A 115343-nucleotide genomic window follows, 5' to 3' on the forward strand; every position below is an offset into this window, starting at 1 on the left:
GGGCAGGGGCAGACGGCCATCCGGAGGCGCCCGATCGGCGGCCCCTCGGGGCTTGCCCGTATCGTAGGCAATGCGCCGAATGCTCGCCATCGAAATTTATCGGTGGCCCACTTCAGACTGTAATGGGGCGACCTCTAGAGATGAATGCTCGGTGCAAAAACAAGCGCCCCAAAGAATGATTTCTCCAATTCATATGTATCCCTCGGCTAACTTAGGGCATAATGCAAAAAGTGCGACATGGCTAACTTACGGAGGCGCACCAATGGTGCACAGTCGGCCAGTCGCTTGCATCAACCGTTTCCAAGTGAGAGGGAGACAACATGAGTGACATTTTGGATGTCTACGGTCGCGAGGTGCTCGACAGCCGCGGCAACCCCACCGTAGAGGTCGAGGTCGTGCTCGAGGACGGCAGCTTCGGTCGCGCGATGGTGCCTTCGGGCGCTTCGACCGGCGCCTTTGAGGCATGCGAGTTGCGCGACGGCGACAAGGGTCGCTACCTGGGCAAGGGCGTCTCGCAGGCCGTCGAGCACGTCAACAACGAGTGCGCCGATGCCGTCGTGGGCCTCGATGCCTTCGACCAGCGCGCCGTCGATGCCGCACTGATTGCCGCCGACGGTACGCCCAACAAAACCAAGCTCGGCGCCAACGCCATCCTGGGCGTGTCGCTGGCCGTTGCCCGCGCCGCTGCCGAGTCGGCGGGCCTGTCGCTGTACCAGTACCTGGGCGGCGTCAACGCCCACCTGCTGCCCACGCCCATGATGAACATCCTCAACGGCGGCGTGCATGCCGACAACAACGTTGACTTCCAGGAGTTCATGATCATGCCCGTGGGTGCTCCGAGCTTTGCCGAGGGCCTGCGCTGGTGCGCCGAGGTCTACCACACCCTCAAGGGCGTGTTGCACGAGGCCGGCCTGGGCGGCGGCGTGGGCGACGAGGGCGGCTTCGCGCCCAATCTCAAGACCAACGCCGAGCCGTTCGAGTACATTACCAAGGCCGTGGAGAAGGCTGGCTTTAAGCCCGGCGTCGACTTCATGTACGCCATGGATCCGGCATCGACCGAGTTCTACAACGCCGAGACCGGCATGTACGAGCTCAAGGGCGAGGGCGTTGAGTACACGAGCGCCCAGATGGTCGATTACTGGGAGAAGCTTGTCGACACCTATCCCATCATCTCCATCGAGGATGGTATGGCAGAGGAGGACTGGGACGGCTGGGTCGAGCTCACCCGCCGCATTGGCAACAAGGTGCAGCTCGTAGGCGACGACCTGTTCGTCACCAACACCGAGCGCCTTAAGAAGGGTATCGAGCTGGGCGCCGCCAACGCGATTCTGGTCAAGGTCAACCAGATCGGCACGCTCACCGAGTCGCTCGAGGCTATCGAGACCGCCAAGGAGGCCGGCTACGCTTGCATCGTGAGCCACCGTTCCGGCGAGACCGAGGACTCCACGATCGCCGACCTGGTCGTGGGTGTTAACGCCGGCCAGATCAAGTCGGGCGCCCCGTGCCGCAGCGACCGTATTGCCAAGTACAACCAGCTCATCCGCATCGAGGACGAGCTCGAGGGCAGCGCGCGCTACGCCGGTAAGGCCGCGTTCTACAACATTCGCTAAACGGGCGAATTTGGCGAGGGGGAGGCTGACTCGGTTCCTCCCCGTCTTGGCTGGATGCCGCAAAGAACTATGGGCGCTGGGCCATACGGCTCAGCGCCTTTTTTATGTCGAGCAAAGGCTGGCGAAGGCGGTGCGGGCGCTCGTGCTATAACTAAAGGACTTAGCGCAAACAAACCTCAACCGCACAAGGCGCACATGGATCAGATTTACGACAACAGGTATTATTCCGCCGGTTCGCGCGAGCCGTCGCCTCGTCGTGCGCGTACCGCACAGCTTGGCGGGTCTGGTTATGCTGGTGCTGATCGCTCCAGGTATAGCTCGCCGGCGACTTCGCATCCCAATGCTCAGCCAAATAGTTCCTCGGATAGTCCGGTGCGCCCATCGCGTTCCAAGCATGCGTCGCGCCCTTCGACCCAGGCGTCCGACAAGCCGCGCCGTCCCTCAAGCCGTCTTTCCGGCTCGGACTTCATGCACTACGCCAACGACAATGCGGTGGTCAAGGCGATCTACGACTTTACCCACGGTCCTCAGCGAGGGCTGTTTATTGGCATTGTCGTCGTCCTGGTGCTCGTGAGCCTGTACTTTCCCGTGCGCGACCTCTACGTTGCCAAACGCTCGAACGATATCTTGGCCAAGCAGGTCGAGATTCGCCAGCAGTACAACGACGAGCTGCAGAAAAGCGTCGACAAGCTGCTCTCGGAGGAGGGTATCAAGGACGCGGCATCCGAGGACTTGGGCCTGGTGATGCCCGGCGAGAAGAGAATTGAAGTGCAGGGCCTGGACGACGATTCGGATTCGTCTTCGAGCAAGAAGTCGTCGAACGCCAAGAAGGCCAGCGAAGTTGCCAAGGAAATCGAAGACGTCGGTAAGGACGCGCCGTGGTACATCCAGGCGCTCGACATGCTGTTTGGGTTTAACGGTGTCGAGGGCCAGACGGTCGTGTCCAACGGCAAATAGCGCCCGGAGGGGAGCCTGCAATGGCAGATTGCAAACGCTATAAGGTAGCCGCGATCGACCTGGGAACAGTGTCGTCGCGACTGGTGTTAGCGCAGGTCGAGGCCGGGGCGATCGTGGAATCGTCCAAGCATACCGAGATCACCGACTTGGGCGAGGGCGTGGACGCGACGGGCCGCTTTTGCGAGGCGGCCGTCGAGCGTGTGCTCGCCGCGTGTCGCATGTTTGTGGACGAGGCGCATGCCTTTGGGGCCGTGTGCATCTGCACCACGTGCACGAGTGCCGCGCGCGATGCGTCCAATGCCGCCCTGCTGCTGGACGGCCTGCGCGAGCTGGGGCTCGAACCGCAGGTGATTCCGGGCGAGGTCGAGGCACGCCTGACGTTTTTTGGCGTGGCGCACGACTTTGCCGGCGAGCGCATTATTGTTGCCGATTCGGGTGGCGGATCCACGGAGCTCGCGACGGGCGTCTATGCGCCGGAGCGTGGCGTCTTTGCGCTAGAAGGGACGCGCTCGCTGGACATTGGCTGCCGCCGTGTGACGGAGCGGTTTTTCTCGGCGCTGCCGCCTGCGGACGGCGAGCTTGCTGCCGCTGCCGCATGGGCAAACGAGCAGTTTGCGGGCTACTTTGAGAGTCTGCCTGTCGACTTTGAGCGCGCCGAACGCTTGGTCGCAGTGGGCGGCACGGTGACTACGCTGGTGGCTCTGGTCCACGAGCTGGAGCCGTATGATTCGAGCTTCGTGCACCTGCGCGAGCTTTCGCTGGAGCAGGTCTCGGCCGCTATCGAGCGCATGTCCACGCTGGACGCGGACAGCATCGCCGCGCTACCGGGTGTGCAGCCCAAACGCGCGGGCGTGATCTTGGCTGGCGCCGTGGTAATCCGCGAGCTCATGCGAGCCGGCGGCTACGACACGCTCACCGTAAGCGAGAACAGCCTGCTTGCCGGCATGGCCGCCACCATCAACGAGGTTCTCGACGGCGCGACCCCCACCATCGCCTGGGTCCCCAGCCTGAGCGCTCTTTAACCGTCTTCCTCTGAGTTGCGGTGAAATAGTTCCTAAATAAGCTGATAAACGGTATAAACAGGATCTATTCCACCGCAGCTTAGAGTCCCACCGGCATCTAAAAGAAACAAGCCCGCATCCCTTGGGGACACGGGCTCGAAAGCTCCATATGGTAGGGGCGGTGGGACGTCCGCGTATTTGCTGCGCAAATCCGCACCGGCTTCGGCCGCCTGCCGGCACCCTCGTCGGCTCGCTGCGGACGCTGCGCGTCCGCCTGGTGCTCGCCCCCTCGCGGGTTCGAGTCCCGCCGGCGTCCAAAAGAAACGAGCCCGCATCCCAACGGGACACGGGCTCGTAAGCAATCACATGGTAGGGGCGGTGGGACTCGAACCCACAATCCTTGCGGCGAGAGATTTTAAGTCTCCTGCGTATGCCAATTCCGCCACGCCCCCGTGAGACTAGAAGTCTAGCACAAGCCGTCCGTTACGCGTTGACGGCCATTGAGTGCCGGCCTGACTTTTCCAAGTACTCGGCAAACTTGGCTTCGTCGCCCTTGTTCTTGTACTGCAGGGCCAGCAGGTATTCCAGGCGGCAGCTCTTGACCTTGTCGTCACCGGCCTCCTTGAGCATGCGCTCCAGCTCGGGAATGTCGTTGTGGCGCTTGAGGATCATCGTGTCGTACATCAGTTGGCATTCGTGTGCGACTGCCTCGGCCTGGCCGCCCTCAAAGCCTTTGATCTCGTGCAGCAGCTCCTTGGACTTTTTGCGGTCCTCCTGGCCAACGTAGTAGTTAAAGGCCTTAATCACCAGGTCGACGCGCTGCATTTTGGGCAGGTTGAGCCCCAGCAGCAAATCGAACATCTCGTCGGCACGCTTGTGGTCCTCGCGCAGCAGATAGGAGTTCAGGCGCAGGTAGTCGCGGTTATAGCGCGGGTACAGCATGCTGGTGAGTTTGCCATCGAGCAAACGATCGAACTCGTCCCACTGCTTCGTAGCCATAAGCTGCTGCAGGCGCTTAAACGTGGTGCGTTTTTTGACGCTAAAGAATACCGACACGGCGATGCAAATAATGACGACGGCGGTCCAGAGGGTGCGGGAATCGGGCATATTGGGGTCCTTAGTCGCTCATAAAGCGAGCGGTATGACAACACGTACTAGATGTATTATACGCAGCGCGCAAGCAAACTGGCATAAAAGCTCATCGAGGCCGAGTGCCATCGCTCGCTGCGGTACACTTACCTAAAGTAAACCATGAAGGGAGACATTACCTATGAAGAAGATTGTTTTGGCTTGCGGTGCTGGCGCTGCTACTTCCACGCTCGTTGCCCAGAAGGTCGCCACCATGCTCGACGCCAACGGTTACGCCGACAAGTACGAGATCGTGCAGTGCGCCATCTCCGAGGCCAAGGACGTTTGCGACGAGGGCGCCGACCTGCTGATCGCCACCACCGTTGCCCCCGAGGGCCTCACCTGCCCGTACGTGAGCGGCGTGCCCTTCATGACCGGCATGAACCGCGTCGCTGCCGAGAAGGCCGTCCTCGACGTTATGGCTCAGTAGGCGCTGACTGTATGAGTGAGCAGAACGCCAACCCGGTCGAGCTCTTTGGCATGCGCGTCGCTCACGTGGGCATCAACGCCACCGACCCGGTCGATGCCCTGGAGATCGCGGAGCTGTTCTCGACGACGATGGGTCTGCCCGTTATCGAGACCCCGGTTTCGTACTTTAACGATTCGCTGGTCGAGGTCATGAAGCAGAATGGTCGTGGCACCAAGGGCCACATCGGCTTTGCCGTCAACGACATTGATACGGCCGAGAAGTGGTTTGCCGAGCGCGGGCTCGAGGTCAACGAGGAGTCGCGCGCGCTGCTGCCCGACGGTAGCACCAAGCTCGTGTACTTTAAGCGCGAGTTCGCCGGCTTTGCCGTGCACCTGTGCCGCGAGTAGCGTACAAGCTGCTATAGCTAGCAAAAAGGGATAGGGCCGCATGGCCTTATCCCTTTATTTATGCCGAGGGGTTGACTTTTGCAACGGTCAAAAAACCGAAGTCTAATACTTTTCCGAGAAGTGAACGAGACAAATCGGATCCCCGAAGCATTGACACTTTAAGGGCGTCGTTTCCTGCGGTTTCGATACTAGAATCCTGCGATTTTGCCGACGAAAAATGTGGATGCTTCAGGGGTCCAAAAACAGACGTTCACTTCGCGGAAAAGTATTAGACCTCGATTCACGAGGGGGCTTCCTACTGCGGCAGGCGAATCGTAAAGCGGCTGCCGGCCCCTTCGACCGAGGTCACACCGATGACGCCGCCGTGGCTGTCGACGATCCACTTGGCGATAGCGAGCCCCAGGCCCGAACCCTGTGCGCCGGCATCGCGCGCGTTGTCGGCGCGGTAGAACCGCTCGAACGCGTGAGCTGCGGATTCCTGGTTCATGCCGATGCCCTCGTCTTCAACGGCTATGTCGACCGCGCCCGTGCCCGCTTCGGGTGTTATGCCAAATGTGACGGTCGTTCCCGCGTCCGAATACTTAGCGGCGTTTTGCACGATCACGCGCAGAGCCTGCTTCACGAGCGCGACATCGACGGACGCGTCGCAGCGCGGGTCGCTGGCAAACGCAGCGTCAAAAGCCAGCCGATATGTGTGCCCGGCATCAATCATCTGCGATTCCTCGCACACCTCGCCGACCAGTGCAGCCAGGTTGGTATTCACGCGCCGCAGCACGGTGCGGCCGGCATCTCCGCGTGCCAAAAACAGCAGTTGTTCCACGAGCTCCTGCATGTGCTCGCTTTCGGCCTTGAGCGAGGCGATGGACTCTGCCAGCACGGCCGGGTCGTCTTTGCCCCAGCGGTCGAGCATGTTTACGTAGCCCTGAATTACCGCGATGGGCGTGCGCAGCTCGTGACTCGCATCGTTGACAAAGCGCATCTGCTGCAGCTTGGCCTCTTGCATCTGGCGCAGCAGGCGGTTGAGCGCGACCTCGATGCTCGCCAGGTCGGCGTCGCCAGTGGTGACGCTCGGCGAATCGACGCTTGCTCGCTCGATGGCCTGCTCCAGCGTTTCCATCTTGCCGCCGGAGAGCTGCATGCGGCCGAGCTCGTCCACGCGCAAAGCCAGGTCGTTGAGCGGCGCCATGGTGCGGCGCACGCGCCTCGCGCCGCCGAGCATGTTGAGCACGCTGATGACCTGCCAACCCACAACGACAAGGTAGAGAGGCCATAGCGTGACGAGGTCCTGCGCGAGGGGGAAGGTCTTGCTGGTGCGCGCAAGCTCGACGGTGTAGGTGAGCGTTGTCAGGTCCCAGCCGCGCGCGGGCGTCAGCGACATGCCGTGAACGGTGGCGCCGGGAATCCAGCCTGCGGTAAACGCGCTGTCGGGCAGCGTCTGGTTGTATCCATAGACGAGGATCGCCGCCGCAATCACCACCAGCAACAGATCGAGCCAGACGTAGCTCACCAAGCGGCGCCACATGTAGCTCCAGTTGATGGCGCGGGCGATGGAGGTGACGCGCTTGGTCTCGGCGTTACGCGCGACAGACATAGCCCACCCCGCGCACAGTTTGGATGATGCGGGCACCGCCGGCGTCTTCGATCTTGGCGCGCAGGTGCGCGATGTGTACGTCGACGTTGTTGGTGTCTCCTACGTATTCGTAGCCCAGTGCCTCGTGCGCGATGCGCTCGCGCGTGAGCACGGTGCCGGCATGTGCCATAAGCAGGGCGAGGACGTCGAACTCGCGGGCCGTGAGCGCGATGGGCGAGCCGCCGACCGTGACTTCGCGGCGGTCGGGGTCGAGCGCAACCGAGCCCACGGTGAGCGTGGCAGGGGAGGGTGAAGCGGAGGCCTGGGTCGAGTTGCTGGCCGGGGGAATCGCAACGGCGCTCTCGCCCGCGCCGCCCGCCATACCCGCCCTGACGCCGGCGCCGCCAACGCCCGAAGCCGTCCGCACGGCCTCCGAGCGCTTCAGCGCCACACGGATCCGTGCGAACAACTCCTCAATCGCAAACGGCTTGGTCAGGTAATCGTCAGCGCCGGCATCGAGCCCGGCCACCTTGTCCATCACAGCATCGCGCGCGGTGACCATGATCACCGGCACGTCCTTGTGCTTGCGGACACGCCGCAGGACCTCCATGCCGTTGAGCTGCGGCAACAGCACATCGAGCAGAATCAGATCGTAGTCGCGCTCCAGCGCCAGGTCAACGGCGGTGCGGCCATCGGCGGCGTGCTCCACCTGGTAGCCCTCGTGCTCCAGTTCGAGCGTCACAAAGCGGGCGATTTTCTCCTCGTCCTCTACGATAAGGATCCGTGCCATGCGTGCCCCCGTCTGCGATTACTTGTCGTCGTTCAGATTTTGCTTGATGCCGTCCGCGGCATCGGCGGCGTGATCCATCAGGTTGTTGATGCTGCCGGGCACGTCGCCGTCGCTGTCGATACGGTAGCGCATGCCAAAGAACAGACCAATCAGCATCAGCCATATCGTGGCGCCCCAGGCAAACAGGGCGACGATGGGAATCAGGATGGGGATGTTGAGGATGATCGCATCGCGGCGCGTGGCGATAAACTTGGTGTCCAGGCTCAGGCGGAAGAGCTTTTTGAGGTACTCCCACACGCTGTCCATCTTCTTGGAGAAGTCGGTCTTTTCGCTCGACTTTTCGTAGGCGGCCTGTGCGGCGACCATCTCGGCCGAGGGCTCATCGGCCGGCGCGGACTCGGTGGCGGCGTGCGCCGACGTGGTCTGGGTCTTGCCCTGCGACTCGAGCCAAATGATGGCGTCCAGAACGTTGCCGTCGGCGGCGTCGAGCGCGGCCTTGGCATCGGTATAGCTCACGTTGCACTTGGTGCGGATGGTTTCAACTTTTTCGAGGTCGTCCATGACCTGTCCTTTCGTTCGATGGGCGCGACGCCGGGCTATCTGCCCGGGCGCGAGCGTTGCGTTCGGCGGCCTGCGTTGCGCGGTGCCGCCCCGCCCTTGGTCGAACTCTATAGTGCAGGTTATAGATTAAGCGATTCTTGAGCCAAGATTAATAGTGGATGAGTTTTTGGGTGGCGCGGAGGCGGGCGGGGGCAGAAAAGGCAGGTTTTGCGTGGCGTGAAGGAGGTGCAGTCTGATCTTTGGGACGGCTGACAGCGAGGTCTAATACTTTTCCGAGAAGTGAATGAGTGAAAACGGACCCCCGAAGCATCGACACTTTTCGGGTGCCGTTTCCTGCGGCTTTGATGCCAGAATCCTGCGTTTATGCCGTTGAAAAATGCGGATGCTCCAGGGGTCCAAAAACAGACGTTCACTTCGCGGAAAAGTATTAGACCTCGATAGCAGGGGATGGTGGGCCGATGACAAAGTGGTGGCAGAAAAGGGGTACGCAAAGCACGCCGGTCATAGGGAATCAAAATCACGTTGCAAAAGCATGAGAATATCCTACAATTGCAACATGAAGTACTTTAGCAACATAACGGCGATAAGCGAGCTTTCCGAGAGTGAGGGCGTGTTCACCACAGCCCAGGCGGCTCGTATGGACATCTCTCGAGATGCGCTGGCACACTCATGCCGCGTGGGGCGTCTTGAACGGATATGCCACGGCGCCTACCGGATGTCGGGCACGCAGCGCCGAGACACTGACGAGCTCAACGCTTTTTGGAAACTCACCAATCCCTCCCTTTGCGCGTGGGAGAGAAAACGCCAGTGGGATGGCATCGCCGTGAGCGGTACGACAGCGGCGAACCTACAGCAAATGGGCGATTTCTATCTGTCCCCCTACAGGATGACCGCGCCCATGCGCATCAATACGAGAAACGAATCCCTTTCTTTTGCAAAGCGCGAGATCGCTGAGCAGGACATCGTCTGGCTCGACGGCCTGCCGGTAACTAAACCCGAGCGCACGCTTGTTGATCTTTGCCTCGATTGCGAGGACCCCTCATTAATTATCGATGCCTATAACGACGCGCTTGGGCGAGGGCTCGAGATACAGCGGCTGAAAGATCTTGTAGAGGAGAACTCTAAAACCGCCAAACGACGCGAGTTGATGATGCCCTTGTTGACGGCGCTGAACGAGTAATGAAAAACGGAGGACATGGTGAAGTACAAAACACCTGCCGCACTGGAGATGGCTGTTAGGGATGCCGCAAGAGAATCGCCGATGGATACTAATCGGGCGATCGTCGGTTTCTACTTTCATCGCTTCCTATGTCGCGTTTTTTCAGAAGATGACGGCCGCTTTGTACTCAAGGGTGGCCAAAGCGTCCTGGCGCGAACACTCGATGCGCGTGTCACAAGAGATATTGACTTGGTTGCTCAAGAGGAGAGCCTCGAAGAGGCTGTTGCCGATCTGGCGCGGGCGGCTTCGATTGATCTGGAGGATTTCGTTTCGTTTGTCTTTGATCGTGCAGAGCAGATCAAAAAAGAAGATGAGTATCGGTGTGGTGCGAAGGTGTGGTTCACCCCCTTTATGGGAACCAAGAAGCTGCAGCCAATTTCAATTGACTTGGTAATTGATGAAGTGCGGGGACTTGAGCCTGAGGTTCTTGCGCCGATCGATCGTTTGAATATTGAGGGGCTCCCAGTCTGCGACTATCGAGTATGCCGAGTGGAGAGTGCCCTTGCAGATAAATTGCTCGCAATGGTAGAGATGCATGAGGGCCGTGCCTCTTCGCGAATCAAGGATATAGTCGACATCTTGGTGTACGCGAAAACTTGCTTCGTCGATGGGACTACGCTTGTCGAGAGGGTCGAGAAAGAAGCATCTGCCCGCAAGGTGGCAATGCCGGAAGAGTTCGTGGCGCCTCTCTGGTGGAAACAAAATGGTTCTGCGCAGTACATAAAGATGGCGAGGCAGGCGGGGGTACTTGATCTCGCGGGGAACATTGCTGGGGCAGAAGGGGTCGTCAATCGGTTGTATACACCGTGCTTTAATCATTCGGCGAATGTGCGCAAATGGAATCCTCAGACCACGGGATGGGAATAGGCTAGATAGTTAAGCCGGCGGCAGGATTAGTTCCTGCCGCCGGCTTAAGACGTTTCTACTGCCTATGTATGCGCTACTCACAGGCCTGGTCGACCACCTGAGTAACGGCCTTCTTTGCGGCTTCGAGGTTGCGCTGGGCTTGGGCGACAGCGGCCTCGGCTTGTTTCTTGGCCCTTACGACCTCGGCAAAGCGATTGATGGATTCGCTATACTCGCGCGTACGCGGGTCGAGTGCTGGTGGGACTTCGATCTCGAACAGATCGGTAGGGCGGATGGCGTGGCTGTACTGATTGTCGGACAATACCTGCAAAACTATGGACCCATGGCCGTCGGTGAGGTACGCCGCGACCATCTCTGCATACACCATGCGCTCCTCGTCGGTCATCGTTGGAATCGCCGGGCGAATGGCGGTGGTGTTGTGCGAGGCAACTAGATGCTGCTTTGCATCATCGATGCCGACCACAAGTAGGTTCGACGCGCCGTAACGACCGAGTATGCGCGGCATGACGATATCGCCGCAACGAAGCTCGTAACGAGCCAACACGTCTGGACTTACCTTTACAGGTTCGGAATCCAGCTCCGACGCGCCTTCCGCAACATCCTTGGGCAGCAAATAGCCGTTGCGGAAATCCTGAGATGAAATGCGGCGCACCTCGACAGCGTCGATGTCATCCGAGGTGGTGCTGTCTCGGGGCATAAACGGCACCACGCGCATAAAGCTGTCGCCGAGCGTTGCGCTGTAGTTTTGAGCTACGGAGATCAGGCCAACCCTGCCTTTGGAGAGCGCGGCGTGGTGTTGGAGTAGCTTGCGCGTTTCGAGCTCGACGGTTTCAATGGAAACCGTTTTGCGTGAGTCGCACTCGATGCCGCTCCAGTCAGGGGAGAAAGCCAAGGGAAGATTGGGGTAGCGAGCCCCGTCGGCAAACCGAAGGCGTGGCATGGGCGTGGCGGCATTGCGGAATGAAACGCTGCGATTTCCCGTCGACAATACAATAAGTGCGTACATGCCGTGCATCGGAGATTCGGCGAGCGGGTGATATAGGACGCTTTCGACGAGCCCCTCGCGCAACAGAATCGCGCGTGCCTGCTCGGCGTTGTCCAAAGACTCGAACGGCAGCAGTACGGCGGCTCGAGTACGACCGGAGAGGGCTAGTGCATACAGGCACCAGAGATAGGCCTCCCAATCGCAGAAGCCCAGGTAGCCAGGCTCCAGATCATTAATGAGCGCCTCACATGCGCTGTTGATTTCGCGAAAACGTTTGCGAACGCAAGCTGTGGCATCGATAAACACCGGCGCCGCGTTGTCATTGCCCGTGTTCTGCTTGCCGGGCTCAAGTTCGCAAATATTAGGTACGCCGTTGCCGTTCAGCCTGAAGCATTCACGAAGCGCCTCGCAGCCGATGGCGCCAGGTAGGCGAACGGTGAGTAGGCGGCTGCCTTGTTCTAGGTTAAGCGCGCGCGAGAGGGCGGCGGCGGTGAGACGTGGCAATGATGTTGTTTCACGCATGTATAGAGCCCTTTCTTCTTGGTGGGCTATATAATAGCAGAAAAATTTAAAAATTTCTAATGACGAGAACAGCCTACTGTGCTATCCTCGAAGCAATCCAAAACCAACTCAATACCAACTGCTTGATGCAATCGCTACACAGCCTTTAGGCAAACCGCGCTATCAAGCAGGGTGATTTCACTAACGAAGCTGCAGGTTAGGTCGATTGTCATCATCCATACCTCAGAGCATTCTAAAACTTAGAACAGACTTACACCAAACACCCGAAACCGGATAGAAAGAAACATTCATGAAGAAACGGGACAACATCTACGAGGCATTCCTCAGTGCGATCGACGAGGATCTCCGCGACATGTGCGAAATGAACGGAAAGGTAGAACGGTCTCTTCCGTGTCCGTACTGCGGCGAGAAGAACGTCGAGCGCCTGGCCAAATCGCTCGTTGGCGTGCTGGAAGAGCGCTCGCCCGATATTCCCGGGCTGGTGCCCGAGCAGTATCGAGCCGATGTACACGAGGCCCGCGAACTTTTGACTGCCGCGACACTCGCTTTGCTGCCACTGTATTTTCCCCCGCGCGATAGCCGCATAGGCAGTGTAGCGACTGTGGTGAGTATGTTTAGGCACGGGCGTACTGCGGGCTTTAAATCGGCTGGTGTTCTCTTGTTCGAGGAAGTTGCGACAGGGATGAAGTACAGCACCAAGCAGGGTGCCTATATCCCGTCCTCCTTCGTGCGCCATACCGATGGCAGAAAGCCATGCGACCGGCTGCACCGCGATGGATCGCGTGGCTTTACGGCGGATGAAGATGATGCCGTCATGTTTTATAAGCGCTACCTCAAGGTGCAGCGACGCGTGTTCGATACGAGTCCGCGTTTCAACTTTGAGTTATGCGTCAAACGCCCGTTTGAGGCACTTTTGGACGAACGACACACTTTTTATTACATGGAGGAAAAGATGGAAATCGATTTGACCAACAAAGTACACGGACTCGAAAATCGCTATCTCCTCAATATCAAGCATCATAAAGATTACGACCTGCTTGACAAGCTGATGATCCATGCACTGCTTGCGTACCTGGGCGACACAACGGTCTCAACTGCTGCTCGCGAGAGTTATCTGGCGCAGGCCGAGCGCCTGATCGGTCACGCGACCAAGTCGCCGCACTCGGCACAGCTCAATGAGGACGACGGCGACGATCGCATTGCTTAACAACCACTAACGCCACGGACAAGAAAGGGGTCACGCCATGCCAGTCATCAAGATGTACGGCTACGAGGCCGCGCAGCAAACGGAGTATCAGACCAAGAAGTGGGCGACTAAGGAGGAGATGCGGGCGCTGTCGTCCGGCGATGAGCAGCGCGACGTGATCCTGGCGCAGGGTGCCACGGTGGCGTTCTACGAGGACGACAAGCATTGGGAGACGAGTGTGTCCAACAATGTTTTTGCCTTTGGAGGTACCGGCAGCGGCAAAACGGCGAGTTTCATTTTGCCCAACCTGCTCAATCACCACGAATGCTGTTATGTGGTCACAGACACCAAGGGTGAGCTGCTGCGCCGTACGGGGAAAGGCTTTGAAGAGGACGGCTACGAGGTAACGGTTCTCGATACTGTTAATCCCGAGCAGTCGGCCGGATACGACCCTCTGCGTTACGTGATGGATGTCGAGGATATCCCCACCACAGTGGCGGCAATCATGGAGGGGGTCGATCCTGACGGCCGTAGCCTTAGGTATGATCCGTTCTGGAATAACGCGAGCGACCTGCTGCTTCGAGCGATTGTTGGAATCCTGTTCCTCCTGGAGACCCTTGCCGGCACCCTTACGCCGGGTGAGGACCCCAATGCCCCGCGCCGCTACCTTAAGATGAACAACGTCTTTAAACTGGCTGCGCTCATCAAGGTTACGGGAGATGGTGAGGGGCGATTCCCGTTGGACTACCTTGTAGAAGAGGTGGAGTCCAGGGAGTTTCTCGATAAGTTTGGTGCGGAGAACGCTGATCTGTATGGCGTTGAGCAGTATCGCGATTTTCGAGGTGCGGCAGATAGGACGCTTAAGAGTATTCTGATCACGCTCAATGCAACTATCTCGCGGCTTAAGACGCCTCAGCTCATGCGCGTTTTTGAGAATGACGAGATGCGTCTTGATCGTATTGACGAGGGCAAGCGCATGATCGATCTTAAGGTGAGCGACAACGATTCGGCTAATGCATGGCTTGCGAACGTTGCCCTTAAGCAGCTGTTTAACCTTGCCCAGCGCCGTGCCGATGCCAGCCCCAGCGGCCATTTGCAGCGTCGCGTGCAGTTTGTGCTCGATGAGTTTCCCAATGTGGGCCGCATCCCCGATTTTGAGCGCAGCATTGCGACTGTGCGCAGTCGCGGCATTAGCTTTTTGATGTGTGCGCAATCGCTGAGCCAGCTCGATGTCGTGTACGGCAAATCCACGGCGCTTACCATCCTCGATAACTGCGATAGTTTGGTCTATATGGGCGGCGGCAGCAACATCGCGACGCAGAACTACATAAGCGAACTGTGTGGCGAGTCGGTTTTGGGCACCAAGTACGTGGGCGCCGAGCGCACTGCCGTAGATGTGCGCGGTTGCGTGATGACCCCAGGCGAGGTTGGGCTTATGCCCCGCACCGATTGCCTGGTCAAGGTGACCGGCATGCGTCCCTTCCGCGCCAAGAAGTACTTTTGCGCCGATCATCCCAATGCTGCCAAGTGGCTGAGGGATTAGCCCTTGCAGCTTTGTGTACCCCATCTTGCATGTTTTGTCGCACGGCTTCCGTTAGTCGTAAGCCGTGCGGTCCAGTTTTTGCCTCCTTACCGATTCCGTTTAGAAGGGAATTGCCATGCCCGTTATGTATCGTGAGCCCAGCATCATAAAGAAGTCCAAGGACGGCCGTGTTGCCGCTGTCGATATGGCAAGCGAACTGCTCAACAGCCGTGTGCTGCTGCTGGAGGGCGAGGTCAACGATGCGACCTGCAACGGCCTTATTAAGTCCATGCTGGTGCTGGAGCATCAAAGTGCGACCGAGCCCATCACCCTCATCATCAACAGCCCGGGCGGCAGCGTCACGGCGGGGCTGGCGCTCATCGACACCATGCAGTCGCTCGATTGCCCCGTGATCACGGTGGGCGAGGGCGTCGTGGCCTCGATGGCCGCGGTGATCTTGGCCTGCGGCGACCACCGTCAGGTGTACCGCCACACGCAGGTGCTCATCCACCAACTGATGGGCGGCATGGGCATGGCGCAGCAGACCGATATCGAGATCGTGGCCCAGCATACAGCGGCCATGCGCGCCGAGCTGGACGAGCTGCTGGCCGAGCATGGCAACCTGAGCGCCCAGGAGTTCCACGAGCTCACCGAGCGCGACTGCTGGTGCAACGCCAGGCGCGCTCTGGAGCTGGGCCTGGTGGACGAGGTGATTGCGCCCAGCAAGAAGGCGCTCTAGCGGGGCGCATGCCTTACAAGTACGTTGTGCAGGGCGAACAAGTGCGTAAATTCACAGCCAGAAAGAGGTTGAACATGAACAGGATTTGGGACGTCGATGGCATTGAGTGGGAAGACCTGCCCACCGTGAGCGACCTGCTGTGCGCTGCGGACACAAAGATCCTGGCGCGTGAGGTTGCCCTTCGATACGGCGGCAAGCCGGACGGCCGCGGCCGTGGCGATAGCGAACGCAGCCTAAAGCGCGCCCGCCGCAAGGTCAAAAAGCTGCGGAAGATAGATCCCGAGCCCAGCGACAAGATCATCCTGTTGCCCAAGCATGTCATCAATCGTCGCGATGCGGGCCACGGTTTTGGCTATTACGACGTGGAGCCGTGCATCTTTATGCGCGACGGCGTGCAAAGGCTGGGGGAGGACGCACTCGCCAATGTGCTTCCGTGGGAATTGATCCTGATGGATGATGAGTCCGCGAGCGAAATGCTGGGCTTTCGCGTATGGCTCGAAGGCGAGTGGGATCTATGCGAACGTTATCGCTTTTTGGCCGTGGGGTGTGTTCGCATGCTGAACAACATCCGGGCGCAAAAGGAGCTGCGCAAGTTCCTCGAGCAGGGCGATGCGGCCTGCGATATGGACGAGGACGATGTAGTTGAGGACATTCGCCGCGACGTGCTGTATCCCGAGGAAGTAATTAACGCCAAACTCGGCGGCTATTGGGACGCGAGTTTGGGACTCAACCTGCCCTGGAAGGACGAGCATCGGCAGACTTGCACGCGGATTGACAGGGCTATCGATGACCTGTTTGCCGAGGAAACGAAGCGCTGCGCTGCGGAGCTTGGGAAGAAGCTCGAGCGCGGGTATGAGGAGCGCGGGGAGTTACTGAACGGGATGTCCTTGTGAACGGTTGCCGACGGTCCGATAAAAATCTGTCCGGACGAAATGATAGAACGATAGCGTAAATAGCATCTGCACTTTAAGGAGTTAACAATGGGAATCGCCTATAAGGAACTGTTTCGTGTAAACCGTCCTATCTGTGGGCCTGGACCAGGAGGTTTCTTCATTAAAAGATTCAAGGAAGGCGGCTACAGTGAGGCTGAATTGCTCGATTTAATTTCGGGAGTGGACTTTTCTCTTGGTGAAGTGGATGAGGACATTAGCCTGAAAAAGAAATGCGAAATAGTCGAACAGGCGGTGAGTGGGGTGCATTATACGAGTTGGGCCCCCAGCGTGATCAGCATGATCATCTCACTTACGGTCGGAGGGTGTCTGTCTGCATGGGCGGGCAACAATTCAATCGCTGCCGGGGTTTTCGTGACGCCATGCCTGATTGCCTTGGGAATATATGCATGGTTTCGTTTATGCTTTGAGCGAAATCAAACGGTACTGTTGGGTGCGCTGAACCACATAAAGACACTTCAGCCGTAGTTGCATGAAATCGCCGATCGCCTGCCGTGGGCCCTCGGGACCGCCCTCGCGGCGCCCTTCCCGCTCTTTCCGGACATGGCGTCCTCCGATCTCCCGGGGCCGGCCGACCCGGCCCTCAGGGTATCGGATTCCCAAATTCATCCGTACATGTACGGATGAATTTGGGAGGTGTTCGGATGAAGTTGATATTCAAGGGGTGCGGCAGTTGGCAGGAATCTCAAGCGCCCAACCGCCAATCTCCACATTTCTTTGCTAAACTAGCTTTGCGCGGGAAACCGTGCATAGTTCGGGAGCATGTCCCCCAACTGGATCTAGGTTCGGATGCCGTTGCCCGGACTATTGGTGAAGGTTGGGGGACTTCCTACTTTCCATAGCGCAAGAAGTCGTAGATGCGGACGCACTTCCGATAATGCGAATCTTTCAACAGAGCCCTCTTCTTGGCAGGGTCGTTTCCCACGTCAGCCAGTGCCCGCTTCAGCAACGCTTCCAAGTCGTCGACGTCCATCTCTTCCTCTGAAAGGCACGGGATGAACGCGAACGGGCTCTTTGGCGCGCATGCATTCGCAAGGCCCTTTATGCTCAGCGACCCTTCGAATCTGCGACGAGTCGCAGGCATCGATTTGCGGAACGTTTCGCTTCGATAGCTATCAATCGAGGTGAGCGTTGGGAGATAAGTCGCTATGTCCTTACCGACCTCTCCACCGAGTCCGCGCGTGTACTTGAAGACAGGCATGTTGTTGGGCCGTTGGCGCACGTACATGTTGAGGTAGTTCTCGACGATGAACTTTGGGTCATAGCGAAGGTTATCGAGCACGATGTCCTCGAAGATATCTTCAGGTGAAATCGGCTTTCCGATGCTACTTGGTGACACCGACAGGCCGATGACGATCTTCTGGTCCGGGTCAAGGTCGTTGAGGACATTGTCTATCCCTGAGACGATGATGTCGGAACTCGGGTCGATATGCTCCGCAAGCCTGAACACGCTGCCCCTCAACTCGCGGATAAATCGCGTGCTATACATTTTCCGGAAGCTGCGCATCGCATCGTAGATCGACTCGAAGTCATCCGTGGTGATCTTCGTCATCGAAAGCGTACGGCCACCGAAACTCATAGCAATCTCGCCAACAGAGGTGTCGGTTGCGTGCTGAACGAAGATGAGCCGCTTGCCCAGCCGTTTGAGCTTGTCATCTGGTAGGCATTCGCAGATGTCACCCAGTATCGACCTGATGTTCTCGTCTTGAATCGAATAACCGAGGAAGATGACGGGATACTCGACGAAGAGGGTGAGCAGCTTCGCCGAGAGATACTTCCTCTTCTGCGCGAACTCCGCATAGTCAGCGCTGGTCAGGACGATGCTTCCCGCCCTCGAGACTGAGCCATGGATCTTGTATATCTCCTGAGAGAAAGCCTGGTCAGAGAACAGGAGGTCGCTTTCTCCGACGTAGGTCGTGAAACCAGGGAATAGGGTCTCACACATACAGTCATAATTCGTGGTGATGATGCCGGCAACTTTTTCCCTGCCCGCCTTCGCCAGCTTCTCAGTTTCGGCGCTCTCGACGAGACGAGCTCTCGCGATCTTATCTGCGACGTAGATCTTCATGGGCGAAGCGTCCCCGGTAAGCTCGTCACTGTGATCTTCGCGGAAGGCAGCGAATTCATCCGATGCAAAGAGCTCGTGGTTTACTTCGCTTTCCATGAGCGTGGCAACGTACGGCAGTTCGGACTCGACCTCGCCGTTCTGGACAGCAATCTTCGCCTGGCTCTTGAAGCGCGCGAAGGCATATGGGTCGTCAAGCACCTCGGCGCAGATATCCGAAAGCAGCCCCTCCCATCCCGGCGTGCCGCAGTAACGACGGGAGAGGCCAGAGCCGATGAAGAGAAACGGATAACGCCCGGCATCATCAACAGCTTTGTGGATTATCGATTTGATTCTCTCGTCCATAATCTTTCCTCCTGTACCAATCGACATGCTCGTGAAATGTTATCCCACCAACTTCGGCGAGTGCGGGCTGAAAGCATCGTTGCCGTTCTGCCCGTCGACCAATCCGCACGCGAGACTCAGCGGCACAACTGCAGCGTTCTCGACCTCCACGCTAAGCACGTAGTGGAAGTCCGCCCCCTGGCTCCCACGATTCCGCTCGTAACCAATGGCGGCCAGCCGGTCGGCTAGTTCGTCTCTCGAAACCAGCTCGTTAGCCTTCACCTTGCAAAGCATGGGTTCAAGTTCGTAAGTGTTTGTCTCGCTGATTGCGTTCCTGTAGAAGCGGAAATGGGTCGTACGAAAGAGATCTTTATGATGGGAGTACACGTGCCCGTCCTTAATGGCGTAGAAGTAGAAAAGGAACTCACCGCCCTCGTTTAGCCTGCCGCTACTTTCAAGGAAGCGGTAAATTTGTGGCGCTACAACGGAGAGCCGATTACGCTTCCGAAGCGATTTGCCCCACGAGCTGAGTTTATTGAATACCACAACGATATGATATTTAAAGGGTAATTGGACTATCTCCCGACCAAACGAGGATTCGGATTGGCTTGCTGAAATGTGGCAGTGCCCTGTTCTAAGCAACGTATTTGCGATAGAGTCGCGCGGGAACGGTGCTCGGGGCCGTTGCACCAGTAGCAAATTACTTATATCGAGCGATGTGATGCTGCGATTTCGGAAATGCTTGCCTGGTTGTGGCGCCGACTTCGAAAAGCTGGTTTTTATTTCCATTACAGCTGAAACAGGCCGTCAAAATTCATGGAAGATCTTTTCGATAGTAATGGATGAACTGAGGAGGTTTGTCTGGAGGGTGGATCGAGGTTCAAGATTGTTGCGCTCTGAAACGTTTCAGCTGAGGTCGGAGAGCGATCGCATGAGTCGATTTATATTTCGGCAGCGTTGCATCCATAGAAGAGAGAGGGATGCGTATTCGTTTGGCAGCGAGGGCGTGAGTGGGCGGGAACTTCGTGGCGTACAGCAATAAGGCTATACCTAAAAGCCTTTGTGTTGAACGGGTTTTCGCGGGAGCGGAGGGTGCGTGCCGCGAGGGACGGTCCGCGGCACGACCGACCCGGCGCGGCATCCGGAGCGGACGCGGATGCGGCGCGGACGGCCTCTGACGGGCGAGCATGCGACAGTGGTTGCCCTGCTGGGCGGCAATAAGCTCGAATCGAGCACGAGCGATTCTTGTCCGGGCGAAGCGTTACAACTGGATTTGTTCTGTTGCCGACTGATCTTGAAGCATGTTGGAAGAAACGAAATTATAATTATTTATTTGTCTGTATCTATCGAAATGGAGACCGAGCGCGTGGAAAACGAGAGGAACATAACGGCAGTTGACCTTTTCGCCGGCTGCGGCGGAATGTCCCTCGGCTTCGAAAAGGCTGGCGTCAATGTTGTGGCTGCCTACGACAATTGGGACGCTGCCATTGATGTCTATCGCGCTAACTTCCAGCATCCTGTTTTCAAAAGGGATCTCTCCGACGTTTCCGTATCCGAGGAAGTTGCCGGCTTCGCTCCGGATATCATCATCGGCGGGCCTCCTTGTCAGGATTTCTCGCAGGCCGGCAAGAGATCCGAGGATGGTGGGCGCGCAATCCTCTCTGTTAGATATGCCGAGATCATCGCGAGGTGCAAGCCTCGCTTCATCGTTATGGAGAACGTCCCACGCGTTCGAACGAGCAAATCCATGGAAGCGATTCGGGCCACCCTCAAAGCGCAGGGTTATGGCTTGAGTGGGCGAGTGATGGATGCAAGCCTGTGCGGGGTCCCCCAAGCTCGCAAGAGATACTTCTTGATCGGATGCCTTGGGGCGCCCGACGGGTTCCTCGACCCATATCTTGAGAAGGGCCTTTCTGACCATCAGATGACAATTCGTGAGTATCTCGGTAACGAGCTTGGAATTGATTACTACTTCAGAATTCCGCGAAGCTACACGAGGCGGGCCATCTTCAGCATCGACGAGCCCTCGGTCACTATTCGTGGTGTGGACAGGCCGATACCGCCGAACTACAAGCTTCACCCCAACGACGCGGCGGACCTCAGTCAAGCCCGGTGCTTGACTCCAAAGGAACGCAGTAGGATCCAGACTTTCCCGGAGTCTTTCAAGTTCTTTGGGAGTAAGACGGATATCAACCAGATGGTGGGCAACGCCGTACCGGTAAACCTTGCCACCTACGTTGCACGAGCGCTACTAGAGTACAGGAGGGATGTGAGCGATGGACTGCGTTGATCTTTTCTCGGGATGCGGCGGTATGTCGCTCGGATTCCAGAATGCGGGCTTCAACATAAAGGCGGCGTTTGATAACTGGCAGGCGGCTGTCGACATCTATTCGGCAAACTTCGACCACCCGGCATTCAAATACGATCTTTACGATGCGGAAGCGGTCCCGAAAATTGAAGAGTATTCGCCGTCGATGATAATCGGTGGCCCCCCTTGCCAGGACTTCTCCATTGCGGGCGCCAGACAGCGCGGCAAAAGGGCCAATCTCACCATCCGATATGCTGAGATAGTTCGGGACGTCAGACCCGAGTGGTTCGTCATGGAGAATGTTTACAATATCGAGCGGATGGACGTCCTGCCCGAGGCGCTGGAAATATTCCGCAATGCTGGATACGGTCTCACGAGGCGCGTCCTCAACGCCAGTCTATGTGGTGTGCCTCAGATTCGCAGGCGCTTTATCCTTGTCGGTCATCTTGGTGATAAAGATGACTTTCTCGGCGAACTCTTGGATTCAAGGCTGAGCGACAAGCAGATGACCGTCAGGGATTACCTTGGCGATTCGCTCGGCACGCAATACTTCTACATGCATCCACGCAACTTCCAGCGTAGGGGCGTCTTCACGATTGACGAGCCAGCGGTAACGGTACGAGGCACCAACCGTCCGATACCGCCAGCATATAAGAGGCATCATGCCGACAAGGCTGATATTTCTGAAGGTGTGAGAGCCTTAACATACAAGGAGCGCAGCTATCTGCAAACCTTCCCCGAAGAGTTTGAGTTTGTCGGGTCCAAGACAGACATTGAGCAGGCGATTGGCAATGCCGTGCCAGTTAAGCTTGCTGAGTACGTTGCTAGATGCATAGCTGACTATGCAGCAGATTAATTGTGGTGGTTGCCATGTCCTTTGTCGATGAATGGAATTTGAGCTATCCCATTCCGAATTCTATATATAGCGAGAATACGCTATCCGTTCGCGGGAGAACAGTTGGACAAGGTGGTGCTGGACAGTACGAACTCAAAGGTTCAGGCTCTCTTGCAAACGGGGATACGCTGACTGCAGTTGACATTATCGGACACGCAATCATCTTGGAAGTAGTCGTACCCTCTACTGGGCAAGTTGTCTCCCTTGGCACGCGTTATCCCGTTGCAAAAAAAGGCGGAAAAGTACGTGTGCAAATACAAGGAGACGGGGCAAAGCGTCCAAATGTCGGCAACTTGTTTGCCGCACTGCTGTTGTTGCCAGTGACGGGCAAAGTAAACGATTCATCGCCGTTGCAAGAGGACGGTTTTGCGGAAAGGACATTCTGGATGGATGCAGCCGAAGTAAAGCCTGTGGGCGTCTCCGAAGATGCATATATCTTGGAGCTAACGAAACTCTTCTTCGCCACTGGAAGCAGATACAAAGACGGGCAGTTTTCGGGTGCGATAGATTACGACTACAAGTCGAGAATTGACGATCTTATTGCCCTTTGCAATCGCGGATGCAAGATGAGGGCTGGTAGCCTGACCACGGCATTCAAGTATTTCGCTGACGTTTACGCAGGGAAACTTGAGTTTGATTACAGCGTGGCTGAGTTCATGCGAAACCTCATAGCGAGCCAATTGATTGCCGAAGAGGGCATCGACTACGAACAAGGCGATGACGTGCTGCCCGCAATGCATCAACTAATCGACCTTGCTGCAAAGAATTCATCGAAAGCATCAAGCAGAGAGAAGAGGACTTTTCAGCTAAACAACCTTCCAGCTGAATTTAAAACCGACTTCTCCAGGCGCTACATCACGTCACTACTGGCAAAGCCCTTTGTCATCCTTGCTGGCAACAGCGGAACAGGCAAGACGCGGATTTCCAAGCGTTTTGCAAAGTACCTTGAGGTCTTGGATGAAGACGGGGAGCCAAACTGGTTGCTCGTCCCGGTCGGTGCCGACTGGACCGACAACACCAAGGTGCTGGGCTTCTTCAACCCGATTGCAGACGGCGGCAAAGGCGCGTACGAAGAGACCGGCATACTGAGACTCATCGAACGGGCCAACGCTAACCCCGAGGTTCCGTATTTCCTCATCCTCGACGAGATGAACCTGAGCCATGTCGAGCGGTATTTCTCAGACTTCCTCAGCCACATGGAGACCATCGGCGAGGATAACCTCATCGTGCTTGATGGGTACGGCGATGGCGGTGCTGACAGGCTGCCCTATCCGCAGAACCTGTTCGTTGTCGGCACCGTGAACATCGATGAGACCACTTACATGTTTAGCCCCAAGGTGCTCGACAGGGCAAACGTCATAGAGTTCAAGCCGTCGAAGGCCGAAGTCCTCGCAGGGTTCAAAGCCATCGAGGATGCGCCGGACGTTGCCGTCGCAGCTTCCGGCGTCCCCCAGGCTTTTCTGCGTCTCGCCAAGGACATATGGGAGGGAGCCAATTACATCAGCGAAGATGATGCTAACGCCATCTTCGAGAAGTTCGGCAAGCTGTATGAAGAGCTGGAGAAATGCGGCTATGAGTTTGCCTTCCGCACCGTGCGCGAAGTGCGAATGTACGTTAATGCCGCGCACGAGCTTGACGGCGAGAACTACGAACTCGAGCGTTCTGTCGATGAGCAGATTGTCCAGAAGGTGCTGCCGAAGCTCCATGGTAACAAACGTGAGATCGGCAATCTGCTTAAAAGCCTGAAAGACATATGCGATGGCGAGCTGAGCTCCGTTAAGATAAGCCAGATGGCAGCGAAACTCGATAACGTGCAGTATGCGAGCTTCATCTAGCCTATGGACGGCAGCATCGGCGCAATCCGCTTTGCAGCGGATGGAAGAACAATAGCCAGGCTCTACCAGAGCGGTGCGCATGACCGAGTCGATTGGGACGAGGAACAGCAGACCGGGCTAACCGGGCTGACGTGTTTCGGTCTCAAGCCGGAAGCATCCCAGAATGGCGCTGGTTCAACACCAGCCTTCGCCGTCAAGGACGGTCTTGACGGGAGTCCCACGCTTCGAATCAACGAAACCACATGTTATGTGCTCGAATACGAGCGGACCCCTGATGGTGGCCTGCATCCTCGCGCCTCGTTCCAAAACGAAGGCAAGAATATCAGGTGCGACAGAAACGGCAATAGTGTCACCTTCCAGTTCGTGAACTATCTCGGGCGTTCGAGGATTCGATTCGGCGAGGAAGCTGATGCGCCGATGCTACAGTTCGAAGTCGTCCCGCTCAAGATTGGCTATGAAGACGATTACATCGAGCTCACCGAGGAGCTTGCCGCAAGGTGCGCTGCGCTGCTCCTTGACTACTCGGGCTCCACGTCGAACGTTTACAAGCAAGCCGACGAGAATCGCGAGACGCTGCTTGAGCAGTTCGTCTTCCTGCGGCAGTTCTGCTACGAACCGAACCTCCAAGCCCTCTTCGAGGCGATAAAGAGGAACCCTGATAGGACGCTGGATCACGAGGACGAGCTGCGGTCGGTTGGGGCTGGCATGCCGTCCCGGAGGTTTTATACGAACCCCTTCTCGAACAGCCGGATGTGGACGCGCTTGAACTGCGGCGGCGATGCGGGAGGCGTCTACCTCCCCCAGATGGTCAGCGTCACGCGCAAGTACGACCTGCTCGACACGCCCGCCAATCGGTTTGTGAAATTTGCCCTGCATGAGATTGACCGGATCTGCACCTCTCTGATGACTGTCCTGGATGCCGAGAAGGGCGATACTCGGCAGACGGAGTGTTATCGCGAAGCCGCCGCGCTGCACGCCATGCTGGATACGATACTCAGCGACGCCTTCTTCGACGATGTCGGCACCCTGCAGATGATGCCTCAGAACAACCAGGTGTTGCAGAAGCGCGAGGGATACTCGCAGATCTTCTTCGCATATTCCATGCTCGATATGGCGCTGCAGCTCGACTGGAAGGGCAAGGATGACATCTACGAGGGCGAATCGAAGAATGTGGCCCTCCTCTACGAGTACTGGATCTTCTTTGAGCTGTACGACATCGTAAGGGGGATCGAGGGGTGCGAGCCGATAAGCACCGATGACCACCCATTTATCGGGACGAATCCCGACGGTGGGCTGTCAATATCCCTCAAGCAGGGCGTACGCTCCTGCCAGTCATTCCAGATTGCGCAGTGCGGCGCGAAGGTAAACCTCTACTACAACCGCACCTTCTCGCCCCGTGACTTTCATGCCACTCGTTACGAGGGTTCGTACTCGAGACCGTTCAGACCCGACTACACGCTCGCGATATTCCCGGATGCTTATACAAACGAGCGAGCCGCAGTGCAAGATGGAGCTGTTGCATTCGTCCACTTCGACGCCAAGTACCGCATCACCGACTTGACGGGGCTTGTCGGCAAGGATGTGGGCACCGAGGAGGCAGAGCGCGAGGAACTTAACGAGGAGAAGGCGGCCTCCACCACGAACACCTACAAGCGCGGTGACCTGCTGAAGATGCACACGTACAACGACGCGATACGGCGCACGGTTGGCAGCTACGTGCTTTATCCGGGGTCGGGCGAAACGGGCGAGAAGGGCCAATTCCGGCTCTTCGAGGAGATTTTGCCGGGTGTCGGCGCTTTCGCCATGAAGCCGAGCATCAGCAGGACGGCAGAGAATGCGTTGCGCGATTTCATAGAGAAGGTCATCGGCGAGAACACGGCAAGCAATACGCGGCTGAACCGGCTGAGCTACTTCACCGAAATGGTTGTGGCTGAGCCTCCAAGCGCGGGCAAGACGGATAGCGACTCCTACGGGCATGGTGGCGAATCGTTCGTGATTGGCTACATTCGAGGGGACTCTCCCGATGACTACTATCACTTTCTCGAAAGCAGCGGCAGGCTCCGCAAGGGCGGGCGCTTTCTCTTCTACTTCTATGCCATTAAGGACGGGCATGTCTACTCGCACCATAAGGATCTCTTCCGCACGTCGTGGTTCCGCTTCTATCGGAACGCCATAAGCCAGACGAACACCTACGAGATCGAGCCTGTGGCGTGTCGCATAACCTCGAATGAGCTGGTTTCGAGGGACGAGCTGGCCGACCGCCTGGCCGACCTTGGCTACGTGCGGGATCGTGGGAATCAGGGTGCCGACTTCTACTATGTCCTGTCCGTGCGGGTGGAAGATGACGCGGCAGAACCCTTAAGCCTGGGGCGCAGGGCGGTGGATGAACAGAACGGCAACGATGCGTTCAGCCCCCACTCGCCAAAGATTGTTGGGTGATCATCTGGTCATTTTCAGAGTAGCGGTAACACCTACGGGCGCGCGAGGGGCAACGCATGAGGCCAATCGTCTACAACGGGGTTGACCTGTCGGGCGTGTGCTCTGCCGAGGTCATCGAGAAAGTTGCCCTGCCCGTGGAGGCGGAGACCCTGGCGGTGCCGAGGCGTGCCGGCGCACTGCTGGTGGCGGGGCGGCTGTCCCCCAGGCTAGTGCGGGCGCGGCTGTTCATGGACACCCGCCCGCGCCTTCAGGACGATGTTCGGCGACAGGGACGACGCAGCGGCGCTGCCACGTCGCGCAGGTAGCGGAGGAGGGTTGCTCCCAATGGCCCGCGGCGTCCGCGCCCCGGTGCCACCCCGTGACCGGCGGCTTCGCTCGAAGCCGCTACATCAGGCTCGTTCCCGCTTTTCCGGGTCATATCCCTTCGTATACACGGTAAAGCTAAGGCTATCTATCGTGCCGGTGCTGTAGACGCATGCGTCGGGCGCGCTCCGTGTGCCTTGGGCGGTCGGGTCGGTCGAGACACAATCGTCCCTATCTATTCCAAGCAATGGAATGGGCTTTGCCACCTGGTCGGCGCTATTAATTTGCGCAATGATCTCCAACAACTCGTATAACTTGATAAGCCATGAGCTGTATGGGTGCTCGCCGGGTCCCTTGTGCTTCAGCGTGCACTTTGATTGCGGGCTTTCGGCGAGCTGGCTCAAGCGTTCAAAAAGCGCCGGGTACTCGGCTTCGGGAAACTCGACTTGTACATACTGTATGCCATTGAGGATGAATCCGTACCACAGTACGGGGTATGGAAAACCGTTCCTATCTGGTCGCCTGATTTTTGTCCTGCAATTGGGCTGGTTGACGATAGACAGCCATGCCGCATAGAGCTCGTCGGAAATTAGGTCGCTCGCTTGGTATGTTGGGCCAAGACCATCGAGAACAAAATTGCCAAGGCTGTCAAAATAGTGGGCACAATCCGTTAAACCCTTTTCGTATGCCGTGTCGGCTTTTCTCCGTATATTGAGTGCGACGTCGCGGGGTGATTTGCGACCAAGATGTTTTTTGGCGTTGTGCCGCGGGTTGCAATAGAGCTTGGTCGCCGCGTTATATCGATCGCAGTACTTGCTGTTAGGGCCGGTCGGAAAAAAGAGCGAACCACAGGTTTGGCATGTTATCGGCATAATGCCGCACAGCAGCAGCTCGTGGAGGATGCGGGCATAAAGGCTTGCAAAGGAACATTCCTCTTCGGTGAAGTAAAGCTCTCCTGCCTTTGCAATAACAGCTTGAAGCCTTACGAGCCTATTGAGGTTTTCCTGGTCGTTAAGCTCTGCATACGTATGGAAGTCTCCATTTGCGTAGATTTGGTTCTCGCGCATAGCCTCGAGATAGTTCTTGCGAAACGCCTGCATAAAGGGGGCGCTATTCATGCGTTTTATATCGCTCAAATGTTCTTCGAGCTTTTGAGCCGTTTCGTTTCCGGGCAAGTGCTTTTTGGCTGCGTATGCAAAAGCGTCGCCAAAGCGGATGATTGCCGGCAGCTGATTATCGAATAATCGAAATTGTCGCGGGTCGCTTGTTTTGATGGCGGCTGGGAAAAACTCTTCGTTTTGCGCGAGCAGGCTAGGTGCCTCGGTGTTTTTAAGCAGCGGGGCAAGCTCCAGACATTCCTGATAAAAAACAATGAGAAGCGCTCGAAAGAGATCGGTATTGGTGCAAACGCAAGCTGTTTCTATCTGCGAGTTGACCTTTGGATAGTTGTCTCTTGGATTGTCGCGTTTATACGGCACCGGTTCTGTTAGCCCGGTCTTGCCGTTGGTAGTTGTAATGTCCATGTCGTTCGACACGAGCTTGAGATAGGAGCTGAAGAGGGACGCCATTTCTTGCTTATTGAGTTGGGCCGATGTCGTGATCACCGCGCGGTACAGGCGGTTGATTTCTTTGCACTCAATAGCGTTGTTGTTCATCCAGCAGCTGTAATAGCGATAGTCGGGAATCGCTGTGATGTTCATGACACACTGCCTGCAGACATTTTCAAGGAGATACCTGGCCATGCCAGATATCTCTCCGTGTGCATGGCGCGTAATGGCTTTATCGAATATCGGAGCAAAGAAATCGAGGTCGCGTTCCTTTTGTTTTTGAAGGTTGACTTCGATTTCGGCTTCGTTCAATTCTGCTTGCGCGGACTCTTGGTCGGAATCGTCTGGATCGAGCCAGTCGTCATGGTCTGGTTCGGCTGCGTAGTCCATCGAAGCGTGTTGCGCATCGTGGGGAGCAGGGGGCTGACGAATGGCGTTCTGCAAATCGATGTAAAAGCGCAATTTTGCTCGCTCACGAAAGTGGCCCCCAATCTCGTTGAAAAGCGAGCTTAAGTCGACGCGTAATAGGTCGTTGGCTACGGAGACGAGATTCCATGCGCTTGCATTGCCGGTTGCGTTTCCGTCATCGGCGCAATCAATCTCTGGCGTTCTGTTAAGAAGAAGCATGCGGGGATTGACGGGAGAGCGAAGAAAGCCAGCCTCGAAACCCCAGCTAAACGGCTCTTGTTCGGAATCAAGCATTAATGCTCCAAACAGCCAAAATTTAAAACCCGATAAAAGTCATATTACGCGGCTGTTTGCGGCTGTTCAATGGAATCAAGCGAAAAGGCTTAAAACCAGGGAGGCCGTTATGTCCGATTGCATCAAGCTCAACAAAGGAAACGTCGATGTATGCGAGCGCGAGGTTATCGTTCTTCGCGAGATCATCGCTGCCGCCATGGGTCGTTTGCACCAGATGCGCAAGCAGTGCGAGCGCGGCTATGTGTCTTCGGAGGATTTCGAGAATGCGTTGGATGCGTACGGAGTAATCAGTGAGCGAGTCGATGAGCTTGACCAGCTTGGTTTCGAGTTCAGATGGTCGTCAGTCCCCGATGCCGGAATCGATGAGAACGACGGGCTCGAATGGATCGAGGACGACAACCCTCCGCGTGAGCGCGGTTTTGATATTGCTTGTTAATGTGACCGAACGGTTGATTGGAGACAAAATGTATCCGTACTACGAATGTGACAACTATCCCATGAGCATTACAGATGATGACGGCCCGTTTCTGATCATGGAGGCGAGGCTGTCTGGCGACGACGAGCTCAATGATGATTTTAGGAAAGGCGCCAGTTATAGATGCTCGTGTGCGACTGTTTCTGCGGCGATTGATCTTTGCAGGTCGATGACGGACGGCGATGCCGATCCTTGGTATGAAAGTTGGGAGAAGGCGGTTGAGCGTTATCCGCTCGAGAAATGCGAGGATGCGACAACGCTGTATTGGATCGAGCCGACCGATCCGCACAAGGCGCTGTGCGCCCTCCAACCCCATTGCGATCTTGAGCCATACGTGGCTGAGGCAATTGGCGCAGTTGACACGTATCTACTGGAGTGCGCGGACTATCCCTTTACGGTCGATCATTTAGATCTAAAGGACGTTGACGTCCTGCTCAGCGCTGCTTGGGGATTGGCTCGAGTCCTCGAAGAAACTTGGGGCACTTGCGACCCTGATGATGTTTTGGAAAAGATCGAGGATGCTACGTACAGTGCGTATATAACGGTTAAGGACCTGATCGCGGGCGAAGAGGCGGCCAAAGCCAGCGCAAAGTCCGATGACAATCTTTAGCCACCGCACTGAACGGCGCGACCGATCGGAAGGCTGCCGGGAAAAGCTTTAGCAAGCGCCCCGACCAGGTTCAGGAGTCTGCCGCCGATGCATCCCTGATGCGTGTCGCCCTTGCAGTGATCGATGCCAAAGAGCGCGAGGCGTTGGAGTGCGATCTTAAGAAACTGCTCGCTTCGTGCGAGTAGTCGCTGACTGCTCCTCTTTCCTTTCTTTCTTCTCTCAAGCGGCATGGACGCCGCCGCCTTGACCGCCCAGCGCGAGTTTTGTCCGCACGGGATGGTATCAAACACGTGTAACAACTAAATCGGAGGTTTGACCATGGCTATGTGGGATCTCAACTGCCAATCGAATCCGTCGTCTGCGGACGACAAGGAGCTCGCTCCCTATCTTGCACGTCAAAAGGCGATGCGCGAGTTTTTTGAGCGTGCGCTGTTTGCCCCCAAGGATCAGGGCAACAATGGCCTGTACTTTTTGGGCGCCACGACGGGCTCGGGTAAAAACTATACGGCCGAGCAGGTCACAGCCGACCTCATCGCCGGTGGCTGGGACGATTCGGGCTGTTTTAACAAGTGCCCGGGCCGTCGTTACCTGGTGTTTGTGGTGCCGGGTAAGGACAACCGCGACAACTACGTTGCGAGCGTGCGCAAATTGCTGGTTGAACAGGGCATGGATGGCGATGCCGCGCAGCGCATGGTGTTCGATCTTCCGCGTGCGGGCGATAACATCCTGCATTGGATTGAGACTACGCGCGGTAAGGGCGCCGTGGGCGTGCGCGACATTCCGTGTCCCATCGAGGCGGACGACGAGAGCTCTCATCGCATCATTAAGCGAGCGTGGGGCAACGCGATGGAGATCGCCGATGACCTTTTGGGCATCCTTGACACTCGAAATCGTCTGGGAGGTGTTGCAGACCGTTTGACCCCCGCCCTTCGCGACAAGCTATCGTCGGCGGATGCGAGCTTGCGTTGGGCTGTGAGCCACGAGCTCAAAAACATCACGCGCGGCATGGAGGTGATCCCCCAGATTTGGCCGTCTGCCCTGCTCAATGACGAGAGCATACCGCATGTGATTGCCCTGACGCCGCAAAAGCTCATCAATAGGATCGATACAGTGACCGGTGCAGGCGTTGTGCTCTTTAACGCAATGGCTGCCGAGAAGGGCCTGTTTATCTTTGATGAAATCGACCACATGAAGGCCGACATACTGTCGACGCTGACAGACGATCCCGTGACGTTTCAACCGGACGAAGTATTGCGTATCCTCGATCGTCATTTTAACGGCGGTGTGGTGGACCCCTTGCTACTGGGGAATCGAGATCAATGGATGGCGGTCTATACGCACGCTTCCACGTCGGGCGATCACAAAGGGTCAAACGCCGAGAGGAACAGGGTTTCGCGGGCGAGCGTAGAGGAAGATGCCGAAGAAATCGCCAAGGATGCCAAGAAAATTCAAAAGGCACTCGCCTCTTGTATTAAGGACATGAAACTGCGTCCGCCTTTTGCGCTGTCTGACGAGGCGAAAGAAGAGCAGCTCTCCGGTCGACATCTGTTTGGCAGCGACGATATTTCGGTGGGCGACAACTCGGCGAATCCGTTGCGCTTCAAACTCAATGAGGGCGGTACTCGCAATATGATTATCACTCGCGGAGGGAGTGGGCAGCAAACCGTCAGCAAGGCGGTGCGTCGTGCACGCGGTCTGGTCAGGATGGTGGTGGGTCATCTCGCCCGTTGCGCCACGCTTATGGACAAGCTGTACTACGGCAGCATTTCGTACAAGGACGACCTTTCGCGCAAGAACATCATCGATGCCCTGGGCATTAGGAACAACCAGACCAGCGAGAAGTATTTTTGGGATTCGTTGATGCTGGCGCTGTTCTTTAAAGATCGTAAGAATGACGAGATCGATGCCGCCGACGACTCGATGTATGCGCGTGGTGTCGATTATCTAGTGATGGAAACCACCATCGAGCACATGTTTACCACGTACCTAACCAGCCACGGCATTGAGCGCATGCCCGAGGCCTACCTTGCCTCCATTGCCGCCAAAGCGCCTTGCGTGTGCATGAGCGCAACATGGAGTGCGCCGACCGTCAAAAACTTCAACCTCGATTACCTTGACGAGGTTCATGGCGTGGTTCGCAAGGACGCTTGGATTGGCGAGCTCAACCAGGAAATCGTGCGACAGACTAAGCTGTTTAACAAACAGGCTGCGAAGGAGTACGACGTCGATATTGCCTGGGTGGATGAGTCCAAGGAAATTGCCGGCATGGTCGCGCTGGCAGGCGGCGCCTTTGGCGGCATCATTGTGTCGCCCGACGAGGTGTACGAGCGCGCGATGCGGTTCTTTGACGGGATTGGCGTGAGTGAGGGACTTGCGGTGCGCTTGCGCTTAAAGATTGCTGACAGGGTGGGCGTGAGCGACGCCAAGAGCATCGAGTTTGAGCTGAAGCGCCTGAGCAAGACGCTTGTTGCCGTGAGTACTTGGGCCCGTGGTGTGGCGCGTAACGAGCAACGGGCGGGAGCCGTTTTTACCACGCGCCACATGGGAAACCATGGCGAATTCAATAGTCTGGCGCTGGATCTTGCGCGCGAGATTGTCGCGGAGCTGGTGATTAGAAACATCAAGTGCCCCGAGATGTCGTACGAGAAATCGCTTGAGGCCGCCAAGGACATGGTGCCGTGCTTTAACGCTGCGGAATGGGATGCAGGTTGGCGTGGCGCTCAAAAACGTCTCGAGCTGGGCCAGCCGACCCTGATGTTTATCAATCTTTCGGCCGGTGGCTTTTCCAAGAATCTCAAATACAAGGTGCCGGAGAATCTGTGCGACATGGTTCATCAGGTCGATTGCGGCTTTGAAAATGCCGACCGTCGCCCCAAGATGGATCTTGATTTCTTATATATCGAGTCGCCCACAAGTCGTTTGACCTGGGGAGTGGAGATCAACTCAAATAAGTTTGTCCAGCAGGCGCTACTTGGCGTGGTGGAGCAGGAGGAACTGGTAGCGCGCGGCGAGGTTCCGTTTACTCAAAAGCGCCGGAACGTACGGATGCTTCTATCTGGCGTTAATAAGAGCCTGCCGGTGCGCGACACCCTCTCTTATCAGGTCGAAGGCGCTCGCATTGTGGCACAGGCTGTGGGTCGCCTGATGCGCACGAGTGTAAAGATGCCTTGCGTGCAGGTGCTGCTCGACCGCGAGATTGCGAACGATTGCAACTTTTCGTTCTTGCATGATTTGCCGATGGGCTACGAGCTTGAGCAGGTGGTTGGTGCCTGCGCCGCTGCCAACAACCATATAACGGACAACAAGGAACACGCTGCCGTTAAGCAGCAGAACCTTGCCGCCTTTAGGAACAACCTTGCCAAGCAAAAGCACGAAAAGCTGGCGTGGAAAGTTACCTCGCTAAACGCCGGGGACGAAGATCTCACTGCTTTTGATGGCGAGCGCGACTTTTACCTGCATCATTTTTGCCTGCCGTGGGAAGATCTCGCGCAATACCCAGAGCGCCGGAGTACCGCGCTGCGCATGTCGCATGCTGCAAATGGCTATGCCTATGCAGAAGGCGGGGCATGCAAGGTGCCGCACTTTGAATTCCCTAGCTACGATGGTGAGCCCGTCGAGCAGATTGCTGCTCGTCTGGAGGATCGTTGCCACTGCAAGGAGGGCTTAAAGGGCGCGACGGTTCGCCAGGTGAGCCAGGCGGCGGCGCGCGTACCCGAGCTGCTGTCAATTCGCGAAGTGCGTGAGCGTTGGTCGAGCGACGGGGTGCCCACAACGCTGCAGCCGGCGGCGACGGCGCACATGACGCCCTATATGTTCCAGGCGGTCTACCTGGGTGAGCTGGGAGAATCTGCCGGAAGGGCAATCTTTGAGGCATATTACGACGGCCGCTATTCGCTTACGCGTGGCGATGCGGCACACGCCGAGACAGGTGGCGACTTTGAGGTGCTCGATGCTGCTGGCAACACGACCGGGGTATGGATCGATTTTAAGCACTATCGCATCGGTGCCTATATCGCTTATGTTCGCGACGGTCGCGAGGCGTCGGATGCCGAGCGCTTTAGGGCGAAGGCTCAAAAGGTTGGGGCGAAACGCCTGCTAATCGTCAACGTTTTGGCTGATGAGGCAGCGCTTGAGTGCGTGCCCAAGGCACTCGATGCTGAGGGGACTGTGTTCTCCGTTCCTTATATGGCCGCCGACGGTGCAATCAATTTGGAGATGATGGAGGCGATCGGCCGTGCAATCGAAGCATAACCAGCCGTGCGGTTTGGGAGACATCGCCGTATCAGAGCTCGTGTTGCAGCTCGATGCCGCTGCTGCCGAGGAGCGCTACTCGGTCTTTTGGTGCAACGTCGGCGATGCGGGCAAGCATGCCGTGGCGAACTTTATGGCCGATGTGTGCCAGACGGGCAAGGTCGTCGCGCTCACGCAGCTTGCAGACAACCGCGTCTTTCTGATGGTCAAAGCGGGCGTGCAGACGGGCGACCTTAATGCCTCGCTTTATCAGGAGCAGATAGTTCCGATTAAAACTAATTGGAACGAGTTGGACGATTACGTTGCGCTCCGCTTGCTGTTCAACTCCTGCTCTCAGTTTGAGGGGATTGAGGACGAAGTTCCCAATGACACCGGGCACCTGTATGTCATTAGCGCCAAGGGTGCCCGCCGCGATGCTGTCGAAAGCGACGGAAGGGGACCTGCCAAGATCGAAACGGTTGAAATCGTTATCGATGAGGATTGCACCTTTGATCTTAAGATTCGGACGTTTACCAAGCGCCGTGTGCTTATTGGCAGGGCGCAAGGTGACGAGAAAGAGCTCGAAAAGATTAAGAGCCAAGTGGGCTACAGGCTATCGCCCGTGGCGACGATGGTGCTTGCCCACGAACAAAAAGACGAGTACATCCTGCGCCGAGCCAAGGGCGACAAGCCGTCCAAGCGCCGTGATCTGACGTTCTCGGCCCAGGCGGACAAGGTCGCCTATACCAAGAAGGGCATTTTGTATCGAGAGCTGCAGATTCTCGAACGCCGTTACAGCGACTTCGCCCGGGTGACGCTCATGGAATACCCGCGTAAGAGTTTCTACGAGGTGCTCAAGGGTGATGAGTACGCGCGCGTGGTTGCGGAGCGCATGGCGGGGCAGCGAATCGTGGTGTCGTTTGCGCGCAATGGGCTTGCCGAAGTGGCGCGCCAGCTGGCCGATCGACTTAACGATTCCTCGTGGGGCGTTCGCGCAACGTATGGCGGAAGGGCCGTGGATTCGCGGGCGCTGAACCTTGTCGTTGTGCCCAATGAGGTTGCTGAGGACGACGGCTATGCCTTACATGCTGGCGTGGTGGAACAGCACGTGACACCGGATGTGTGCGAGCCACTGTTTAAGGTGGCGCCAAAGCAAAAGGATCGCAATGCGCAAGAGGCGATCCTGGGCGCCATGCTCAAAGAACTGCTGGTAAAGCAGGATGTTGTCGACGAGCGGGTGACGGCGTTTGATCTTGATGCTTTGGATATTGAGTCGGTGACGGTGTGTGGCTTGGTCGATGTGCCGCATAAAACAAAGGACAAGATTGAGCTGGATTCGCGTATCGCTACGTTGGCGATTGGCGCGGATGGGGGCATGCGCTATGCCTCACATTCGGCAGAGGATGGTCCCGAGTACGAGATGGAGCTCGATCTGCTGACCGCGGACGGCAAACTCGATAAGGGCGCCTATGTCTTTGACGTGCATGCGGACGGGCAGTCTATGCTTGCGCGCGTGCGGGATACGGGACTGACGACGTTTTCCAATAACTTTATGGCCCTGGTGGGTGAGCATCAGCTCACAGGCAAAGCAGGGCGTAAGAAAGAGATTTTCGAGAGCTACAACTCGCCTTATTACGGCATTGGAACGTTCGAGCGTGCGGGCAAGACTTGCTATTTTGTGGGCGTCAACAACGGCACCCAGGAGGATATGGCGACTGCGATTCACGTGCGTTCGATTGAGGTACTCGACGGCGATGATTTGTCTGAGTTGTTGGTTCAGCTGGCCAACATAGGCCTTTCGCGCTATAAGGCTCCGTCCGTGTGGCCGATTCCGGTCAAGTATCTCAACGAGTGCGCTGCGCGTGAGGGCGCGGTAGAGGATGGCGGTGGCGACAAGTGATGGTGTTGCGCAATTATCGCTCCTAGAACTTTTTGAAATTACGCTTGCATTGTAAAAGGGGAGAACATATACTGCAGCCATAGCACATCAGATGGGGTCTCAAAAAGAGACCAAGCAAACGAGTTTTCAGTTTATGTTGAGAGGTACTTGAGCATGACCAGCAGAATTTTCCCCCTTTACAACGACAATACCGACCATATCGATCTCAATACCATCTACGGTTGCAGTATTGGTTCTAAGGCCGAGAACTACATGTTCCCTCAAGATGATCTAGAGCTTAGCTCCGAAGATTATGAGTACCTGAATGATATTGAGCGCGAGCGGGAGTATGAGCTCGGCATCCGCTGATGGATGTGGGCTTGTCTCCAACTCCTCCGATTTAATTACCCCGTTATCACCTCTTTTTAGCGGGGCATATTGGATCGATTATGTGTCAAACATCAGCTCATCGTGGGAAGGAATCGGCAATGAGCAAGAACGTGAACAAGAACATCAATGGCGGCGCTGCGGGTAAGGCGAAGGCCGCCGGGCGTATGGGACAGTTGCTGCGGCAACGATCGCCATGACGGGCGGGTCGCTGCTGTCTCCGCTGACTGCGGTGGCGCAGGGTGCGAACGGTGCCGACGCTACTGCGAAGCCGGCTGCGCTGCTGTCTCCGTTGACGAGCGCGGCTGCTGCTAGCGCTGGCGCGGGCACGGTGTCAGCGGTGCAGAAGGTCGCCAACCTGCAGGCTGCGGTCGATGCGGCTCGCGCTAAGGCCGCTGCTGCCAAGGCCGATTTGGATGCGGCCGCCGCTCCTTACGACGCCGCCGCTGCCAACCAGCAGCAGGCTCAGAGCGCCTACGATGCGGCCCGTGGCACAAGCGACGCTGCCGCTTCTGCAGCTTCGGCCGAGCTGGAGCAGCAGATGGGTGCCGCGCAGGACAAGGCCGATGCGGACGTGAAGGCGCTCGAGGACGCTCAAGCTGCACTCGATGCCGCAAAGAGGGATCTGACGGACAAGGGTGAAGCCCTGACCGCTGCCCAGAAGACCGCCGACGATGCCCAGGCTGCGCTCAAGTCCGCGCAGGCCGCTGCTGCCGATGCCACGCCCGAGGCTGTTGCCGCGGCTCAGGCCGCTGCCGAGCAGGCCGCGAGCGAGCTGGAGCAGGCAAAGCAGCAGGCCGCCGACGCGCAGGTCAGGCTTTCGAATGCCCAGGCTGGCGTTGATGCCGCCGCGGCCAAACAGCAGGACGCGCAAGGCAAGCTTTCGGCAGCTCAGCAGGCAAAGGATGCGGCCGATAAGGATGTGAATGCCGCTCAGGCGAGCTATGACGCCGCCAAGGCCGATCTCGACCGTGCCGAGCAGGGTGCCGCGGGCCCGGAGTACGAGGCTGCCAAGGCCAAGGTGGACGCCGCCGCTGCCGCGCTGGACGCCGCCAAGTCGGTCCAGGCGCAGCGCGAGGGCGAACTCGCTGCTGCCTCGCAGGAAGTGACCACTGCCGAGGGTGAGGTGCAGGCTGCTCAGCAGGCGCTCGCCGTCCAGCAGCAGGCTGCGGCTGACGCGCAGTCCAAGTTGGACGCTGCCACGGCTGCTGCGACCGCGGCAGACGCCGCCGTCGATCAGGCTAAGGCCGAGCATGCCAATGCGCTTGCGGCGCTGGCCGACGCTCAGGCCAAGCTCTCGGCCGCTAAGGACGAGAAGAACGCTGCCGACAAGGCGCTCGACCAGGCAAAGGCTCAAAAGCAGCAGGCCGATCAGGCTGTAGCTCAAGCGCAGGCCAAGCTCGACGCCGCTCAGGCTACGGCGAACGCCTCGGCGGAAAACTACCGCCAGGGCGCCATTGCGTTCTTTAAGAGCGTGGGTGCCGACGATGCGGCGGACCTGATTCTCAACTGCAAATATGCCAGCCTCACCAAGGTGGGCGAGGAGGTTGACGCGACGAGTCTGACCAACATGAAGCAAGCGATTGTGTGGCTCAAGGCGTGCAACAAGTATCGTGCGAGCGTTGGCCTGGGTGAGCTCAAGGTGACGTATGCCATGATGGCGACCGCGATTGCCGATGCGAATTTCTCCGATACCAAGACTGCGCACGCCATGCAGTTCAACGTGGGCGAAAACGTGGCGTGGAACTACGGAAGCGACCCGTTCATCCAGTGGGTCGATCAGGAGAAGGCCGTCTTTGACCGCGCTGCGGCTACGCTGGGAGCGACGGGCCTTACGGGAAAGGCTGCTTTTGATTTCTACGAGCAGCATGGCGACGAAATCGATCGCTACGTGGCTGCGCATGGCGGGAGCGTGCATACAGTCGGTCACTACATGAATGTGATCGATCCCGATTACACCGTAACGGGTATGGGGGTTTGCACGCGCGGGACGATGAACCGTTGGCTTACGCAGGCGCAGACGTTCTCTATGTCTGGAGGATGGTACACGAATGCCGCCAATCCGATGACGGTTGCCGAATACGAGGCTGCGCTTAATGCGTGGTGTGACTCGTTGGCAAATCCTGGGCAGGGCGTGGACGCGGCTCGTCAGGAGCTTTCTGCCGCTCAGGGCGCGGCTGCGCAGGCTGGCGGCAAGGTGAGCGCCGCGTCGCAGGCCGCCGCTGCAAGGCAGGCTCAAGTCGATGCTGCTGCCGCCGATGTTGACGCTGCTGCCGCTGGGGCCTCGGATGCCCAGGCTGCCGTGGGGGAGAAGCAGGCCGCGGCTGAGGCCGCTGCGCGTGCCGTGGCTGATGCCCGCGCCGACGTGGACGCTGCCAGCGCTGCGGTTACCGCGGCGCAGAGTGTCGTGACTGCCAAGTCTGATGAACTCGATGTCGCCAAGGGCAAGGTGCCGCTGCCCGGCGTGCGCTGGATGCCGCTCGCGCCGGCGTTGGCGACAAGGAGAGCGCGCTTGCTGCCGACCAGGACGAGCTGGCTGCGTACTCTGCCGACGTTGCCGCTGCTCAGCGTGCATTTGATGCGGCCTCGGCGGTGCTCGAGGGGGCGCGTGCCGTTCAGGCTGACGCGCAGGCTGCAGTGAATGCCGCGCAGGGTGCGGCAGGCCAGGCAGATGCCGACGTCGCTGCTGCCCAGGCCGAGCTTGTTGCCGCCCAGGCTGCTGCGAGCGGTGCCGGCACGGCTGTGACCGCGGCTCAGGCCGCATCCGTCGCGGCTGCTGCTCGTGCGGCTCAGCTACATGATGCCGCCGCGGCGCTTGCTCAGGCGACGGAGGACAAGGCCGCTGCCGATGCTGCTGTTGAGGCAGCGGCTTCGGCGAAGACCGATGCCGAGTCTGGCGTGACTGCGGCGGACGACGCCGTAACGGATGCGACCGCTGATCGCGATGCTTCTGCCGCCGCGGTTGCCCGCCTGCGCAGGATCAACCTTGCCGACGCCATCGCTAGCGGCCGTGCCAACGATGCGGATGAGGCGCTCAACGCTAAGATCGCTGCAGCCCACGATGCCGCCGAGCGCGCCGCAGCTGCCAAGATTGAGCTCGACGCTGCCGTTGCTGCGACGGATGCTGTGGCACCTGCCTACTTGGAGGCGCTTGCCAACTATACCGCCGCCAAGGCCGAGCTCGACCAGGCTATTGTCGAGCTCAACGCCGAGATCGCTCGCCAAGAGGCCGCCGAGCGCGGGAATGGCGAGCAGACTCAGCCTGCGACGCAGGTGGCGTACCAGGCCAAGCACATGACCTCGGCGTCCGAGGCCACCACGCAGCAGACGACGATGCCCGCCACGGGCGACGTGTCCAACCTGCTGGGCGAGACGTTCGTAATTGGAGGCACGGTCCTGGTTGCCGCCGGCGTCTTCCTGTCCGACAAGCGCCGCCAGCTGATCCGTTAGGGACGGAGGAAAGCGGATCATTTTCGGCGCGCGCCGCAAGGGCATGGGTCCTGCGGCGCGCGCCGCTTTTATCTTCAAGATTAATTAAGGAGGGACATATGCAAATTAGAGGAGAGGCCGCGATTGCCTGTGGGTTCATGGCGGGCTTGGCAACGGGGCTGCTGTTCGATGGATGTTTCGACAGCTACATCAATCGATTCTGCGATTCTGATTTTCCGAGAGGCTGGCCTCGGAAAACGGCACCGGCTCGTCAAAAGGCGGATGCGCCCATCAAGTCCCGCAGCGTGGCTGCTTCAAAAACCAAGGTGATCGTCATCAAGAACGGCAAGATTTATCACCGTTCTGGGGGATGCAAAAACCTTCCTCAAAATGCCATTAGAACAAGCGTGCCACTGGCGACCGCGCTCAAACGAGGAAAGACCCCCTGTTCAGTATGTTGCCCGCCAGCGGCTTAGACGATTCTTCGGGGGTGTTCTGCAAGGACATGGGTCCCTGCGGATACATGGGTTTAAAAACGTGTCCGCACGGCATGGGACACTTACCCTGCCGCCCTGCTCTGCCGCGGCGGCATGTACCCAAACAACGATCCTCTAAGGAGTTCGATACCAATGAGCGATAACACCAAGCATCTCGCAAAGAAGTGCGTCAAGGACGCGGGGCCGTGCCTCGCGTTGTGCCTTGCCGGCGCAGCGGTCGCGCTGCTGGCTGTTCTGGGGCCATTCGACGTGCTCCGAAGTGCCAGTTCTCTGCACGTTTGCATGGCCCTTGCCGGCGCCATGATGACCGGCGGCGTACTCGATCTGATTTTTTGGGTGCTCGACCCGTTTGGATGGAAGAACGAGGGGTAAGCCCTAAGGGATGGATACCCCGCAGCAACAGGAGGTCCCCGTGATCTGGTTTACCGGCGATACTCACTTTGGACACGAGAACATGCTACGGCTTAGCGATAGGCCTTGGTCGACTGTTGCGCAGATGAACGATGCCATGGTCGCCAACATTAACAGCAAGGTTGCTGCGGATGACGAGCTCTACATCTTGGGTGACTTTAGCTTTAAGATGACGGTCCAAGACGCCTACGAGCTGCGCAAAAGCATTGTCTGCAAGCGCGTCCACCTACTGCCCGGCAACCACGACAAAGACTGGACGCAGCCTGCCGTAGCGGATGCTTTTATCGTCGAGCCGCCCATTTGCGTGCTCAAGATTGACCGCCAAAAAATCGTGCTGAGCCACTATCCCATGGTCGACTGGCAGGGCATGTCGCACGGTAGCTGGCATCTGCACGGGCATATCCACAGCTGTGGCGACGCGTACAACAAGTTCAACCTCAGACAGGGGCTGCTGCGCTATGACGTGGGCGCGGACGCTAACAGCTACGCCCCGGTGAGCCTGGAGGAGCTCAAGTCGTGGTTTGTGCAGGTAGACGAGCCGGTGAGCTGCGTCAAGTGGCCGTGGTGGGTCAACGCCACGGGCAACGAGCAGATCGAGCACGATCTCGAAACCTATAAGAGGGAAGTGGTGATCCGATGACGGTCTATGTGACGGGCGACATTCACGGTGGCGTCGACATGCAAAAGCTGCGCGACTGGGATCTTGGGGATAGTCTGACGAGTGACGACTATCTGATTGTTGCGGGCGACTTTGGCTTTCCCTGGGATTTCTCTGCCGAGGAGTGCGCCGATATCGCCTGGCTGGAATCGCGTCCCTATACCGTGTTGTTCGTCGACGGCAACCACGAACGCTTCGACCATTGGGCGGAGCGCCCTATGGAGCTGTGGCATGGTGGTCTGACGCAGCGCCTGTCGGACACCTCGCCCATACGGCGCCTGACGCGCGGCGAGGTTTTTGAGCTCGACGGCTCAACGATTTTTACCATGGGCGGCGCCACGAGTGTGGATAAGGAATACCGCATTCCCTATTCCAGCTGGTGGCCGCAGGAGCTGCCGGATGAGCGCAACTTTGAGGAGGCGCGGGCAAAGCTCGACAGCGTGGGTTGGAAGGTCGACTACGTGATCACCCACACCTGCTCTACGCGCATGCTTTCGCCCACGCTCTATCCGGGGCCTGGCTGGAATTATCCCGCCGTTGATCGGCTGACGGCATTTTTCGATGAGCTGGAAGACCGCTTGGATTACAAACGCTGGTATTACGGGCATTTTCATCGGGATGCCAACCCGGCCGAGCGCCACACCGTGCTCTACGACTGTATCGTTCGCCTGGGCGACGAACTCCAGCCCTGGGATGTTGCGTAGGGGTGGAGTGAGCGGCTACTCGGCCGTTACGGTGATGTTTTCCCGGTGTGCGCGGATGACGTCCCAGCTAAAGTGCTCGACCAGTTGCTCGGCAGAGCGCGGTGTGGCGTCCGGTGCGATGCCCGTTTGCCTGGCGAGCCAGCCCAGCAGTGCCTCGGGCGTGCCAAAGCGGGCGCGGAGCTCGCCCAGGTCCAGGTCGCGGTCGCGCTTGGAAAGGCGACGGCCGTCCGGCGACATGAGCAGCGGAATGTGCGCGTAGTGCGGCGTGGGAAGTCCCAGCAGATGCTGCAGGTAGATTTGGCGGGGCGTGGAGCCCAGCAGGTCGCATCCGCGCACGACCTCGGTAACGCCCATGGCGGCGTCATCGACCACCACGGCTAGCTGATAGGCAAAAACGCCGTCGCTGCGGCGCACCAAAAAATCGCCGCACTCGGTGGCGAGCGCCTCGCATTGGGCCCCGTACGTGCGGTCCACGAATTCGATCACGTCGCCCGCGAGGTCGTCGATGTCGGGCACGCGCAGGCGCGTGGCCGGGGCGCGCAGGGCACTGCGGCGGGCGACCTCTTCGGCCGAAAGGCCTCGGCAGGCGCCGCGGTAGATGGGCGTGCCGTCGCTGGCGTGCGGCGCGCTCGCGGCGTGGAGCTCGGCACGCGTGCAAAAGCAGGGGTAGGTGAGGCTGGCGTCTTGCAGCTGGCGCAAGGCGCCCTCGTACAGGTCGAGGCGATCGTGCTGGTAGTAGGGGCCTTCGTCCCACTCGAGTCCCAGCCAGGTCAGGTCGTCAATCAGTTGAGTGGCAAGTTCCGGGCGCTTGCAGCGATCGTCCAGGTCCTCGATGCGCAACACGATGCTGCCGCCCTGGCTGCGGGCCGAAAGCCACGCGCACAGGCAGCTGAACACGTTGCCCAGGTGCATGCGGCCCGAGGGCGACGGGGCAAAACGGCCCACGACAGGTGCGGGAACGGAGGCAGGCTGCGTCGTTGGCGCATCCGCGGCGGGCGTTGGTATGTTGCGTGTTTTGATATCCATGCGGACGAGTATAGCGCGGGGCACGGTAGGGAAGGCGTTTCCGTGGCTCGCAAGTTGGCGGCGCTGCGCATTGCGCACGGTGGGTCTGCGGCCCAACGTCTCGATCGCCGTACGCCGACTCGGCCTTATACACGACAGAAACCCCGGCAGCTCTTCGCAACTGCCGGGGTTTCCGCGGAAAAGGGGGACATGATCCTCGAGCGAACGGGAAAGGGGCAACCGTTTTCGCTCAACTGCTTTATGCCCCTCGACTGACGGCTCAATCAGCGCATGCCGCGCCCACACAAAGCCGCTACACCTGTGACGGAGCTGTGAAGTGGTATCTATTGCTGGCGCAGGACTCGGCCAAAGAGCGTCCCAAACGACAAATTTGTTGCAGTCCGTCGGTTCAACCCAATGATCCGTTTTCCTCCGTCCCCAATAGATCATTAGGAACGTCCCTAAGTGCCAGACTCGGGTGGGACTTTTGTCCCATTTGACGTTCCGTTGGCCCAGATATTCGTCATGCGTACCCGCAAACGTGGGACAATGGCGCTGTTGGTTTTACAGACAAAGGATGTGCCTATGAACACCCTCGCCGCCAAAGTCAGCCGGCAGCGCCGCCCGTTTGCGCGATTTGTTTCCATTTGCGCGCTCGTCGCGTGCGCACTGCTGCTGTTGCCCGCCGTTGCACGTGCCGACGGCTACTCCATGACCCAAACCTATATCGGCGCCACGGTTGAGGCCGACGGCTCGCTGACCGTTGTCGAGGGACGCCAGTTTGATTTCGATGACGACATCAACGGCGTGTTTTGGGAGATCAATACAGGCTCTAACCAGCAGGGCGGCGCGGCGGGCGTCAATGTGCTGAGCGTCGAGGAAGACGACACCGCGTTTAACAAGGTCGACAGCGCAAACAAAGGCGACAACGGCGTCTATACGGTTGAGCAGTCCGACGACGGCGTAAAGATCAAGGTGTTCAGCCCCCACGAGAGCGGCGATAGCGCGATCTATTACGTGAGTTACACCATGACCGGTGCGGTTATGAACTGGTCCGATACCGCCGAGCTCTACTGGAAGTTTGTGGGCGACGGCTGGTCTGCGGATTCCGATGATGTCGAGATGGAAGTGTACTTCGCAAATGCCGCCGCCGGGACGGCGGCCGTCAAGGGCGATAACTTCCGCGCATGGGGCCACGGCCCGCTGACGGGCGACGTATCGCTCGACGAGAGCGAGCCCATGGTCACCTACACCATTCCCTGCGTGTATGAGGGCGAGTTCGCCGAGGCGCGCATCGCTTTCCCCAGCGACTGGGTGCCACAGCTCGCCGCCTCGAGCGAAGAGCGCATGTCGACGATTCTGAGTGAAGAGAAGGCATGGGCCGACGAGGCCAACGCCCGCCGTGAGCACGCGCGTGCGGTTGCCGGCGCGATTGCCGTGGCGTGTGTTGTCGTGGCGGTTGCCTATACCGGTGTGATCGTGATGCTCAAGCTACGCAGGCCCAAGCCCAAGCCGCTCTTCCAAGACGAGTACTTCCGCGATGTGCCCTCCGCCGACCATCCCGCGGTGCTTGCAGCTCTTATGAGCTGGAACAACGTGCCCGATCAGGCATATATCGCCACGCTGATGAAGCTGACCGACGACCGCGTGATCAAGCTGGAAGAAGCGACCGAGGCCAAGAAGAAGGGCCTGCTCCGTCGCGAAAAAGAGGAGCAGACGTATCGCATCACGGTGACCGACGAGGCCTGGAAGGCTGCCAAGAAGGACGGCATCGATCGCGATGTGCTCAAGGTCTTCTTCGCCGGCGTTAAGCCCGATAAGGACGGAGTCCGTTCGCGCACGTTTAGCGAGCTGGAGGAGTACGCTAGCGAGCGCACCACATCTGTTGGCGACAAGCTCGAGGACTATCAGAGCACGGTTAAGGGCAAGCTGGAGGCGCGTGAGTTTATCGCATCGGATGGCACTATCGCGATGGTGGCCGGCCTGGTTCTCGGCATCATCATTGTCTTTGGCATTCTGGGCTCTCTGATCTATACCGACTTTGCGGACGCCAACGTCGGCGCCGCTATGATCTCGATTCCCGTCACGATCGTGGGCTTTGTCCTGAGCTGCACCTTCCGCCGTTACACGCCGGAGGGCGCCGAGGTGGCGGCTCGCTGCAAGGCGCTCAAGCATTGGCTCGAGGACTTTACGCGCCTGAAGGAGGCTATCCCCAGCGACCTGATCTTGTGGAACAAACTGCTGGTGATGGGCGTTGCCCTGGGCGTTTCGAAAGAAGTGCTGCGACAGCTGGCCGAGGCCGTGCCTGCGGATCTGCGCAACAGCGACGATTTCTACGACAACTACCCCTGCTACTGGTGGTATTACCATCACTACGGCAACGAGTCTCCGCTCGATTCGTTCAACGATGTGTATCACGAGACCATCCGCGAGCTGGCTTCGAGTTCCGATAGCTCGAGCGGCGGCAGCGGCGGCGGCTTTTCCGGCGGCGGCGGCGGCGGCGTCGGCGGAGGCGGCGGCGGAACGTTCTAACGGTCGTAAATTATGGGATGGGCTTTTCTCGACAGCCGTCGGGGGAAGCCCATCCCTTTTTATGCGCTACCTACGAAGACTGTCCCCAACGACTAGTCACTGGGGACGTTCCTAAATGACTAGGTATGGCTGCTGGGCCTAGGCTGTTAGGTCGAGTTCGTAGAGGAAGCTTTCGCGCGGCATGTCGTGACGGCGCTCTTCGCGGTTGGCGCGGTGCGTGGCCGTGCGCTTAAAGCCATGCAGCTCGTAGAACTTCCACGAGCAGTTGGAGTCGGTGTACAGGTGCGCCCTCGTCGCCCCGCGCGAGGACAGGTGCGAGACCGCGGCGTCGAGCAGCACCGATCCAACGCCCAGGCCATGGACATCGCGATCCACGGCAAGCAGCGTGACCTCGTTGTCGTGTGGCAACGGGCTGCTTTCGAGCAGGCGGTTGTTGGTTCGGATGGTTGCGCGCACAAACGAGAGATACTCGGCGCAGGCATCGGGCTCCAGCTCGCGCATCTGCGATAGCAGCGCGCGTTCGGTATCCATCCAATGTTCCTTGACGGTGGCGCCGGAGCTCTGTCCCGCACGCGCGAGCGCAATGCCGCGCGCCTGACCGTCGATTACGGCAACCTGCGAAAACGTCGATGACGAAAGGCAATAGGCGAGGTCGCACGCGGCCTCAAGGCGGTTGTACTCATCGTTATCCGAGTTGTTGTGCCAAAGCTGCTGCAGAATCAGCGCGATGGCGTCGAAGTCTTCGGTATCAAACGGTCGGTAGAGAACCCGCGAGACCATGGTGCCTCTTTCTTTTGCGGATGCATATCGAGCACAGTTCTACCACGCTATTGGCATCTAATTATGGTGCCCCTGTGTTCCATGAACTCACCGTGCCCGGTGCCGTGCCCATCCCCTCCGCGCGCAAACTTTTTCTGCACATGCGCCCGTTGCGGGGTGCATCGATGCGCTCGATGCGCTACATTGAATCAGTATTTTCAATGCCGCTGCGCGAGCGCTGCAGATCGACGTATCACCGACTCACAGAGCACGGCGGCGTACCAGACAGGAGGACTGCATGGGATCTGATGTGAAGATCGCACGCGCGTTGATCTCGGTTACCGATAAGACGGGCGTCGTCGATTTCGCACGGACGCTGGTCGATGACTTTGGCGTCGAGATCATCTCTACGGGCGGCACGGCTCGTGCCATCGAGGACGCGGGCGTTCCCGTAACCCCCATCGAGGAGTTCACGGGCTATCCCGAGATGATGGACGGCCGCGTTAAGACCCTGCACCCCAAGGTTCACGGCGCGCTGCTGGCCCGCCGCGATTCCGAGCAGCACATGCAGGAGGCCGCTCAGCACGGCATTAAGCTGATCGACCTGGTCGTCGTCAACCTGTACGAGTTCGAGAAGACCGTCGCCAACCCCGAGGTCACCTTCGCGGATGCCATCGAGCACATCGATATCGGCGGCCCCTCCATGCTGCGTTCTGCCGCCAAGAACGCCGCGAGCGTTACCGTTATCTCCGACCCGGCCGACTACGACGCCGTCCTGGCCGAGATGCACGAGACCGGTGGCTGCACCACGCTTGCCACCCGTCGTCGCCTGCAGGTGAAGGTCTACCAGACCACCGCCGCCTACGACACGGCTATCTCCCGTTGGCTTGCCGCCCAGGCAAGCGACGTGGCGGACACCTCTGCCAAGCTCGAGATCTCGCTGGAGAAGGTCGACGACCTGCGCTATGGCGAGAACCCGCAGCAGAAGGCCACGGTCTATCGCTTTGCCGAGGGCTGCGAGAACACCGCGAGCTCGCAGTTCCCGCTCGTTGGCTCCGAGCAGATCCAGGGCAAGCCGCTCAGCTACAACAACTATCTGGATGCCGACGCCGCCTGGAACCTGGTCCGCGAGTTCGATGAGCCGGCCTGCGTGATCCTCAAGCATCAGAACCCCTGCGGCTCCGCCGTGGCCGAGGGCATCACGGCCGCCTACGACCGCGCCTTCGCCTGCGATCCCAAGAGCGCCTTTGGCGGCATCATCGCCTGCAACCGCGAGGTCCCCTATGAGCTGGTTGAGCACTTTGCCGATCAGAACAAGCAGTTCGTCGAGGTTATCATTGCCCCGAGCTACACTGCCGAGGCGCTCGAGCGTATGGCCAAGCGCCCCAACCTGCGCGTGTTGGCTACCGGCGGCGTGGACCACGGCGCCCAGGTGGAGCTGCGCTCCGTCGACGGCGGCATGCTGGTGCAGGAGGTCGACCACGTGACCGAGGATCCCGCGACCTTTACGTTCCCCACCGACCGCAAGCCCACCGACGCCGAGATGGCCGAGCTCGAGTTTGCCTGGAAGGTCTGCAAGGGCGTCAAGTCCAACGCCATCCTGGTCTCCAAGGGTAAGGCCGGCATTGGCATGGGCCCGGGTCAGCCCAACCGCGTTGACTCTGCACTGCTTGCCTGCGAGCGCGCCGAGGACTTCTGCGAGCGCGAGGGCGTGGAGAAGGGCGGCTTTGCCTGTGCAAGCGACGCGTTCTTCCCGTTCCGCGACAACGTCGACGTGCTTGCCGCGCACGGCGTGACCTGCATCATCCAGCCCGGCGGCTCCAAGCGCGACGACGAGAGCGTCCAGGCCTGCAACGAGCATGGTATTGCGATGGTCTTCACGGGGGCCCGCCACTTTAGGCACTAAGTTTCGCCTCGGGACAAAATAATCTCTGCAAAAGACGGTCGCTCCGTTTGGAGGGCCGTCTTTTTGGTATAAGAGGACGGAATGACTAACACGAAAGGTATGACCATGCCCCAGATTGATGATGCCGAGCTGTTTGGCAATGCCGAGGATCAGCGTGCGTACGAGGACTTTTGCGCCAATCAGGAGGCGGTCGAGAAGTTTACGCTCGACAAGCCCGCGCTTGTCTGCCGTTGGCGCATGTCCAACAAAAAGGTGCCCATGCTCAACCGCCACATTCGCGCACTGTCCGAGCGCCTGGTGCAGGGCGAGCCGCTTACCCATAACATGCTCAGCTGGGCCAAACAGCACGTTGAGTGGTCGCTTGCCGAGGGCGATTACACCGCGCACGACGGCGTGCTCATGCTGGTGATTGACGTCAACGGCAACGCTGCCATGACGGTGGGGGAGTACGAGCCGCTGGCCGATACGTCGGCCAAGGCGCTGCGTGTCCGCTCCGCCGAGGCCCGCTCCGAGGCCGACGAGACCGGCGTGGCGCCCGAGCTGCTCGCCGCCGTCAACAACGGCGAGCTTGCCTTTGTGGCGCCGGCGGACGAGTGCCTGTGCGGCACGGCGACGCTCATCGAACAGCTGGCTCAGACCAAGGGCATCCCGGTCACGCGCGTGGACATTCCCGCGCAGCTTAAGGGCGCGCTGTTCCTGGTGAGCGACGAGCACGGCGTGGTCCCCGCCGACGATACCGATGCCGCAGAGGCGGACGCTGCTATGGTCACCTTCTTCGCCGAAGGCTACGAAAAGCTCCGCGCCCGCCGCTAAATGATTTTTCTGGGACGGGGATTAAAGAATCATTTTGGTCCCCGCCACCGCTGCGAGTGCGAGGCGGACAAAACGCCCCCCGCTCGCGAACAGTTCTGTCACCTTGGCACCGCGCGCGGTGCACACCTGCAGTTTCGCAGCCATAATGGTGGCAAGACAACCAAGAGGGGAGCGGAATCCATGGCGCTAATCTATATCGTTGAGGACGACGAGCCCATTCGTCGCGAGCTTGCCGATATCCTTGCCCGTGCCGGTTTTGAGGTTGAGGCCTGCGAATCGTTCGAGCACGTCTCGCGTGACATCCTGGCCGCTGCACCCGACTTGGTACTGCTCGACCTGACGCTTCCCGTCAAAGACGGCCAGCACATCTGCCATGAGGTCCGTCGCGAATCCGAGGTCCCCATCATCGTTCTCACGTCGCGCACGACCGAGATCGACGAGGTCATGGCCATGACGCTTGGCGCGGATGACTTTGTTCCCAAGCCCTACAGCGCGCGCGTGCTCGTGGCGCGCATCAACGCACTGCTGCGTCGCACCGCGGCGGCAGGCGAGCGCAGCACGCTCGTCCATAAGGGATTAGAGCTCGACCTCGCCCGCTCCATGGTCACCAACACGGCAACCGGCACCAGCACCGAGCTCACCAAAAACGAGCTGCGTATCCTCTCGCTGCTTCTGAGCCGCGCGGGCAAGATCGTTTCGCGCTCGGCCATCATGCAGGACCTGTGGGACTCCGACGCCTTCGTGGACGACAACACGCTTACCGTCAACATCAACCGCCTGCGCACCACGCTCGATAAAATCGGCATCAAGGGGTATTTGACGACGCACCGCGGCCAGGGCTATTCGGTCTAGGGGCCGGCTATGTCATTTGCCAAATTCTTCAAAGATGCGCTGCTTCCCGTCGCCGTGTGGGCGTGCGGCGTGCTGCTGAGCTGCTTTGTGCTGACGGTCGCCGGCGCTTCGACATCTATCGTGGTCGTGGCGGTCGGTGTGTCCTTTATCTTTGGCATGCTGGGCATCGTGATCGAGTATGCGCGTCGCCGCCGTTTTCTGCGTCAGTTGGAGCGCGCGGCAGAGGAGCTCGAGAGTCCCGCATGGGTGCAGGAGATGGTGCAATGCCCGACCTATGCCGAGGGCGAGCTCGAGTACGAGGTCTTGCGCCGGGTGGGCAAAGCAGCTTGCGACGAAGTTGCCGAAGGCCGGCGCCAGACCGATGACTATCGCGACTATATCGAGAGCTGGGTCCACGAGGCAAAACTGCCTCTGGCGGCAGCCCATCTGATTCTTGAAAACCTGGACGGCAGCGAAGACGACCTGTCGCGTGTGGATGATTTGGGCCGCGAGCTGGCTCGCGTGGAGCGCTATATCGACCAGGCGCTGTACTATGCGCGCTCGGAAGTCGTGGAGCGCGACTACCTGATTCGCCGCTGGGATCTCAAGACCTTGGTGACGGGTGCGATTAAAGCCAACGCGCGCGAACTTATCGCGGCACATGTGGCGCCGGTGTGCGAGAACCTCGACTTTGAGGTCTTTACCGACGAGAAGTGGCTCGAGTTTATTCTGGGCCAGCTCATTCAGAACAGCATTAAATATGCGTGCGAGGACGGCGCGAAGATCGTGTTTTCGGGCGCGTTGCTGGACGAGGGCTTGGCGAGCGAACGCATCGAGCTCACCGTCGCGGACAACGGCTGCGGCGTGAGCGCGGCCGACCTGCCGCGCGTGTTCGAGAAGGGTTTTACCGGCGACAACGGCCGCGCCACCAAGCGCGCAACGGGCATCGGCCTCTACCTGGTGGCGCGCTTGTGCTCCAAGATGGGCATCGACGTCACCGCGGCATCCGACTCCGGCGAAGGCTTCGTCGTAACATTCGCGTTTTCAACGAATAAGTTTCAATACTTCGAGTAATCAGCCCGCACGGCGCGGTCGATCAGATTCTTCCTATCTAGAAAGAAGCCGGGGCTTCTCAGCAGCTATATTCCTGAACGGGAACATTGCAAATGTAGTCTACACTATATTCCCGTACATGAACATAGCTTCACAGTTTTATACTATGTTCACGAATAGGAATATAGCTGGGAGCATCATGAGAACAGTGACAACGATTAAAAAGTTGGATGGGCGTATCAAGCTCAAGCCGTCAGAAGCTGCTTTCTCGGAACGCACGGTTTTCGATCCGGCCGAGATGGGGAAGGCTCTTAGGCTCAGGAGGCGCGAGCTCGGCTTAACTCAGCGCGACGTCGCGACTATGACGGGTCGCAGCCTTCGCGTGATCGGTGATATCGAGCGAGGGCGCACAACAGTCGAAATCGGTGTCATTTTCGACTACGCCTCCATCGTGGATATCGATTTCATTCTGAAGGTGAGGGGGAAATAATGGATGGTACGCTATTCGTTCACCGTGAGTTTAATGGGATCTACCAGCTGGTTGGCATATTGGAGGAAAACGCCGGGCATCCATTATTCACCTATGACCCCAAGTATCTCGAGAGCGCTGATGCGGCCCCGATTTCGACCTCGCTGCCGTTGTCAGCCGAGACATTTAGTTCGGATATAACGGGCTCCTTTTTCTCCGGCATCATTCCGGAGGGGCAGCTCAACAGGGATCTTGAGAAAAAGGCGCGAGCGGAACGCGGAGATTTCTTTAAGGTTCTCGATTTGGTCCGCGATGAACCCGTCGGCGCTCTGGTTTTAACGCGAGAGCCTTCAGCCGACGGCTTTGAAATGGGCTATGAAGAGATAGGTGATGAGCAGCTGGGCAGGCTGGCATACGCGCCGGCGGAGGTGGCCTTCGGTCTAGCGCTCGAGAGCCGAATCTCCCTTGCGGGTGCTCAGGCAAAGGTCGGCCTCTACCATACGGGCGATGACCCATGTGGCGGATGGTATCTGCCTCATGGAGCGGCTCCATCTACGCACATCCTCAAGGCGGGATCGAAGGCGTTTCCGGGCGAGACAGTGTGCGAAGCGATGTGCGTGAGAGCTGCCTCTCTAATGGACCTATCGGCCGAAGAGTGTTTTCTTATCCGAGTTGAGGACGCCGAGCCGATTATCGCTGTGAAGCGATTTGACCGAATAACGTTCGATACGGGGCGCTCGGTTGACGGACTGCCAGTTCCATACCGTTTGCATCAGGAGGATATTTGTCAGGCCAAGGGTATCTCGCGTGGGCTCAAATATGAGTCGACAGGCGTTAATTACCTGGGACTTATCGTCGATACGGTGCGAAGGGCGTCGACGAATCAAATGGAGGATAGGTTCCTTATCGGCTATAACCAGCTGTTCGATTATGCCGTGGGCAACTGCGATAACCATCTTAAGAACTGGTCGCTCGTGTGGGACGAAAGTTGGAAGCAGGTGAGGTTGGCGCCGCTTTATGACGTGCTGTGCACAACGCTTTACCCCAGTCTCGTTCGCGAGATGGGCGTCTCGTTTGGTGGGAGCCGCAAGATCGACGACGTAACGCGCGGGTCGGTGATAAGCCATATGATCGAGGCGGGTTTGCCCGGGGGAATCGTCACCGGAATGATTAACGACACCTGCAATGAGGTCCCAGACGCGCTAAGAGACGCCGCGCACAGTCTCAAAGAAGAAGGCTTTCCCGAGGCGGAGGCAATGTTCGAGAAGATCATTCCAGAAGTGCAAACTCGCCTCAGCAGGATCGCTCAATAACAAAAACGTGCTGCCCCTCCAAACAAAACGTGCCGCCCCAAACGGGGCGGCACGCCATTTTTCCATCAGACAACTCGTTGAAGTAAGGCTGCGAAGGCCGCGAGGTCGGGAGGGGTTTCCTAAGGGCACATCCCGCAGCCGCAACGCGGTGAGGGCGTGCCCGTGGAAACCCCGCAGGCCCCGCGGCCGGTGGGAGCAACGCTACTTCACGACCAGGATGTCGCAGTCGGTGTTGCGCAGCAGGAACGTCGAAATCGAGCCCAAGAGCGCGTACTTGATCGAGGACAGGCCGCGAGCGCCGCAGAGCACCAGGTCAGGCTTGACTACGTCGAGCATCTCGTCCTTGAGCGTCTCGCGAATACGGCCGGCGCGAATCATGACCTCGACCTCGGGAATATCGGGATTGGCCTTGGCCTCTTCGAGCTGTTTGGCGATGGAGTTCTTAAATGCCTCCTCTAGGCCGTTGACCAGATCGACCGGATAGGAACCGGCGCTCTCGAGTGCCGTGGAATCGATTACGTGGCCGATAATCAGCTTGGCGCCGTTGTTCGCGGCGACCTTGATGGCGCGTGCGAGCACAAAATCCTGCTGCTCAGTACCGTCGAGTGAAACAAATACCTTGGTATAGCCCTCGTTCATGGTTTCCTCCTTGGTCTATCGCACGGGTGCGGGGCTCGTGCATCGGGCGGGTGCGGATGCGTGGCCGCCGGACACTTTATCTTGTTGCAGTTATACCCAAGGATTTGGGTTTGACCGCTCGCAATTCTGTGAACGGGCGAGTTTTTTGGTGAGGGTAGGCGCAGGTGCGCCGCCAACGGTTGATAATGGGACATCACCCGCACCGTCCGCAGAACAATATCGGCGGGTGTCTAACGAGGGGGTCCCTTTGGATATCATCGAGCTTCTAAAATCTGCCTTCATGGGCCTGGTCGAGGGCATCACCGAATGGCTGCCTGTTTCGTCGACCGGTCACATGATCTTGGTGGATGAGTTCGTCAAGATGAACGTGAGCGAGACGTTCTGGAATATGTTCCTGGTCGTGATTCAGCTTGGCGCCATTTTGGCCGTCTGCGTCCTGTTCTTCTACGACCTCAACCCGTTTTCTCCCAGCAAGGGCAAGGAGGGCCGTCGCGACACCTGGGTGCTGTGGGGCAAGATTGTGCTCGGCTGCATTCCCGCCGCGGCGATCGGTCTGCCGCTTAACGACTGGATGGAGGAGCATTTCTATAATGCTTCCGTCGTGGCGCTGGCGCTCATTGTGTACGGCGTGCTGTTTATCGTGATTGAGAACTGGCGCGCGAACAAGCGCGACCAGGCCGCTCTTGCCGGTTCGTTTGGTTCGCGTGCTGTGGCGGCGGGCGGACGCCCCGCCGGTGCGCATTTTGCCGCGCCCGCTGCGACTGCCGCTGCAGACGATGACGATAACTTGGACTTTGGATCCATCACTACGCTCGAGGACCTGAGCTGGAAGACTGCGCTGGGTATCGGTTGCTTCCAGGTGCTCTCGTTGGTGCCGGGCACGTCGCGCTCCGGCTCTACCATCATCGGCGGCCTGCTGCTGGGCTGCACGCGCTCGGTGGCGTCTAAGTTCACGTTCTTCCTGGCCATCCCTGTCATGTTTGGCGCAAGTGCGCTCAAGCTGGTCAAATACTTCATCAAGGGCGGCACGTTCGGTACCAACGAAATCGCTATCTTGGGCGTGGGCTGCGTTGTGGCCTTTGTGGTTTCGCTCATTGCCATCAAGTGGCTTATGGGCTTCGTCCGCCGTCACGACTTTAAGTGCTTCGGCGTCTACCGCATCGTCCTGGGCATCGTGGTGCTCGCGTACTTCTTTGTCCTGGAGCCTATGCTCGGCCTGTAACTTGGTTGACGCTGCGCGGCGACCAGAGCGACAACTTGTCATTCAAAGGGGGTGGCATGACCAAAAGGTCTATGCCGCCCCCTTTTCATGCCAATTTGTTCGCTCTGGCCGCCGCTCGCTGCTGCTGTCATGACATCGGCGGTTTCGTGATTGTCAATAGATTGGTGCAAAGCAACCTGACCCCAATGCACCAAATTCGCTGGGGCGGGCCTGACGGTGGCGCACGGAGTCGTGGTGTGATTTGCGTCGGTGTCCGCGCGGCTCGGTATACTGGTACGGCTCAAACTATGGCGCTGCCCGCAGGCGCGCCGTCCGTCAGATGAGGAGTCGCCCATGACCCAGCCCCTGCCCTGGGAAAAGAATGCTGCGGTACCCGTGCCGCCCGCGCCGGAACCCGTGCCGCTCGATGCGTACACCGCCCTCGCCGCGCCGGAACCCGAGCTCGTTCCGCTCGACATCTACGATGCCCCGGCTCCGGCGCCCAAACCCGCCAAGCCGCTCGTCGATATCGATAGCCTGAACCCCGCCCAGCGCGAGGCGGTCCTGACCACCGAGGGCCCGCTGCTGGTCCTTGCCGGCGCCGGCTCGGGCAAGACCCGCGTCCTGACCTTCCGCATCGCACATATGCTTGGCGACCTGGGCGTTAAGCCCTGGCAGGTCCTGGCCATCACGTTTACCAACAAGGCCGCGGCCGAGATGCGCGAGCGTCTGGCGGCACTCATCCCCAGCGGCACCCGCGGTATGTGGGTGTGCACCTTCCACGCCATGTGCGTGCGCATGCTGCGCGAGGACGCCGACCTGCTGGGCTACACCGGTCAGTTCACCATCTATGACGACGATGACTCAAAGCGCATGGTGCGTGACATTATGCAAGCGCTCGGCATTGAGCAAAAGCAGTTCCCCATCAACATGATCCGCAGCAAGATCAGCTCGGCTAAAAACGCCATGATCGGGCCCGAGGACATGCTCAAATCCGCCGACAGCCCCAATGACAAAAAAGCCGCGCAGGTCTACCTGGAGCTGGAGCGCCGCCTGCGCGCCGCCAACGCGATGGACTTTGACGACTTACTCGTGCGCACGCTCGAGCTGCTGCGTACCCGCCCCGAGGTGCTCGACAAGTATCAGGAGCGCTTCCGCTACATTAGCGTCGACGAGTATCAGGACACCAACCACGTCCAGTACGAGATCGCCAACCTGCTGGCCGCCAAGTACCAAAACCTTATGGTCGTGGGCGACGATGACCAGTCCATTTATAGCTGGCGTGGCGCCGACATCACCAACATCCTGGACTTTGAGAAGGACTTTAAAGACTGCAAGACCGTCAAGCTGGAGCAGAACTACCGCTCCACGGGTCATATCCTGAGCGCCGCCAACGCCGTGGTGCGTCACAACTCGCAGCGCAAGGACAAGCGCCTGTTTACGGCCGAGGGCGATGGCGAGAAGATCCAGGCTTTCCAGGCGAGCGACGAGCGCGACGAGGGCCGCTGGATTGCCGGCGAGATCGAGAAGCTGCATGCCAAAGGCACGAGCTACGACGATATCGCCGTGTTCTACCGCACCAACGCCCAGTCGCGTATCCTCGAAGATATGTTTCTGCGCGCGGGCGTGCCCTACAAGATCGTGGGCGGCACGCGATTCTTCGACCGTGCCGAGATCCGCGACGTCATGGCCTACCTCAAGATGATCGTGAACCCGGCAGACGAGATGAGCGTCAAGCGTGTCATCAACACGCCGCGTCGTGGCATCGGTTCCACCTCGATCCAAAAGATCGAGCAGCTGGCGCGCGACAACCGTTGCTCGTTCTTCCAGGCTTGCGAGATCGCGTGCGCCGAAGCCGGCATGTTTAGCGCCAAGGTGCGCAACGGCCTGTCGAGCTTTGTGTCGCTGGTGCGCGAGGGTCGCCGCATGGACGGCGAGCTCAAGGACGTTGTCGAGATGATTGTCGATAAGACGGGCCTGCTGCAGGCGTTTCGCGCCGAGGGCACTATGGAGTCCGAGAGCCGCGCCGAGAACATCCAGGAATTCCTGGGCGTCGCCGCCGAATTTGAGGAGACGCACGAGGATATCGAGGGGACGCTCGAGAGCCTAGAAGAGCTGCGCGCAGCCGGTGTTGCCGACGTGCCTGCCGGCGCCGAGCCCGAGCCCGTCGTGGTGAGCGCACCTGCGCCCGAGCCGGGACCGTCCGCGCCCGCGTCCTCGTTCGAGGCACTCGTCGGCGCGCGCGATGCCGCAGGTTCCAATCCGCTCGATAGCTTGGCCGCCCCGGCGCTCTCGCCGCAGGATGCCCTGGCCGCCGCCATCGCGGGCAACGCGTATGCCGCGCCGACGGAGATGCCGGCGGGTGCCGTGCATGCCGACGAGATCGAGCGTACCTACGGCCCGCTTGCCTGCAAGGCGCTGCCTGCTCTCATGGAGTGGCTGGCCCTGCGTTCCGACTTGGATTCCCTGGCCGGCGAGACACATGCCATCACCATGATGACTATCCACTCCGCCAAGGGTCTGGAGTTCCCGGCGGTGTTCGTGGCCGGCATGGAGGAAGGCATCTTCCCGCACGTGCACGACTTTGGCGGCAGTGACGATCCGGGCAAGCTCGAGGAGGAGCGTCGCCTGGCCTACGTCGCCATCACGCGCGCCCGTAAGCGTCTGTTCCTGACCTATGCGGCCACGCGTCGCACCTACGGCTCGACCTCTGCCAACCCGCGCTCGCGCTTCCTCAACGAGATTCCGTTTGAGGATATCGAGTTTAGCGGTATCGGTTCTGCCGGTTTTGAGGGCACGGGCTGGGAGAAGCGCGGCGACCGTCGCGGCACCTTTGGCTCGGGCATGGGCTCGGATATGTACGGCGGCAAGGTGTTCGGTTCGCATACGCGCTCGACCGGCGGTTCCGCTTCGCGCGGTGGATCGAGCTTTGACGATTTCTTTGGCGGCAGCAGCTACGGGACCGAGCGCCATCGCGGGGTGTCGCCCGATGCCGGCCGCGTTGCCTCGACCTTTGGCTCGGGTGCACCGCGAGCCAAAAAGCCGTCGTCCAAGGTGTCGCCGACGGTGGAGCGCAAGGTCGATCGCGCCAGTGCATCGCAGGACTTTGCCGCGGGCGATACCGTGAGCCACAAGACCTTTGGCACGGGTACCGTGATTTCGGTCGCCGGAGACATGATCGAGGTGCAGTTCGAAAAGACCGGCCAGACCAAAAAGCTCATGAAGGGCTTTGCGCCTATAGTGAAACTGACCTAGGCGGCTTTCCCAGGCACGGCACCTCGGCCTTCAATCGTCGGGCATGACCTCAAGGTCTATGCCCTCCTCTTTCAGGCCGATCTGCCGCACCTGGAAAACCCGTACATCCGGCTAGGCGGGCGTATGGGGCAACATCGCCTGCTCGGACAGTCCTGCGCAAGACGGAGAGCACATTAAGTGCTCTCCTTTGCGTGCGGAACTCGCGATCGATGTTGCCCTATACGCCCGCCCAGGTCCTTAGATAACGTTGCTTGCGAACGTCGCTCTGCTCGTTCGCTTTTTGATCTGGAGAGCCGGGTGGGCTGATAGATTAATAGATATGAGTAGGGGCTCCCCCGTTAAAGAACGGGGGAGCCCCTTGTTGCGTTTGGGTTGTTGGTGCGACCTACAGGTGCGAGACGATCAGTTCCATCTTGCCTTCGAGGTCAATGGAGGTGACGGTGCTGGGGGCCAGGAGGTGGCTTCCCTTGTGGACGGGGTCGCCGCAGACGGTGCCTTCGCCGTCGATGACCGACAGGCACATGAAGGGCCAGCGCTGGTCGAGGGTCTTGCTGCCGTTGACACGCACGCGATCGACGGTGTAGCAGGGGTTGGACTCGAGCTCGGTTACGCCGTCGACCTCGGGCGCGGTTACGGTGCCGTCGGTCGGCGCCTGAACATCAAAATCGATGCAGTCGAGGCTCTGCTCAATGTGCAGTGGGCGCAGCTTGCCGTCGGTGCCGGGGCGGTCGTAGTCGTACAGGCGATACGTCACGTCGCTCGACTGCTGCGTTTCCAAAATGAGCGTGCCGGTCTTGATGGCGTGCACGGTGCCGGAGTCAATCTGAAAAAAGTCGCCCTTGTGGATCGGCAACACGTTGAGCATGTCGTCCCAGCGGCCCTCTTCGATCATCTGCGCGGCCTCTGCGCGATCCTTGGCGCGCTGGCCGACGATGATCGTGGCACCGGGCTCGCAGTCCAGTACATACCAGCACTCGGTCTTGCCCAGGCTGCCGTTCTCGTGCTCGGCGGCGTACTCGTCGTTGGGATGAATCTGGATCGAAAGGTCGTCCTTGGCGTCCAGAATCTTAATGAGCAGCGGGAACTCCTTGCCCTCGCAGTTGCCAAAGAGCTCACGGTGCTCGGCCCACAGCCACGAGAGCGTGTGACCGGCATACGGGCCCTCCGCAATCTGGCAGTCGCCGTTGGGATGGGCCGAGATGGCCCAACACTCACCGATGGGACCCTCGGGAATGTCGTAGCCAAATACGGTTTCGAGCTGGCGGCCGCCCCAGATCTTCTCGTGGAAGATCGGCGTCAGTTTAATCAAATCGGACATGTTCATACCCCCATGGCGTTGCGCGGCCGCCCGCTCTAAATGAGCCAAAACGAGCGCCCGCATGACTACAAAAACCTATGCCAACGTTACGTTGTGCAGCTCAAAGCGGTCGCCGACGTTGCGCGAAATCGAGTACTCAAAGGCGTTGCCGCTATCCAAAAAGCCAATCTGGTTGAGTTCGAGCAGAGGAGCGCCGGGTTTGGTGTCCAGGCGCTCGGCCTCTTCCTCGGTTGCCGCCACGGCACGGATGGTGCGGTGGAAGCTCGAAATTATCAGCCCGCATTGCTCGCGGATAAAGCTATAGACCGATCCGTATAGGTCCTTCTTTTTAAGGCCCGGTATCAGCTCGAGAGGCATGTAGGTGTACTCGATAACGATGGGCTTCTCGTCGACCTCGCGTACGCGCACGATGTGATAGGCAAAGTCGTCTTCGGCCATTCCCAGCTGGGTCGCAACCTCTGCCGGCGGATTGACGATCGAGAAATCGTAGACCACCGAGGTCACCTTCTCCCCGCGGTGCTCATGCGAAAAACCCGCGGCGCGGTCGTTCTTGCCCTGGAAAAACGCCTTGCCGGGAAGCCCCGCCGTGTCCTTGACGTAGGTACCCGATCCGCGTCGGCTGGTAATAAGACCTTCTTCGGTAATCTGCTCAATCGCTCTTTTGACGGTGATTTTAGAAACGCTATAGAGCTCGCAGAACTCAACGACGGTGGGCAGCTTGTCGCCCGGCTTAAGAGCGCCGTCCTCGATGCTTCGACGAATATCCGCAGCTATCGCCTCGTATTTGGGAATCATGGAACCCCCTTTCCGACATACATGGATACAAAAGTAAGTATAACCCTCTGCGAGGCATCCATATAATTCTTATCTAAGAAGTTCGAGAAAGAAAAAAGAAAAAGACGCTTTACTTATAAAATTAGAGCGCTATAGTTGTAGCCAACGAACGGAACCCTGCCGAACGGCAGGACCGACCGTTTGGGGACGGTTTTGTTTTGGCGGACTGAATATCCAGATATCCGGTGCGCGCCCGCGCCGGATAACCTGCCAAGGCAAACCCGTCTCCAACCGGAAGCTCTAGAACACGAAAGTGAGGACTTGATGGCACAGTATCAGCTGCCCCGTGACTTCTTCTTTGGCGCCGCTATGTCCGGCCCGCAGACTGAGGGTCAGTGGAACCAGGGCGGCAAGCTCGAGAACCTGTGGGACACCTGGTCCATCCAGGATCTGGGTTCGTTCTACAACCGCGTTGGCTCTTATGCCGGCAATGACTTTATGGCTAAGTACCAGGAGGACCTTCGCATTATGAAGGACTTGGGCCTGGATACCTATCGCACTTCCATCCAGTGGAGTCGTCTGCTCGATGCCGACGGCAACCTTAATGAGGAGGGTGCCGCGTGGTACCACGAGCTGTTCCGTGCCTCTCGCGAGGCCGGCTTGGAGCCGTTCGTCAACCTGTACCACTTTGACATGCCCACCTACCTCTTTGACCGCGGCGGTTGGGAGAGCCGTGAGGTCGTCGAGGCTTACGCTCATTACGCCGAGGTTGCCTTCCGCGAATTTGGCCAGGAGATCAAGTACTGGTTTACCTTTAACGAGCCTATCGTCGAGCCCGAGCAGCGCTATCAGGAGGGCGTGTGGTTCCCGCGGCTCCACGACTATAGCCGAGCTCGCACCGTTCAGTATCACATCTCGCTGGCGCACGCGCTGGCCGTGGCCAACTACCGTCGCGCCTATGACGAGGGTGCCGTTCGCGCCGACGCCAAGATCGGCATGATCAACTGCTTTACCCCGGTCTACACCAAGGAGAACCCCAGCGAGGCGGACCTCGAGGCCGTGCGTATGACCAGCGGTATCAACAATCGCTGGTGGCTCGATCTTATTACCAAGGGCGAGCTTCCCGCCGACGTGCTCGACAGCCTGGCCGAGGGCGGCGTTAGGCTCCCGTTCCGTGCCGGCGACCAAGAGATTCTCAAACAGGGCGTTGTCGACTGGCTTGGTTGCAACTACTACCACCCCACGCGCGTCCAGGCTCCGGCGAGCAAGATCGACCAGTATGGCCTGCCGCACTTTGCCGACGAGTACGTGTGGCCCGACGCCGTTATGAACGAGAGCCGCGGCTGGGAGATCTACCCGCAGGGTCTCTACGACTTTGGCATGGACTGCGCCAAGAATTACCCTGATCTTGAGTGGTTCGTATCCGAGAACGGCATCGGCATCATGGACGAATACAGGAACCGTGATGCCGAGGGGACCATCCAGGACGACTACCGCGTCGACTTTGTGCGCCAGCACCTGGAGTGGGTCGCCAAGGCAATCGCCGAGGGCGCCAAATGCCGCGGATACCATTATTGGGCCGTCATCGATAACTGGTCTTGGGCCAATGCCTTTAAAAACCGTTACGGCTTTGTCGAGGTCGACCTTATGGACGGCTACAAGCGCCGCCTTAAGAAGTCGGCAGCTTGGCTCAAGCAGGTTGCAACGACCCACGTGGTTGACTAGCGACCAAGCAAGCGCCCAAACCGCGCGCCGCCGCGCGCAACACATGGCACATCTGGTGGCAGAGGGCGACAGACCACCGTGCGCATAGGAAAAGGCCGGATTTGAAAGTTAGGAGCAATCATGGCCAGTGACAACGGAAAGAGCTTCCTCGACAAGTTTGCCGAGGTCTCTGCGAAGGTGGGAAACCAGGTTCACCTGCGTTCCCTGCGCGATGCCTTCGCAACCATCACGCCGCTCTATATCCTTGCGGGTATCGCGGTTCTTATTAACAACGTCGTGTTCCCTCTGTTCCCGCTCGATGCGGCGGGTCTTGCCAACCTTCAGACCTGGGGCTCGGCAATTACGCTGGGCACCCTCAACGTCTCTGCCATCATCTTGGCTGGACTGATTGGCTACAGCCTCGCTAAGAACGAGCGCTTCGATAACCCGCTCGCTTGCGTGGTCGTCGCCATCTCCGCTTTCGTCATCATGATGCCGCAGCAGATCACCGCCACGCTTGCCGCCACGAGTCCGCTGCTCACCGACAAGATTGCCTCTGCCGAGGTCACGGGCGCCCTTTCGACTGCCAACACCGGTACCAACGGTCTGTTCGCGGCCATTATCATCGCCCTGCTCTCCGTTACGCTCTTCATTAAGATTTCCGGCATCGAGAAGCTCAAGGTCAAGCTGGGCGAGGGTGTGCCTCCCGCGGTCTCCAACTCCTTTAACGTCATGATCCCGATGCTGCTCAACCTCTCGATCTTCGCCATTGCCGCGGCTCTGCTCGCCGTGTTTGCCGGCACCGATCTGTGCACCATCATCTCCACGTGCATTTCCAACCCGCTCAAGAGCATCATGAACGCCGGTCCGTGGGCTGTTATCCTCATCTACACCCTTGCGAACCTGCTGTTCTGCGTCGGTATTCACCAGTCCACCATCTCTGGCGCTACCGTCGAGCCGATCCTGACCATGCTCATCGTCGACAACATGGCTACCTTTGCCGCCGGCGGCACCATCCAACCCGATCACTACATGAACATGCAGATCGTCAACAGCTTCGCCCTCATCGGCGGCTCGGGCTGCACCCTCATGCTCCTGCTCGATACCTTCCTGTTCTCCAAGAACAAGGCTTCCAAGACCGTTGCCAAGATGGCTATCATTCCTGGCCTGTTTAACATTAACGAGCCGGTCATCTACGGTTACCCCGTCGTGTACAACCTGCCGCTCATGATTCCGTTTGTGCTTCTTCCCGACCTGTTCATCGGCGTCACCTATGGCCTGACATGCGCGGGCATCATTAGCCCCTGCATCGCCCAGGTGCCTTGGACCATGCCTCCCGTCATCAACGCCCTGCTTGCCACGGGCTTTGACTGGCGCGCTGGCGTGTGGCAGGCCCTCGAGCTTGTCATCGGTATGGCTGTCTACCTGCCCTTTATGAGGATCTCCGAGAAGGCCATCGCCAAGCAGGAGGCCCTTGCCGAGCAGAACGCCTAAACGTTCGTTTTCCCTTCCACCGTTGCGGGCGCCGGTGCGCGGTGCCGGTGCTCGCGGCTCTCCTCCTGCGTAAAGATGCAGGGGGTGGGTACAGTAGCCGCAAGGAATACAACCAGTTGTCGTCTGCGCGCCGCGCAGTTATAAGGAGGAAACCATGAAGAAGATCATGCTTTGCTGCAATGCCGGTATGTCCACGAGCCTGCTGGTCCAGAAGATGCAGGCCGAGGTTGCAAACCGTGGTCTGGATATTGAGGTCGAGGCTCGTCCCATGAACGAGGCCCACGATCACCTGGACGAGTGCGACATGTTGCTGCTTGGTCCGCAGATCGGCTACACCAAGGGCGATTTTGAGAAGGAGGCCGCCGGCCGCTTCCCGGTCGAGGTTATCAACATGGTCGACTACGGCCGCATGAACGCTGCCGGCATCATCGACCACTGCGTCAGCGTGATGGGCTAGGTGCTCTGCATGGAGGATATGAACGAACTGCAGATGACCTGCTTTGAGATCATCAGCTACGTCGGTACCGCCAAGAGCATGTACATCAATGCCGTGCAAAAGGCCAAGGAGGGCGATTTTGACGCCGCCGAGGAGCTTATCAAGCAGGGCGACGAGGCCTATAACGGTGGCCACGATGTTCACATGGGGCTTCTGAAGAAGGAGGCCAACGGCGAACGTAACGGCGAGGCCCCGTTGATTTTGCTGCATGCCGAGGACCAGATGGCCGGCACCGAGACCATGCGCGTCATGGCGACGGAGCTCATCGAGGTTCACAAGCAGCTGCAGGCACTTCAGGCCTAGTCGGCGTTATCGCCGCGACGGACCGTGCGGTCCAACAGACAACATAGTCCCTTTGACGGGCGCCGGGAGCCTCCGCCTCCCGGCGCCTTTATTTTTGGGGATGGTCTTGCGCGGCCTGTTGGGCAGCCAATTGCGTTACCCCAGATAAAACCTGCCAAAACAAACCTGTCCCTTTTTGGTAGGTTTTTGCCTTGAGAGCGGTACCATACAGGCAATGTTTAAACGAGAAAGGTGGGCTCCCATGGAACCTAAGCAGTACTACATCGGCATCGACGTCGGCGGCACTTCGGTTAAGGAGGGCCTGTTCGACGAGGACGGCAACCTGCTTGCCAAGGCCAGCGTGCCCACGCCTCCTATCGTTGACGCCGCGGGCTTTGCCGCGGTGACCGAGGCTATCGACCAGGTGGTCGCCAAGGCGCAGATTCCGCGTGCCTTTGTGGCGGGCATTGGCCTGGCCGTTCCGTGTCCCATCCCGGCGTCGGGCGATGCCAAGGTCAAGGCCAACATTGCCATTAACCTGCCCGAGCTGAGGGTCGCCATTCAGAAGCACTGCCCCGATGCGGTCGTTAAGTATGAGAACGATGCCAACGCCGCTGCCATGGGCGAGGCCTGGCTCGGTTCTGCCAAGGGCGTGCAGAACGTGGTGATGGTCACCATCGGTACCGGCGTGGGCGGCGGCGTTATCGTTAACGGCGACGTGGTATCGGGCGTTGTGGGCGCCGGCGGCGAGATTGGCCACATGTGCCTGAACCCGGCCGAGGAGCGCACCTGCGGCTGTGGCGGCCATGGCCATCTGGAGCAGTATTCCAGCGCCACCGGCGTGGTGAGCAACTACCTTGCCGAGTGCAAGAAGGCGGGCGTCGAGCCCATCGAGCTCACCGGCCCCTCCGATTCCAAGGACGTGTTCCAGGCCTGCCGCGAGGGCGACAAGCTCGCGCTGGCCGCAGCCGACACCATGGCCGACTACCTTGGCCGCGCCCTGGCGCTTATCGCCAACGTGGTCGACCCCGAGATGTTCCTGATCGGTGGCGGCGCGTCCGCTTCGGCCGATGTTTATCTCGACAAGGTTCGCGAGCACTTTAAGCAGTACGCGCTCTCTGCCTCGCGCGAGACGCCCATTAAGGTCGCTTTGCTCGGAAACGACGCCGGCATCATCGGTGCCGCCTACGTAGCCCTGCGCGCCGCCGGTAAATAGCTGCTGCAAGGGGGTCAAGTTGCTTTGCACCAACACGGTGCAAAAGGGACAGCCTTGGCCCCCATGCCTGCCCCAAAATATGCCGTGCCCCTTCCGTCTGCGAAGGCTCGGCGCCAGCGTGCTACCATAGCTACGTCCAAGTACACATATCAAGTGGAGGATATCCATGGCAAACGTTCTTGTCTTTGGTCACCAGAACCCCGATAACGACGCCATCATGAGCGCCGTCGTCCTGTCCCAGCTGCTCAATCAGGTTGAGTATGCCGGCAACACCTACGAGGCTTGCGCTCTGGGCCAGCTTCCGGCCGAGTCCGCCAAGCTGCTCGCCGACGCCGGCATCGCCGAGCCCCGCGTGATCGAGTCCGTCGAGGCCGGTCAGCTCGTCGTCCTCACCGACCACAACGAGTCTGCCCAGTCCGTCGCCGGCCTTAAGGATGCCACGGTCTTTGGCGTTGTCGATCATCACCGCATTGGCGACTTCGAGACCGCCGGCCCGCTGCACTACATCTGCCTGCCCTGGGGCTCCAGCTGCACCATCGTCACCAAGCTCGCCGGCGTGCTCGGCGTTGAGCTTTCCGACGTCCAGGCCAAGCTGCTGCTCTCGGCCATGATGACCGATACGCTCATGCTCAAGAGCCCCACCACCACCGATGTCGACCGCGCCGTCGCCGCCAAGCTCGGCGAGCAGGTGGGCGTCGACCCGGTCAAGTTCGGCATGGAGGTCTTCCTCACCCGTCCGTCCGGCTCCTTCACCGCAGCCGAGATGGTCGGCAACGACATCAAGATGTTCGAGCCCGCCGGCAAGAAGCTGCTCATCGGCCAGTACGAGACTGTCGACAAGAGCCGCGCGCTCGGCATGATTGACGAGATCCGCGAGGCCATGCGCGCCTACGCCGCCGAGAAGGGTGCTGACGGCATTGTCCTGTGCATCACCGACATCATGGAGGAGGGCTCGCAGGTCCTGCTCGAGGGCGAGACCGAGGCTGCTCAGAAGGGCCTGGGCATTGCCGACGAGCACGACGGCGTCTGGATGCCGGGCGTCCTCTCCCGTAAGAAGCAGGTCGCTGCCCCCATCATGGCCGCCTGCTAGGTTTAGTTGACCGAACGCCACGACCGGATCGCGGACGTCCCGCGCTCCGGTCGTTTTTTGTGCATGCGCCGCGTCGTCTCTTGGACAGGCGTGCCCGTGCCGTTGAGCAAATAATGTTCAACCTGTGGTTCCGCTTTTCGGCCACGCCTGCGTGCTTGTCGTGCAGGGTAGGCTAGATGCAAGCGTAATACGTTAGAGCGCGGCGCCGCCACTTGGGCGGGCCGTGCTTTTTTAAGACGGGAGCTTTCCCGTGAAAGGAGCCGCCCATGGCAGCAACCGAGCAGCTGTTCAACGTCCGTGAGCGCAAGCGCTTTGAACGCCACGACATTTGGGAGCGCATCGCCGAGAACGGCACGATTTCCGCCGCGGTTATGGTCATCGCCGCCATCGCCGCCGTCATTTGCGCCAATACCGATGCCTACGAGGCCATCCATCACTTTTTGGAGACCCCGCTGTATGTGGGTCTGGGCAACCTTACGGCCGGTCTTACCGTTGAGCTTTTCGTCAACGACTTCCTCATGGCGATTTTCTTTTTGTTGGTGGGCATTGAGCTTAAGTACGAGATGACGGTCGGCGAGCTCAAGAATCCACGTCAGGCCATGCTTCCCATGCTGGCGGCCGTGGGCGGCGTCGTCGTTCCCGCCTGCATCTACCTGATCTTTAACCATGCCGGCGCCCGCAACGGTTGGGCCATCCCCATGGCAACCGATATTGCCTTTGCGCTGGGCGTGCTATCGCTTTTGGGCAACCGCGTGCCCAACGGCGTGCGCGTGTTCTTCTCGACGCTCGCCATTGCCGACGACCTCATCTCCATCGCCGCCATCGCCATCTTCTACGGTCAGAGCCCCAATCCGTTTTGGTTGGGCGCCGCCGCGCTTGTGACCTGCGCGCTCGTGTGGCTCAACAAGACGCAGCATTACCGCCTCGCCCCGTATTCGGTACTGGGTCTGCTGTTGTGGTTCTGCATGTTCAAGAGCGGCGTGCACGCTACGCTTGCTGGCGTCATCTTGGCCTTTACCATCCCGGCCAAGTGCGGTGTTAAGCTCGATAGCCTCACTGATTGGTTGGGCGAGTGCCTGCCGCTGCTCGATGACCGCTACGACGACGAGGCGCACATCTTGGGCCAGCATGACTTTACCGTCTCGACCACCAGGGTCGAGCGCGTCATGCACCGCGTGACCCCGCCGCTCATCCGCATGGAGCGTCTGATCTCCACGCCGGTCAACTTTGTGATTCTGCCGATCTTTGCGTTCGTGAACGCACAGGTTCGCCTGGTGGGTGTGGATATGAGCACGTTGCTCACCGACCCGGTGACGCTCGGCGTGTACTTTGGCATGCTGCTGGGCAAGCCGATCGGCATCTTTGGCATGACGTTTGCCCTGGTTAAGTTTAGGGTCTGCGAGCTGCCGCATAACGTTAACTGGCACATGATTGCCGGTGTGGGCATTCTGGGCGGCATCGGCTTCACCATGTCGATCCTCATCAGCGGCCTTGCCTTCCCGACGGCCCAGTTTGAGGTTCTGGCTGCCAAGGCCGCCATCCTTGCCGGTTCGGTCACCGCTGCCGTGCTCGGTATGATCTACATGAGCGTGGTCTGCAAACACCCCGCGCCCAAAGACAAGTAAAAGCACATACAAGTTTGAAAACGCCGCCTGTGAACACCATCACAAGCGGCGTTTTAGTCATTGGGGACGTTCTTAAACGACTAGGTTTATTCCACCGTTCCGTAGACGGCGCCCCAGCCGTGGGCGGCAAGGGCGGAGTTGAGCTGGTCGCAAAGCGATTGGCGGTCGTAGTAGCCGGGCGGCAATAGGTTCACGATTTCCATGAGATCGGGCGCCAGGTCCAAGATCTCGGCCTGTACGATGAGATCCAGGCGGTCGATGGCGCGGCGGTCGTAAAACAGTCCGTCGACCAGGCGCTGCAGGTCGCCGAATTCCTCGGCCTGGAACGATCCGTATTCCATAGTGCCTCCTTGGGCGCCCCACGCCGGCATGCGCGGCGATTCATAATTCATTGCGATGAACTTAATCTATCACGGCTTCATGCCGTTGCGGCGGTGGCGGTCTATACTTAGACGAACTGCAACGTCCCGCTTCGCGAAAGGTCGCACCCATGCAGACGATCTACCAGAAGATGGAAACCACCGAACTCGATGCCGCCATCGAGGCGCTCAAAGCCGAGGTCGCCGAGGTCAAGGCCAAGGGCCTGGCGCTCGACATGGCCCGCGGCAAGCCGTCGCCCTCCCAGGTGGACATCTCTCGACCCATGCTCGATATCCTCAATGCCGATGCCGATCTGCACGACGGCAACGTCGACTGCTCAAACTACGGTTGCTTTGAGGGCATTCCCTCGGCACGCAAGCTGGCGGGGGAGTTCCTGGGTTGCCCTGCCGAGCAGACGCTCGTACTGGGTTCGTCGAGCCTTCTGATCGAGCACGATATCGCCGGCATGTTTTGGCGCTGCGGTTCGTGCGGCAGCGAGCCTTGGGAGGCTTACGAGGCCGCGCACGACGGCAAGAAAGTCAAGTTCCTGTGCCCTGTTCCCGGCTACGACCGTCACTTTGGCATCACCGCCGACCTGGGTATCGAGAATGTCCCCGTCGCGATGACCGACAACGGCCCCGACATGGACGAGGTCGAGCGTCTGGTTGCCGCCGACGACTCCATCAAGGGCATCTGGTGCGTGCCCAAGTATTCCAACCCCACGGGCATCACCTTTAGCGAGGACACCGTGCGTCGCCTGGTCGAGATGCCCACGGCCGCGCCCGATTTCCGCATCTTCTGGGACAACGCCTACTGCGTGCACGACCTGTACGACGAGACCGACGAGCTCGCCAATATCTTCGACCTCGCTCGCGCGGCGGGCACCGAGGACCGCGTGGTGGCTTTTGCCTCGACGTCCAAGATTACCTTCCCGGGCGCCGGCATCGGCTTCATCGGTGCGAGCCCCGCGGTCATCGCCGAGTTCTCCAAGCGCCTGAAGGCCGGCCTCATCAGCGCCGACAAGCTCAACCAGCTGCGCCACGTGCGCTTCCTTCCCACCATCGAGGCGGTCAAGGAGCACATGAAAAAGCATGCCGAGTTCCTGCGTCCGCGCTTTGAGGCCGTTGAGCGCAAGCTCACCGAGGGCCTGGGCGATACGGGCTGTGCCACCTGGACGCACCCCCGCGGCGGCTACTTTGTAAGCTTCGATGGTCCCGAGGGCTCGGCCCAGAAGGTCGCCGCGCTTTGCGCCGACCTGGGCGTCAAGCTCACGCCGGCCGGTGCCACCTGGCCCTATGGCAAGGATCCGCGCGATACCAACATCCGTATTGCGCCGAGCTATCCCACGGTCGAGGACCTGGAGGCCGCGCTCGACGTGCTGGTGCTGGCCGTTAAGCTTGTCGCTGCCGAGCTTGCTCGTGCCGAGCGCGCCTAACGCCTAGGGCCCCGCAAGTCCGCGCCCAGTACTATCCGCACTTTCGATACGTAAAGGAGCGTATACATGGATTTGGGTATTTCCACCAACCCCACGCCGGAGATCTACACCATTAAGGTAACCGGCGAGATCGATATCTCTAACGCCGATAGCCTGCGCAATGCTATCGACCTGGCGCTCGAGCAGCCCACTGAGGCCGTTGAGCTCGATTTTGCCCAGGTGAGCTACATCGATTCGACGGGCATTGGCGTGCTCGTGGGCGCCGCGCACCACGCGGACGACCACGGTAAGCGCTTTAGCTGCACTAATGTGCAGCCCCAGGTGATGCGCGTGGTTCAGCTGCTGGGCGTCGACCAGGAGATTTCGATCACGGCGGCATAATCTTTGCCCCCAAAAGGGCGTGCCGTTTGGCATATGTTTGTGATGCGCTCGGACGTTTTGGCGTCCGGGCGCTATACTTGACCGAATGAATAGACGAGTTCCGGCCGAATGGCGCGGTGCGGGCTCGACTCACATCGAGCCTTGGAGGTATGTGTGTTTGGTATTGGAGAGGGTGAGCTCGCGATCATCGTGGTCTTCGGCTTTTTGCTGTTTGGCCCGGATAAGCTCCCACAGATGGGCCGCACGATCGGCCGTGCCATTCGTCAGTTCCGCGAGACGCAGGAAAAGATGACGGCCGTTGTTCAGTCCGAGATCATCGATCCGGTAAGCGAGGCTGCTTCGGCTCCGGTCAAGCCCAAGAAGGCTGCCGTCGATGACGATTCCGATGCGGACGAGGATGCCGCCGGGACGGCTGCACCCGCAAAGAAGGAGACCTTTGCCGAGCGCCGTGCCCGCCTTGCCGCCGAGAAGGCCGCGAGCGAGGGTGCCACCGAGGACGAAGGTATTGCCGAGGAGGCCGAGAACGCAGAGCCTGCCGCCGCTGCCACCGTCGATCCCGAACCTGCTGCAGAGCCGGAGCCCGAGCCCGAGCCGGCAGAGCCCACGACGGCCGATCTCTACGCCCGTCGTCCCCGCAAGCGCAAGGCCGTCGTCGACCAGCTCGCTCGCGAGCTCGAGGCCGAGGACGACGCTGCCGCCGCCGACGCCTCGAAGGGAGGCGATGAGTAATGCCTATCGGACCTGCGCGTATGCCGCTCTTCGATCACCTGGGAGAACTCCGTCGCCGCCTGACCATCGTGGTCGTGTCGGTGTTTGCCGCCGCTATCGTGCTGTATTTCGCCACGCCTGTTGTGCTCGACATCCTGGAAGATCCCATCCGCTCCTTTGTGCCGGACGGTAAGTTCTACATCACTACCACGCTCGGCGGCTTTGGCTTGCGCTTCTCGCTGGCCATCAAGATGGCCGTGGTCATGTGCACGCCCATGATCATCTGGCAGATTCTGGCGTTTTTCCTGCCGGCGCTTCGCCCCAACGAGCGCAAGTGGGTCGTGCCCACGGTGCTCGCCTCGACGGTGCTGTTCTTCCTGGGTGCCATCTTCTGCTACTTCATCATCATTCCTGCGGGCTTTGAGTGGCTCATCGGCGAGACCTCGGCCGTCGCTACGGCACTGCCCGATCTGGAGAACTACGTCAACATGGAGCTGCTCTTTATGATCGGCTTTGGCGTGGCGTTTGAGCTGCCGCTCATCATCTTCTATCTGTCCGTCTTCCACATCGTGTCCTACGCTGCTTTCCGCGGTGCCTGGCGTTATGTATACGTTGGCCTGCTCGTGGGTTCGGCTGTGATCACGCCCGACGGCTCGCCCGTTACGCTGGGTCTCATGTATGGCGCCCTGCTCTCGCTCTACGAGATTTCGCTCGCCATCGCCCGTGTGGTCATTACCGCGCGCGAGGGCAAGGAGGGCCTGTTTGTGAGTCGTCTGGACCTGTTCTCGGACGATGAGGACGACGAGGAGTAAATCGGTATGCACGAGGTTGGCATTGTCAACGGCATACTCGATACAGTGATTCGCGCGGCGCGTGGGGCGGGGGCCTCGCGCGCCGTTTTGGTAACGCTGCGTATCGGGGATATGACCGAGGTCGTGCGCGAGGCGCTCGACTTTGCCTGGGAGACGTTTCGCGACGAGGACCCGCTCACGCGCGGCTGCGAGCTTGCCGTGGAGGAGGTCCATCCACAAAGCGAGTGCCTGGACTGCGGCGAGGTCTTTGATCACGACCGTTTCCATTGTCGCTGTCCCCAGTGTGGCGGCGCCAACGTGCGTCTGCTGCACGGCCGCGAACTCGACATCGCAAGTATCGAGATCGAGACCCCCGACGATTAGCCCGCCAGCAACCTGGGGACGGGGTATAAATGGTAGAAGTAAGGAGCGCCGAGTATGGCCGAGAAAACGATTGATATCGCATCGCCAATTCTGTCGCGCAATGAGCGCCTGGCAGATCAGCTGCGACAGCGATTTAAAGAGACAGGCACCTATGTGATCAATGTGCTGTCGAGCCCTGGCTCGGGCAAGACCACTACGATTCTGGGCACCAACGAGCGCCTGCGCGACAAGGCCGGCTTGCGCTGCGCCGTCATCGAGGGCGATATCGCCTCGGACGTCGACGCCATCACCATGAAGGAAGCCGGCATGCCCGCCATCCAAATCAACACGGGCGGCCTGTGCCACCTCGAGGGCAACATGATCATGGAGGCCGTTGACGCCTTCGACCAGGCTGTGGGTCTGGAAAACATCGACGTCATCTTTATCGAAAACGTGGGTAACCTGGTCTGCCCAGTCGACTTTGACCTGGGCGAGAACCTGTCCATCATGATCCTCTCGGTGCCCGAGGGCGACGACAAGCCCATCAAGTACCCGGGCATCTTCCAACACGCCGGCGCGCAGCTGCTCAACAAGGTTGACGTGGCTCCGGCTTTCGATTTTGACATGGATAGGTATACTAAGACACTCGATGACCTCAATCCACAGGCGCCGCGGTTTGCCGTGAGCGCGCGCAAGGGCGAGGGCATGGATGCCTGGTGCGATTGGCTCATCGGGCAGATTGAGCAAGCAAGGGCGTAAGTCGGCCGCCATACGGGCGGGCGTAGCCGCAGAGATACGAGATAGGAGCCTCTTTTGAAGCTCATCATCGCCGAGAAAAACGACGCCGCGCGTCAGATCGCCGAGCGTCTGTCCACGGGCAAGCCCAAAAAGGACAAGGTGTACAACACCGCCATCTACCGTTTTGAGTGGAAGGGCGAGGAGTGCGTGACCATCGGCCTTGCCGGTCACATCCTAGCGCCCGATTTTTGCGACAGCGTGCTGTTCGATAAAAAGCTGGGCTGGTATTCGGTCACCGAGGACGGCGAGATGCTGCCGGCCGACATACCCGATGGCCTGGCGCGTCCGCCCTACGACACCAAGCGCAAGCCGTTTCTTGCCGATGGCATCTCAATCAAGGGCTGGAAACTCGAGAGCCTGCCTTACCTCACCTGGGCGCCCGTCATTAAGCTACCGGCCGAGAAGGAGCTCATTCGTTCGCTCAAGAACCTCGCTAAAAAGTCTGACAGCGTCATTATCGCCACGGACTTCGATCGCGAGGGCGAGCTAATCGGTTCGGACGCCCTCAACAAGGTGCGCGAGGTGGCGCCGGACTTGCCGGTTGCCCGCGCCCAGTACTCTTCGTTTACCAAGGCCGAGATCACGCAGGCCTTCGATAATCTCGTCTCGCTCGACCAGAATCTGGCCGACGCCGGCGAGAGCCGCCAGCACATCGACCTCATTTGGGGTGCGGTGCTCACGCGCTACCTGACGCTCGCCAAGTTTGGCGGCTTTGGTAACGTGCGCTCTGCCGGCCGTGTGCAGACGCCGACGCTTGCCCTGGTGGTCGAGCGCGAGCGCGAGCGCATGGCGTTTGTGCCCGAGGACTATTGGCAGATCCGTGGCATGGGCGCCGCGCAGGGTGCTGCCGAGGACGACCGCTTTAAGATTGCGCACAAGACGGCACGCTTTACCGACAAGGATGCTGCCGAGACAGCGTACGGCCACGTTGACGGCGCTACGACGGCGACCGTTGCCGCGGTGACCAAGCGCTCGCGTAAGCAGCAGCCGCCCACGCCGTTTGCGACCACCTCGCTGCAGGCTGCCGCCGCGGCCGAGGGCATCTCGCCTGCGCGTACGATGCGCATCGCCGAGTCCCTCTACATGGCCGGCCTCATCAGCTACCCGCGTGTCGACAACACCGTGTACCCCGCGACGCTCGATCTGGGCGCCGTGGTGAGCGACCTGGCAAAGATCAACCCGGCGCTGGCGCCCGTGTGCAAAAAGGTGCTCGCCGGTCCCATGAAGCCCACGCGCGGCAAGGTCGAGACCACCGACCACCCGCCGATCTATCCTACGGGCGAGGGCGACCCGTCCGCGCTCGATGGCGGCCAGCGCAAGCTCTACGACCTCATCGCCCGCCGCTTCCTGGCGACGCTCATGGGGCCTGCGACCATCGAGAACACCAAGCTCGAGCTCGATGTGAACGGCGAGCCGTTCGTGGCTTCGGGCGATGTGCTCGTGACCCCCGGTTTCCGCGAGGCATACCCGTACGGCCTTAAGCGCGACGAGCAGATGCCGCCGCTGGAGCAGGGCGATACGGTCGACGTGTTCGACATTAAGCTCGAGGCCAAGCAGACCGAGCCGCCCGCGCGCTACAGCCAGGGCAAGCTCGTGCAGGAGATGGAAAAGCGCGGCCTGGGTACCAAGTCCACGCGCGCGAGCATCATCGAGCGCCTGTACGCCGTGCGCTATCTCAAAAACGATCCCGTTGAGCCGAGCCAGCTGGGCATTGCCATCATTGACGCGCTGTCGCAGTTTGCCCCGCGCATCACGAGCCCCGATATGACCAGCGAGCTCGACGGCGACATGACCCGCGTGGAGCGCGGCGAGGACACCGAAGAGCATGTCGTGACGCACTCGCGCGCGCTGCTGGCCGGCGTGCTCGAGGAGCTGCTCAAGCATACGCAGGAGCTGGGCGACGCCATCAGCGACGCCGTCACGGCCGATGCGCGCGTGGGCGCCTGCCCCAAGTGCGGCAAGGACTTGGTTATGAAGACGAGCGCCAAGACCCGCGGCAGCTTTATCGGCTGCATGGGCTGGCCCGACTGCGACGTGACCTATCCGGTGCCGAGCGGCGTCAAGGTGAGCCCGCTCGAGGGCGAGGCGGCCGTGTGCCCCGAATGCGGTGCACCGCGCATTAAGTGCCAGCCGTTCCGCCAGAAGGCCTTCGAGATCTGCGTGAACCCGACGTGCCCCACCAACTACGAGCCCGACCTTAAGGTGGGCGAGTGCAAGGTGTGCGCCGAGGCCGGACGCCATGGTGATCTGATTGCACACAAGAGCGAGAAGAGCGGCAAGCGCTTTATCCGCTGCACCAACTACGATGACTGCGGCGTGAGCTATCCGCTGCCGGCGCGCGGCAAGCTCGAGGCGACGGGCGAGACCTGCCCCGAGTGCGGCGCCCCCATCGTGGTGGTCAACACGGCGCGCGGTCCGTGGCGTATCTGCGTCAACATGGATTGCCCGACCAAGGAGAAGAAGCCCGCCCGCGGCCGCAAGATTGCGACCAAGGCGAGCGCGGCGAAGAAAACCACGGCAGCAAAGAAGACTGCTGCCAAGAAGACGACCGCCAAAAAGACGACGGCCAAGAATTCGACTACCAAAAAGACCGCTGCCGACAAGTAACCGAGCACATATCCGAGCACATATAGACACGGTGGGGCCGGGCGCGCAAATGCAAATGCGAGCCCGGCCCCACTTCTAAGTTGCGGTGAAATAGGGACTGTTTTTGCTGGCAAAAGGCCTAATCAATCCCTATTTCACCGCAAGTTTTTGATCGATTGTTGGGATTATTTCACCTCGACGGGCTTGGCGCTGGGATAGCGGTCCTCAAAGTCCTGACGGTACTTGTTGTCATTGGTGCCCGCCACGTTGTCGCGCGACAGCGGCGCCACGATTTCGTCCTTATGGTCCGCGGGCTTTGCGTACTTTAGGCTGATCTCCCAGGCATCGCAGATCGCGTCGATGCGGTGGTCCAGGTCGTCATACAGGGCAACGATGTCTTTCCAAGAGCTGTAGTTCTTGGAGCTCATGGGGACGTCCAGGTCCTCGACGATATCGTAATACTGCTCGATGGTGTCCTCCGTTCGCTCGGCGACGTCGGCGAGATTTTGACGGGTGGTGCGATCTTCTTCCAGATAGCTGCCATTGAAGGCCTGCGCGCAGGCGCGGACCTGGCTATCGAGATCTTCGAGCAGATCGTAGTATTCGCTCAGGTGACGGTAGAGGTTTTGCTCGGAGAGGGTCGCCTGGCTGCCATCCTCGTCGTCATCGTCAAAAAGGCTATTGGGGTCGTCGAGAGGATTGAGGTCATCATCGTCAACATCATGGTGCAGCTTAGTAATCTCGGCAGTCGTTTGCGTGGCGGCGTTGTCGAAAGGCTTGATCACAAAAAAGATGACCAAGGCGATGATAATTGCCACGAGCACAACGATAACGGCGATAAGCGCCTTGGTGCTGCTCTTTTTGGCGGCGGGGGCCTGCGGTGAATCAGGCGCGTACGTAGATGCCGGTTGCTGTTGGGGCGGGGTGTCCGCGACGGGTATGCGCTGCGTCGTTTCGACCGCTGCGGGGCTGGCGGCGGGGTCGGGGCGATAGGCGAGGGGGTCGTCCGGCTTAGCTTGCGGCGTATCGAGGAAGCCGGTCTGCTCAAACGCGGGTTGGCCATTGCTTGCGGTTGTCTGCTCAACGGGTGCACCGCATGAGGTGCAGAACTTGGCATCATCTGCAAGAAGTTTGCCGCACGAGGCGCAATACCGAGACATTGCCACTCCTTTCGCCACATTTCAATGCAATACGACGATTATACCCAGCGCTCAAAAAAGTCGGCAGTTAGGGACGTTCCTTTTCTGCCGGCACTTTAGGAACGTTCCTAGCTGTCGCCTAGTCATTTAAGAGCGTCCCCAATGACTACCCAATGACTAGGCCCGATTTGGGGCGCGCCTGCCCCTGGGGTATCATGGCTTGGTTGATATATCTGCATTTACGCGCCTTGTAGGAAGGGGCTGCGCTCATGGCTTTTGAGCCCGCTCAACATAGCTTTATCACACTCGAGGGCGTCGATGGTGCCGGCAAGTCCACGCAGGCGCGTCTGCTTGCCCGCGCGCTCGAACTCGCTGGCTACCAGGTTGTGAGCCTGCGCGAGCCGGGCGGCACCGCCATCAGCGAAAAGATCCGTGCTCTGCTGCTCGACCCCGCCAATACGGCGATGGGCGACACCTGCGAGTTGCTGCTCTACGAGGCAGCGCGCGCCCAGTTGGTGCACGAGGTCATAGCTCCCGCCCTCGCGGCCGGCAAGGTGGTCCTGTGCGACCGTTTCTACGATTCCACGACCTGCTACCAGGCGTTTGCCGATGGCCTCGATCGCCAGATGGTGCGCGATGCCAACAACCTGGCCGTCGCGGGGACGCACCCGGCGCTCACGCTCGTCTATCACATCACGCCCGAGCAGGCGGCGCTACGCATGGCAGCTCGTGGCGCGGCCGACCGCATGGAGGCAAAAGGCATGGCATTCCAAGAGCGCGTTTACCAGGGATTCTGCGCCATTGCCGCCGAGGAGCCAAATCGCGTAAAGCTCATCGACGCCACCGCGCCCATCGAGGAAGTCTTCGAGAAGACGGTCGAGCAGGTTCGCGCGTACGGTCTCGACATTCCGCAAGACGCCGTCGCCGCCGCGCTTGCCAAGGAGGCCGAGTAACATGGCCCCCGCTCAGGCAAGCCTGCTGGCCAAGCTCGACACCCAAGAGCGCGTGCGCGATTTTTTGACCAACGCCGTCGCCAGCGGCCGCGCATCGCACGCCTATCTGTTTTTAGGCGCTCCCGGCGCCGGCAAACTCGATGCCGCTTGGGCGCTCGCCCAAGCTTTCCTGTGCGAGCAGGACGGCTGCGGCGCATGCGACAGCTGCGTGCGCGTTGCTCGGCACACGCATCCCGACGTGCACTATTACACGCCCGAGAGCGCCACGGGCTACCTCATTGCCCAGACCCGCGAGCTGCTCGACGACGTGCCGCTGGCGCCCATCCGCGCCAAGGCCAAGGTCTACATCATCGACCGTGCCGAGCAGCTGCGCGCCAACACCGCCAACGCACTGCTCAAGACACTCGAGGAGCCGCCCGAGGGCGTTATGTTCATCTTGCTGGGCACCTCGGCAGACGTGATGTTGCCCACCATCGTGAGCCGCTGTCAGTGCGTGCCGTTTCGGCTGGTGTCGCCCACCGTGGCCGCGCAGGCCGTGAGCCGCGCGACGGGTCAGGATCTCGCGCGTTGCCGCATGGCGGTCGCCGTGGCGGGAAGCCCCACACGCGGCATCGAGTTCCTTAAGAGTGCCGAGCGCCAGGATGCTCGCCGCCAAATGGTCCGCGCCATCGATTCGCTCATCGCTGCCGACGAGGCTGATGTGCTCAGCCGCGCCAAGTCGCTCATCGTCGCCGTTAAGGCGCCGCTCGCCGAGGTCAAGTCCACACAGGAAAAGGTGCTCGAGCAAAACGCCGACTACCTGTCGCGTGGAGCATTGAAGCAGCTTGAGGACCGCAACAAGCGCGAACTCAACGCGCGCGAGCGTTCGGGTATCATGGAAGCGCTGGCGAGCGCGCGGACGCTCATGCGCGACGTGCTGCTGACACTTCAGGACGAGGCGGCCGACGTCGTGAACGAAGACGTGCGCGACACGATCGGGCGGCTTGCCGCCGCGACGAATGCTGCGGGTGCCACCCGGGCGCTCGAGGCGGTCGCGACCGCCGAGCGCAACATCGCCAGAAACGTTACTCCCCAGCTGGCCATCGAGGTCATGCTGTTCGATATCAGGAAGGCACTGAAATGCCGTTAGTCGTACCCGTTAAGTTTACCTACGCCTCGCGCGACCTGTGGTTTGACCCGCAGGATCTGGATATCCTCGAGGCCGATTATGCCATTTGCTCCACCGAGCGCGGGACCGAGATCGGCCTGGTCACGGCCGATCCCTTCGAGGTGCCGCAAGATGAGATCGGCCAGCCGCTCAAGCCCGTGCTGCGCGTGGCGAGCGACATCGACCTGCAGCTTGCCGACGACCTGGCCATCCAGGGCGACGAGGCGATGGTCGATTTCCGCCGTCTCGTCAAAGAGCTCGACCTCGAGATGAAGCCGGTCGGCGTCGAGTACCTGTTTGGCGGCGAGAAGGCCGTGTTCTACTTTGCGGCCGAGGAGCGCGTCGATTTTCGTCAGCTCGTCAAGGACCTGTCCTCGACGCTGCACATTCGCGTCGACATGCGTCAGATCGGCGTGCGCGATGAGACCCGCCTTGTGGGCGGCTATGCCCAATGCGGACAGGAGCTCTGCTGCACGCGCTTTGGCGGACAGTTTGAGCCCGTCTCGATTCGCATGGCAAAAGAGCAGGACCTGCCGCTCAACTCGTCCAAGATCAGTGGCGTTTGCGGCCGCCTGATGTGCTGCCTGCGCTATGAGTTCGAGGCGTACAAGGACTTTAAGAGCCGTGCGCCCAAAAAGAAGACGCTCATCGATACGCCGCTTGGCAAGGCGCGTATCCAGGAATATGACACGCCGCGTGAGCAGCTGGTGCTGCGCCTGGAGAACGGCAAGGTCTTTAAGGTCAACCTGGCCGATATGACGTGCTCGGAGGGCTGCAAAAAGAAGGCCGCCGAACAGGGCTGCAACTGCCGCCCCGACTGTGTGACGCGCGATGTGCTCGAGCGCATCGAGTCGCCCGAGATGCGCCTGGCGCTCATGGAACTCGATCGCGAGAACGGCGTTGACGTGGGCGATGGCCTGTCGAGTGCCGATCGTCTGGCCGGCACATCGATGCCCAAGCGCCGTCGTCGCGATGCCGAATCCGATGCTCGCACCGCTCAGGGCCAGGGCGAGGGCCGTGGCCGTGGAAAGGGCCGCGGCAAGGCCGAGGCACCCGAGGCCGAGGAGGCAGCTGGTGGCCGTCGCCGCCGCAAGCGCGCGGCGTCCGTCGACAATGGCGAGGCCGCGGGTAAGAACGCTTCCCGCGAGCGCGAGGCTCAGCAGCCCCAGCAGCAAAACCGCGGCGGTGGCATGAACCCCACGCGTCGTCGCCGCCGTCACCTGTCGAGCGAGGAGCGCGAGGACGCCTTCCGCGCCGCAGCCGCTCGCGAGGCCGGTGCCGCTCCCAAGGGTGGCTCGGGTTCCGACGCGCCTGCCGACAAGGGCGGCAAGCCGCGTGGTGAGGAGGAGCGCGCGCCGCGTCCGCGCCGCCGCCATTCCTCGGGCACGCAGCAGAAGCCCTCGGTTCCTTCCGTGGCCGATCAGGTTTCGGACGGTGAAGTCAAGGTCACGCGCCGTCGCCCCGGCGATGGCGGAGGAACTGCCGCCAAGGCTTCGCGCGGCGGTACTCGCGACGAGCGCGAGCCGCGCGAGGATCGCGGTAGCGAGGGCTCGGCCGACCAGGGTCAAAAGCGCCGTCGCCGCCGTCGCTCCCGCAAGCCGCGCCAGGACGGCGGCGAAGGCTCGACCCACACCTCGTCCGCACCGCAACCGCCTACCGGCGAATAACGCCCGCGAGCGGATTTAGCCCGCCTTGCCCCGAGCGCATCGGGGTATCATAGCGCTGAATCAACAACCCTCCCTGCGACCGAACGTAGGGAGGGTTGTGTCTTGAAAAGCCATCTGAACATATTGAGCCGTCTGCAGGGTGCCGACGCCCTACCGTTTGCGGACGAATTGCTACCGTTTGCCGAGCGGGTGGCACGCGAGGCGCTCGAGGCATTGTCGCCCACGCGATGTGCCGGCTGCGAGCGCGCCGGTGCGCTGATCTGCCAGGATTGTCTGGCATCGCTCACGCTCATCGATCCGTGTCATAGTTGCATCCGATGCGGCGCCCCGTTTGGGGATTTGCTGTGTACCGAGTGCTCGGTCGAGGGCACGTCTTCGGCAATGGCCGAGGCGCTCGATCGCTGCCTGGCGTGTGCCGTCTATGCACATCCGCTGCCGCGCATCATCAAGGCGTACGAGGATGCGGGCGAGCGCCGTCTGGCACCGTATCTGGCGGAGTTGCTCTACGACACTGCCTTGCATGCCCAGGTGGCAGCATCCGATCGCTACGGCGGTGTGTTGTCCGGTGCGGACGCGGTGGTGTTTGTGCCCGCGACTGCGGCGGCGTTTCGGCGGCGTGGATTCGACCATATGGAAGCAATCGCGCGCTCGTTTTGCGATCTTTCGGGTGTCCCGTTGCTGGACGCCCTGGTCAAATACGGTCATGGTGACCAGCGAGAGCTCGGCCGCGATGAGCGCCGGGAGCATGCCCGGGGCATGTACGAGACGGTCGAGGATGTGCGCGGCCGCCGTCTGCTGCTCATCGATGATGTCATTACCACGGGCGCGACCATGGCAGCAGCCTCGGCGGAGCTCAAGCGTGCCGGCGCCGCAGCAGTCGATGGCCTCGCTATCGCACGCGTTTGGTAGGGGGTGGTTTTGTGGCAGTGAAGATAGCGCGGCGCATCGAGCCGACAAGCGAGCAACTGGCGGCCTCCGTAGTCCTGACCGGTGCCTCGGCGCTGCGCATGATGCGCGCCGAGCGCCGACAAATGGGTTACATCAGCTGGAGAGACCTCGATCCCGATGAAGAGCGCCGTGTGCTGCATACATCGTCTCCCTCGGCCGAGGACATTTATCTTCCCGATTTGGTGCGGATCGGGGCCGTGAGTGGCGAGGTCCAAGAAGACTTGTGCCTGCTGGTGGGGTCGGCGAAGCAGCGTCGCCGCATGCCTGGTGCAAGCTGGTCCGTTTGTTCTACAGACCTGCCGGACGCCTCGATTTTGGAGGTGGAGCCGGGAGTGTACAGCTTGTCTCCCGAGGCCCTCTGTGCCGCCGTTGCGCGCGAAGTCGGCTGTATCCAGGCATTTGCCCTGGCCCAGGAGCTGTGCTCCAAGATTTCGCTGAGCGATCGCGGGCAGTATCTGCCCCCTTACAGCTCGCCTACCGTGAACAGGCTTGCAAAGGATAAGGACCAGCCGTCAGATGTGGGCTACTTTGAGGTCGAGCCAGTGCTGACGCCCGATCGCCTGGCAGATTACCTTGCGGCATGCAAGGGGAGCGCGGCCAAGCAGCTGCGGCGGCTGTGCCCCTTTCTGTCGGAAAACCTGCGCTCACCCATGGAATGCATCATGCTTGCCATGTTTTCGCTTCCGTTTTCTTATGGCGGATTTGCCTGCGGTCCCTTTAAGACCGACCACAAGATCGAGTTCAACGACCGTGCGCAGGCGATCTCGGGGATGCCGTATGCGGTTTGCGATGCCTATCAGGAAGCAGCTCGGTTTGACCTGGAATACAACGGTGAGCAGGGCCATTCGTCTCGCGGCGGGCGCATTCACGATGAAAAACGCAATACGGGTTTGGCGTCCATGGGAATCGAGGTCGCGACGGTCAACAACGAGATGCTCTGCGACATGGAAGCGATGGAAGCGCTCGCATGGCGCATCCACCAGCGTATGGGTAAACGATATCAGAATCGTGTAGAGGCTCGTCGAAAGAGGCAAGATGCTCTGCTGAATACGCTCCGAGCGTGCTTTGGGCTCAAGCCGGCGTAAAACTATGGCTTTATAGGGGGTCTGTTTATATGCCATGTGCAAAAAACGGCAAATATGAGTACTGTTACTAGATTAGTGACAGCAAAAATAAAGAAACTTGGGCCGAAAAACTGGATTCAGCGAAGAGATAATAAACGAATGTGGAATATCTTGGCGCCAAGCGGGCTGTGCGGAACTCAAAAAGGGCTCGTGGGGCGGAAATACGCTGCTACTAAATTGGTAGCAGTACTCATATTTGCCGTTTTTTGCACACGGCACCCTGAGACGGGTGCCCCGGGGCTCCCCGTGGGGGAGCTCCGGGCTTCATGGGGGCACGAATGGTCCGCCCCGACCTGCGAAATCTGTGCTCGCGATGCGAATAACGTCCCTAACCTTAAACTATAGCTTGAACTTAGCTATAATGCGCTACGTTCCTGCCAGGCTGTGGTTGCGGACGGACGAAATGCCCATCCTAGTCCAAGACAGACGCGGTCAAAGGGATCCACGTAAGCGACCGCGTGCGCGCGGCGCGATCATGGCGCGTCCTAGATGTAAGCCGCACCGTCCGTTCTACTTTCTTTGGGGCAATACCGCCTCGCGGGCGAGCGGGCCAGTCGTGAAGGTGGCTGCGGCCTCCCGAGCAAACGCCCCGGTGCGCAAGTGTGGGGTCAAATACCAGGTCAGCTGGTGGGAACAACCCGATATTCCGTGCGGGGCACGGATCGTATACGACACAGAAGGCAGGGTAGTGGACATGGTGAGGGGCAGCTTGATGCATGCGGCTCGGTTAGGTGCTGGGGCCGCGGCGGTCATTGCCGTTTTGGGCCTGAGCGGATGCGCGTTCAATCCACTGTCCACGTTCACGACGCCCACGATCGACCAGATCGAGCGCGAGACCGTTACCCCCACGGTATCGGACGATGCCCTGGTCACGCCGGGAACCCTGACGGTCGCCCTCGATACGTCCGATGCACCGCAGGCCATGCAGGATGCCGACGGAAACCTCACGGGCTATGCGGTCGATGCCGCTCGTGCCCTCGCATGCCGCATGGGTCTCAAGGTCGCCTTTGTCGATGCGTCCTCGGCCGATTCCGCGCTCAGCGATAAAAAGGCGGACATCTTCATTGGCGACATCAAGTCTGCGGGCGGCGACATCAGCTCGCTTGGCACCTGTCTGTACGATGCCGCCGCCGTATTCGGCAAGAGCAGTGACGGCGAGTCGCTGAGCGTTTCCACCGAAACGCTTAACACCGCTACCCTGGGCGTTCAGACCTCCTCGGCCTCGCAGGAGGCGCTCGCCAAGCAAAGCATCACCGCCAACCAAAAGACCTTTTCCAACATCAATGAGTGCTTTGAGGCGCTCGAGTCGGGCGAGGTCGATTACGTGATCTGTGATTCCACGGCTGGTGGCTACCTCGCGCGTCTGATGAGCCAGATCTCCTATGTCGGTACGCTCGAGGCGCCCTCCACGCTTGGCGTCGCAGGTCTTAGCTCTAATGATGAGCTGTGCCGTGCCGTGAGCGATGCCCTCGATGGCATCACGGTCGATGGCACGCTCGAGGCAGTCCACTGCGTCTGGTACGGACAGATGCCCTATGACCTTACCGCCAAGACCGTTTCGGGGGCCAATGTGCAGGCATCCGACTCCACGTCCAACGAGACCGAGTCCTCCGATGACGACGCCTCTGATAACAACAGCGACGGCCCGTCGTCTAGCCAGGAGGGCACCATCACCGACGATGACATCAACAAGCTCAATAGCTAGTTATTGGTAGGGGTGGCGCCTGCCACACGCTGAACAAGGCGCTTCTTCACGGTTTCAACACGCATGGCCGGGTCTCCCCAATAAGGGAGCCCGGCTTTTCTATTTTGGTAAAAACGGCAGGTAAAAGCTGATTTCCAGGAAAAAAACTAGCTTTGCCGACGCCCTCCTATAGCGCACTTTGTCACGGAAAAGTGCGAGACTTCGGTATGCGGTATCAAGCAGTCGTTATTCGGGTCTTTGGGAATTCGCGTGATTAAATGCACGGCAATGGGTACATAGCCAGTACAGTAAGTCCCCGAGGCAGATTGGAGCCACGTATGGATATCAAGGTTTCTGGACGCAAGACGACGGTAACCGATGCTCTGCGTGCGCATGTGGATGAGAAAATCGGCGAGGCGCTCAAGGTTTTCGACATCGAGCCCATGACAGTCGACGTCGTGCTTCGTTATGAGAAGAACCCCTCGAACCCCAACCCGGCAATCGTCGAGGTCACGGCTCGTGCCCGCGGTTCGGTGATTCGCGTTGCCGAGCACGGCGCAGATATGTATGCTGCCATCGACCTCTCCGCCGATAAGGTCACCCGCCAGCTGCGCAAGTTCAAGACCAAGGTCGTGGACAACCGCCAGGGTGGTGCCAGTGCCGCGGATGTCGCGCCGGTCGAGCGCGTTGAGGATCTGGCCGACCTGCTGCTGCCCGAGGAGGACGACGACCTGCTCGTCCGCGAGAAGGTCATCGATGTCACCCCGATGACCGAGGAGCAGGCGCTGGTGCAGACCGATTTGCTGGGCCACGACTTCTACGTGTTCGAGAACGCGACGACCGGTCTCATCAATGTGGTGTATCACCGTAAGAATGGTGGATATGGCATCATCAAGCCCCGCATCGAAACACTTGACGAGTAAAATACGTTAACTTGCATGAGTTAACGGTTGGCGGCCATCCCATGCGGGTGGCCGCCTTTTTACGTAAGGAGTCGCTTTGATGGACAAGGCCGCATCCGCCGGTCATTCGAACCGTTGCCGCATCGTCGTCGATACCTGCTGCGACTTTAGCCCCGAGGTCGCCGCGAACCTCGATGTCGATATCCTGGGTTTCCCTTTCATTATCGATGGCGAGGAGCGCACAGACGACATCTGGTCGAGCATGAGCCCTAAGGAGTTCTACGACCGCATGCGCGCCGGTGCCCGCGTGTCCACCTCGGCTGTGTCGCTCGGTCGCTATATCGAGTTTTTTACCGAGTGCGCCAAAGAGGGCACGCCCACGGTCTACCTGTGCTTTACCTCGGCGCTGTCGTCGAGCTACAACTCCGCGTGCCAGGCGGCAGATGTCGTGCGCGCCGAGTATCCCAACTTTGAGCTCTACGTGGTCGACAACGCTCTGCCCTGCGCGACCGGTGCGCTCTTGGCGCTCGAGGCCGTGCGCCAGCGTTCGGCGGGACTGACCGCCAAGCAGCTGGTCGATTGGGCAAACGAGGCAAAGACCTACGTGCACGGCTACTTTACGCTCGAGAGCTTCGACGCACTGGCTGCCGGCGGCCGCATTCCTCCCGCGGCGGCGCAGCTCACGGCAAAGCTCGACGTCAAGCCCGAGCTCTCCTACGACCTGGCCGGCTCGCTGTCGCTGATCGGCGTCAACCGCGGCCGCAAGAAGGCGCTCAAGTCCATCCTCAAGTCGTTCCGCGAGAACTACGTGCCCGATCGCACCATGCCCATCGCCATCATGACGGCCGATGCCGAAAAGGATGGTGACTGGCTCGAAGCCGCCATCCGCAAGGAGGAGGGTTGCGCCGACGTCACGATCATTCGCGGCTCCGTGGGTCCCACCATCGGCTCGCACGTGGGCCCCGGCATGGTGGGCTGCGCGTTTTGGGGTAAGAACCGCGCCGACAAGGCGTCGCTTTCCGACCGTATCGCCCGCCGCGTGCGCGGTCAGTAGGCAAGCGCTGCGTCCGTAATCGCCCTCGACTCACAGCCCAAACGCTGGCACCGAGTATTCAACCTGGTAACAACACCCAACCCAAAAGGAAAGGTTTCATGGCAAACAAGCTCTCCGTCGCATTCATCGGCACCGGAATTATGGGTGCCCCCATCGCCGGCCACATTCTGGACGCTGGCTATCCCGTCACGGTCAACAACCGCACCAAGTCCAAGGCTGCAGCGCTCGTTGAGCGCGGTGCCGTCTGGGCCGATACGCCGGCAGATGCCGCGGCGAACGCCGACGTCGTCTTTACCATGGTGGGCTATCCCTCCGAGGTCGAGGAGCTCTACCTGGCGGGCGACGGCCTGCTCGCGTGCACTAAGCCCGGCGCGGTCCTGATCGACCTCACCACGAGCTCGCCCGAGCTGGCGCGCGACATTGCCGAGGCCGCCCAGGTTTCCGGCCGCATGGCGTTTGACTGCCCCGTCACCGGCGGCGAGTCGGGTGCTATCGCCGGCACGCTTACGGCTATCGTGGGCGCTACCGAGAACGACATTGCCCCGGTCCGCGATATCCTTTCCACCTTTGCGGCAACCATCTGCTGCTTCGACGGCGCCGGCAAGGGCCAGGCTGCCAAGCTCGCCAACCAGGTGTCGCTGGGCGCCTGCATGGTCGGCATGGCCGATGCGCTGGCGTTTGCCGAGCTGAGCGGCCTCGATCTGGAGAAGACCCGTCAGATGATTCTGGGCGGCACCGGCAAGTCCGGCGCCATGGAGAGTCTGGCGCCCAAGGCGCTCGACGGCGATTACAAGCCCGGCTTTATGGTCGAGCACTTCATCAAGGACCTGCGCTTGGCGCTCGCCTATGCCGACGACCGCGAGCTTGCGCTGCCCGGCGCCGACGTGGCCTTTACGCTCTACGACATGCTCGATGCCATCGGTGGCGCCAAGCTGGGCACCCAGGCCATCACGGTGCTCTACAAGGAGGAGGCCGACGCCATCGCCGCCGGTCTTGACTGGTCGCAGTATCGTCCCGAGGAGCATGGTGCTCACGAGGAAGGCTGCGGTTGCGGCGAACATGGCGACGACCACGAGTGCGGTTGTGGCCACCACCATGGCGAGGACCACGAGTGCTGCGGCGGCCACGGCCATGACGACGGCCACGAGTGCTGCTGCGGCCACCATCACGGGGAGTAGCGCCCATGAGCTGGACGTTCGTGGTGCTTGCGCTGGTGCTCTTTCTCTTTGCGATCTACATCGGCTTTTTGTGCGGCCAGTGGGCGTGCGAAAAGCGCGTCATCACCAAGCGTGACTACTGGATTGCCAACTTTGCGGGAGCGGCGGCAGTCATCCTGCTGACCTGGGTGTTCTCGCTGTTCCCGCTAGTGCAGTTTGCGCCGATCGGCTGGCTCGGCGGCTTTATCGCCGGCCTTAAAATGAGCTTTGGCGAATCCGTCGGCCCGTGGCGCAAGCACGACGAGGTCTTTAACGTCAACAAGGCTCACCGCGCCGCCGCCGACGCGGGCGACGCCGAGGAGCGCCGCCGCGCGCGTCGCAATGGCGCGGCCGACCGACAGCTCATCTCGGTCACCGATGACAGCAAAGGTGCTGGCAAGCACGCTAAGAAATAGTAAAAAGAGGTAACTATGGCAGAAAACAAAGACGAACAGCTCACCGACGAGGAGCTGGCACAGCTCCAGCTGGCAGAGGAGAACGAGAACGCCGTCGACCGCCTGGTCAAGGAGCTCGGCTGCCCCACGCGCCGTATCCGCCAGTTTGCCGCCCGCGTGCTGCACCTGCTTGCCGAGCGCGATCCGCAGCGCGTCGTGCCCTGTGTGCCCGCGCTGATCGAGGCGCTCGATCGCCCCGAGGCTCAGACCCGCTGGGAGGCCCTCGATGCCCTGACGGCGCTCGCCACCACTTGCCCCGAGCAGCTGGGCGATGCCTTTGAGGGCGCCGAGACCGCGCTGTTCGACGAGATTTCCTCCACGCTGCGCTATGCCGCCTTCCGCCTGCTGTGCGTGTGGGGCGCCACGAGCGTCGAGCGTTCGCGCGAGGCTTGGCCCATCCTGGACGAGGCCATCCAGTGCTACCACGGCGACCTTGAGTATCGCGATATGCTCGGTTGCCTGTACGAGTTTGGCCAGGGCGAGATCGACGCCGAGGTCGCCGAGAAGCTTGCGCTGCGCCTTAAGTTCGACGCCGAGAACGGCAAGGGCAGCTATCTCAAGGCCCGTTCGAGCGAGATTTGCGAAATGCTTGTTAAACGTTTTGGCCTGGATCTCTCCAAAAAGAAGAAGCGTGCTAGCGTTAAAAAATCTGACGACGCCGAAGACGAGGAGTAACAGATTATGGCGCACGATGTAGTCCTGATTCCCGGTGACGGTATCGGTCCCGAGATTACGCAGGCCATGCGCCGCGTGGTCGAGGCCACCGGTGTCCAGATCAACTGGAACGTCCAGGAGGCAGGTGCCGGCGTCATGGACGAGTTTGGCACGCCGCTGCCCCAGCACGTGCTCGATGCGGTCGCCGAGACCAAGGTTGCCATCAAGGGCCCCATCACCACGCCGGTCGGCACGGGTTTCCGCAGCGTTAACGTGGCCCTGCGCAAGCACTTCGACCTGTACGCCTGCGTGCGCCCCTGCCTGTCGCAGCCGGGCGACGGCTCGCGCTTCCGCGACGTCGACCTGGTCATCGTGCGTGAGAACACCGAGGACCTCTACGCCGGGATCGAGTTCGATGAGGGCGCTGCCGAGGTCGAGGAGCTCTCACAGCTTGTCGAGCGCTCGGGTCAGAAGACCTTCGCCGCCGATTCCGCCATCTCAATTAAGCCCATCTCCATCGCCAAGAGCCGCCGCATTGTGGAGTACGCCTTTGAGTACGCCCGCCGCTGCGGCCGTAAAAAGGTGACGGCCGTGCACAAGGCCAACATTATGAAGGCGACCGATGGCCTGTTCCTGCGCGTTGCGCGCGAGGTGGCCGCCAACTATCCCGATATTGAGTTCAACGACAAGATCGTCGACGCCACCTGCATGGGCCTGGTCCAGAACCCCAACGACTTCGATGTCCTGGTGCTGCCCAACCTGTACGGCGATATCGTCAGCGACCTGTGCGCCGGCCTGGTAGGTGGCCTGGGTATGGCCCCCGGCTCCAACATCGGTGCCGACTGCGCCATCTTCGAGGCAACGCATGGCTCCGCGCCCGATATCGCTGGCCAGGATATCGCCAACCCCACGGCCGAGATTCTGTCTGCGGCTATGATGCTCGATCATCTGGGCGAGAACGATGCGGCCAATCGTATCCGCGCCGCCGTGTCCGCCACGCTCGACGAGGGTAAGCAGGTTACCGGCGACGTGCGTCGTGCCCAGACCGGCTCCGTCGAGGGCGCCGTGGGCACGCAGGCCTTTGCCGATGCCGTTATCGCGCACCTGGCCTAAGACATGCAGGCTGCAAACGCCTAAATAGTACTTAAGTGTTTGCGTATAACCTAAGAATCAATACGCCCGGCACTCTGTCGGGCGTATTCTATTGAAGACTATGTTTCCTAACAAGGAGTAACTGATATGGGTCTGATTCAAAAGAAGGACGAGAAGGACGAGATCGACGGCATCCAGATCATCGAGCGCGGCGAAGGCCCCGACGGTGACGAGGACGAGAAGATCGATCTGGTCGCCGGTACGTCTGCCGAGCACATTGCCGCCGGCACGACGGCCGAGGAGGAGGACGCCCGACTGGAGGCTCAGATTGCCGCGGATGCCGCTGACGAGAATCTGATGCCCGAGGCCCAGGATGAGGACGACGATATTCTGGGTTCCGATGAAGACGACCATGCATCCAGGCACAAGAAGACGATGATTGCCGCCTTTGTGGTTGCCGTCGTGATCGCCGCCGTGGTCGGCTTCTTTATTGGCAATGGCGGCTTTGGCGGCAAGGGTGTCGGCTCGTCGACCCTGACCGAGGACCAGCTCGATTCGACCGTGGCAAGCTATAGCTACAACGGCAAGAAGAGCGACATCACCGCGCGCGAGGCCATCGAGAGCCAGTACAGCCTCGACACCGTCAAGGATAGCGATGGCAACTACACCGCTCCTTCTGCCGACGTCATCCTGTCCTACGTGCGCAACAAGATCCTGCTCGACGCTGCCGAGGACGAGGGCATTACCGTCTCCTCTAAGGAGATGAAGCAGTACGCCGAGGAATCCATCGGCACTTCGGACTACAAGACCATGGCCACGCAGTATGGCGTGTCCAAGGACCAGGCCAAGCAGATCGTCCGCCAGTCCGCGACGCTGCAGAAGCTCTACAAGAAGAAGGTGGGCGATAGCTCCGCAAGCATGCTGACCGCCCCGACCGAGCCTGCTGACGGCAACGAGGAGACCGCGAGCAAGGACTACGCCGATTACATCATCAAACTTGCCGGCGACGAGTGGGATAGCGAAAAGGGCACCTGGAAGGACGCCGATAGCACCTACGCTAAGGCCTTCGCTGACGATGCCTTTACGGCTGATAGCGCTACCTACAAGCAGGCCATGACCGCCTATTACACCGCCTACCAGCAGTACTCTTCGCAGGCTTCGAGCGCCAGCTCCAAGTGGACCGAGTATGCTAACGGCCTGTATGCCAAGGCCAACATCAGCATCTATGGTCTGTTTGCATAAAGATCTGTCTGAGCCGCCGAGCGCGTAACCGAAATATCTGAATAAGCCCGCTAGAACGGATGTTGTTCTAGCGGGCTATTTGCGTTTAGGCGCTGGTGGCTAAATTATGCCTATCAATCTTTACGTCCAAAAAGGTTATCGGCTTCATCGTCAGGCATATATTCCAGTACATCGCCCGGTTGGCAGTCGAGTGCCCGACATATCGCGTCAAGAGTTGAAAAACGTATGGCAGAAACCTTGCCCGTCTTAATGCGTGACATATTGACCTGGGAGATGCCCACGCGTTCCGCAAGCTCTTTGGATGAGATCTTGCGTTCGGCGAGCATGCGGTCAAGCCGCAGAATAATCATGGATTCCTCCTAGAGCAACTCGTCATCTTGTTTTTGCAGGATATACCCGTAGCGGAAGATGCTGGCAATCAGGCAAATAATCAGGCCTGCAAAGAGCATGGAGGGCTCGAATAACTGGCCGGCGAACGCATCCGTAAAGCTGCCGCCAAATCCTAAGAGTATCATTCCCGTGATTACGGCACCAAGAAGCCTCACGGCAACGCCGCCGATAAGGAATAAATGTCCTACTCGACGAAGTGTCTGGTTACATTCAAGGTCAAAGGGCCTGCCTTCCTTTTCAATGTTGAAGAAAAGCCTGCGCACGCTTATCGCGATGGTAAGCGCGAGGCATGTTATCAAGAGGCTCCCTATGGCAGTGTGGCCATCGTGTGCGACGAGCATAAGTGGGGCCTGCGCATCGGTACCGACAATAGCCAGGCACGGCCCTTCGCCGGCTTGAAGTTCTACGGATTGGAGGCACGACCCTTGGGAGAGGCCGGGCAATATAAGTAGAAGGTCAATCGCAATGACTGCGAGGAGTCCCAGAGCGAGCGCTGTGGTAATGCAGATTGTGGCCCATTTGCAGATGCGAGCGAGCTTCCTCAGTTTGGCTATCGTCTGTTCGCGGCTGATGGTTTCATTCGATATAGATGCGTTTCGGTGGACCATAACCTCTCCAATCGGCGTTTTGGATGATACTTGTATCATATCAAAATTAACGATAAACGATAAATAATTACGTATCCTGAGTAAGTAATGATTGAAAACGATTAGCGTGAGCTATTAGCTCATTTTGGATGCCGGAGTTTGGCGTTCGGGGGATGAGGACAAATGCCAAAAACTTCCCGTGATCGCGCAAGCGCTCCATCGCGCTTCCCTAATTCATCTGGGAAAACAACTGCAAACGATTGCAAGTAACCGGTGAACGGTCGAAAACTACCGTTCACCGATAATCTCAAAACTGGTTCTAACTGGTATTAAGTCAAAAAGACCAATTCACATATCTTCACAATGACCTGCAATTTTTCTTCACGCTATTTTTAGCCGCCCTGCGTTGTTTAGACACAGGAAAAGATCCGATCTTTTGCCAAAGCATTTCGAAACGGTTTCAAAACAGCAGGTAGAAGTGTTAACGACCGGTAAACGGTCGATTTATCACCGTGAGCGGTGCAAAAACGTTTTACCGTATGAATCAAGGAAAGCGACCTCTTCTGGGGTGATATAGTGACAAGAACACGTCACGTGGTTACTACCAGTTTAGAAACCACTGGTCTTCAAAGAACGCTTTCCAAGAAGCTTTAAGGGCGAGCGCCCGCTGGCTTCCGAAAATCATCGGACTCAGATTGTACACACCTTCGGAAGGGAAATTTGAATGGTTGGCTTTATTCTTACCGGTCATGGACAGTTCGCACCCGGCCTTGCAAGCGCTATCGCGATGGTTGCCGGCGACCAGCCTGCTTTTACCGTCGTTCCTTTTGAGGGCGACCAGGCCGCATCCTACGGTGAGGATCTCCGCGCCGCTATTACCGCCATGCGCGAGGAGTGCGATGGCGTGCTCGTCTTTACCGACCTGCTTGGCGGCACCCCGTTCAACCAGTCGATGATGATTGCCCAGGATGTCGACAACGTCGAGGTTCTGACTGGCACCAACCTTCCCATGGTTATTGAGCTTCTGTTCCTCCGAGGCAATGCCACGCTCGCCGAGCTTGGCGAGCAGGCCGTGACCGTTGGACAGACGGGCGTCACCGCCCAGACGGTCGCATCCGTTGCCGGCTCCGAGGAAGAGGATATCTTCGGCGACGAGGACGGCATCTAATGGCCGATTTCGGAGCCAACGTCCTGAGCTCCTCGGTCGCCCTTTTAGGCCTGCTTGTCATCATGGGCTTGATTTACACCATCTGGTCGCAAATCAACATGAAGAAGAAGCAGAAGTACTTCAAGGAGCTGCACACCGAGCTCAAGCCGGGTCAAGAGGTTCTTTTCGCCGGCGGTATCTACGGAACCGTCAAAGGCATCGAAGGCGAGAAGGTCCAGATCAAAGTCCGATCCGGAGCCGTCGTAGATGTTTCGCGTTACGCGATTCAGGAGATCAAGTAACTGTCGTCAGCAAATAACGAAAGGAAGCTGATCAACATGGCAGAACCCAACATTCTTCTTACCCGCATCGATAACCGACTGGTTCATGGTCAGGTTGCCACCCAGTGGAACTCCACCCTGGGCTCCAACCTCATCCTCGTCGCCAACGACGACGTGGCGTCCAACACCATGCGCCAGAACCTCATGAAGATGGCCGCTCCCGCCGGCGTCGCTACGCGTTTCTTCTCTCTGCAGAAGACCATCGACGTCATTGGCAAGGCGAGCCCGCGCCAGAAGATCTTCATCGTGGCCGAAACACCGGAAGACGTGCTTACGCTCGTCAAGGGCGGTGTGCCTATAAAGAAGGTAAACATCGGCAACATGCACATGTCGGAAGGAAAGCGCCAAGTCGCCACCTCCGTCGCAGTTAACGACGAGGATGTCGCTGCGTTTAAAGAGCTGCAGGAATTGGGGGTGGAGTTGGAGATCAGGCGCGTTCCGAGCACGCCTGTTGAGGACACGAGCAAGCTCTTCTCGTAATCCTCGTGATCCACGTTGTCAGGAGTGAAACCCTGACGTTCTGTACGTGAAATCCAAAGTGCGTACATACATTTTGAAAGGAGGAGCAAGATGGAATACTCGATCATCCAGATCGCTCTGGTCTTCGTCGTCACGTTCATCGCGGCAATCGACCAGTTTGACTTCCTCGAGTCTCTCTATCAGCCCATCGTCACCGGCGCCGTCATCGGTCTTATCCTTGGCGACCTTAACACCGGTCTTCTCGTGGGTGGTACCTATCAGCTCATGACGATCGGCAACATGCCGATCGGAGGCGCTCAGCCGCCTAACGCCGTCATCGGCGGCATCATGGCAGCCATTCTCGCTATCGCCACGGGCCTCGAGCCCAACGCGGCAGTCGGCCTCGCCATTCCGTTCGCTCTGCTTGGCCAGCTTGGCGTTACCCTGGTCTTCACGCTTATGTCCCCGCTTATGTCCACGGCCGATAACATGGCTCACAACGCGGACACCAAGGGCATCGAGCGCCTGAACTACTTCGCCATGGCTCTGCTCGGCCTGATCTTCGCTGTCGTCGTCACCCTGTTCTTCATCGCTGGCGCTACCATCGGTCAGACCATCGCTTCTGCCATCCCGACTTGGCTGCAGACCGGTCTCTCCGCTGCAGGCGGCATGATGCGCTTCGTCGGCTTCGCCGTCCTGCTCAAGGTTATGATGAACCGCGATATGTGGGGCTTCTTCCTCATGGGCTTTGGCCTCGCGCTCATCACCGTTGCCAACGATTCGCTGGCAACCCCTGCTCTGCTCATCCTCGCTCTCATCGGCTTCGGCATCGCTTTCTGGGACTTCCAGCAGCAGACCGAGCTGAAGGGTGCAGCTGTTTCTGACGGAGGTGACTTCGAAGATGGCATCTAATGAGTATGTGATCCCGGAGCACTACGAGGATCTCACTCCTGCTCCGCAGCTCGACCAGAAGACCCTCAACAAGATGGCTTGGCGCTCCTGCTTCCTGCAGGCATCGTTCAACTACGAGCGCATGCAGGCCGCTGGCTGGCTTTACTCCATCATCCCCGGTCTGGAGAAGATCCACACCAACAAGAACGACCTCGCGGCTTCCATGAGCCACAACCTGGAGTTCTTCAACACCCACCCGTTCCTTGTCACCTTTGTTATGGGCATCGTGCTTTCGCTCGAGCAGAACAAGGTTGACATCCCCACGATCCGCGCCGTCCGCGTCGCCGCAATGGGCCCGCTCGGTGGTATCGGTGACGCCCTGTTCTGGCTGACGCTCGTGCCTATCACGGCCGGCATCACCTCCAACATGGCCATCAACGGCAACGCCGCTGCACCGATCATCTTCCTGGTGATCTTCAACGTCGTCCAGTTCGCTCTGCGCTTCTGGCTCATGAACTGGTCCTACAAGCTTGGCACCAGCGCTATTGACGCTCTGACCGCCAACATGCAGGCCTTCACGCGTGCCGCTTCCATCATGGGCGTCTTCGTCGTCGGTTGCCTGGTCGTCACCATGGGTGGCACCCAGATCAACCTCCAGATCCCCAACGGCACCACCCGTGGTCTCTCCGCTACTACCGTGATCGTCTCCGAGAAGGAGGCCGAGAACTTCACCGGTATGGAGGGCATCGATACCGAGACCGCTGAGGCCGGTACCATCGCCATGACCGATAAGGACGGCAACGCCCTTACCGCTTCCGATGCCGACGGCAACGCTGTCGAGTGCGGCGTCACCGATCTGGGTAACGGCATGGAGTCCGTGACCTACGGCACCGTTACCGAGGATCCGGTCAACTTCTCTGTTGCCGACACCCTCAACACCATCGTCCCGAAGCTCGTCCCGCTTATGCTTACGCTGCTGCTTTACTACATGTTCGCTAAGCACAGCTGGACCCCGACCAAGGGCATTCTCCTGCTCTTCGTCCTTGGCATCCTGGGCGCTGGCCCGCTTGGTCTCTGGCCGAGCATCTGGTAAGGCTCTAGCTTGAGGGGTGTGTCCCTACGCGGCTCACACCCCGACCCCTTAAGCCATGTGTATGTTAAAAGCCGCGTGCTCGAAAGAGCGCGCGGCTTTTGTTTTCTTAATGATTCGGGTGTGGCAGACAGATAATGCATAACACCCTAGGTAGTTAGCCGAATTCGAGCAAAAGGGAGGATAGGATGGCGATCGGAGCGCGTAAGCAACCGCTGTACGATCAGCTGGTCGATATTCTGACCGAAAAGATTGACCATGAATATCGCGCCGGTGACATGATTCCTTCCGAGCGCGAACTTTCGGAGCGCTATGGTCTCTCGCGCACTACGGTACGCCTGGCTCTGCAGGAACTGGAGCGTTTAGGACTGGTGGTTCGGCAGCACGGTCGCGGTACCTTTGTGACCGACCGTTCGGCAAAAGCAACCAATCTTATGCAGTCCTACAGCTTTACCGAGCAGATGCGCGCGATGGGTCGAGAACCCGAGACCACGATTCTCGAGTTTTGCGAGATGGAGGCCGATAAGAATCTGGCCGAGCATATGGGATTGCGCATCGGTGATCGCATTTTTAAGCTCAAGCGTCTTCGCTCTGCCGACAACATGCCCATGATGGTCGAACGCAGCTATCTACCGGTTCGTCAATTTCTGTCCCTAAAGCGACCGCTGCTGGAGCGTAAGCCGCTTTACGATGTGATTGAGCAGGACTTTCAGCAAAAGATTCGCGTGGCCGAAGAGGAGTTCTATGCGAGCATAGCCCGTCCCACCGATGCCCACCTTTTGGGAATTGTCGAGGGCTCGCCTGTGCTCGATTTGGTCAGGACTACGTATAACGAGTCAAACGAGGTAGTGGAGTACACACTTTCGGTTGCTCGTGCCGATCAGTTTAAATACAAGGTTTACCACCAGCGCAGTAACTAGTGCTTGCATCGTTTCCATATGGTGATTCTTTGCATTTAACTGGTTACTACCAGATAACCAACCGAAGTGTATAATTGCACGTCAGAGGATTACTTCTAGAGAGAGGTATTAGAAATGTTCGAGAAGAGTGTCGAGGAGCTCACCGAGCTCGGCGCCCAGATCACCACGGCCGAGATTGCTCAGCAGCCCGAGCTTTGGCGTGATACGCTCAACATCTATCGCGAGAACAAGGAGGCCATCGAGGCCTTCCTGGCCGAGGCTCGCGCTATGGGCGAGGGTCGTCTGTCCGTTGTCTTCACCGGTGCCGGTACGTCCGACTACGTTGGCGATACCTGCGCCCCGTACCTGCGTCACGCTGGCAACACTGATCTCTACGACTTTAAGCCCATCGCCACGACCGACATCGTGAGCGCCCCGCGCGACTTCCTGCGCGCCGAGGATCCCACGCTCGTGGTTTCCTTTGCCCGCTCTGGCAACAGCCCCGAGAGCCTTGCCGCCGTTGCCGTTGCCAAGGAGCTCGTCCACAACGTCAAGTTCCTCAACATCACCTGCGCTCCCGAGGGCAAGCTTGCCGTCGAGTCTGCCGATGATCCCAATGCGCTGACGCTGCTCATTCCGCGCGCCAACGACAAGGGCTTCGCCATGACCGGTTCTTATTCCTGCATGACCCTGCTCTCCACCCTTATTTTCGACACTGCCTCTGACGAGCAGAAGGCCGAGTGGGTCGAGACGATTGCCAAGATGGGCGAGGAGGTCATCTCCCGTGAGCCCGAGATCGCCGATTACCTGGCTGGCGATTTCAACCGCGTGACCTACTTGGGTTCTGGCTCCTTCGGTGGCCTTGCTCAGGAGAGCCAGCTCAAGATCCTCGAGCTCGCTCACGGTCTGGTCGCTACTTCCTACGACACCTCCATGGGCTATCGTCACGGACCTAAGTCCTTCGTCGACGATAAGACGCTCGTCTTCGTGTTCGTCAACAACGACGCCTACACCCGTCAGTACGACATCGACATCCTCAACGAGATCGGTGGCGACGAGATCGCTCAGCACACCATCGCCGTTCAGCAGGAAGGTGCCACCGTCTATGAGGGTGAGTCCTTCACCTTTAAGGGCTACGAGGCACTTCCCGAGGGTTACCTTGCTCTGCCGTTCGTGATGTTTGCCCAGGCTATCAGCCTGCTCAACTCCGTCCGCGTGGGCAACACGCCCGATACGCCGAGCCCCACCGGCACGGTCAACCGCGTGGTTAAGGGCGTGACGATTCACCCCTTCACCGCTTAATCGCGTCCCCCTGTAAGGGCGCCCGTCCGCTCATAACGGCGGGCGGGCGCTTTTTGTTTTACGTGAGCTGGGTATAAGCATTACCACAGTCAACTGCTTTAGAAGCGAGGAGTGCATATGAGCACGTACGCAATTAAGGCTGACAAGTTCTTCTTGCCGGCAGGCCCGCAACTGGGCGGCTATCTTATGGTCGAGGATGGCGTTTTTGGCGCCTGGCAGGCCGACGAGCCCTCTTGCGAGATTAAGGACTACACGGGATCGTGGATCGCACCGGGTATGGTCGATACTCACATCCATGGCTTCTACAACCACTCAACTACCGATAACGATCCCGAGGGCATCGATATCAGCTCAACCGAGCTCGCCCGTCGCGGTACCACCAGCTGGCTGCCCACGACGTTCACCGATGGCGTCGAGCAGATCAAGGATGCCTGCGCCGCCATCGCCCAGGCGGACGAGGGTCGCGGCCCCGATTTCTGCGGTGCTCGCATTCAGGGCATCTACCTGGAGGGGCCCTTCTTTACCATGAAGCACGTGGGCGCGCAGAACCCCGCTTATCTTATCGATCCCTCCGAGGAGGTCTTCGATCAGTGGCAGGAGGCTGCGGGCGGTCGCATCGTTAAGAGCGCCATGGCTGCCGAGCGCGATGGCGCCGCTGCTTATGCGGCTGCTCTGAACGCCAAGGGTGTGGTGACCAGTATCGGTCACTCCGACGCCACCTACGATGAGTGCATCGCCGCCATCAACGCCGGTGCCAGCTGCTTTACGCATACCTATAACGGCCAGCGCGGACTGCATCACCGTGAGCCCGGTGTCGTGGGCGCTGCCATGTCCACGCCCGAGACCTACGCCGAGATCATCTGTGACGGCAAGCACGTGAACCCTGCCGCCATCAAGGCGCTGCTGCAGGCAAAGGGCTGGCAGCATACGGTACTCATCACCGACTGCCTGGGTTGCGGCGGCATGCCCGAGGGCAGCTATACCAGTGGTGGCATGGACGTCATCATGAAGGACAACCTGTGCTGGCTCGCCGACGGCAAGAGCATTGCCGGCTCGGTGCTCACGCTTGCCCAGGGCGTCAAGAACATCGTCGACTGGGGCATCGCCAGCGCCGATATCGCCATTCGCATGGCAACCGAGGTGCCGGCACGCTCCGCGCACATCGAGGATAAGTGCGGCAGCATCATGCCGGGTCGCGACGCCGACTTTGTCGTGTTCGACCACGAGCTCACCCTCGTCGAGACGTATGTTGGCGGCCAGAGCGTCGGCAACGCCTTTACCGAGTAACGATAGAAAAAGACGGCGGGCCCGAATCTGCTCGGACCCGCCGTATGGGTTAAACGCTCAAAAGCACCTTAACAGTTACAGCTTGTTAGCGATCTTCTTTGCCGTGCGCTTAACGCCGGCCACAAGACCTCCTGCAGGATGCTCCTTTTCGTAGGCAAGACGCTTCTCGCGCTTGGCGTACTCTTCGACGATGATCTCGCCATACTCGTCTTCGATCTTGTCGAAGAAGTCGACGGCGCCCTTAATTTCCTCAGCGGTCGGGTGTCCCTTTTGGACACCGCCGGTGAGTTTGAACGGCCCCCACGTATCAAAGCCGGGGCAGCCGTAGACACCCATAAAGATGGCCTGCCTCATGCGGCAGATGCCATCGATATCCTTGCCGTACCACTTGTTTTTGCCGCCGTAGGTCATTAGGCCAAATACCTTGTCCTGCGGCTGCAGCACGTTCGTGAGCACGCGCGCCATATCTTTGTCGATCTCGGAGTAATAAATGCCCGTGGCGACGCCGATCAGATGGTATTCGTGCAGGTCGGGGTACTCGTTTTTACCGAGTGACTTCACGTCGAGGGTATCGATTTCGGGGTGCGCCTCGACGATGGCGTCCACGAGCTTTTTCGTATTGCCGTGGTGGCGTGAGGCATAAAGGATGATGGTTCGCATAAGAAGGCCTTTCAGCTGTAATTGCATCAATGTCTGTATGGTACCCCGTTGCATGGCTGGGATACCGGACGCATCGATGAACGTGCGGGTTTGTCCTTTGGTCAGGGCCGAGACGGGTTCTTGCGAGCAAAAAAGCAGTTGTTCGAAAGGATGGGCAATGGAATACGCTCTCTCCAACGATTCGATTTCTATCAAGGTCTCCACGGCCGGCGGCTCGTTTACCTCGATTGAGGCTGGAGGTCGCGAGTATCTGTGGCAGGGCGATCCCGCCGTGTGGTCCGGCCAGGCACCGATTTGCTTCCCGATTTGCGGAGGCTTGCGCAATGGTAGCGCCATGACGTTTGCTGGGCATCATGTGAAGCTCGCCCGCCACGGCTTTGCACGCAAGCAGGAGTGGAAGCTGTTGAGCCAAAGCACAAACGAGCTGGCTATGTGCCTGGCATCCGAGGATAACGCCGCGCTGCTGAGCGATTATCCGTATCCGTTTAAACTTGTCGCCCGCTATACGCTCAAGGACGCCGCCGTGCGCGTCTCCTATGAGGTTACCAACGAGGGCACCGAGGACATGCCTTTCTTTATCGGTGGACACCCCGGCTTTAGGTGCCCGCTCGATGAGGGCGAGGCCTATACGGACTACGAGTTGCGTTTTGAGAAAGACGAGGCTGCTGAGCTTTGCGCTGCCGTCCCCTCGACTGGCTTGATTGACGTGACCAACCGCTCCAAGAACCCCATGGTGGGAAAGACGCTGCCTCTGTCACATGAGCTCTTCGATTTTGCGGAGACCATCTTTGACGTGCTCGAGAGCCGTCAGGTCACGCTTTCCAAAAAGGGCGAGGACAAGGGTGTTCGCCTGAGCATTGAGGGCTTCCCGTACCTCATTGTGTGGAGCAAGCCCGAGGGTGATTTTGTGGCAGTTGAGCCCTGGGGCGGTCTTTCGACCTGCTCCGATGAGGACGACGTGCTTGAGCACAAGCGCGGCTGCCTTATCGCCAAGCCCAAAGAAACCATCGTGCGCTCGTTCACAATCGAGATTCTGTAGTCGCATGTAGCCAATTCGTTTTGCAAGGCATAAGGAGCCTGCGAGATAAGGAGCTAGAAATGATCCTCACCGTTACGATGAACCCGTCCGTCGATACGCGCTATCAGCTCGATGAGCTCATTATCGACGACGTCAACCGCGTGACGCCCGAAAAGACCGCCGGCGGTAAGGGCCTCAACGTGGCCCGCGTCCTGGGCCAGCTGGGCGACGATGTCGTGGCAACCGGCTTGCTTGGTGGTCATATGGGCGCCTATATGGCCGAGCTCATGGATGCTAACGGCATTAAGAATGATTTTGTGCCCATCAAGGGCGAGACTCGCATTTGTCTCAACATCCTCCACGCCGGCAACCAGACCGAGCTGCTCGAGAGCGGCCCGACGATTGCCCCCGAGGAGCTCGATGCCTTTACCGCCAAGTTCGCCGAGCTTGCGAGCAAGGCCGATGTCGTTACCATCTCGGGTTCGCTGCCCCGCGGCGTCGAGGCGGACTACTACGCTAAGATCACGGGCATTGCAGAGAACGCCGGCGCCAAGGTGCTGCTCGATACCTCGGGCGCCTCGCTCGAGGCTGCGCTCAAGTCCGAGGTCAAGCCTGAGCTGGTTAAGCCTAACCTGACCGAAATTAACGGCCTTCTGGGCACGAGCTTTACCACCGACGATGTGGACGAGCTCCGTTCCGCGCTCGCCTCTGACGCCCGCTTCTCCGATATCCCCTGGGTCGTCGTATCCATGGGCGCTGCCGGCTCCGTTGGTTTCCATAACGGCCGTGCGTTCCGCGCCAAGACCCCCGATATCCCCGCCGTTAACGCTACGGGCTCTGGCGATTCGACCATTGCCGGCTTCGCACATGCGATTGCTGCCGGAGCCGACGACGAGACGGTGCTGCGTACCGCCAACACCTGCGGCAAGCTCAATGCCATGGATCCCATGACTGGCCACTTGGTTATGGATCGTTGGGACGAGGTTTACAACGGCGTTGTCGTGACCGAGCTGTAGGAGCTTGTGCTGCGGCCCCGGCATCGGTTGCCAGCTCATGTCGACGACAAGTGCAGTAGCATTATGCCGGGGCGCGACGCCGACACTGTCGTGTTCAATCCCGACCTTACCCTGGTCGAGACGCATGTGGGTGGCAACAGCGTCGGTAATGCGTTTGCCGAGTAGCCGCCAAAGAAACGATCCGAGAGGGGATTTAGATGATTTACGGTGCATTGGGCGATATCGAGGAGTACCGTGGAATGCTCAAGGGCCTCGACGTGCTGATCGACTGGCTCGAGGAGAACGATCCGGCGAAGCTCGAGGTCGGCAGCCATCCGATTCTGGGCGACAAGGTCTTTGCGAACGTCATGGCTCCCACGACGCGTCCCGAAGCCGAGGCTCACTATGAGACGCATCAGCGCTATCACGACCTGCAGATCGACGTCGAGGGTCGCGAGGCCTTTAAGGTTGCCACGGGCAGCCTGACGCTGGTTCAGGAGTTTGACGAGAAGGACGACTACGATCTGGTCGATTCCGACGCCTCGATCGCCGGCGATCTTGCTGACGACAAGTTTGCGCTGTTTGTTGCCGGCGAGCCTCACATGCCCACGCTCGAGTTCCAGGGCGATGGCGCGCAGCCGGTCAAGAAGATTTGCTTTAAGCTGCTTGCAGATGCTTACTGGGAGGAGTAGCGCGCTGCTCGGCTGAGCTGTTCGTGTTGCGAGCGTTATCCCTTGGGGGAGCTCGCTTGGGCCCCGCTGAACGCGGTTCCTTTGGGGATTGCGGTTGGCGGGGCTTTTGTTGAGTAGGAGAGTTTCCGGCGGCGTTGTGCTTGGATTGGCGGAAGCGCGCCCGAAATCAGCAACAAAAAAGCCGCCCGAAGGCGGCTATCTTGTGCAATGGAGCCAGCGACCGGGCTCGAACCGGTGACCCCCGCTTTACGAGAGCGGTGCTCTACCAACTGAGCTACGCTGGCGGCCATGTGATGGCGCAACTGAGGCGTCAACGGCTGTCTATGATACGGGACATCGCAAATCCGCGCAAGTGTTCTGACGGCTTTTCTCACTTTAAATGCACTAATATTGGAGACGCGATGTCTTGCTCTTACGGGTCTCAAACAGAATGGGGCAGCGATGACTCAACCCAAGATTCTTCTCGCACGCATCGACGACCGTTTCATTTACGGACAAGACGTTGAGCTGTGGAACGAAGCCGTGGGTTCCAACCTTGTCCTAATCGTCAACGATGAGATCGCGGCAGATTCGCGCCAATGGGCACCCATGAGGGTGGCGGCGCCAGAAGGCGTTTGGACGCGGTTTTTCTCGGTGCAAAGGACCATCGACGTCATTCATACCGCAACGCCTCGCCAATTGATTCTGATCATGGTGGCCTCACCCTCCGATGCGCTCGCGCTGGTTAAGGGCGGTGTGCCGATCACCAAGATCAGCATTGGTCATATGCAGGCAGGGGAGGGCAAGCGTCCCGCAACGCCCGCAGTTGCCGTAGACGACACAGACGTCGCTGTTCTCAGAGAGCTGCAAAAGCTCGGCATAGAACTAGAAATCCGCTATCTCCCCAGTTCCGCCCCCGACCCCATCGGCAATCTGTTCAACTGATCCCTTGGGGACGGAGGAAAACGGATCATTTTGCCTTCGTAGGGGATCTGTGTGGCGCTGTCCGCCAAAACTATGCCGGTTTACTACGATGAATTGCTTATCGCCGAGCATGCCAAATTTGCAGAGAATAAAACCGCAGGTAGACGAGTTGCTAATTTTTTATAAACCAGCGCGTGGTCGGACATAGTGGGTTCATCGTAGTAATTCGGCATAGTTTTGTTATGTCACCAATTCGGTGGCATCGAAAAGAAGGATTTAGGCATGAAGCAGCGCCCGTTGGCGGTGGTGCCGGCGGGCGTTGCTGTGCGAGATGTCGCGTTGTGGGCCTAGTGCCTCATAAAGTGGTATTCGATCATATTGCTGTAGGGGTGACCCGGACCCACAATGCCCTGCGGGAACAGCGGCTGGTGCGGCGTGTCGGGGTACATCTCGGCCTCGAGGGCAAAGCCGGCGCCCCAGCCATAGTTGGCATCGTCCTTGGCGTGCTCGTCGCCCAGCCAGTTGCCGGTGTAGAGTTGCACGCCCGGGGCGGTGGTGTAGTAGTCCAGCTCACGACCGGTCCACATCTCCTCGACATGTAGGGCGCGACGCAGGTTGCGGCCGTACTGATAGCCATCGATGCACAGGCAGTGATCGTAGCCACGGGCCTGCTTAATCTGCGGGTCGTCGGCCTCCATGCCGGGTGCGACGGGGCGCAGCTCGCGAAAGTCAAACGGTGTTCCCTCGACCGGAGCGATTTCGCCGGTGGGGATGTTCTGCTCGTTAATGGGCAAGTAGTGGGCAGCGTTGGCGATAAAGAAGTGCTCACAGTCCATGCCGGCGTTATGGCCGGCAAGGTTAAAGTACGTGTGGTTGGTCATGGACACGTAGGTGGCGCGGTCGCTCTCGCAACCATACTCGATGCGGAAGACGCCGGTGCGCGTAACGGTAAACACAGCCGTAAAGATTCGGTTGCCGGGCAGGCTCAGCTCGCCATCCTTAAGCGAGGTGGTCATGCGCACGGCGTTGTGAGTCTCGTCGAGCTCAACGTCCCATACGCGCTTGTGCAGACCATGCTCAAGATCGCTGTGCAGGTTGTTGACGCCTTCGTTGGCCGGCATGTGCCAGTCCGTGCCGTCGATGGTGATCGTGGCGCCCGCGGTGCGGTTTGCCACGGGGCCGATGGTCGCGCCAAAGCAGGCGGGGTTGTCAAAGTAATCCTCGAGCTTATCGAAGCCCAGCACCACATCGCGCACGTTGCCGGGAATATCGGGCACATCGATACCCAGCACGGTGGCGCCATAGTCCATAATGCGAACGCAGATCTCGGGCCCGTTGAGGGTATAACGATGAACGGAGGTGCCGCACGGCGCGGTGCCGAAAAGCTCGGAAGTGATCATTTGGTTCCTAACATCGAGGTATTTCGGACAAACTGTAGCGCGAACAGGTGAGATTATCACTACACCCCACTAAAGCAGGGGGTATTTTTCTCAAAAAAGTGATGATTGGAGCTGTGCGGGTGTTCATTTTTGACGCGCACGAGTCTGATACAATTTGTTCGTTACTGTTTGAATGATATGCGCGCAAAGAACGGCGAGGATTCATCGTGATTAAGGCAGAGCGACAGGATAAGGTTCGTCAGCTGCTCGAAGAGCAGGGCACGGTTTCGGTCAAGGAGATTTCGGATGCGCTGGGCGTTTCGGATATGACGATTCGCCGCGACCTCGAAGAACTTGCGAGCCTGGGCGAGATCGAGCGCGTGCACGGTGGCGCCCGTAGCGCACAGGGACGTCCCCATGCCATGTTGCGCCATGAGTATTCGCACAGCGAAAAGCGCACTAAGCATGCCGAGGAAAAGCTGCAGATTGCGCGCCGTGCTGTGGAGCTTATCGAGGAGGGCTCGACCATCTTTTTGGGTACGGGCACTACGGTGGAACAGATGGCCTCGATGCTGCCGGCGTGTCGCCTGCGCATTGTGACCAACTCGCTTTCGGTGTTTAACCTGCTCGAGGCGCGCGAGGACTGCGACTTGTGCCTCGTGGGCGGTATGTACCGTCGCCGCACCGCCGCTTTTGTGGGGCCAACGGCCGAGGATACCCTGCGTGCGCTGGGCATCGATGCGGCGTTTATCGGCGCCAACGGCATTCTGGATGGCGACGTGTCTACGTCCAACATGGACGAGGGCCGTATCCAGCAGCTCGCCTTTAACAAGGCAGACTCGCGCTATCTGATCGCCGACTCCAGCAAGATCGGCAAGCGCGACTTCTACACCTTCTGCCGCCTGGACAGCTTGGACGCCGTGGTGTGCGAGCCGGGTATTACCGCCGAGGATCGTGCCGCCATCGAGGAGCACACGCAGGTCATTTGCTAGCTAGCGCTGCGGGATTGCCGACAAGCGCTGCGGGAGGACTTTTACCTCCTGTCATTGTGGGGAATCAGCGCGTCGGCGCTACGCGATATGACGCGCAAACGAGGACTCCACTATCAAATTGTCTCAACCTGTAACAGGTAGGGGTGAAATAGCCCGCTAGATGTTACAGATTTAGATCGAGAGGATTGTCCTGTGCGTTTGTCTCAATCTGTAACAGCTGGGACCCAAAAACTCGACTAGGTGTTACAGACCGAGATTTTGTCTACCCAGCCATCATCTTTGTCTTGATCTGTAACAGTTAGACGGCCAAAAGCGAGTCAGTTGTTACAGATCTAGATATTTCGAACTGGGTGCCTCGTTCATCTCGATCTGTAACAATTGGGGCCGAAAATCCCTGCTGGATGTTACAGATCCAGACAAACGGCCTGCTCGGGCCGAGCCAAAATAAAAAAGGCCGCATGCGAACCCGTGGAGGGATTCGCATGCGGCCGACAGGGGGTACGCGGCAAAAGCTAGGCCATGAGCAGGCCGGTCTCCGCGACGTTCTTGTACCAGTACGCGCTCGCCTTGGGATAGCGCTTCTGGGTCTCGAAGTCGATGTAGAACAGGCCGTAACGTTTGTTGTAGCCGTTGGTCCAGGAGAACTGGTCCTGTAGCGACCACACAAAGTAGCCGTCGACGTTCACGCCGCCGTCGATTGCCTTGAGGATCCACGCGAGATGCTGGCGCATATAGTCGATGCGAGGGGCGTCGTCGATAAAGCCGTCCTCGAAGTCGTCCTTATAGCCCATGCCGTTCTCGGTAATGTAGATCTTCTTGTAGTTGGGGTAATCGTTCTTAATGCGCAGCAGCAGGTCGTAGAGGCCCTCGGGATAGATAATCCAGTCCCAATCGGTGGTGGGTACGCCTTCGCGCACGCATGACTCGCCCACGCCCTTGAGGAACCAGCGCGAGGAGCCCTTGTCGCCGGTGCCATTGTGGTTGATGTCGTTTTCGCCCTCGGCGGCACGCAGGAACTGGCACTTGTAGGTGTTGACGCCCAGGCAATCGTTGTAGGGGAGCGCGGCAGTCAGCGCGGCGATGTCCTCGTCGCGGACGTCGAGCTCGCCGCCGGCGATATGGGCCAGCTTGGTCGCAGCCTCCATGGTGTCGGCTGCATAGTGGCCGCGGAAGGTGGCGTCGAGTACCCAGCGGTTGTTGATGACGTCGGCCATGCGAGCTGCCTCGCAGTCGGCGGCGTTGTTGGGGTCGAGGGGATACTTGGGCTCCAGGTTCTGGACAATGCCGATCTCGCCCTCAAAGTCGCCCTCGTGGAAGGCGACGACGGCCTTGGCATGGGCCACCATCATGTTGTGCATAAGCTGGAAGGCCTTGTCCAGGCGATACTTCTCGCCGTGCGGCCAGTTGCCAACGATAAAGCTGCCCTCGGCGGTCGCGGGAATCTCGTTAAAGGTGAACCAGTGCTTGACCTCGGTGAACTCGGCAAAGCAGAACTTGGCGTACTCGACAAAGGCGTCGATGGTCGTGCGCGTCAGGAATCCCTCGCCGCCGTCCTGATAGAAGGCCTCCGGCGTATCGAAGTGATCGAGCGTGACATAGGGGATAACACCAGCTTTGTTGCAGGTGGCGAAAAGCTCGTGATAGAAGGCGACGCCCTCGGGGTTAATCTCGCCGGTGCCACTGGGGAAGATACGGCTCCAAGCGATGGAGACGCGAATACCGTTGATGCCGAAGCGCTGGCACAGGTCGATATCGACCGGATACTTGTTGTAGAAGTCGCTTGCAGGATCGGGGGAGAAGCGACCCTGTGCGGCCAGGAAATCGTCCCAGGGCACTTTGCCCTTGCCGTGCGTGCGGGTCTCGCCCTCAACCTGGTAAGCGGCGGTGGCGCCGCCAAACACAAAGCCGTCGGGGAACTGCATGGGGTTGGTCATGAGTCATCCTTTCTGTGGGATATGAATAGGGAGAGGTGCCCAAACTGGGGGTCCGGGCACCAACAGAGGAAGGAACTAGTCGAGGTTCTCGCGGAGCCACTTGATGGCGCCAGCGGGGTCGCGAGTAAGGTCGATATATTCCTTACCGCGGGGAGCGAGCAGCTTAATGCCCAGACGATCGGTGTCGGCCTTCATGTCGTTGTAGTAGCTACGAACCTGCGGGGCAAGCACGATAACGTCGTACTGATCCATGATGGCAGTGTGCTGACCATAGGCACCGGCGGAGGAAGCGATGTTCTCTCCGGTCTGTGCGGCACCTTCCTTGATGGCGTTGGCGAGCATGGCGGAGGTGCCGGCGCCGGCGCACAGGACGAGGACCTTCAGGCCATCGACATCCTTCTTGGCGGATGCATCGGCAGCGGGCTTGGGCTGATCGGCGACAGGCTTGCTGTCAGCGGCGGCAACAGTCGTCTCGACGGAAGCGGTAGCCTGCTCGACAGCGGGCGCAGAGGGCTTGGCGGCGATGGCAGCGGTACCGTTGGGCTCAAGACCCAGCTCGGCGGCGCGCTCGGCCTCCTGGTCGCAGAGCAGCTTATCGTATGCCTTCAAGAACGGCAGGTAGATGATGGCGTCCAGCAAAATGATGATCGCGACAAATACCAGGGCAATAAGCTGGAAGTTCGTGGTGATGAAAATGCCGATGGGGGCGGGGGTGGCCCAAGGCACCACGAAGGAGAAGCCGTTCATGCCCACGTTATCGATAAAGAACTTGGCAACACTCACGTTGACGCAGCCGGCGGTAACAAAGGGGATGAGCATGTAGGGGTTAAGGATCATCGGCGCGCCAAAGAGCAGCGGTTCGTTGACGGCGAAGGCAACAGGAACAATCGAGGCCTTACCGACGGCCTTGAGCTGCTTGGACTTCATAAAGAGAATCAGCAGAAGCGGCACGATGAACGTGGCGCCGGTGCCTCCGAACTCACCCACGAGCGACATGTTAAAGGTGAGGGAGTGGGCGGGGTGGCCGCCTGCCAGCAGAACCTGCAGGTTCTCGGCCTGGTTGGCAAGACGGATGGGGTCGATGCCCGGCTGGACGATCGAGGGGCCGTGGACACCGATGAACCAGAAGAACGCGGTGGCTGCCTGGATAAGGATAAGGCCAGGATAGGTTTCTGCAGCGGTAAAGAGCGGGGAGAGCAGTTTGATAAGCAGCTCGGAGAACGGAACGCCCATGAGGTTGCGCACGATGACATCGATGATGCCGCAGATGATGACGGCGCCGCCAAAGGGGATGATGTCGCGGAAGTTCTGAGCGATGGCGCCCGGGACCTCCTTGGGCAGCTTGATGGTCAGATCGCGCGAGACGCAGAACTTATAGACCCACACGGTAATGAACGCGGCGATATAGGCCGAGAACAGACCGCGCGTACCCATGCTGGTGCAATCGAAGACCGAAAGCTCGGAGCCGTCGAGCTTGGTGGTGAACTGCGTGACTGCGAGCAGCAGCATACTGCATTGGGCGGCCACCATGGTGGAACCGTCGTTGAGCACTTTGCCGGCGGGCATGCGACGGTTCATGGATGCCGTGAAGTTCTTGGCGGTGGTGCCGGCAACCATGATGCCCATGACGCCCATGGTGAAGTTGTACAGCTTGTTGCACCAGTCGAGGAGCGGCTGGGGCAGCGTGATGCCGACCACGCCGGGAAGCGTGGCGATCAGCAGGAAGATCGAAGAGGTGAGGACAATGGGCATGCACCCAAGGAATCCGTCCTTGATGGCCTGGAGGTAGATGTTCCTCGAGATCTTCTCAAAGAACGGTTGATGCTTTTCGAGCATCTTTACGATGGCGTCCATAGAGCTCCTTTGCTGCTTGATGCGCGATGCATGTGGATGGAACTGGTCGTCGATGGATGGTCAGGACTGCCCGGAAACCTTCCTGCTTAAGGAAGGCATTGCGAAATGACAACGTTGTCATTTCGTTAATGACAACGTAAGACATTTTTGGAAGAGCAACAAGGATTTACGGGTGAACGGTCGATATTGTCCGATAAACGGCTGATTTGTCAGTCGGGCAGGTAGTGTATGCTAGAACACAAAAAACAAGCGATGCAAAACCAACTGGAGAAGTAGTGGCAACGATGGACAAGAAAAATGTCTCGATGAACGATGTGGCAGTTGCCGCGGGCGTTTCTCTCAAGACGGTGTCGCGCGTGATCAACGAGCCCGATAGTGTGCGAGAGTCGACGCGCGATAGGGTCCATGCGGCCATGGAGGAGCTTGGGTTCCGGGCGAACTTTGCCGCGCGTTCACTCAAGTTGGGCCGTTACGGGTGCATCGGCGTGGTGGTGTTCCACTTGTCGGGCGGCGCCGTGGACATGATCGACGGTATCGCCGATGCCGCCGAAGAGCGAGGCTTTGCTCTCACGGTGATCAAAAAGCGGGCGGGGGAGAAGATGACCCTTGCCGAAGCGGCGCATAGGATGTCGCAGCTTCCCGTCGACGGCATGATTTTCAACCTGCGCCAGATGGTCGATGACTTTGATACCTTTGAGGCGCCGAAAGACCTCAAGACGGTGATTATCACACCGATGGAGCATCCTACCTGCTCCACCGTCAGTGACGATCAAGAGGGCGGCGCGCGCATGGCGTGTGAGTACTTCTTGAATCACGGGCACAAGAACGTGTACTTCGTCTCTGGTAAGAAAGAATCGCTGTCGAGCCAGTGTCGTATGAAAGGTTGGCGTGCGGCACTCGAGGCGCGTGGCATTGAGCCGCCCGAGCCTCTGCAAGGCGATTGGAATGCGGATAGTGGCTATGCCGCGGGCCTTGTGCTTGCCGATAAACCCGATTGCACGGCGGTCCTCGCTGCTAACGACTGCATGGCAAACGGCGTGATGATGGCTCTACGTGACAAAGGGCTCAGTGTGCCCGAAGACGTGTCCGTGATCGGCTTCGACGATGAGCTCTACAAGACGATTCCCAACTCGATTCTGACGTCGGTGAAGTTTCGCCACCGCGAGCTGGGCATCCGTGCGCTTAATGAGGTCGTCGCAGGTCTGGAAGCCCCGAGCTCCAGAAGCCGTACACTCGTCTCGGGCGTGTTGGTCGAGCGTGCGAGCGTGCGGGATTTGCGGGCGTAGGCGCGCTCGGCTCGTTCATCTCAACCTGTAACAGTTAGGGCCGAAATACTCAGCTAGATGTTACAGATTGAGATTGAGAGGATTGTCCTGTGCGTTTATCTCAATCTGTAACAACTAGACGTCCAAAACCGGTTCTAGTGTTACAGATTTAGACAATTCGGCGCGGCCTCCCCGGTCTGTCTTGATTTGTAACAGCTAGGGACCAAAAACTCGGTTAGATGTTACAGATTGAGACAAACGTGCGGTACGGTCTGCCCAAAAAAGGCCGGGGGCGGCGCGCCGTGTGACGTGTCGCCCCCGGCTGAGAAATGGGGACAGGTTGTGTGAGCGGGCAACCCCGCCAGTCGCTAGTCCAGACGACGGGTCTGCGCCACGTGCTTATACCAGTAGGCGCTTGCCTTGGGCGTGCGCTTCTGGGTCTCAAAGTCAACGTAGAAGAAGCCATAGCGCTTGTTGTAGCCATTGGTCCAGGAGAACTGATCCTGCAGGCTCCACAGGAAGTAACCGCCCACGTTGACACCCACCTCCATGGCCTTGAGCAGCCAGCGCAGGTGCTGCTCGATGTAGTCGATGCGCGGCTGGTCGTCCACAAAGCCGTCTTTGTAGGGATCCTTGTAGCCCATGCCGTTTTCTGTAATGAAGATCTGCTTATAGTTGGGGTAGCGCTGCTTAATGTAGACGAGCAGATCGAACAGGCCCTCGGGATAGATGATCCAGTCCCAGTCGGTGGTGGGGATGCCAGGCTTGTTCACATGCTCGCCAATACCCTTAACGCGCCAGCGGCCGGTGCCCTTCTCGCCCGTACCGTTGTGGTGCAGGTCGTTCTCGCCATCGTAAGCCTTCAAAAAACGGCACTGATAGTTGTTAACGCCCAGGTAGTCGTTGTAGAGCGCGGCCTCGCGCATAATTTCGAGGTCCTCGTCCAGAATCTCGATGGTGCCGCCCGAGACGGCAGCCAGGCGGTTGGCGCACTCCAAGGTGTCAGGCGCGTAGTCGCCGCGGAAAGTGGCGTCGAGCAAGAACTGGTTCTGCAACACGTGCTCGTTATTAGCGGCTTTGATGTCGGCGGGGTCGTTCTCGTTGAGCGGGTACTTAAACTCCAACGACTGGATGACGCCGATCTTGCCCTTAAAACCGCCATTGTGGAAGGCCAGCACGGCCTTGGCGTGGGCGAGCATCATGTTGTGCTCGCACTGGAAGGCTTCGGCCAGATGCGCCTTGACGCCGCCGGGGAAGGTGCCCTCGATGTAGGTGTTGGAGGCGTCCGCCCAGATCTCGTTAAAGGTGAACCAATAGGTCACCTGGTCGGCGTACTCCTTAAAGCAGAAGGTGGCAAAGTCCACAAAGGCGTCGATGGTCTCGCGGTTGAGGAAGTCGCCCTTCTCAAAGAGGGGCAGCGGCGTGTCAAAGTGATGCAGCGTGACGAACGGTTCAACATGGTGCTTATGGCATTCGGCGAAGAGGTCGTGGTAGAACTGGACGCCCTCGGGGTTGATCTCGCCGGTGCCGTTGGGGAAGATGCGGCTCCAGGCGATGGAGAGGCGGATGCCGTTGATGCCAAACTCCTCGCACAGTTCCAGGTCGACGGGGTACTGGTTGTAGAAGTCCGAAGCGGGATCGGGGGAAAAGCGCCCCTGGGCCTCCAGGAAGTCGTCCCAGGCAACCTTGCCCTTACCGTGAGTGCGGGTCTCGCCCTCTACCTGGTAGGCAGCAGTGGCGCCGCCAAAGACAAAGTCCTCGGGAAACTGCGCAGGCGGGTTAGTGACGCTAGCAGGGTTAACGGACATGATGATCCAATCGTCTAAATCGAAGGGCCAGCCGGTCTTGGATGGTCGGCTGGCCCTGAGCGTTACTTACTTCGAGAGTTGCTCGCTTACGAAGGCGAGAGACTTGTCGCCGTTCTGGGAGAGCTCGATGTACTGCTTACCGCGGCAGGCGACGCACTTGTTGCCCACGCGCTCGCAGTCCTTCTGCAGGTCGGCCAGGTAGCTTGCGGCCTGCGGGGCCAGGACGACCAGGTCAAAGTCGGGGAGCATGTCAACGTGGTTGCCATAGGCCTCGGCAGCGGTCTCGAGGTTAATACCGCGCTCCCTGGCAGCCTTGGCCAGCGCGTTGGCGAGCAGGCCCGAGGTACCGCCGCCCTGGCAGAGTACGAGCACGCGCTTGCCGTTGAGGTCGCTGGCGGTCGCAGCCTCGGTGGCGGGCGCTGCGGAAGCGGCGGGGGCGTCGGCCTTCACGGCCTCGGCAGCAGCGCCGGCGGCAACGCTCTTGGCGTCAGCCTTGCCCTGGAAGGCGTCGTTGAGCTTGGCGGCCTTCTCAGCGTTCTTGGCGGCGAGCTCCTCCTGGGAGATCTCGGCCTCCTCGGTGCACTTCTGGGCGTCATAGGCACGGAAGAACGGGTAGTACAGGGCAAAGTCGACGACCAGGATAAGGGCGAGCATCACAAAGGCGAGCGGCTGGAAGCCCAGGCCCATGATGGTGCCGATGGGGCCGGGGACGGTCCAGGGCAGGGTGTACATAAAGCCGTTCATGCCCAAGAAGTCGATAAAGATCTTGAGGATCCAGATGTTGGCGATCGGGGCAAAGACAAACGGGACAAAGAAGACGGGGTTGAGTACGATGGGCGCGGCGAACAGCAGCGGCTCGTTAACGGCAAAGCACACGGGAACGATGGCGGCCTTACCGACGGCGCGCATCTCCTGGGACTTGGCCAGGAAGCAGAACATAAAGACCAGGACAAGCGTGGCGCCGGTGCCGCCCATGCAGACGACGAAGTACTGGGCACCCTGGGTCAGGACAGCGGAAGCGTGCTGGCCGGCCTGGAACGCAGCCAGGTTGTCGGTCATGTTGGCAACGAGGGCGGCGGCGATGGCGGGCTCGACGATCGAGGGGCCGTGGACGCCCACGAACCAGAAGAGGCTCATGGCGCCGTAGATCACAGCAAGGCCGATGTAGCCGTCGGCAGCGGTGAACAGGGGCTGGAACACCTGGATGACGCCCTGGGCAAAGCAGAAGCCAAAGGCAGCGCGGAAGACGATGTCAAAGACCCAAAAGACGGTGATGCAGACGGAGAAGGGGATGATGTCCTTAAAGGTCTGCGAGATGTTGGGCGGAACCTGCTCGGGCATCTTGACGGTGATGTTGCGCTTAATGAAGAACTTGTAGATGATGCCGGTCACAAACGCAGCGATAAAGGCGGTCAGCAGGCCTTTGGAACCAAGGTAGGTGGTGTTGAAGCCGCTGGCAGCGTCCGTGGCGATCGTGTCGCTCGAAAGGAGCAAGAAGCCGATGATGGCCGCGCACATGCACGAGATGAAGTTGATCTGGTTGTTCTTGGGCAGATCGCGGTTCTGAGCGTCGGCGAAGTGCTTGGCTGTGGTGGCAGCGCAGGCGATGGCCAGGATACCCATGGAGTAGTTGTAGCACTTCCACAGGGCGTTGTTGATGTCATCGGGCCAGTAGAAACCCCAGATGTTGGGGACCGAGGCTACCAGGCAGAAGATGGACGAGAAGATGATGATGGGGATGACGGAGATAAAGCCGTCGCGAATCGCCTTGAGGTACTTGTTGCGGGCGATCGCGTTGAAAAAGGGCTGGCCCTTTTCGATGATGGCGATAAGTTGCTCCATGCAATGCTCCTAAGAGTCGGTGGGTTAACAACGATGGTAGCTTTTGGCGTTCGGTTGCCAAAATGTTGACGTTGCCATTTTGTGACACAAAATAAGACGCGAACCGATGGTCCCTGTGCCTGCGAACCGTCGATTCCTTGCGCGTAAACGTTTGAGCCGCCCGGTGGCTCTGTGTTTGCACAATGGCAACGTTAACATTTGGGCGACAAAAGCCGTTCGGGGAAGCAAAAATGTCGGTGAACGGTAGGTTTTGGGTGGTGAGCGTATGGTGGGGGAGGCGTTGGATATACTTGAAGACGTTTCATTTGACTGCGCAGGATGCCACTAATGGCATCGTTGACATAGAAAGATCGACCTATGGCCGCTGTTAAAAAATCGGTTTCCGTTAAGGACGTGGCGCGTCTCGCGGGCGTCTCGGAGCAGACAGTCTCGCGTACGGTGCACGATTCGCCCAGCGTGCGCCCCGAGACCAAGGAGCGCGTGCGTGCCGCCATGCGCGAGCTGGGGTATCGCCCCAATTTTGCCGGTCGATCGCTGCGCCGCGGCAAGTTTAAGACCGTCGGCGTCGCCATGTTCAACATTACCGGTACCGGCAACCTCGACCGTATGGAGGGCTTTGCTGCCGCCGCCGATAAGCACGGCTACGCCATTACCCTCACGAAAGTAGATGGGCATCCGTATACCCTCGAGAGCGCATCGTCGCGCATGAGCGCACTGCCGGTGGATGGCATGGTCGTGATCATGAATCGCATGCCGGCGGACTTTGGCACCTTCGAGCCACTGCCCGGCATGCAGACAGTGCTCGTTACGATGTTGGAGCACCCGCTTTGTTCAACGGTCGATAACGACCAGTTCGATTGCTCGCGCCAGGTGGTCGAGTATTTGCTGGAGCAGGGGCACAAGACCGTGCACTTTATCTCGTGCCCCGAGCGCTCGCTTTCGGGCATGCAGCGCGAGGAAGGCTGGCGCGAGACATTGCGCGCACATGGTATTGAGCTGCCGCGACTCATCCGTGGCGATTGGACGGCGCAGA

General features: G+C 59.4%; 103 protein-coding genes and 2 tRNA genes (1 of these 105 running past the window's edge). 79 read left to right on the forward strand and 26 right to left on the reverse strand.

The genetic code is table 11. The annotated features are described in order from the left end of the window. The first annotated feature begins 320 nt into the window (after nt 1-320). The 3 genes from eno to AAAX73_RS05660 all read left to right on the forward strand — a co-directional run bounded on the left by eno (nt 321) and on the right by AAAX73_RS05660 (nt 3589). Nucleotides 321-1610 (forward strand): phosphopyruvate hydratase, encoded by a 1290-nt coding sequence (eno, locus tag AAAX73_RS05650; protein ID WP_117769943.1) that lies wholly within the window; start codon nt 321-323, stop codon nt 1608-1610. A gap of 195 nt (nt 1611-1805) precedes the next feature. After that, complete coding sequence (locus AAAX73_RS05655) at nt 1806-2567, forward strand: hypothetical protein (RefSeq protein ID WP_349125318.1); 762 nt, start codon at nt 1806-1808, stop codon at nt 2565-2567. 20 nt (nt 2568-2587) lie between these two features. After that, nucleotides 2588-3589, forward strand: coding sequence for a hypothetical protein (locus AAAX73_RS05660; protein WP_349125319.1), 1002 nt, complete (start codon nt 2588-2590; stop codon nt 3587-3589). Nucleotides 3590-3935: 346 nt separating this feature from the next. On the opposite strand, the gene AAAX73_RS05665 is transcribed toward AAAX73_RS05660, so the two are convergent. After that, nucleotides 3936-4020, reverse strand: a tRNA-Leu gene (locus AAAX73_RS05665). Nucleotides 4021-4051: 31 nt separating this feature from the next. Further along, nucleotides 4052-4675 carry a hypothetical protein gene (locus tag AAAX73_RS05670; RefSeq protein WP_349125320.1) on the reverse strand — a complete coding sequence of 208 codons (624 nt, stop codon included), beginning with the start codon at nt 4673-4675 and terminating at the stop codon, nt 4052-4054. Nucleotides 4676-4838: 163 nt separating this feature from the next. On the opposite strand from AAAX73_RS05670, the gene AAAX73_RS05675 reads away from it, so the two are divergent. Both AAAX73_RS05675 and AAAX73_RS05680 read left to right on the forward strand, forming a co-directional pair. After that, a complete protein-coding gene (locus tag AAAX73_RS05675) occupies nt 4839-5126 on the forward strand; it encodes a PTS sugar transporter subunit IIB (protein WP_148332642.1) in 288 nt (95 codons plus the stop codon). Between the two features lie 11 nt (nt 5127-5137). Next, complete coding sequence (locus AAAX73_RS05680; RefSeq protein ID WP_349125321.1) at nt 5138-5512, forward strand: VOC family protein; 375 nt, start codon at nt 5138-5140, stop codon at nt 5510-5512. Nucleotides 5513-5807: 295 nt separating this feature from the next. Here AAAX73_RS05680 and AAAX73_RS05685 read toward each other — a convergent pair whose 3' ends face one another. Genes AAAX73_RS05685 through AAAX73_RS05695 form a run of 3 tightly spaced genes read right to left on the reverse strand, consistent with a single transcriptional unit; the run spans nt 5808 to nt 8433 of the window. Further along, nucleotides 5808-7103, reverse strand: coding sequence for an ATP-binding protein (locus AAAX73_RS05685; RefSeq protein ID WP_349125323.1), 1296 nt, complete (start codon nt 7101-7103; stop codon nt 5808-5810). Continuing rightward, entirely contained in the window at nt 7087-7872 is a 786-nt protein-coding gene (locus AAAX73_RS05690; RefSeq protein WP_349125324.1) for a response regulator transcription factor, read from the reverse strand. The genes AAAX73_RS05685 and AAAX73_RS05690 overlap by 17 nt, the downstream gene beginning before the upstream one ends. A gap of 18 nt (nt 7873-7890) precedes the next feature. After that, on the reverse strand, nt 7891-8433 hold the full coding sequence (locus AAAX73_RS05695) for a DUF4342 domain-containing protein (RefSeq protein ID WP_349125325.1): 543 nt from the start codon (nt 8431-8433) through the stop codon (nt 7891-7893). A 556-nt stretch (nt 8434-8989) separates the two neighbouring features. Here AAAX73_RS05695 and AAAX73_RS05700 point away from each other — a divergent pair. Together AAAX73_RS05700 and AAAX73_RS05705 are read left to right on the forward strand one after the other, a co-directional pair. Continuing rightward, complete coding sequence (locus AAAX73_RS05700) at nt 8990-9613, forward strand: type IV toxin-antitoxin system AbiEi family antitoxin domain-containing protein (RefSeq protein ID WP_118081594.1); 624 nt, start codon at nt 8990-8992, stop codon at nt 9611-9613. A gap of 15 nt (nt 9614-9628) precedes the next feature. Further along, on the forward strand, nt 9629-10519 hold the full coding sequence (locus AAAX73_RS05705; protein WP_118081476.1) for a nucleotidyl transferase AbiEii/AbiGii toxin family protein: 891 nt from the start codon (nt 9629-9631) through the stop codon (nt 10517-10519). A 73-nt stretch (nt 10520-10592) separates the two neighbouring features. Here AAAX73_RS05705 and AAAX73_RS05710 read toward each other — a convergent pair whose 3' ends face one another. Further along, nucleotides 10593-12026 carry a hypothetical protein gene (locus AAAX73_RS05710; protein ID WP_118081478.1) on the reverse strand — a complete coding sequence of 478 codons (1434 nt, stop codon included), beginning with the start codon at nt 12024-12026 and terminating at the stop codon, nt 10593-10595. Between the two features lie 289 nt (nt 12027-12315). Between AAAX73_RS05710 and AAAX73_RS05715 the strand changes: the two genes are divergently transcribed. From AAAX73_RS05715 to AAAX73_RS05735, 5 genes are all read left to right on the forward strand, one after another. Further along, nucleotides 12316-13233, forward strand: coding sequence for a hypothetical protein (locus AAAX73_RS05715; protein WP_349125326.1), 918 nt, complete (start codon nt 12316-12318; stop codon nt 13231-13233). Between the two features lie 37 nt (nt 13234-13270). Beyond that, complete coding sequence (locus AAAX73_RS05720) at nt 13271-14755, forward strand: VirD4-like conjugal transfer protein, CD1115 family (protein ID WP_118081482.1); 1485 nt, start codon at nt 13271-13273, stop codon at nt 14753-14755. A 115-nt stretch (nt 14756-14870) separates the two neighbouring features. After that, on the forward strand, nt 14871-15473 hold the full coding sequence (locus AAAX73_RS05725; RefSeq protein ID WP_118081484.1) for an ATP-dependent Clp protease proteolytic subunit: 603 nt from the start codon (nt 14871-14873) through the stop codon (nt 15471-15473). 74 nt (nt 15474-15547) lie between these two features. Beyond that, nucleotides 15548-16366 (forward strand): hypothetical protein, encoded by an 819-nt coding sequence (locus AAAX73_RS05730; protein WP_349125327.1) that lies wholly within the window; start codon nt 15548-15550, stop codon nt 16364-16366. Nucleotides 16367-16453: 87 nt separating this feature from the next. After that, nucleotides 16454-16891, forward strand: a complete 438-nt coding sequence (locus tag AAAX73_RS05735; protein ID WP_117862606.1) for a hypothetical protein — start codon at nt 16454-16456, stop codon at nt 16889-16891. 361 nt (nt 16892-17252) lie between these two features. Here the strand turns inward: AAAX73_RS05735 and AAAX73_RS05740 are convergent, their stop codons facing one another. Both AAAX73_RS05740 and AAAX73_RS05745 read right to left on the reverse strand, forming a co-directional pair. Further along, entirely contained in the window at nt 17253-18833 is a 1581-nt protein-coding gene (locus AAAX73_RS05740; RefSeq protein ID WP_197036746.1) for an SIR2 family protein, read from the reverse strand. Between the two features lie 39 nt (nt 18834-18872). After that, nucleotides 18873-19199, reverse strand: coding sequence for a hypothetical protein (locus AAAX73_RS05745; RefSeq protein ID WP_147350671.1), 327 nt, complete (start codon nt 19197-19199; stop codon nt 18873-18875). Nucleotides 19200-20178: 979 nt separating this feature from the next. Between AAAX73_RS05745 and AAAX73_RS05750 the strand changes: the two genes are divergently transcribed. Genes AAAX73_RS05750 through AAAX73_RS05770 form a run of 5 tightly spaced genes read left to right on the forward strand, consistent with a single transcriptional unit; the run spans nt 20179 to nt 26594 of the window. Next, nucleotides 20179-21102: a DNA cytosine methyltransferase gene (locus AAAX73_RS05750; protein WP_231505017.1), complete on the forward strand. Its 924-nt coding sequence runs from the start codon at nt 20179-20181 to the stop codon at nt 21100-21102. Then, nucleotides 21089-21976 (forward strand): DNA cytosine methyltransferase, encoded by an 888-nt coding sequence (locus tag AAAX73_RS05755; RefSeq protein WP_117862603.1) that lies wholly within the window; start codon nt 21089-21091, stop codon nt 21974-21976. Before AAAX73_RS05750 ends, AAAX73_RS05755 begins: the two co-directional genes overlap by 14 nt. A gap of 14 nt (nt 21977-21990) precedes the next feature. Further along, nucleotides 21991-23850, forward strand: coding sequence for a hypothetical protein (locus tag AAAX73_RS05760; protein WP_147350672.1), 1860 nt, complete (start codon nt 21991-21993; stop codon nt 23848-23850). A 3-nt stretch (nt 23851-23853) separates the two neighbouring features. Further along, nucleotides 23854-26289, forward strand: a complete 2436-nt coding sequence (locus AAAX73_RS05765) for a DUF2357 domain-containing protein (RefSeq protein ID WP_118081494.1) — start codon at nt 23854-23856, stop codon at nt 26287-26289. Nucleotides 26290-26345: 56 nt separating this feature from the next. Further along, entirely contained in the window at nt 26346-26594 is a 249-nt protein-coding gene (locus tag AAAX73_RS05770) for a hypothetical protein (protein ID WP_117862600.1), read from the forward strand. 84 nt (nt 26595-26678) lie between these two features. Here AAAX73_RS05770 and AAAX73_RS05775 read toward each other — a convergent pair whose 3' ends face one another. After that, nucleotides 26679-28841: a hypothetical protein gene (locus AAAX73_RS05775; RefSeq protein WP_118081496.1), complete on the reverse strand. Its 2163-nt coding sequence runs from the start codon at nt 28839-28841 to the stop codon at nt 26679-26681. Between the two features lie 109 nt (nt 28842-28950). Here AAAX73_RS05775 and AAAX73_RS05780 point away from each other — a divergent pair, with 109 nt between their 5' ends. Both AAAX73_RS05780 and AAAX73_RS05785 read left to right on the forward strand, forming a co-directional pair. Then, complete coding sequence (locus AAAX73_RS05780) at nt 28951-29277, forward strand: hypothetical protein (RefSeq protein WP_349125328.1); 327 nt, start codon at nt 28951-28953, stop codon at nt 29275-29277. A 28-nt stretch (nt 29278-29305) separates the two neighbouring features. Further along, a complete protein-coding gene (locus AAAX73_RS05785; RefSeq protein WP_118081500.1) occupies nt 29306-29926 on the forward strand; it encodes a hypothetical protein in 621 nt (206 codons plus the stop codon). On the opposite strand, the gene AAAX73_RS05790 is transcribed toward AAAX73_RS05785, so the two are convergent. Further along, nucleotides 29923-30216, reverse strand: a complete 294-nt coding sequence (locus tag AAAX73_RS05790) for a hypothetical protein (RefSeq protein ID WP_156598101.1) — start codon at nt 30214-30216, stop codon at nt 29923-29925. The genes AAAX73_RS05785 and AAAX73_RS05790 overlap by 4 nt on opposite strands. Nucleotides 30217-30244: 28 nt before the next feature. Here AAAX73_RS05790 and AAAX73_RS05795 point away from each other — a divergent pair, with 28 nt between their 5' ends. From AAAX73_RS05795 to AAAX73_RS05835, 9 genes are all read left to right on the forward strand, one after another. Then, nucleotides 30245-34177, forward strand: coding sequence for a hypothetical protein (locus AAAX73_RS05795; RefSeq protein WP_349125329.1), 3933 nt, complete (start codon nt 30245-30247; stop codon nt 34175-34177). Further along, nucleotides 34161-36056, forward strand: a complete 1896-nt coding sequence (locus AAAX73_RS05800; protein WP_349125330.1) for a hypothetical protein — start codon at nt 34161-34163, stop codon at nt 36054-36056. The genes AAAX73_RS05795 and AAAX73_RS05800 overlap by 17 nt, the downstream gene beginning before the upstream one ends. Before the next feature lie 153 nt (nt 36057-36209). Next, nucleotides 36210-36404, forward strand: coding sequence for a hypothetical protein (locus tag AAAX73_RS05805; RefSeq protein ID WP_349125331.1), 195 nt, complete (start codon nt 36210-36212; stop codon nt 36402-36404). A 214-nt stretch (nt 36405-36618) separates the two neighbouring features. After that, on the forward strand, nt 36619-39063 hold the full coding sequence (locus AAAX73_RS05810) for a CAP domain-containing protein (protein ID WP_349125332.1): 2445 nt from the start codon (nt 36619-36621) through the stop codon (nt 39061-39063). Next, nucleotides 39015-39872: a hypothetical protein gene (locus AAAX73_RS05815; RefSeq protein ID WP_349125333.1), complete on the forward strand. Its 858-nt coding sequence runs from the start codon at nt 39015-39017 to the stop codon at nt 39870-39872. Before AAAX73_RS05810 ends, AAAX73_RS05815 begins: the two co-directional genes overlap by 49 nt. A gap of 98 nt (nt 39873-39970) precedes the next feature. Next, nucleotides 39971-40327, forward strand: a complete 357-nt coding sequence (locus AAAX73_RS05820; RefSeq protein ID WP_147350675.1) for a hypothetical protein — start codon at nt 39971-39973, stop codon at nt 40325-40327. A 153-nt stretch (nt 40328-40480) separates the two neighbouring features. Then, a complete protein-coding gene (locus AAAX73_RS05825; RefSeq protein ID WP_118081513.1) occupies nt 40481-40720 on the forward strand; it encodes a hypothetical protein in 240 nt (79 codons plus the stop codon). Nucleotides 40721-40760: 40 nt separating this feature from the next. Continuing rightward, nucleotides 40761-41399 (forward strand): metallophosphoesterase, encoded by a 639-nt coding sequence (locus AAAX73_RS05830; protein ID WP_118081596.1) that lies wholly within the window; start codon nt 40761-40763, stop codon nt 41397-41399. Beyond that, a complete protein-coding gene (locus tag AAAX73_RS05835; RefSeq protein WP_118081516.1) occupies nt 41396-42121 on the forward strand; it encodes a metallophosphoesterase in 726 nt (241 codons plus the stop codon). Before AAAX73_RS05830 ends, AAAX73_RS05835 begins: the two co-directional genes overlap by 4 nt. Nucleotides 42122-42136: 15 nt before the next feature. On the opposite strand, the gene gluQRS is transcribed toward AAAX73_RS05835, so the two are convergent. Beyond that, a complete protein-coding gene (gene gluQRS / locus AAAX73_RS05840) occupies nt 42137-43147 on the reverse strand; it encodes a tRNA glutamyl-Q(34) synthetase GluQRS (RefSeq protein WP_349125334.1) in 1011 nt (336 codons plus the stop codon). Between the two features lie 564 nt (nt 43148-43711). On the opposite strand from gluQRS, the gene AAAX73_RS05845 reads away from it, so the two are divergent. Then, nucleotides 43712-45658, forward strand: a complete 1947-nt coding sequence (locus AAAX73_RS05845) for a DUF2207 domain-containing protein (RefSeq protein ID WP_349125335.1) — start codon at nt 43712-43714, stop codon at nt 45656-45658. A 138-nt stretch (nt 45659-45796) separates the two neighbouring features. On the opposite strand, the gene AAAX73_RS05850 is transcribed toward AAAX73_RS05845, so the two are convergent. Next, nucleotides 45797-46438 (reverse strand): GNAT family N-acetyltransferase, encoded by a 642-nt coding sequence (locus tag AAAX73_RS05850; RefSeq protein WP_117794142.1) that lies wholly within the window; start codon nt 46436-46438, stop codon nt 45797-45799. A gap of 277 nt (nt 46439-46715) precedes the next feature. On the opposite strand from AAAX73_RS05850, the gene purH reads away from it, so the two are divergent. The 6 genes from purH to AAAX73_RS05880 all read left to right on the forward strand — a co-directional run bounded on the left by purH (nt 46716) and on the right by AAAX73_RS05880 (nt 52802). Next, complete coding sequence (gene purH / locus AAAX73_RS05855; RefSeq protein WP_349125336.1) at nt 46716-48323, forward strand: bifunctional phosphoribosylaminoimidazolecarboxamide formyltransferase/IMP cyclohydrolase; 1608 nt, start codon at nt 46716-46718, stop codon at nt 48321-48323. Between the two features lie 81 nt (nt 48324-48404). After that, nucleotides 48405-49136: a hypothetical protein gene (locus AAAX73_RS05860; RefSeq protein WP_349125337.1), complete on the forward strand. Its 732-nt coding sequence runs from the start codon at nt 48405-48407 to the stop codon at nt 49134-49136. A 180-nt stretch (nt 49137-49316) separates the two neighbouring features. Then, nucleotides 49317-49988 carry a response regulator transcription factor gene (locus AAAX73_RS05865; RefSeq protein WP_349125338.1) on the forward strand — a complete coding sequence of 224 codons (672 nt, stop codon included), beginning with the start codon at nt 49317-49319 and terminating at the stop codon, nt 49986-49988. A 9-nt stretch (nt 49989-49997) separates the two neighbouring features. Next, the gene (locus AAAX73_RS05870) at nt 49998-51041 is read left to right on the forward strand and encodes a sensor histidine kinase (protein ID WP_349125339.1); all 1044 of its coding nucleotides are present in this window, start codon (nt 49998-50000) and stop codon (nt 51039-51041) included. Between the two features lie 178 nt (nt 51042-51219). Next, nucleotides 51220-51510 (forward strand): helix-turn-helix domain-containing protein, encoded by a 291-nt coding sequence (locus AAAX73_RS05875; RefSeq protein WP_349125341.1) that lies wholly within the window; start codon nt 51220-51222, stop codon nt 51508-51510. Further along, nucleotides 51510-52802: a HipA domain-containing protein gene (locus tag AAAX73_RS05880; RefSeq protein ID WP_349125342.1), complete on the forward strand. Its 1293-nt coding sequence runs from the start codon at nt 51510-51512 to the stop codon at nt 52800-52802. The genes AAAX73_RS05875 and AAAX73_RS05880 overlap by 1 nt, the downstream gene beginning before the upstream one ends. A gap of 201 nt (nt 52803-53003) precedes the next feature. Here AAAX73_RS05880 and AAAX73_RS05885 read toward each other — a convergent pair whose 3' ends face one another. Further along, nucleotides 53004-53441 (reverse strand): universal stress protein, encoded by a 438-nt coding sequence (locus tag AAAX73_RS05885; RefSeq protein ID WP_006235921.1) that lies wholly within the window; start codon nt 53439-53441, stop codon nt 53004-53006. Between the two features lie 247 nt (nt 53442-53688). Here AAAX73_RS05885 and AAAX73_RS05890 point away from each other — a divergent pair, with 247 nt between their 5' ends. Both AAAX73_RS05890 and AAAX73_RS05895 read left to right on the forward strand, forming a co-directional pair. Continuing rightward, on the forward strand, nt 53689-54663 hold the full coding sequence (locus tag AAAX73_RS05890; RefSeq protein ID WP_349125343.1) for an undecaprenyl-diphosphate phosphatase: 975 nt from the start codon (nt 53689-53691) through the stop codon (nt 54661-54663). A 333-nt stretch (nt 54664-54996) separates the two neighbouring features. Beyond that, on the forward strand, nt 54997-57897 hold the full coding sequence (locus AAAX73_RS05895) for a UvrD-helicase domain-containing protein (protein WP_349125344.1): 2901 nt from the start codon (nt 54997-54999) through the stop codon (nt 57895-57897). A gap of 385 nt (nt 57898-58282) precedes the next feature. On the opposite strand, the gene AAAX73_RS05900 is transcribed toward AAAX73_RS05895, so the two are convergent. Together AAAX73_RS05900 and AAAX73_RS05905 are read right to left on the reverse strand one after the other, a co-directional pair. Continuing rightward, nucleotides 58283-59221 carry a type I phosphomannose isomerase catalytic subunit gene (locus AAAX73_RS05900; protein WP_349125346.1) on the reverse strand — a complete coding sequence of 313 codons (939 nt, stop codon included), beginning with the start codon at nt 59219-59221 and terminating at the stop codon, nt 58283-58285. Nucleotides 59222-59290: 69 nt separating this feature from the next. After that, on the reverse strand, nt 59291-60010 hold the full coding sequence (locus tag AAAX73_RS05905) for a GntR family transcriptional regulator (RefSeq protein ID WP_349125347.1): 720 nt from the start codon (nt 60008-60010) through the stop codon (nt 59291-59293). 303 nt (nt 60011-60313) lie between these two features. Between AAAX73_RS05905 and AAAX73_RS05910 the strand changes: the two genes are divergently transcribed. The 7 genes from AAAX73_RS05910 (at nt 60314) to nhaA (ending at nt 67896) form a co-directional block, all read left to right on the forward strand. Beyond that, nucleotides 60314-61714 carry a glycoside hydrolase family 1 protein gene (locus tag AAAX73_RS05910; protein ID WP_349125348.1) on the forward strand — a complete coding sequence of 467 codons (1401 nt, stop codon included), beginning with the start codon at nt 60314-60316 and terminating at the stop codon, nt 61712-61714. Between the two features lie 120 nt (nt 61715-61834). Further along, on the forward strand, nt 61835-63187 hold the full coding sequence (locus AAAX73_RS05915; protein ID WP_349125350.1) for a PTS transporter subunit EIIC: 1353 nt from the start codon (nt 61835-61837) through the stop codon (nt 63185-63187). Nucleotides 63188-63341: 154 nt separating this feature from the next. Next, nucleotides 63342-63644: a PTS sugar transporter subunit IIB gene (locus AAAX73_RS05920; RefSeq protein WP_035137700.1), complete on the forward strand. Its 303-nt coding sequence runs from the start codon at nt 63342-63344 to the stop codon at nt 63642-63644. Between the two features lie 9 nt (nt 63645-63653). Continuing rightward, complete coding sequence (locus AAAX73_RS05925; protein WP_197736861.1) at nt 63654-63986, forward strand: PTS lactose/cellobiose transporter subunit IIA; 333 nt, start codon at nt 63654-63656, stop codon at nt 63984-63986. A 241-nt stretch (nt 63987-64227) separates the two neighbouring features. Further along, nucleotides 64228-65181 (forward strand): ROK family protein, encoded by a 954-nt coding sequence (locus tag AAAX73_RS05930; RefSeq protein ID WP_349125351.1) that lies wholly within the window; start codon nt 64228-64230, stop codon nt 65179-65181. Between the two features lie 166 nt (nt 65182-65347). After that, nucleotides 65348-66271, forward strand: a complete 924-nt coding sequence (locus tag AAAX73_RS05935; protein WP_006235927.1) for a manganese-dependent inorganic pyrophosphatase — start codon at nt 65348-65350, stop codon at nt 66269-66271. Between the two features lie 266 nt (nt 66272-66537). Then, entirely contained in the window at nt 66538-67896 is a 1359-nt protein-coding gene (gene nhaA, locus AAAX73_RS05940) for a Na+/H+ antiporter NhaA (protein WP_118081538.1), read from the forward strand. A gap of 86 nt (nt 67897-67982) precedes the next feature. Here the strand turns inward: nhaA and AAAX73_RS05945 are convergent, their stop codons facing one another. After that, complete coding sequence (locus AAAX73_RS05945) at nt 67983-68237, reverse strand: hypothetical protein (RefSeq protein WP_040359778.1); 255 nt, start codon at nt 68235-68237, stop codon at nt 67983-67985. A 149-nt stretch (nt 68238-68386) separates the two neighbouring features. On the opposite strand from AAAX73_RS05945, the gene AAAX73_RS05950 reads away from it, so the two are divergent. The 7 genes from AAAX73_RS05950 (at nt 68387) to AAAX73_RS05980 (ending at nt 75339) form a co-directional block, all read left to right on the forward strand. Continuing rightward, complete coding sequence (locus tag AAAX73_RS05950) at nt 68387-69691, forward strand: aminotransferase class I/II-fold pyridoxal phosphate-dependent enzyme (protein WP_022093863.1); 1305 nt, start codon at nt 68387-68389, stop codon at nt 69689-69691. A 66-nt stretch (nt 69692-69757) separates the two neighbouring features. Next, nucleotides 69758-70072 (forward strand): STAS domain-containing protein, encoded by a 315-nt coding sequence (locus tag AAAX73_RS05955; RefSeq protein WP_349125352.1) that lies wholly within the window; start codon nt 69758-69760, stop codon nt 70070-70072. A gap of 153 nt (nt 70073-70225) precedes the next feature. After that, nucleotides 70226-70801: a twin-arginine translocase TatA/TatE family subunit gene (locus AAAX73_RS05960; RefSeq protein ID WP_349125353.1), complete on the forward strand. Its 576-nt coding sequence runs from the start codon at nt 70226-70228 to the stop codon at nt 70799-70801. Continuing rightward, the gene (tatC, locus tag AAAX73_RS05965; RefSeq protein ID WP_022093860.1) at nt 70801-71592 is read left to right on the forward strand and encodes a twin-arginine translocase subunit TatC; all 792 of its coding nucleotides are present in this window, start codon (nt 70801-70803) and stop codon (nt 71590-71592) included. The genes AAAX73_RS05960 and tatC overlap by 1 nt, the downstream gene beginning before the upstream one ends. A 6-nt stretch (nt 71593-71598) precedes the next feature. After that, the gene (gene hypA, locus AAAX73_RS05970; protein ID WP_022093859.1) at nt 71599-71955 is read left to right on the forward strand and encodes a hydrogenase maturation nickel metallochaperone HypA; all 357 of its coding nucleotides are present in this window, start codon (nt 71599-71601) and stop codon (nt 71953-71955) included. A gap of 54 nt (nt 71956-72009) precedes the next feature. After that, complete coding sequence (gene hypB / locus AAAX73_RS05975; protein WP_035137692.1) at nt 72010-72693, forward strand: hydrogenase nickel incorporation protein HypB; 684 nt, start codon at nt 72010-72012, stop codon at nt 72691-72693. Between the two features lie 54 nt (nt 72694-72747). Beyond that, a complete protein-coding gene (locus AAAX73_RS05980; protein ID WP_349125354.1) occupies nt 72748-75339 on the forward strand; it encodes a DNA topoisomerase I in 2592 nt (863 codons plus the stop codon). A 164-nt stretch (nt 75340-75503) separates the two neighbouring features. On the opposite strand, the gene AAAX73_RS05985 is transcribed toward AAAX73_RS05980, so the two are convergent. Continuing rightward, entirely contained in the window at nt 75504-76478 is a 975-nt protein-coding gene (locus AAAX73_RS05985; protein WP_349125355.1) for a zinc-ribbon domain-containing protein, read from the reverse strand. Between the two features lie 248 nt (nt 76479-76726). Here AAAX73_RS05985 and tmk point away from each other — a divergent pair, with 248 nt between their 5' ends. From tmk to AAAX73_RS06050, 13 genes are all read left to right on the forward strand, one after another. Beyond that, complete coding sequence (gene tmk / locus AAAX73_RS05990) at nt 76727-77410, forward strand: dTMP kinase (protein ID WP_349125356.1); 684 nt, start codon at nt 76727-76729, stop codon at nt 77408-77410. 1 nt (nt 77411) lies between these two features. After that, on the forward strand, nt 77412-78539 hold the full coding sequence (locus tag AAAX73_RS05995; RefSeq protein ID WP_349125357.1) for a DNA polymerase III subunit: 1128 nt from the start codon (nt 77412-77414) through the stop codon (nt 78537-78539). Then, nucleotides 78530-80224: a regulatory iron-sulfur-containing complex subunit RicT gene (gene ricT, locus AAAX73_RS06000; protein WP_349125358.1), complete on the forward strand. Its 1695-nt coding sequence runs from the start codon at nt 78530-78532 to the stop codon at nt 80222-80224. The genes AAAX73_RS05995 and ricT overlap by 10 nt, the downstream gene beginning before the upstream one ends. A gap of 102 nt (nt 80225-80326) precedes the next feature. Continuing rightward, nucleotides 80327-81133 carry a phosphoribosyltransferase family protein gene (locus AAAX73_RS06005; RefSeq protein WP_349125359.1) on the forward strand — a complete coding sequence of 269 codons (807 nt, stop codon included), beginning with the start codon at nt 80327-80329 and terminating at the stop codon, nt 81131-81133. An 11-nt stretch (nt 81134-81144) separates the two neighbouring features. Continuing rightward, nucleotides 81145-82257 (forward strand): hypothetical protein, encoded by a 1113-nt coding sequence (locus tag AAAX73_RS06010; RefSeq protein ID WP_118081564.1) that lies wholly within the window; start codon nt 81145-81147, stop codon nt 82255-82257. Between the two features lie 733 nt (nt 82258-82990). Further along, nucleotides 82991-84001, forward strand: coding sequence for a transporter substrate-binding domain-containing protein (locus tag AAAX73_RS06015; protein WP_230317467.1), 1011 nt, complete (start codon nt 82991-82993; stop codon nt 83999-84001). 317 nt (nt 84002-84318) lie between these two features. Then, nucleotides 84319-84903 carry a ribosome-associated translation inhibitor RaiA gene (gene raiA / locus AAAX73_RS06020; protein ID WP_006236248.1) on the forward strand — a complete coding sequence of 195 codons (585 nt, stop codon included), beginning with the start codon at nt 84319-84321 and terminating at the stop codon, nt 84901-84903. A 79-nt stretch (nt 84904-84982) separates the two neighbouring features. Continuing rightward, complete coding sequence (locus AAAX73_RS06025; protein WP_022094619.1) at nt 84983-85936, forward strand: DegV family protein; 954 nt, start codon at nt 84983-84985, stop codon at nt 85934-85936. A gap of 98 nt (nt 85937-86034) precedes the next feature. Further along, complete coding sequence (locus AAAX73_RS06030) at nt 86035-87114, forward strand: NAD(P)-dependent oxidoreductase (RefSeq protein ID WP_195232797.1); 1080 nt, start codon at nt 86035-86037, stop codon at nt 87112-87114. Nucleotides 87115-87119: 5 nt separating this feature from the next. Beyond that, a complete protein-coding gene (locus AAAX73_RS06035) occupies nt 87120-87548 on the forward strand; it encodes a hypothetical protein (RefSeq protein ID WP_118081574.1) in 429 nt (142 codons plus the stop codon). Nucleotides 87549-87563: 15 nt separating this feature from the next. Further along, the gene (locus tag AAAX73_RS06040) at nt 87564-88262 is read left to right on the forward strand and encodes a hypothetical protein (protein WP_118081577.1); all 699 of its coding nucleotides are present in this window, start codon (nt 87564-87566) and stop codon (nt 88260-88262) included. 6 nt (nt 88263-88268) lie between these two features. Further along, a complete protein-coding gene (locus AAAX73_RS06045; protein ID WP_117802809.1) occupies nt 88269-89354 on the forward strand; it encodes an isocitrate/isopropylmalate family dehydrogenase in 1086 nt (361 codons plus the stop codon). A gap of 126 nt (nt 89355-89480) precedes the next feature. Beyond that, complete coding sequence (locus AAAX73_RS06050; RefSeq protein WP_349125360.1) at nt 89481-90575, forward strand: hypothetical protein; 1095 nt, start codon at nt 89481-89483, stop codon at nt 90573-90575. 113 nt (nt 90576-90688) lie between these two features. Here the strand turns inward: AAAX73_RS06050 and AAAX73_RS06055 are convergent, their stop codons facing one another. After that, a complete protein-coding gene (locus AAAX73_RS06055) occupies nt 90689-90901 on the reverse strand; it encodes a helix-turn-helix transcriptional regulator (protein ID WP_255413580.1) in 213 nt (70 codons plus the stop codon). Between the two features lie 33 nt (nt 90902-90934). Further along, nucleotides 90935-91573 (reverse strand): DUF2975 domain-containing protein, encoded by a 639-nt coding sequence (locus AAAX73_RS06060; RefSeq protein ID WP_158556977.1) that lies wholly within the window; start codon nt 91571-91573, stop codon nt 90935-90937. 703 nt (nt 91574-92276) lie between these two features. Between AAAX73_RS06060 and AAAX73_RS06065 the strand changes: the two genes are divergently transcribed. The 8 genes from AAAX73_RS06065 to nagA all read left to right on the forward strand — a co-directional run bounded on the left by AAAX73_RS06065 (nt 92277) and on the right by nagA (nt 98968). Further along, nucleotides 92277-92720: a PTS sugar transporter subunit IIA gene (locus AAAX73_RS06065; protein WP_035137680.1), complete on the forward strand. Its 444-nt coding sequence runs from the start codon at nt 92277-92279 to the stop codon at nt 92718-92720. After that, nucleotides 92720-93001: a preprotein translocase subunit YajC gene (gene yajC, locus AAAX73_RS06070; RefSeq protein ID WP_022094612.1), complete on the forward strand. Its 282-nt coding sequence runs from the start codon at nt 92720-92722 to the stop codon at nt 92999-93001. The genes AAAX73_RS06065 and yajC overlap by 1 nt, the downstream gene beginning before the upstream one ends. A gap of 36 nt (nt 93002-93037) precedes the next feature. Beyond that, nucleotides 93038-93520 (forward strand): PTS N-acetylgalactosamine transporter subunit IIB, encoded by a 483-nt coding sequence (agaV, locus tag AAAX73_RS06075; RefSeq protein ID WP_022094611.1) that lies wholly within the window; start codon nt 93038-93040, stop codon nt 93518-93520. 90 nt (nt 93521-93610) lie between these two features. Continuing rightward, a complete protein-coding gene (locus AAAX73_RS06080; protein ID WP_022094610.1) occupies nt 93611-94411 on the forward strand; it encodes a PTS sugar transporter subunit IIC in 801 nt (266 codons plus the stop codon). Further along, nucleotides 94401-95483: a PTS system mannose/fructose/sorbose family transporter subunit IID gene (locus AAAX73_RS06085; RefSeq protein WP_055251210.1), complete on the forward strand. Its 1083-nt coding sequence runs from the start codon at nt 94401-94403 to the stop codon at nt 95481-95483. The genes AAAX73_RS06080 and AAAX73_RS06085 overlap by 11 nt, the downstream gene beginning before the upstream one ends. A 185-nt stretch (nt 95484-95668) precedes the next feature. Then, complete coding sequence (locus AAAX73_RS06090) at nt 95669-96400, forward strand: GntR family transcriptional regulator (protein ID WP_022094608.1); 732 nt, start codon at nt 95669-95671, stop codon at nt 96398-96400. Nucleotides 96401-96514: 114 nt separating this feature from the next. Beyond that, on the forward strand, nt 96515-97681 hold the full coding sequence (locus AAAX73_RS06095; RefSeq protein ID WP_035137674.1) for an SIS domain-containing protein: 1167 nt from the start codon (nt 96515-96517) through the stop codon (nt 97679-97681). Nucleotides 97682-97798: 117 nt separating this feature from the next. Then, nucleotides 97799-98968: an N-acetylglucosamine-6-phosphate deacetylase gene (gene nagA / locus AAAX73_RS06100; protein ID WP_022094606.1), complete on the forward strand. Its 1170-nt coding sequence runs from the start codon at nt 97799-97801 to the stop codon at nt 98966-98968. 75 nt (nt 98969-99043) lie between these two features. Here the strand turns inward: nagA and AAAX73_RS06105 are convergent, their stop codons facing one another. Continuing rightward, entirely contained in the window at nt 99044-99628 is a 585-nt protein-coding gene (locus tag AAAX73_RS06105) for a flavodoxin domain-containing protein (protein ID WP_349125361.1), read from the reverse strand. 157 nt (nt 99629-99785) lie between these two features. Here AAAX73_RS06105 and AAAX73_RS06110 point away from each other — a divergent pair, with 157 nt between their 5' ends. From AAAX73_RS06110 to AAAX73_RS06120, 3 genes are all read left to right on the forward strand, one after another. After that, complete coding sequence (locus AAAX73_RS06110; protein ID WP_349125362.1) at nt 99786-100667, forward strand: aldose 1-epimerase family protein; 882 nt, start codon at nt 99786-99788, stop codon at nt 100665-100667. 59 nt (nt 100668-100726) lie between these two features. Continuing rightward, nucleotides 100727-101662, forward strand: coding sequence for a hexose kinase (locus AAAX73_RS06115; RefSeq protein ID WP_055251199.1), 936 nt, complete (start codon nt 100727-100729; stop codon nt 101660-101662). Between the two features lie 197 nt (nt 101663-101859). Beyond that, nucleotides 101860-102333 carry a YhcH/YjgK/YiaL family protein gene (locus AAAX73_RS06120; RefSeq protein WP_117772916.1) on the forward strand — a complete coding sequence of 158 codons (474 nt, stop codon included), beginning with the start codon at nt 101860-101862 and terminating at the stop codon, nt 102331-102333. Between the two features lie 208 nt (nt 102334-102541). Here AAAX73_RS06120 and AAAX73_RS06125 read toward each other — a convergent pair. After that, nucleotides 102542-102617, reverse strand: a tRNA-Thr gene (locus AAAX73_RS06125). A 157-nt stretch (nt 102618-102774) separates the two neighbouring features. Between AAAX73_RS06125 and AAAX73_RS06130 the strand changes: the two genes are divergently transcribed. Then, a complete protein-coding gene (locus AAAX73_RS06130; RefSeq protein WP_117772918.1) occupies nt 102775-103257 on the forward strand; it encodes a PTS sugar transporter subunit IIB in 483 nt (160 codons plus the stop codon). A 326-nt stretch (nt 103258-103583) separates the two neighbouring features. On the opposite strand, the gene AAAX73_RS06135 is transcribed toward AAAX73_RS06130, so the two are convergent. Then, on the reverse strand, nt 103584-104636 hold the full coding sequence (locus AAAX73_RS06135; protein WP_118081584.1) for an aldose epimerase family protein: 1053 nt from the start codon (nt 104634-104636) through the stop codon (nt 103584-103586). Nucleotides 104637-104842: 206 nt separating this feature from the next. On the opposite strand from AAAX73_RS06135, the gene AAAX73_RS06140 reads away from it, so the two are divergent. Beyond that, nucleotides 104843-105607 carry a DeoR/GlpR family DNA-binding transcription regulator gene (locus AAAX73_RS06140; RefSeq protein ID WP_349125363.1) on the forward strand — a complete coding sequence of 255 codons (765 nt, stop codon included), beginning with the start codon at nt 104843-104845 and terminating at the stop codon, nt 105605-105607. 512 nt (nt 105608-106119) lie between these two features. On the opposite strand, the gene lacG (AAAX73_RS06145) is transcribed toward AAAX73_RS06140, so the two are convergent. Both lacG (AAAX73_RS06145) and AAAX73_RS06150 read right to left on the reverse strand, forming a co-directional pair. Next, nucleotides 106120-107541: a 6-phospho-beta-galactosidase gene (lacG, locus tag AAAX73_RS06145; RefSeq protein ID WP_199574410.1), complete on the reverse strand. Its 1422-nt coding sequence runs from the start codon at nt 107539-107541 to the stop codon at nt 106120-106122. Nucleotides 107542-107616: 75 nt separating this feature from the next. After that, nucleotides 107617-109395 carry a PTS lactose transporter subunit IIBC gene (locus AAAX73_RS06150; protein WP_118081586.1) on the reverse strand — a complete coding sequence of 593 codons (1779 nt, stop codon included), beginning with the start codon at nt 109393-109395 and terminating at the stop codon, nt 107617-107619. Nucleotides 109396-109679: 284 nt separating this feature from the next. Between AAAX73_RS06150 and AAAX73_RS06155 the strand changes: the two genes are divergently transcribed. Next, entirely contained in the window at nt 109680-110681 is a 1002-nt protein-coding gene (locus tag AAAX73_RS06155) for a LacI family DNA-binding transcriptional regulator (RefSeq protein ID WP_349125364.1), read from the forward strand. Nucleotides 110682-111028: 347 nt separating this feature from the next. On the opposite strand, the gene lacG (AAAX73_RS06160) is transcribed toward AAAX73_RS06155, so the two are convergent. Both lacG (AAAX73_RS06160) and AAAX73_RS06165 read right to left on the reverse strand, forming a co-directional pair. Then, a complete protein-coding gene (gene lacG, locus AAAX73_RS06160; protein ID WP_022094685.1) occupies nt 111029-112468 on the reverse strand; it encodes a 6-phospho-beta-galactosidase in 1440 nt (479 codons plus the stop codon). Nucleotides 112469-112534: 66 nt separating this feature from the next. Further along, nucleotides 112535-114310: a PTS lactose transporter subunit IIBC gene (locus AAAX73_RS06165; protein WP_349125366.1), complete on the reverse strand. Its 1776-nt coding sequence runs from the start codon at nt 114308-114310 to the stop codon at nt 112535-112537. Nucleotides 114311-114667: 357 nt separating this feature from the next. Between AAAX73_RS06165 and AAAX73_RS06170 the strand changes: the two genes are divergently transcribed. Beyond that, on the forward strand, nt 114668-115343 hold the 5' portion of the coding sequence (locus AAAX73_RS06170; RefSeq protein WP_349125367.1) for a LacI family DNA-binding transcriptional regulator. 329 nt of this gene lie beyond the right edge of the window; 676 of the gene's 1005 nt are visible here — the first part of the coding sequence; it begins with the start codon at nt 114668-114670; the stop codon falls past the right edge of the window.

Origin of the sequence: Collinsella sp. CLA-ER-H9 (assembly GCF_040092295.1) — a bacterium.
Taxonomy (GTDB): Bacteria; Actinomycetota; Coriobacteriia; order Coriobacteriales; family Coriobacteriaceae; genus Collinsella.

Bases quoted from the DNA above. Each gene is read 5' to 3' on its own strand.
- eno (WP_117769943.1), top strand. From the start codon at position 321: ATGAGTGACATTTTGGATGTCTACGGTCGCGAGGTGCTCGACAGCCGC.
- AAAX73_RS05655 (WP_349125318.1), top strand. From the start codon at position 1,806: ATGGATCAGATTTACGACAACAGGTATTATTCCGCCGGTTCGCGCGAG.
- AAAX73_RS05660 (WP_349125319.1), top strand. From the start codon at position 2,588: ATGGCAGATTGCAAACGCTATAAGGTAGCCGCGATCGACCTGGGAACA.
- AAAX73_RS05670 (WP_349125320.1), bottom strand. From the start codon at position 4,675: ATGCCCGATTCCCGCACCCTCTGGACCGCCGTCGTCATTATTTGCATC.
- AAAX73_RS05675 (WP_148332642.1), top strand. From the start codon at position 4,839: ATGAAGAAGATTGTTTTGGCTTGCGGTGCTGGCGCTGCTACTTCCACG.
- AAAX73_RS05680 (WP_349125321.1), top strand. From the start codon at position 5,138: ATGAGTGAGCAGAACGCCAACCCGGTCGAGCTCTTTGGCATGCGCGTC.
- AAAX73_RS05685 (WP_349125323.1), bottom strand. From the start codon at position 7,103: ATGTCTGTCGCGCGTAACGCCGAGACCAAGCGCGTCACCTCCATCGCC.
- AAAX73_RS05690 (WP_349125324.1), bottom strand. From the start codon at position 7,872: ATGGCACGGATCCTTATCGTAGAGGACGAGGAGAAAATCGCCCGCTTT.
- AAAX73_RS05695 (WP_349125325.1), bottom strand. From the start codon at position 8,433: ATGGACGACCTCGAAAAAGTTGAAACCATCCGCACCAAGTGCAACGTG.
- AAAX73_RS05700 (WP_118081594.1), top strand. From the start codon at position 8,990: ATGAAGTACTTTAGCAACATAACGGCGATAAGCGAGCTTTCCGAGAGT.
- AAAX73_RS05705 (WP_118081476.1), top strand. From the start codon at position 9,629: ATGGTGAAGTACAAAACACCTGCCGCACTGGAGATGGCTGTTAGGGAT.
- AAAX73_RS05710 (WP_118081478.1), bottom strand. From the start codon at position 12,026: ATGCGTGAAACAACATCATTGCCACGTCTCACCGCCGCCGCCCTCTCG.
- AAAX73_RS05715 (WP_349125326.1), top strand. From the start codon at position 12,316: ATGAAGAAACGGGACAACATCTACGAGGCATTCCTCAGTGCGATCGAC.
- AAAX73_RS05720 (WP_118081482.1), top strand. From the start codon at position 13,271: ATGCCAGTCATCAAGATGTACGGCTACGAGGCCGCGCAGCAAACGGAG.
- AAAX73_RS05725 (WP_118081484.1), top strand. From the start codon at position 14,871: ATGCCCGTTATGTATCGTGAGCCCAGCATCATAAAGAAGTCCAAGGAC.
- AAAX73_RS05730 (WP_349125327.1), top strand. From the start codon at position 15,548: ATGAACAGGATTTGGGACGTCGATGGCATTGAGTGGGAAGACCTGCCC.
- AAAX73_RS05735 (WP_117862606.1), top strand. From the start codon at position 16,454: ATGGGAATCGCCTATAAGGAACTGTTTCGTGTAAACCGTCCTATCTGT.
- AAAX73_RS05740 (WP_197036746.1), bottom strand. From the start codon at position 18,833: ATGGACGAGAGAATCAAATCGATAATCCACAAAGCTGTTGATGATGCC.
- AAAX73_RS05755 (WP_117862603.1), top strand. From the start codon at position 21,089: ATGGACTGCGTTGATCTTTTCTCGGGATGCGGCGGTATGTCGCTCGGA.
- AAAX73_RS05760 (WP_147350672.1), top strand. From the start codon at position 21,991: ATGTCCTTTGTCGATGAATGGAATTTGAGCTATCCCATTCCGAATTCT.
- AAAX73_RS05765 (WP_118081494.1), top strand. From the start codon at position 23,854: ATGGACGGCAGCATCGGCGCAATCCGCTTTGCAGCGGATGGAAGAACA.
- AAAX73_RS05770 (WP_117862600.1), top strand. From the start codon at position 26,346: ATGAGGCCAATCGTCTACAACGGGGTTGACCTGTCGGGCGTGTGCTCT.
- AAAX73_RS05775 (WP_118081496.1), bottom strand. From the start codon at position 28,841: ATGCTTGATTCCGAACAAGAGCCGTTTAGCTGGGGTTTCGAGGCTGGC.
- AAAX73_RS05780 (WP_349125328.1), top strand. From the start codon at position 28,951: ATGTCCGATTGCATCAAGCTCAACAAAGGAAACGTCGATGTATGCGAG.
- AAAX73_RS05785 (WP_118081500.1), top strand. From the start codon at position 29,306: ATGTATCCGTACTACGAATGTGACAACTATCCCATGAGCATTACAGAT.
- AAAX73_RS05795 (WP_349125329.1), top strand. From the start codon at position 30,245: ATGGCTATGTGGGATCTCAACTGCCAATCGAATCCGTCGTCTGCGGAC.
- AAAX73_RS05805 (WP_349125331.1), top strand. From the start codon at position 36,210: ATGACCAGCAGAATTTTCCCCCTTTACAACGACAATACCGACCATATC.
- AAAX73_RS05810 (WP_349125332.1), top strand. From the start codon at position 36,619: ATGACGGGCGGGTCGCTGCTGTCTCCGCTGACTGCGGTGGCGCAGGGT.
- AAAX73_RS05820 (WP_147350675.1), top strand. From the start codon at position 39,971: ATGCAAATTAGAGGAGAGGCCGCGATTGCCTGTGGGTTCATGGCGGGC.
- AAAX73_RS05825 (WP_118081513.1), top strand. From the start codon at position 40,481: ATGAGCGATAACACCAAGCATCTCGCAAAGAAGTGCGTCAAGGACGCG.
- AAAX73_RS05835 (WP_118081516.1), top strand. From the start codon at position 41,396: ATGACGGTCTATGTGACGGGCGACATTCACGGTGGCGTCGACATGCAA.
- gluQRS (WP_349125334.1), bottom strand. From the start codon at position 43,147: ATGGATATCAAAACACGCAACATACCAACGCCCGCCGCGGATGCGCCA.
- AAAX73_RS05845 (WP_349125335.1), top strand. From the start codon at position 43,712: ATGAACACCCTCGCCGCCAAAGTCAGCCGGCAGCGCCGCCCGTTTGCG.
- AAAX73_RS05850 (WP_117794142.1), bottom strand. From the start codon at position 46,438: ATGGTCTCGCGGGTTCTCTACCGACCGTTTGATACCGAAGACTTCGAC.
- purH (WP_349125336.1), top strand. From the start codon at position 46,716: ATGGGATCTGATGTGAAGATCGCACGCGCGTTGATCTCGGTTACCGAT.
- AAAX73_RS05860 (WP_349125337.1), top strand. From the start codon at position 48,405: ATGACTAACACGAAAGGTATGACCATGCCCCAGATTGATGATGCCGAG.
- AAAX73_RS05865 (WP_349125338.1), top strand. From the start codon at position 49,317: ATGGCGCTAATCTATATCGTTGAGGACGACGAGCCCATTCGTCGCGAG.
- AAAX73_RS05870 (WP_349125339.1), top strand. From the start codon at position 49,998: ATGTCATTTGCCAAATTCTTCAAAGATGCGCTGCTTCCCGTCGCCGTG.
- AAAX73_RS05875 (WP_349125341.1), top strand. From the start codon at position 51,220: ATGAGAACAGTGACAACGATTAAAAAGTTGGATGGGCGTATCAAGCTC.
- AAAX73_RS05880 (WP_349125342.1), top strand. From the start codon at position 51,510: ATGGATGGTACGCTATTCGTTCACCGTGAGTTTAATGGGATCTACCAG.
- AAAX73_RS05885 (WP_006235921.1), bottom strand. From the start codon at position 53,441: ATGAACGAGGGCTATACCAAGGTATTTGTTTCACTCGACGGTACTGAG.
- AAAX73_RS05895 (WP_349125344.1), top strand. From the start codon at position 54,997: ATGACCCAGCCCCTGCCCTGGGAAAAGAATGCTGCGGTACCCGTGCCG.
- AAAX73_RS05900 (WP_349125346.1), bottom strand. From the start codon at position 59,221: ATGAACATGTCCGATTTGATTAAACTGACGCCGATCTTCCACGAGAAG.
- AAAX73_RS05905 (WP_349125347.1), bottom strand. From the start codon at position 60,010: ATGATTCCCAAATACGAGGCGATAGCTGCGGATATTCGTCGAAGCATC.
- AAAX73_RS05910 (WP_349125348.1), top strand. From the start codon at position 60,314: ATGGCACAGTATCAGCTGCCCCGTGACTTCTTCTTTGGCGCCGCTATG.
- AAAX73_RS05915 (WP_349125350.1), top strand. From the start codon at position 61,835: ATGGCCAGTGACAACGGAAAGAGCTTCCTCGACAAGTTTGCCGAGGTC.
- AAAX73_RS05920 (WP_035137700.1), top strand. From the start codon at position 63,342: ATGAAGAAGATCATGCTTTGCTGCAATGCCGGTATGTCCACGAGCCTG.
- AAAX73_RS05925 (WP_197736861.1), top strand. From the start codon at position 63,654: ATGGAGGATATGAACGAACTGCAGATGACCTGCTTTGAGATCATCAGC.
- AAAX73_RS05930 (WP_349125351.1), top strand. From the start codon at position 64,228: ATGGAACCTAAGCAGTACTACATCGGCATCGACGTCGGCGGCACTTCG.
- AAAX73_RS05935 (WP_006235927.1), top strand. From the start codon at position 65,348: ATGGCAAACGTTCTTGTCTTTGGTCACCAGAACCCCGATAACGACGCC.
- nhaA (WP_118081538.1), top strand. From the start codon at position 66,538: ATGGCAGCAACCGAGCAGCTGTTCAACGTCCGTGAGCGCAAGCGCTTT.
- AAAX73_RS05945 (WP_040359778.1), bottom strand. From the start codon at position 68,237: ATGGAATACGGATCGTTCCAGGCCGAGGAATTCGGCGACCTGCAGCGC.
- AAAX73_RS05950 (WP_022093863.1), top strand. From the start codon at position 68,387: ATGCAGACGATCTACCAGAAGATGGAAACCACCGAACTCGATGCCGCC.
- AAAX73_RS05955 (WP_349125352.1), top strand. From the start codon at position 69,758: ATGGATTTGGGTATTTCCACCAACCCCACGCCGGAGATCTACACCATT.
- tatC (WP_022093860.1), top strand. From the start codon at position 70,801: ATGCCTATCGGACCTGCGCGTATGCCGCTCTTCGATCACCTGGGAGAA.
- hypA (WP_022093859.1), top strand. From the start codon at position 71,599: ATGCACGAGGTTGGCATTGTCAACGGCATACTCGATACAGTGATTCGC.
- hypB (WP_035137692.1), top strand. From the start codon at position 72,010: ATGGCCGAGAAAACGATTGATATCGCATCGCCAATTCTGTCGCGCAAT.
- AAAX73_RS05985 (WP_349125355.1), bottom strand. From the start codon at position 76,478: ATGTCTCGGTATTGCGCCTCGTGCGGCAAACTTCTTGCAGATGATGCC.
- tmk (WP_349125356.1), top strand. From the start codon at position 76,727: ATGGCTTTTGAGCCCGCTCAACATAGCTTTATCACACTCGAGGGCGTC.
- AAAX73_RS05995 (WP_349125357.1), top strand. From the start codon at position 77,412: ATGGCCCCCGCTCAGGCAAGCCTGCTGGCCAAGCTCGACACCCAAGAG.
- ricT (WP_349125358.1), top strand. From the start codon at position 78,530: ATGCCGTTAGTCGTACCCGTTAAGTTTACCTACGCCTCGCGCGACCTG.
- AAAX73_RS06015 (WP_230317467.1), top strand. From the start codon at position 82,991: ATGGTGAGGGGCAGCTTGATGCATGCGGCTCGGTTAGGTGCTGGGGCC.
- raiA (WP_006236248.1), top strand. From the start codon at position 84,319: ATGGATATCAAGGTTTCTGGACGCAAGACGACGGTAACCGATGCTCTG.
- AAAX73_RS06025 (WP_022094619.1), top strand. From the start codon at position 84,983: ATGGACAAGGCCGCATCCGCCGGTCATTCGAACCGTTGCCGCATCGTC.
- AAAX73_RS06030 (WP_195232797.1), top strand. From the start codon at position 86,035: ATGGCAAACAAGCTCTCCGTCGCATTCATCGGCACCGGAATTATGGGT.
- AAAX73_RS06035 (WP_118081574.1), top strand. From the start codon at position 87,120: ATGAGCTGGACGTTCGTGGTGCTTGCGCTGGTGCTCTTTCTCTTTGCG.
- AAAX73_RS06040 (WP_118081577.1), top strand. From the start codon at position 87,564: ATGGCAGAAAACAAAGACGAACAGCTCACCGACGAGGAGCTGGCACAG.
- AAAX73_RS06045 (WP_117802809.1), top strand. From the start codon at position 88,269: ATGGCGCACGATGTAGTCCTGATTCCCGGTGACGGTATCGGTCCCGAG.
- AAAX73_RS06050 (WP_349125360.1), top strand. From the start codon at position 89,481: ATGGGTCTGATTCAAAAGAAGGACGAGAAGGACGAGATCGACGGCATC.
- AAAX73_RS06055 (WP_255413580.1), bottom strand. From the start codon at position 90,901: ATGCTCGCCGAACGCAAGATCTCATCCAAAGAGCTTGCGGAACGCGTG.
- AAAX73_RS06060 (WP_158556977.1), bottom strand. From the start codon at position 91,573: ATGGTCCACCGAAACGCATCTATATCGAATGAAACCATCAGCCGCGAA.
- AAAX73_RS06065 (WP_035137680.1), top strand. From the start codon at position 92,277: ATGGTTGGCTTTATTCTTACCGGTCATGGACAGTTCGCACCCGGCCTT.
- yajC (WP_022094612.1), top strand. From the start codon at position 92,720: ATGGCCGATTTCGGAGCCAACGTCCTGAGCTCCTCGGTCGCCCTTTTA.
- agaV (WP_022094611.1), top strand. From the start codon at position 93,038: ATGGCAGAACCCAACATTCTTCTTACCCGCATCGATAACCGACTGGTT.
- AAAX73_RS06080 (WP_022094610.1), top strand. From the start codon at position 93,611: ATGGAATACTCGATCATCCAGATCGCTCTGGTCTTCGTCGTCACGTTC.
- AAAX73_RS06085 (WP_055251210.1), top strand. From the start codon at position 94,401: ATGGCATCTAATGAGTATGTGATCCCGGAGCACTACGAGGATCTCACT.
- AAAX73_RS06090 (WP_022094608.1), top strand. From the start codon at position 95,669: ATGGCGATCGGAGCGCGTAAGCAACCGCTGTACGATCAGCTGGTCGAT.
- AAAX73_RS06095 (WP_035137674.1), top strand. From the start codon at position 96,515: ATGTTCGAGAAGAGTGTCGAGGAGCTCACCGAGCTCGGCGCCCAGATC.
- nagA (WP_022094606.1), top strand. From the start codon at position 97,799: ATGAGCACGTACGCAATTAAGGCTGACAAGTTCTTCTTGCCGGCAGGC.
- AAAX73_RS06105 (WP_349125361.1), bottom strand. From the start codon at position 99,628: ATGCGAACCATCATCCTTTATGCCTCACGCCACCACGGCAATACGAAA.
- AAAX73_RS06110 (WP_349125362.1), top strand. From the start codon at position 99,786: ATGGAATACGCTCTCTCCAACGATTCGATTTCTATCAAGGTCTCCACG.
- AAAX73_RS06115 (WP_055251199.1), top strand. From the start codon at position 100,727: ATGATCCTCACCGTTACGATGAACCCGTCCGTCGATACGCGCTATCAG.
- AAAX73_RS06120 (WP_117772916.1), top strand. From the start codon at position 101,860: ATGATTTACGGTGCATTGGGCGATATCGAGGAGTACCGTGGAATGCTC.
- AAAX73_RS06130 (WP_117772918.1), top strand. From the start codon at position 102,775: ATGACTCAACCCAAGATTCTTCTCGCACGCATCGACGACCGTTTCATT.
- AAAX73_RS06135 (WP_118081584.1), bottom strand. From the start codon at position 104,636: ATGATCACTTCCGAGCTTTTCGGCACCGCGCCGTGCGGCACCTCCGTT.
- lacG (WP_199574410.1), bottom strand. From the start codon at position 107,541: ATGACCAACCCCATGCAGTTCCCCGACGGCTTTGTGTTTGGCGGCGCC.
- AAAX73_RS06150 (WP_118081586.1), bottom strand. From the start codon at position 109,395: ATGGACGCCATCGTAAAGATGCTCGAAAAGCATCAACCGTTCTTTGAG.
- AAAX73_RS06155 (WP_349125364.1), top strand. From the start codon at position 109,680: ATGGACAAGAAAAATGTCTCGATGAACGATGTGGCAGTTGCCGCGGGC.
- lacG (WP_022094685.1), bottom strand. From the start codon at position 112,468: ATGTCCGTTAACCCTGCTAGCGTCACTAACCCGCCTGCGCAGTTTCCC.
- AAAX73_RS06165 (WP_349125366.1), bottom strand. From the start codon at position 114,310: ATGGAGCAACTTATCGCCATCATCGAAAAGGGCCAGCCCTTTTTCAAC.